The organism is Pseudomonas sp. 22085 (genome assembly GCF_052045815.1).
Lineage (GTDB): Bacteria > Pseudomonadota > Gammaproteobacteria > Pseudomonadales > Pseudomonadaceae > Aquipseudomonas > Aquipseudomonas glycinae.
In genome coordinates, this window is the sequence record NZ_JBQEQA010000004.1 from 1 (window position 1) to 114280 (window position 114280).

Sequence of the window (114280 nt, forward strand, 5' to 3'; positions counted from 1 at the left end):
TTTTGGACTGGACCACCGCTATCGCTGGCAAGCCAGCTCCCACAAATTTTGTGGTACTCCCCTGTTCAAGGTTCGGCCTTTACCCCGCCGAGGAGTTCAACCAATGCCAGCGCGCCCTTCTGCAAAGGCTGGCTCTTGAGCCACACCGCGTGCACCGGCAGCACCAGGCCGTTTTCGATGTTGCGAAAATTCAGCCGTTTCAGCCGTCCGCTATCGAGCCACGGCTGCACCACCGACAGCGGAAAATTGCCCCAGCCCAACCCTGCCTCGACCATCTCCAGCGCCGTTTCCAGGTTGTCGGTGCGCCAGTGGGATTCGGCCACCAGCGGCCGGGTTTCGCTGATCGGCAAATCGCGACTGCCAACCACGATCTGCCGGACATGCACCAGATCCTCGAGAAACAGATCCTGCCCCTGCAACAACGGACTGTCCGCCGCCAGCGTGGCGATCATCCGTTCGCTGCCGACAAACTGAAAGCGCTCCAGCACGTTCACGCTCAACCCGGCGAACGCCAGGCACACGCTGACCCGGCCGCTGTGAAGCATCGCCAGTACATCGTCCTGCGGCGCGGTCAGCACTTCGATGTCGAGCAGCGGATGGCGCTCACTGATGTCCTTGATCGCCGCCAGCAACCGTCGCCGGTCGATATCCGCCGCCACGCCGATCGACAACTTGCTCTCCAGGCCCAGCGATAACTGCACTGCGTGCACCTGCAATTGCTTGAGCTGATCGGCGATCAGCCGCGCGTGTGGCACCAGCGACAGCGCCATCGCCGTGGGTTGCGGTTCGCGGTGGCTGCGATCGAACAACGCATAACCGAGTTCGGCCTCAAGATTGCCGATCGCCATGCTCACCGCCGACGGGACTTTGCCCAACGCCCTGGCAGCGGCGGAAAACGAGCCGCGCTCGATCACGGCGAGAAACAGCTCGATGCTTTCGCTGTTGAAATTCACTTCATTTACCTATCAATAAAACTGAAAGCTTCTGACTTTTTCTGTCACCGCCATTGAAGCTATCTTTCGTCGCCTTCGCCAGCCCCATTGGCCACAAGTCGCAAGAAAGAGGCAATTCCCATGCAAGGCGTCAAACGCAAACTGGTCTATGTGTCGCTCTACGAAGTGATCGGCATGACCTTCTCGGCCCTTGGCCTCGCCCTTTTGTCCGGCACCTCGCCCGGCAGCACCGGCCCGCTGGCGGTGATCATCACCACCATCGCCGTGACCTGGAACTTCATCTACACCTCGCTGTTCGAGCGTTGGGAAAGCCGCCAGGTGTCACGCACCCGTACGGTGAAACGGCGCATCGCCCACGCCGTCGGCTTTCAACTGACGCTGATCGTATTCCTGATTCCGCTGATCGCCTGGTGGATGAACATCAGTCTGGTGCAGGCCTTTTTGCTGGATCTGGCGTTGATTGTGTTCATCCCTTGCTACACCTTCGCATTCAACTGGCTGTTCGACCGGGTATTCGGCTTGCCGGCGTCGGCGCTGCCCGATCCGACGCCTGCGACATAAATCGTTAATTGGTAAGCGGATATTGCAAGAAATCGGCGGTTTTACCGCGCCAACCGCCGATATAAACAATCCTTGATTTCCGATAGCAGGCTAAGCTTTTCCATCAATAAAAAATGGATCAGCCCATGACTGCACACGCCCCCGCCGCGCAACGCGACGGCATCGACCCGATACGCGCCGCCGAGATTTCCGCCCGCATCGACCGCCTCCCGGCAGTCGCCACGATCTGGCGGCTGGTGGCGCTGCTGTCGATCGGTGGTTTCTTCGAACTCTACGACCTGTTCCAGACCGCCTACATCAGCCCCGGCCTGATCCGCGATGGCATCTTCGCCACCGGCAATCAGGGCGTGTTCGGTTTCTCCGATCAGGCCGCGTTCGCCTCGGCGACGTTCCTCGGCCTGTTTCTCGGTGCCAGCCTGCTGAGCCCGATGGCGGACCGTTTCGGGCGGCGGGCGATCTTCACTTTCGCGCTGGTCTGGTACACCGTCGCCACAGTTTTAATGGGCGTACAGAGTTCAGCGCTGGGGATCATCTGCATGCGTTTTCTGGTGGGTATCGGCCTCGGCATCGAACTGGTGACCATCGACGCCTACCTCTCGGAACTGGTGCCCAAGCGCATGCGCAGTTCGGCGTTTGCCTTCGCGTTTTTCGTGCAGTTCCTGTCGGTGCCGGCGGTGGCGCTGATGTCCTGGTGGCTGGTGCCGCAGGCGCCGTTCGGAGTGTCCGGCTGGCGTTGGGTGGTGTTGGCGAGCGCGGTGTTTGCGTTGTTTATCTGGTGGTTGCGCAAACGTCTGCCGGAGTCGCCGCGCTGGCTGGCGCAGCATGGCCGCTTCGATGAGGCGAACCGGATTCTTGACGGTATCGAGGCGCGTTGTGAGAAGGATCACCGCCAGCCACTGGACGCGCCGGAAGCAGTAGCCGTCGATGTCGAGGGCAAGGGCCGTTTCGCCGATATCTGGCAGCCACCGTATCGCCGCCGCGCGTTGATGTTGATCGTCTTTCACATCTTCCAGGCCATCGGTTTCTTCGGCTTCGGCAACTGGCTGCCAGCGCTGCTCTCCGGGCAGGGCGTCAGCGTCACTCACAGCCTGATGTACGCGTTCATCATCACCCTCGCCTACCCGCTCGGGCCGTTGCTGTTCGTCAAATTCGCCAACCGCTTCGAGAGCAAGTGGCAGATCGTCGGCTCGGCCCTCGGCGCCATGACTTTCGGCACCCTGTTCGCGTTGCAGACCAGCGCCTTCGGCCTGATCTTCTGCGGGGTGATGATCACCTTCTGCAACGCCTGGCTGAGCTTCAGTTATCACTCCTATCAGAGCGAACTGTTCCCCACCAACATCCGCGCCCGGGCGGTGGGCTTCTGTTACTCCTTCAGTCGTTTGTCGACGGTGTTCAGCAGCCTGTTGATCGGTCTGTTCCTCGATCACTTCGGCACGCCGGGCGTATTGGCGTTCATCGTCGCCAGCATGCTGATCGTGATGCTGACCATCGGCTATTTCGGCCCCCGTACCCGTAACCTGGCGCTGGAAAACATCGCCCATCGCTGACGGACAACGGTCATCCTCTGCCGCCCACCGGCAAGGGATGACCGCTTTTCCTGTTTACGAAAAACCATAAATCATTGAAATAAAATGACTTATTCAACAGGCACGGTAATTGCTGCCTAGGGCTGACAGCCATTACCTACAGGTTCATTCATCATGTTGGTCAGTGCAAAACAACAGCAAATCATCCACCTGCCCAAGCAGTTGAATGACGATGCAACCGCCACCGCAGCGGCCGGTCTGCAAGGCGGCCTGCACGGCGCGATGCTGCAGACCCTGCAAAACCAGGCCCAGGCGCAAACCGCCGAAGCCACCGCCAAAGTGCAGGAATCGGCCACCCAACTGGCGACCCAGCAAGTCAGCGAAGCCACGCGCATCAGCGACAACGTCGACGAAGCGTTCGCCAAGACCCGCGTCGCCCTGCAAACCTCCGATACTTCGCCGAGCAAATCCACAGGCTCATCGGCCCTGGATGAATTCAAGGACTACATGAGCAAAACGCCGGAACAGCGTCTGCGCGACAGTATCCTCAAGGAAATGGGCCTGACCGAAGACGACATCAAAGCGATGCCGCCGGAGAAACAACTGGCAATCGGCAAAGAGATCGCCGAGCGTCTACAGGACAAGATCAAGCTGGCCGAAGCCGAAAAACAGAACAAGCAAGACGCCAACTCGACGAAGATCAGCGACGAGTCGGCGGACAAGTTCCTCGCCTCGCTTTAATACCCGTAGACAGTGCTCAATTGAGTACTGTCTATTCTGTTTCCCGGTATTTATCTCGCAAACCACCGTGACCACTCATCCGAAAGAACGACTTACCTGTCAGATATGACAGTAGCCATCGTCAGATCAGATCCGTTTAATCAAGCAGGTAGCTGCCATGCATCTACACAAAGATTAATGACGCTGAGCAGGAGTTCATCATGAGAAGAGATGGTTTCGTTGGTCATTTAAAAGCAAAGACTTTCTTCAACAACGTGGAGTTGGGAAAGGGCTACGATTCGGAGAGTATCGCATTCACCATTGAGCAGCTTCTTGCCTACGCACCAGAAGGCAATGTGGTTATCGTTTATGGCGACCCGATCTCGGAGGGCCTCAACACCATCCGGGTAGGTACAGGCCAGAAAGGCCTCATGACATACCTGGGATACCATTGCGACGGGGAAGTAAAGTTGACAGTTGATCCTACTTTCTCTCGTCAAGCTGGGACATTCACTGTGTACTTTCACGATGCCATCAACCGGCTCATAAAGTTAGAGGGAGAGTTTGACGTAAAGTATGACCTACTGTAACGAGCATCAAGGGCTCTGAATGTTGCCAGAGCCCTTGATTCTAATCGAGGCTTACTGAACGAGCGGCATTACCATCAATCGCAGACTGAATTAATTTAGCTGCAATGTCTCATTGAACTGACTGATCGCATCCACCACATGCCGCGATCCCTGCTGAATCTCCCGAATCGCATCCCCCGCCTCGTTCGCCAGTTCCACCCCGAGCCCGGTGCGGCTCAGGCTCGACTGCATGCTCGACACTGCGCTCAGTGACAGCTCATGGTTCTTGCGCACCACGTCGACGATCTCCACGGTCGCCTGGCTGGTTCGCGCCGCGAGGCTGCGCACCTCGTCCGCCACCACCGCAAAACCACGCCCGTGCTCACCCGCCCTTGCCGCTTCGATCGCCGCGTTGAGCGCCAGCAGGTTGGTCTGGTCGGCAATCCCGCGAATGGTCTGGACGATGGTGCCGATGATGTCCGACTGCTTGCTGACCGCATCGATGCTCAGCGCCGCCTCGTTGAGGTCGCGGGAAATGTCCTGAATGATCTGCACCGTTTGCTGCACGACCTGTGAGCCTTTTTGCGCGCAGGCGTCGTTTTGTACCGAGGTGCTGTGGGCCGATTCCGCAGCGGTCTGCAAGGTGGTCATCTGGTGGGTGATGTCGCTGGCGAACTTCACCACTTTGTACAACCGGCCCTTGGCGTCGAACAACGGGTTGTACGAGGCTTCGAGGTACACGGTCTGCCCGGACTTGTTCTTGCGCTCGAAACGATGCGAGTGATATTCGCCGCGATTGAGCGAGGCCCAGAACGCCTTGTACTGCGCGGACTCGGCTTCGACCCGATGACAGAACAGGCTGTGATGATGGCCGACGATTTCGTTGAGCGAGTACTGCATGGTCTTGAGGAAGTTGTCGTTGGCCGTGATCACACTGCCTTCCGGGGTGAACTCAATCACCGCCATCGAACGGCCGATGGCGGCCAGCATGCTCTCTTCTTCCTTTTCCTTGTTCACGCGCGCGGTGATGTCCGCCGCCACTTTGATCACGCTGCGGACTTGTTTGTCCGGGCCATACACCGGCATGTAACTGGCTTCGAGCCAGATTTCCCGACCGCTCTTGTTCAAACGCAGGAAAGTGCCGCTGATGGGTTCGCCACGGGCCAGGTCACGCCACAATTTGGCGTATTCCTCGCTGCGGTAAAACTCCTCTTCACAAAAGATCCGGTGATGTTTGCCACGCACTTCTTCGGCGCTGTAGCCCATGGTTTTACAGAAGTTGTCATTGGCATCCAGAACGATGCCCTCGGGGGTGAATTCGATCATTGCCATCGAACGGCTGATCGCCGCCAGCTTGGCGTTGGCTTCGGTCAGGGCACAGCTGAAACGTTCGATTTCCTGCAGGTCAGCCTTGTGATGTAGGTTGAACATGTCTCGATCACCTTCCGCGCGTTCTTTTGATTTGATGAAAGTTCAGGTCTTTCAGAATCCACCACTACGTTCCACAGAACAGGCACACGCCTTCCTCCACGGGAGGAAGTTGTCAGGTGATAAACGATGATTAATCGGAGAGTCCATGCGACGACGCTCTAATCAAGGCATCCTTTTCTTGATAGCCCGCAGGCGGGCCATTCCTAACGTGTAGAAGAACTTCCATTTAGAAACATGCTCCTTGTCGGTTCAGTGTCCGGTGCCTTCGGTTGCGCACTCTGGCAGCTTTGTTCACGGCTAACCGATTGCCGTCTGAGCGCTTTGAATGACGGCCGACATAGTTAGTTATGAATGAGCATAGACAGCGCGAATGCTTGCGCAAGGCCACTAGTCGGCCAGCAATGAGGGAATTCGGACAGGAAACGGACGAGAAACGGTTCAGCGCAAAAAAGGCTTGGTCTGGTCGAACGCCATCGCGGGCAAGCCACGCTCCCACAGGTACCACGCAGGCTTGAACANCAGAACCTTGTGGGAGCGGGCTTGCCCGCGATGGCGTCGGTGCAGCACTACAGAAATATCAGAAAAAAACTACAGACTGCTGCTCACCTTGTTCGCCACATCAGCCGTTACCCAGGGCTTCCACACTTGCGGTTGATCGCGCAGGAACGCCTCGGCCACCTGACGTGGCTGCTGGCGCTTCTCGCTCATCCCGGCCAGGGTCTGGTTCAGCAGATCGATCGGCAAGTCGACTTTCTCAAAGAACGTCACCAGCTCCGGATACTGGGCCTTGAACGGCGCCGACACGCCAATCGCCAGGCTCGCCGGCATCGAGCGGGTGCCTTTCGGATTCGGGTTGTTGGCATCGGCCAGGGTTTTCCAGGCTTCGGCGTCGAACGGTGGCTCTTCCAGCTTCACCAGTTTGAAGCGACCGAGCAGCGGCGTTGGCGACCAGTAGTAGAACAGCACCGGTTTGCCGCGCTTGATAGACGACGCCACCTCGGCATCCAGCGCCGCGCCGGAGCCGGTGCGGAAGTTGACGAAGCTGTCGTTCAGCGCGTAGGCCTTGAGCTTCTGGCTGTTGACGATTTCTGAGGTCCAGCCGGTCGGGCTGTTGAGGAAACGCCCACGGTTCGGGTCTTCCGGATCCTTGAACACATCCTTGTAGCGCGGCAGATCGGCCACCGATTTCAGCTCCGGCGCCAGCGGCTTGATCCCACGCTCGGGGTCGCCCTTGATCACGTATTCCGGCACCCACCAGCCTTCGGTGGCGCCTTTGACCGTGTCGCCGAGGCCGAACACCTTGCCTTCGGCGGCAGCCTTGACCCACGCCGGACTGCGCCCGGCCCACTCTTCGCCGATCACCTGAATATCGTTTTTCGCCAGCGCCGCTTCCAGGCTGACGGTGCTGCCCGGCAGCGTGTCGGTCGGGTAGCCGTAGCCTTTCTCGACGATCAGGCGCAGCACTTCGGTGATGAAGCTGCCGCTTTCCCAAGTGATGTCGCCGAAGTGGATCGGCGCGGTTTTTTCCGCTGCCACCACGTGGCCGGCCGTCAGGGTCAGGGCCAGCAGCGAACTGCCGAGCAGGGTTTTGAGCGATCTCATGCGGACCTCTTGTTCTGGGAGGAAATCAGGGTTTGGTTGGCGCTGTGGCGATTGCACAGGGCCTGGGAACGGGTCATGTACAGGCTCACCGATCGCTGGGATATGCCCAGTTCGGCAGCGATTTGCGGGTAGGTCAGGCCGTCGATGCGCGCCAGCAGAAAGGTCGAGCGCACCTTGCCCGGCAGGCGCTGGAGTGTCCGGTCCAGATGCTTGAGGCTCTGCGACAGGTCGGCGAGTTGTTCGGGAGATGGCGCGTGATCGAGATCCACTTGTTGCAGTTGATTCAGATGCCGACGCTCCAGGTCGCCCCGCCGCCAGCGCTCATACAGCAGGCGTTGGGCGATGGTGGTGAGCAAGGCGCGGGGTTCGCGGATGGCGGTCAGGCCGGGGGCTTCGAGCAGCTGCGCGAAGGTTTCGGCGGCGATGTCTTCGGCCGTGGCGGCATCATTCGATTGCCGACGCAGACGTGCGCACAACCACTGGTAATGGTCGCGAAACAACGTGTTCACATGATTGCGATGGGATGAGTCGGCGCCGGACATGGGGGCTCCTTGGTCAAGGGTCGCTGAATGTCCGGTCGTCCGGTGGCGCGATCCTAGCAAGGTGCCTTATGCGTTAAAAATACTTAAAAAGAATTTTTATATTCCATTAACGAATTACAAGAAGTCACTAGCGCAGGCGGCCATAACCCAGCTCTTCGGCCTCGCGCTGGTAATCCCGCAGGACGAGGTAATCGCTTTCGCTGGCGGGCAGGACTTCGGGCAAACCGAGGATGCGAGCCACATCGGGCAGGTCTTGAAGGCTGCTATTCATCGCCCGGCGCAAGTGTTCAATCTGCTCGTCCGTCGTGCTGGCGGCGGTGATAAAGGGCAAGGTCGGGCTGAACGCACTGCACGCCACTACCCGCAATCCGCTGACCTCTGCGGCGGCATACTGCGCCAGGTACGCAAAGGTCACGCTGTCGATGGCCGCCAGATCGGCGCGATCTTCGCGCAACCAGCGCAGGCTTTCGCGGTGGCCACCACTGATGCCGACCGTGGCGAAAAACTGCCCGTCCCGGTGCAACGGCGCCAGACGCTGACGCAACAGGTTCATGCCGCTGTTGGAGTCGTCGCTGTTGATCACCCCGCGACTGTCGAAAAATGCCGCCAGACTGCGGCGCGAATCATCGGCGCGGGCGAGGATCAGGCTGCAATGGTTGCCGGCGCTGGCGTCCGGCAATTCGTAGCGCGGACGACCGACAATCCTCACCTGCCCGCGCAGCGCGGTCATCAGCGGATAGCCGCAGGTCTGGGTCAGCAGCAACTCGGGTGAGCGCCAGAGTTCCAGCAGCGACAGGCCTTCGGCATCGAGCCGCGAACGGCCCAGGTGTTCGAGAATCCGCGCCAGCCATTGCTCGTTCGCCGCGCGGATCGGCTCGGGTGCGATGTACATCAACAACTCTGCGTAACCTGACGTCATGCTGGCCTCAAATAAACGGATGCTGCGGGCTGTCGATCGGCTTGATGCCGTGCCGGCGCCACAGTTGCCCATAACCTTGCACCAGAAATCCGCCGCTGCGCGCCACCCATTGCTCCCGGCGCATGCGGTAGGCCTCGGGCAAGTCGTACCACGAAAGCTTCGGCAAGTCGTGATGCACCAGATGAAAATTCAGGTTCAGGAACAGCCAGCGCCACGGCCATCCGGCCTCGTTGAGCACCGTGCGCTGCTCCGGTTGCGTATGCGGCCGATGTTCATAGTAGGAGCGAACCATCGCGATCGACAGCGCCGGCACGCTGATCAGAAACAGGTAATACCAGACCTGCAACACGCTGTAGCGGGCGATGAAATACAGCATCAGCACGGTCAGGGCGCCGTGGGTCAGCCACATCAGCCAGGCCTGGCGCTCGCCGCTTTTCAGACGTTGCAATTCTTCACCGGCCAGCGCCAGCAATGCCAGCGGTGCGCCAAGAATGAAGCGACCCAATACGGTCTTGTTCAGCCAGTGCAGGCTGCGTTCGAACAGCGAACTGCCCTGCCAGCGTTCGGCACTCAGGTAACGGCTTTCGGGATCGACACCGGGGATTGTCAGATCTTCATCGCGATGGTGCTGCAAATGGCTGTCGCGGTAGAGCGTGTAGGGATACCACACCGCGAATGGCGCATAACCGAGGAGTTTGTTGACGAAGGTCCAGCGCGTCGGATGTCCGTGAAGCAATTCGTGCTGCACCGACAGCCACAGCACCAGCAACGGAATCAGCAGCAGCGTGCTCCACCAGACGCCGAGCCGTTCGCTGCCCAGCACAATCGCAAACCAGCCGCCGTACACGCCGATCAGCAGCAGCCAGGTCGGCCACTCGGTGCGCGCGGTGAAGCGCTGACGCAGGGTTTCGATCTGTTGGCGATGGGCATCGTCAAAATAGTGGGGCATGGCGTGGCTCGGAACGAGGGTCTGATCGTTCTGTGCAACACCGACGGGAAATCTTGCAGATTATTTTTGCGGGCTGTTTTCAAGGACAAGACAGGAGCCCGGATCCGGGCTCCCGAAAGGCGTGATCAATGGCCAAAAATGTCGACTTTTTTCGCCCTCTTTTCGTGGCGTTTTTCGATGGCGGTCTTGGCCGGTTTCTTCTTCGCGGCTTTTTTCGAATCCATACCTTTGGACATGATGCATACTCCACTCAGAGGGGATGTGAGATCAGGTATACACCTATCCCGGCGGGCACGTTGTTTTATAATTCGCAGCTTTTGCACCGGCAGTCCGATTCATGACCGACATCCGTTACAGCCAGCTCGACGACCTGTCCTGGCCCTTGATGAACAAGTTCTACCGCCAGCATCAATCGTCGATGAAAGCGGTGCGCGAGGCGCAATTGTGGGTGGCGCGGCGGGAGGAAATCGTGGCGGCGCTGTGCCTGCGGCCGGTGTTCGGCGGGCATTGGCTGACCGGGTTGTTCGTTGTTCCGGCCTGCCGCGAACAGGGCATCGCTGCGCAATTGATCGCGGCGGCGGTGAAAGATGTGGAGGCGCCGGTGTGGCTGTTCTGCCATCCGGACTTGCGTGGATTCTACGAGCGGCGCGGCTTCACCTTCGACCCCGCCCTGCCCCAGGCCATGGCCGAACGTTTGAGCCGCTATGCGCGGAGCAAACCGATGATTGCCATGGAGCTCGCAACGCGCCTGTTTTAGTCAGTCGTCCGCGTTGGGATCGAGGTCCGGAAACATCACTTCGGTGAAACCGAATTTGCTGAAATCGGTAATGCGCGACGGGTACAGGCGCCCGATCAGGTGATCGCATTCATGCTGCACTACCCGCGCATGGAAACCAGAGGCCACGCGCATGATCGGCTCACCCTTGGGATCGACACCTTCGTAGCGGATCTGCTGGTAACGGTCCACCGCGCCCCTCAGGCCGGGCACCGACAGGCAACCTTCGAAGCCCTCTTCCATCAGCGGGCTGAGCGGCGTGATCAGCGGGTTGATCAGGATCGTCTGCGGCACGGCTTCGGCGTCCGGGTAGCGTTCGCTGTGCTCGACGCCGAAGATCACCAGTTGCAGATCGACACCGATCTGCGGCGCGGCCAGGCCGACACCGCCGACGCTTTCCATGGTCTGGAACATGTCGTCGATCAATTGCCACAGCTCGGGACTGTCGAGCATTTCAGCGGGCACTGGCGGGGCGATGCGCAGCAGGCGTTCGTCGCCCATCTTCAGGATTTCACGGATCATGGTCAGGCTTCGTCAGTGTTCGGCTTGAGCGAATGATCGCGCCCGAGGCCGGAAACGTGTTGTTTGGGATGTTCATCGAGTTCGCCGGGGACTTTCTCGCCCGAATCCTTGCCCTCGCTGGACATATGTTCGATGACCGCATTCATCTCCGCGCCGAGCAACAACACGGCGGAGGAAATATAGAAATACAGCAACAGCACGATGATCGCACCGATGCTGCCATACATCGCGTTGTAGTTGGCGAACGTCTTGACGTAGAACGCGAAGCCCAGGGACGCGATGATCCAAACCACAACCGCCAACACCGAGCCGGGGGTGATGAAGCGGAATTCCTGTTTGACGTCGGGCATCACGTAGTAGATCAGCGCCACGGCCACCATCATCAGGATCACGATCACCGGCCAGCGGGCGATCGTCCACAAAGTGACAATGACTTCTTCCAGCCCGACCTGCGCGGCGATCCAGCCCATCACCTGCGGGCCGAGCACCATCAGCGCCGCGGCCACCAGCAGCATGCCGGCGATGCCGACGGTGTAGATGATCGACAGCGGGAAGCGCTTCCAAAGGGGCCGGCCCTCGACCACGTCGTAGGCGGCGTTCATCGCGCTCATCATCAGGCGCACGCCGGCAGACGCGGTGTACAGGGCGATGACGATACCCACCGAAAGCAGGCCGCCCTTGGATTGCTGCAGTTGATCGATCACCGGGTTGACCTGCTCCAACGCCTGGGGCGGCAACACCAGCTCCGATTGCAGGCGCAGCCAGGAGAAGAAGTCCGGCAGGTGCAGGAAACCGATCAGGGCAATCAGGAACAGAATGAACGGGAACAGCGAGAACAGCATCTGGTAGGCCAGTGCCGAGGCATAGGTCGACATCTCGTCGTCGACGAATTCGGTGACCGTGCGCACCATCACCCGGTGCAGGGGCAGACCTTTCATGTCGGGAAAAATCATTCGCGTCTCCTTTCGCCGCAAAACAGGTTGAAGTCGTGGCGACTCAGGGGCCGTTTTTTCTCTCATCAAAGTAGCTTAATTGGCGACTTTGAAACACTGTGATCCGTGACCGCATGTGAGCGGGATACGAAAACGGCCATCCTTGGATGGCCGCTTCGCTGTTTCGTTCAAGGCCTGATCAGGCCTTGTCGACGCCTTTCTTGATCGCGTCCTTGGCTTTGCCCACCGCTTGCTGGGCCTCGCCTTTCTTCTCTTGCAGTTTGCCTTCGGCTTGCAGTTTGGTGTTGTCGGTGGCTTTGCCGACACCCTGCTTGACGTTGCCGACCGCTTCGTTGGCCATGCCTTTCACTTTATCGCTCGTGCTACCCATGGTGATTCTCCTTGGAACATTAACGGGGAAAGTCAGTACGTAATGATTGACTGGCCCGGTTTGCGCCAAGTTTCATTTATTTTCAGGGTTTCATTTCGTCGCGACGTGCAGGTTGGGCTTTATGTTTGCGAGCGTTGCCCCGAGAATGCCCACCACAAGGGCGCCAGGCGCCACAGAACCGATCCCGCAGGAATGTTATGAAACTCGATAAAAAGCAGGCCATCGCCCGTCGCAACCAGGAACTGGGCGGTGCCGTGCTCGGCACCAACAACTGCCACTTCGCCGAACTGAACCGCAACCGCAACATCTGGTGGTTCGACTTGCCGGTGTCGCGTCTGGCGATCGGTCAGTACGAGTGGATTCACCTGTTGATGCACACCCCGGCCACCGACGAACTGCTGCACCTGAAAGTGCCGACCGTGTTCCTGCGCGAGAAACTCGAAGGCCTGGTGATCCGCAACGAAGGCAAGCGCAAGGCGGCCCTGAGCCTGGAACTGAGCGCCGACAAGGACTCGTACCTGCAGGACATGCGTCCGGCGGGCACCAATGTGAACTTCGCGCCGTTCCGCCAATAAAACACTCACGCTGATCGTTCCCACGCTCTGCGTGGGAATGCCGCCCCGGACGCTCCGCGTCCAGCACGGCAGGGACGCAGAGCGTCCCGGGATGCGTTACCACGCAGAGCGTGGGAACGATCAAGCGGTAAACCAACAAAAAGCCCCGCATCTGCGGGGCTTTTTGTTTTATGCGGCGCTCTTCGCCTTGATCTTCTTCAGCTCTTCGTCGCGCAGTTCGCGGCGCAGGATCTTGCCGACGTTGGTGGTCGGCAGTGCATCGCGGAATTCCACCGAACGCGGCACCTTGTAGCCGGTGACGTTGGCGCGCATGTGCTCCATCACCTGCTCCTTGGTCAGCGTGACGCCCGGTTTGGCGACGATGAAGATTTTGATCGCCTCGCCGGATTTTTCGTCCGGAACGCCGATGGCCGCGCACTGCAACACGCCCGGCAAGGTCGCCAGTACGTCTTCCAGCTCGTTCGGGTACACGTTGAAACCGGAGACCAGAATCATGTCTTTCTTGCGATCGACAATGCGCATGTAGCCGTCCGGCTGGATCAACGCGATGTCACCGGTTTTCAACCAGCCTTCGCTGTCGAGCATTTCATCGGTGGCTTCCTGACGCTGCCAGTAGCCTTTCATCACCTGCGGACCCTTGACGCACAGCTCGCCGATTTCGCCCAGCGGCTGCTCGACACCGGCATCGTCGATGACTTTGCACAGGGTCGAAGGCACCGGAATGCCAATGGTGCCGATCTGAATGTTCTGGATCGGGTTGACGGTGGCAACCGGGCTGGTTTCGGTCATGCCGTAACCTTCGCAGATCGGGCAACCGGTGACCGCTTTCCAGCGCTCGGCCGCGGCCAGTTGCAGGGCCATGCCGCCGGACAGAGTGACTTTCAGCGCCGAGAAATCCAGCTTGCGGAAACCTTCGTTGTTGCACAGGGCCACGAACAGGGTGTTAAGGCCGACGAAACCGCTGAACTTCCACTTCGACAGCTCCTTGACCATCGCCGGCAGATCGCGCGGGTTGCTGATCAGGATGTTGTGGTTGCCGATCAGCATCATCGCCATGCAATGAAAGGTGAACGCATAGATATGGTAGAGCGGCAGCGGGGTAATCAGGACCTCGCACCCTTCGTTGAGGTTGGAGCCCATCAGCGCCTTGCACTGCAACATGTTGGCGACGAGGTTGCGATGGGTGAGCATCGCGCCCTTGGCCACGCCGGTGGTGCCGCCGGTGTATTGCAGTACCGCAACATCACCGCTGTCCGGGTTGGCTTCAGCCACCGGCTGGCCCTGGCCCTTGCTCAGCACATCGTTGAACTTGATGGCTTTTGGCAAGTGATAAGCCGGAACCATTTTCTTCACGTACTTGATGACGCTGTTGATCAGCAGGCGCTTGATCGGCGGCAGCAGGTCGGCGACTTCGGTGACGATGACGTGTTTGACGCCGGTTTTCGGCACCACGGCTTCGGCCAGGTGCGCCATGTTCGCCAGGCACACCAGCGCCTTGGCACCGGAGTCGTTGAATTGGTGTTCCATTTCCCGCGCGGTGTACAGCGGGTTGGTGTTGACCACGATCAGCCCGGCGCGAATGGCACCGAAGACGGCGACCGGGTACTGCAACACGTTGGGCAGTTGCACGGCGATTCGATCACCGGGCTGCAAGTCGGTATGCTGTTGCAGATAAGCGGCAAACGCACCGGACAATTCGTACAGTTCACCGTAGGTGAGGGTCTTGCCCAGGTTGCTGAACGCCGGTTTGTCGGCGAAGCGTTGGCAGGATTGCTTCAACACTGCCTGAATATTCGGGTACTCGTCTGGATTGATGTCGGCAGCAATTCCAGCGGGGTACTTATCCTTCCAAAAGTCTTCGATCATGGAAGCCCACTCCTCAGCAACGCGAATTCAGCACCGCATTTGATGCGATTATTATTGGTGTTTGTTTATTGGTGAGTCTGGCTTTTTACAAGGCCGAGAAGTCACAAAGCGCGCCGAGAGTAGCAGCTTTGCCAAGGGTCGACCAGAGCCAAAAGCAGCCCACATGGTCACTTTAATGACTCAAGAACTATTGGCAGTCATTTTAGAGCAAAAATCCTATAAGACCTTGAAAGGCCCGGTTTTCAGGGTCTGTAAACAAAAAATCGCGAGCTGGCTCGCTCCCNCCTGTGGGAGCGAGCCAGCTCGCGATTGTGCGAAGCGCAGTTCCTTTTAGGCGATATCGCGCAACTCTCTGCGCAGGATTTTCCCGACAGGCGTCATCGGCAACGACTCACGCAGCACGATGTGTTTCGGCACCTTGTAAGCGGTGAAATTCTCTTTGCAGTAAGCCTTCAGTTCTTCCAGGCTCACCCCGGTTTCCCGCGCCACAACAAACAGCTTCACCGCCTCGCCGGAACGCTCGTCCGGCACCCCGATCACCGCGCAGTTGGCGACTTTCGGGTGGGCCATCACCACGTCTTCGATCTCATTCGGGTACACATTGAAACCGGAGACAATGATCATGTCTTTCTTGCGGTCGACGATGCGCACGAACCCGTCCGGGTCGATCACCGCGATGTCGCCGGACTTGAACCAGCCTTCGCCATCCAGCACTTCGGCGGTGGCCTCGGGCTTGTTCCAGTAGCCCTTCATGATCTGCGGGCCCTTGATGCACAACTCGCCGCGCTCGCCCAGCGGCTGCTCGACGCCGTCGTCGTTGATGACTTTCAACAAGGTGCCCGGCACCGGCAGGCCGACCGTGCCGATCCGCGACAGCTCGCCGTACGGATTGGTGCAGGCCACCGGCGAGGTTTCGGTCAGGCCGTAACCTTCGGTGATCCGGCAACCGGTGAGCTGTTCCCAGCGTTCGGCCGTGGCCTTGACCAGCGCGGTGCCGCCGGAGTTGGTGAGCTTGAGGGTGGAGAAATCCAGGGTCTTGAAGTCCGGATGATCCATCAGCGCGACGAACAGGGTGTTGAGCCCGAGCAGCGCCGAGAATTTCCAGTTCTTCAGCTCCTTGATGAAGCCGCCGATGTCACGCGGGTTGGTGATCAGTACGTTGTGGTTGCCTGACACCATCATGCACATGCAATTCGCGGTGAAGGCATAGATGTGGTACAGCGGCAACGGCGCGATCATCACCTCCTGCCCTTCGCGCAACAGCGGCTGGCCGTCGCTGCCGAACTGACCGAGGCAGGCGCGCACCTGCTGCATGTTCGCTACCAGATTGCCATGAGTGAGCATCGCGCCCTTGGCCAGGCCGGTAGTGCCGCCGGTGTATTGCAGGACGGCGATGTCATCGAGGCCGACCTTCAGCGGCTTGATGCCCAGACCCCGGCCCATGCGCAACGCGCTCTTGAAGGAAATCGCCTGGGGCAGCGAATACGCCGGGACCATCTTCTTCACTTTGCTGACCACAGTGTTGACCAGCCAACCTTTGGCGGTGGGCATCAGATCGCCCATCTTCGCTTCGATCAGATACTGAATGTCGGTGTCCGCCAGCACTTCCTGAACCTTCTGGCCGAACATGTTCAGGTACACCAGCGCCCGGGCACCGGAGTCCTTGAACTGGTGACGCATTTCCCGCGCGGTGTACAGCGGGTTGGTGTTGACCACGATCAGCCCGGCGCGCAACGCGCCGAACACGGCGATCGGATAATGCAGGACGTTGGGCATCTGCACAGCGATGCGATCCCCTGGTGCCAGATCGGTGTGGGCTTGCAGATAACCGGCGAACGCGGCGCTCTGGCGCTCCAGCTCGGCGTAGGTCAGGGTCACGCCCATGTTGCTGAACGCCGGGCGATCAGCGAATTTCTTGCAGGAACGCTCGAACACCTCGATCACCGACTTGAACTCACCCGCATCGATGTCCAGGGGTACGCCCGCCGGGCGTTTGTCATTCCAGAAATCAGGTTGCATTGTTCTTGTCCTCTTTACCTGAGCCGATCCGGGGCCGCTTCGCTGTCATTTCTTTCTGTCCCTGAAAAAGCCGAGAGCAAAAAGCGGGGCTTCACGGACACTAGCAGCTATGGTCAATCAGGCAAATATGAGCAAGGTCCTCATTGATCGTGTGAATCTTCCTGCCGTGGCGTGAGCTGATCGGACGCGCTATACAATGCAACCTCTGCACGACGCTTGAGCAAAAACAGGCCGCAAAAGGAATCGCCATGATCCACGACACCTTCTGGCTGGACGCGAGTGACCGCAGCCGCCTCTTCGTCAACCAGTGGCTGCCGAACGCGCCGCTGAAAGCGGTGATTCTGCTGGCCCATGGCATGGCCGAACACAGCGGTCGCTATGCACGGCTGGCAGAGGCGTTCTGCGCCGAAGGTTACGGTGTGTGCGCACCCGATCAGCGCGGCCACGGCAAAACCGCCGATCATGGGACGCGGGGGCATTTCGCCGATGACGATGGCTGGTGCAAGGTGGTCGGCGATCTGGCCAGCCTCAACCAGCACATCGGCCAGCGCCATCCGGGCGTGCCGATCGTGCTGCTCGGGCACAGCATGGGCAGTTACATTGCCCAGGCTTATCTGCTGCATCACAGCGCCAGCCTGCACGGCGCGATTCTCAGCGGCTCGAATTTCCAGCCAGTCGCGCTGTACCGCGCGGCCCGGCAGATCGCCCGTTTCGAAAAGCTGCGCCAGGGCGCCAAGGGCCGCAGCGCACTGATCGAGTGGCTGTCATTTGGCTCGTTCAACAATAAATTCAAACCGGCGCGCACCGCGTTTGACTGGCTCAGTCGCGACCCGGTCGAGGTCGACAAGTACGCCACCGACCCGTTGTGTGGCTTTCGTTGCACCAATCAGTTGTGGATCGACCTGCTCGGCGGGTTGCAGCAAATCAGCAAAGCGTCCAATCTCGCCCAGATTGATCCGGGCCTGCCGCTGCTGGTGATTGGCGGCGAATGTGATCCGGTGAGCGAAGGCAAGCGTCTGACTGATCTGGCCAACGCCCTGCGCGCAGCCGGCAGCCAGAACCTGCAACTCAAGATCTACCCGCAAGCGCGGCACGAATTGTTCAACGAGAGCAACCGCGACGAAGTGACCGCCGATGTGCTGGCCTGGATCGAACAGGCCCTGAGCCATCGCCGGCCACACCGCAGCGAATAATTTTTTTGTGGATTCATTTCATCCGTCACAGGAATTCAGACCCATGACCCAGGTTACCAACATCCCTTATGAAGCCCTCGAAGTGGGCCAGACCGCGAGCTACAGCAAGACTGTCGAAGAACGCGACATTCAGCTGTTCGCCGCGATGTCCGGTGACCATAACCCGGTGCACCTGGACGCCGAGTTCGCCGCCGCCAGCATGTTCAAGGAGCGCATCGCCCACGGCATGTTCAGCGGCGCGCTGATCAGTGCGGCGGTAGCTTGCGAGCTGCCTGGGCCGGGCACCATTTACATCGGCCAGCAGATGAGTTTCCAGAAGCCGGTGAAGATCGGCGACACCCTGACCGTACGCCTGGAAATCCTCGAGAAACTGCCGAAATTCCGCGTGCGCATCGCCACGCGCGTATTCAACCAGCGCGATGAGCTGGTGGTGGACGGCGAGGCCGAGATCCTGGCGCCGCGCAAGCAACAGACCGTTACCCTGCCGACGTTGCCGCCGATCAGCATTGGCTGATGCATTGCACAAAACAAAAGTGGGAGCGGGCTTGCTCGCGAATGCGGTATATCAGCAAGATTATCGTTGCCTGATACACCGCATTCGCGGGCAAGCCCGCTCCCACATTGTGTTTCAGTGAAGCTTACGAGCGTGCGCGAGCCTGGTTACGCAGCGCTTTCACCTGGTCGTGATTGCGTTGCACACCGTGGTACTGACGTTCGACCAGATCACGAATGCCGACCAGGTTGTGTTTGTTGATCTTCTCGATCGCTTCACGATAAGCCTTCAGGGCATGGTCTTCACCGCGCTCGGCTTCGTTGAGCACTGCTTCTTCGTCTTTGCCGGTGAACATCGCTTTGACGTCGACCCAGCGACGGTGCAGATCACCGCTCACACTGGTCGAAGTTTCCGGATCGCCACCCATCGAACGCACCGCTGCCTGCAGCTCGGCCGCTGCCGTGGCGCAATCGGCAGAACGCTGGGTGAACAAGGTTTTCAGCTCAGGGTGCTTGATGTCTTCAGCGCAGGTCTTGAAGCCTTCCTGACCATCCTTGCTGGTTTCGATCAGGTCGTTGAGGACGGAGATGGCTTCTTTATTCATGTCAGTCATTTTTCAATTCCTTGCGTGGGTGAAAGATGCAAGGAGTGTTGCAGTGGTCGTGCCAGCTTTTCGAAAAGAAATTAATCGTTAATTTTCAATAACTTATAAATAAAACGAAAATCTGTATGCCTGTTATTTGCATGATCTGTCATTTGGCCTGCATGCAGAATGCCTGTATTTTCCGAAGTGTTTTCAAAACCAGACGATTCCAACGATGAACCCTGAAAAGCTCGAACTGCTGATCACCCGCGAAATGCCCTTCGGCAAGTACAAGGGCCGGATCATTGCCGACCTGCCAGGTCCCTACCTGAACTGGTTTGCCCGGGAGGGCTTCCCTAACGGAGAACTCGGCGGCCTGCTGGCGCTGATGCAGGAAATCGATCACAACGGCCTGTCGGAACTGCTCGAACCGCTGCGCGCCAAACACGGCAAACCTGCCCCGCGCCATTGAGGCGTCACCCTGATCCGAGTCGAGTCGACCATGCCCGATAACACCCGCCGCGCCCGAGACGAAGTCTTCTGGCAAACATTCGCCGACCGTTACGACCGCCACCCCGGCCCGGTGAATCTGGAAAATGGCTACTTCGGGCGCATGTCGCGCACGGTGGTCGAGGAGTACCAGCGCAACATCGAGTTGATCAACAACAGCAACTCGATCTACGTGCGCCAGCGTTTCGAACAGCACGACAGCCTCGACATCCGCGCGCAACTGGCCGAGCTGATCGGCGTCCGCGCACAAAGCGTGGCCTTCACCCACAACGCCACTGCCGGCCTGCAATCACTGATCCGCAACTACAACCGTCTGCAACCTGGCGACCAGGTGCTGATCTGCGATCTGGAGTACGACACGGTCAAGGGCGCCATGCGCTGGCTGGCAAAGCATCGCGGGGTCGAGGTGATCGAGATCGAGCACGCCCACCCGGCCAGCTTCGACAGCCTGCTGGCGACTTACCGCGAAGCCTTCATCCAGTATCCGAAGCTCAAGCTGATGGCGCTGACTCACGTCACCCACCGCACCGGGCTGGTGATGCCGGTGCAGGCCATTGCCTCGCTGGCCAAGGAGCACGGCGTCGACATCATCCTCGATGGCGCCCATGCCCTTGGTCAGATCGAGTTCGACCTGGAAGCGCTGGGCATCGCCTTCGCCGGGTACAACCTGCACAAGTGGATCGGCTCGCCGCTGACCCTCGGATTTATCTACATCGCTCCACAGCGCCTGGCCGACATCGACCCGGACATGGGCGAGATGCATTTTTCGGCTGGCGATATCCGTTCGCGCACGCCTTACAGCACGCCGAACATTCCGGCGTTGATGACCTTGCCATTGGTGTTCGAGGAACACCGAGCACTGGGTGGCGCAGCCGCCAAAGGCGCGCGGATGAATTACCTGCGCAATCTGTGGGTGAGCGCCGTGCGCAATCTGCCGGGCATTGAAGTCATGACCCCGGACGATCCGCGTCTGTATTGCGGCATCACCTCGCTACGCTTTACCCGCCATGCCGACCAGCAGGCGATGGTCGAACGCCTGCTCAACGACTACAACCTGTTCACTGTCGTGCGCAACGGCGCGGCCTGCGGGCCGTGCATCCGTGTCACGCCGTCGCTGACCACGACGGCGGCGGAGATTCAGTCGCTGATTCTGGCGCTGAATGAACTGCGTTAAACCGTGTACTTGTCGAAGTCCTCGGGCTTGATCTGCGACGACACCGCAAAGGTGTCGATGCCGATCGTGAGTTGGCCGAAGTAACCGTCTTCGTGCGAGTCGCGGCCGATCGGCCACACGGTCAGGGTCGAGGCTTCACCGCCCATGCTGGTGTAGTAGGCATCGTCGGCGTTGCACACCGGCACCGAGCTGCGCCCGCGGTAAGCCTTGGCATTGAGCACGCTGCGGGAAACCACTTCCGGAAAATACAGCTGCCCGACCCAGGCCACGTTGCGCTCCTCCAGGTATTCGTTACCGGCGACGATGCGCACCGCCACGTGAATATGCAGGGCTCGGCCGGCATAAAAACCCGGATAGATCGTGGTAAAGCGCACCGCCCCCTTATGGTCGCTGAACTGACCACCGCGCAGGTAGGTGTCATCGTCGGTTCGCGGGATCGAGCCGATGTCCTCGACGTCGACTTCCAGATCCGGGTTCACCCGGCTCCAGCCGGAATAGGCGCCACGGGCATTGCAGTGCCAGATATCCACCAGTGCACCGCTGACCGGCTCGGCGGTCATGGCATCGACGATGGTCAGGCGCAGCAGCAACGGCAGGCCTTCGGCACCCTCGCTGATGTTGCGGCGCAGCAGTCTGGGATTGCGGAAATAAGGCCCGGCGACTTGCTCGGGGGCCAGTTGATAAATCGATGGGGCTGAAGGCTGGTTATCCATGACACGTTCTCTCTTCCATAAGATGAACGCAGGTTAGCGCCACAGGCAAAGCCAGGTGCGGTAACTATGTATCTCGAAATAACGTATCTCGAAATAACGAAGGTTGTCCCAGGCAAAAAAAAACGGTGCGCCGACCAAGCGCACCGTTAAAGCCGTAGAACACACAACGAAGTGTAGGGTTGCAACTAATTGAAGAGCATCAGTCCAGCAGCGCCAACGCCTCGGCGGTGCATTCCTGAATGCGGGCCCAGTCACCGTTCTTGATCCACTCGGGATCGAGCATCCAGCTACCGCCCACGCACATGACGTTTTTCAGCGCCATGTAGCTTTTGATGTTGGCTGGACCTACGCCGCCGGTCGGGCAGAATTTCACTTCGCCGAACGGGCCGCCGAGGGCCTTGATGGCCGCCACGCCGCCGCTCACTTCCGCCGGGAACAGCTTGAAGCGACGATAACCCAGGCCATAGCCTTCCATGATGCCGGAGGCATTGCTGATGCCCGGCAGCAGCGGGATCGGGCTCTCGACGCTGGCTTCCAGCAGGTCACGGGTGATGCCCGGGGTGACGATGAACTGCGAACCGGCAGCTTCAGCCGCGGCCAGCATATTGCGGTCGAGCACGGTGCCGGCACCGGTCACCAGCTCCGGGCGCTGTTCGCGCAGGATCTGGATCGCCTTGAGGCCGAACTGCGAACGCAGGGTCACTTCCAGCGCGGTCAGACCGCCGGCGGCCAGGGCGTCGGCCAGTGGCAGCACGTCCTGTTCGCGGGCGATGGTGATCACCGGCAGGATCCGCGCCTTGGCGCAGAGGCTGTCGATCAGGGCAACTTTGTCCGCCATGGAAACGGTCGGGGATGGGGTTTTCATAGCGGCTGTTCCTTGGCTCATGGGCACCAGTAAATCTCTAACGTAGGTTGCAGAAACGCGCGAACCGGCATGGCGGCGACGTCGTTGGATGCCAGTGCGGCATTCAGGGTGGTCAGTTTCGACTGACCGGAAATCGACAGAATCTTGTGCCTCGCCGACGCCAGCAGTGCACGGCTCATGGTCAGGCGCTGACGCGGCACACTCGGCGCGAGCATCGGCCAGCAGCGACGGGTGCCGTCGGCTTGCAGGGCTTCGGCCAGGTTCGGGCTGTCCGGGAACAGCGAGGCGGTGTGACCGTCATCGCCCATGCCCAGCACCAGCACGTCGATGGGCGGCAACTCGGCGAGCAAACGATCGGCCTGCTCCGCAGCCTGCTCGACGTTGGCCGCCGCGCTGTAAAGGCTGAGGAACTGCGCCTTGGCCGCCGGGCCCTTGAGCAGATACTGCTTGAGCAGACCGGCGTTGCTGTCGGCGTGTTCGACCGGCACCCAGCGTTCGTCGGCGAGGGTCACGACGACCTTCGACCAGTCCAGTTCCTGCTTGGCCAGGTGCTGGAAAAACGCCACCGGACTACGGCCGCCGGACACCACCAGCACGGCGTTGCCGCGTGCCGCCAACGCTTCGCTCAATTGCTTGGCGACATTCAGCGCCAGGCCTTCGGCGAGCAGCACCGGGCTCTTGAATTCATGGGCATTCACGCCCTCGGGCAGTTTCACATCAGATATCGCCATACCACGACCTCCCGTCCCGCGTGATCAATGCAATGGAGCTCATCGGCCCCCACGACCCGGCCGCATAAGGCTTGGGCGCGTCACCGGATTTTTTCCACCCGGCGATCAGCTGGTCACACCATTTCCACGCGGCTTCGATTTCATCTTTACGGACAAACAGGTTCTGATTGCCGTTCATCACTTCCAGCAACAACCGCTCGTAGGCATCGGGGATTCGAGCGCTGCGCCAGGTGTCGGAAAAATTCAGTTGCAGTGGGCCGCTGCGCAGTTGCATGCCCTTGTCCAGGCCTTGCTCCTTGGTCATCACGCGCAAGGAAATACCTTCGTCCGGTTGCAGGCGGATGATCAGTTTGTTGCTGATCTGCAGGCGCTGCTCGGGGGCGAAGATGTAGTGCGACGGTTCCTTGAAGTGGATGACGATCTGCGACAGTTTCTGCGGCATGCGCTTGCCGGTGCGCAGGTAGAACGGCACGCCGGCCCAGCGCCAGTTGCGGATGTCGGCACGCAGGGCGACAAAGGTTTCGGTGTCGCTCTGGGCGTTGGAATTCGGCTCTTCGAGGTAGCCCGGCACGGACTTGCCTTCGCTGTGCCCGGCGATGTACTGGCCGCGCACCACTTGCGTGGTCAGGCCTTCCGGACTGATCGGCGCCAAGGCCTTGAGCACCTTGACCTTCTCGTCGCGGATGCTGTCGGCGGACAGGTCGGCCGGCGGGTCCATGGCGATCAGGCAGAGCAGTTGCAGCAGGTGGTTCTGGATCATGTCCCGCAGCTGGCCGGCCTTGTCGAAGTACCCCCAGCGGCCTTCGATACCGACCTTCTCGGCCACGGTAATTTCCACGTGGGAGATGTAGTTCTGGTTCCACTGGGTTTCGAACAGACTGTTGGCGAAACGCAGGGCGATCAGGTTCTGAACGGTTTCTTTGCCCAGGTAGTGGTCGATGCGGTAGGTGCGGTTCTCCGGGAAGAACTGCGCCACGGCGTCGTTGACCTTGCGCGAGGATTCGAGGTCGGAGCCGATCGGTTTTTCCAGCACCACGCGGGTGTTTTCCGCCAGACCGACGTTCGCCAGATTCTCGCAGATCGCGCCGTACACCGCCGCCGGGGTGGCGAAGTAGGCAATCATGCGTTGCGTGCTGCCGGCCAGTTCGGCCAGCGCCACATAATCTTCAGCCTTGAGGAAGTCGACGTGCAGGTAGGTCAGGCGCGCCAGAAAGCGCTCGGCCACGGCCTCGTCCAGTTCCTTGCCCACGTAACGGCGCAGCTCGGCGGCGATGAACGCCAGGTGCTGCTGCTCGGTGCCCGCCTCACGGGCCAGTGCGATAATGCGCGTGTCCTCGTGCAGCAGGCCGGCGCCATCGAGGTGATAAAGGGCAGGAAACAGCTTGCGCAGGGCCAGATCGCCCAAGGCGCCGAACAAGGCGAAGGTGCACGGTTCAACCGTAATCGAAGGCATGATGTTTGTTCTTTTATCAAGTTAAGCTACAAATACCTTTTTTCAAGGCATCACTCAAGGGAAAATGTAGTAATAACCACAACATTTTCGCAAAATACAGATTCCGAGTGGTGGTCGGTCGGAGCCATCAGTAGGATAGGCCACCGTCACGGGCCACATCAAAGGCCCAATTTGCATAGCCGCGCGCTTATCGGCGCCGGTGAATCTAGGAATTCTTATGGACCGCGTGCGAAATTTACTGGAACAGATCCAGAGTCGCCTTGAAGAGCTGAACAAGGCCGAACGCAAAGTCGCCGAAGTGATCCTGCTCAACCCACAGCAGGCCACCCGCTTCAGCATCGCCGCCCTCGCCCAGGCGGCGTCGGTCAGTGAGCCGACGGTCAACCGTTTCTGCCGTTCGTTCGGTGTCAGCGGCTACCCCGAACTCAAGCTGCAACTGGCCCAGAGCCTGGCCAGCGGCGCGGCGTATGTCAGCCGTGCGGTAGAAGCCGACGACAATCCCGAGGCTTACACGCAGAAGATTTTCGGCAGTGCGATCGCATCCCTGGACAGCGCCTGCCAGGCGCTGGACCCGAACCTGATCAGCCGCGCCGTCGACCTGTTGATCCAGGCCCGGCAGATCCACTTCTTCGGCCTCGGCGCTTCGGCTCCGGTAGCTTTGGATGCGCAGCACAAGTTCTTCCGTTTCAACCTGGCGGTGACGGCCCACGCCGATGTGCTGATGCAACGCATGATTGCCTCGGTGGCGCACACCGGCGAGCTGTTCGTGATCATTTCCTACACCGGGCGCACCCGCGAACTGGTGGAAGTGGCGCGCATCGCCCGGGAGAACGGCGCTTCGGTGCTCGGCCTGACCGCCGAGAACTCACCGCTGGCCAAGGCCAGTACCCTGAGCCTGAATATTCCGCTGCCGGAAGACACCGACATCTATATGCCGATGACCTCACGGATCATTCAGTTGACCGTGCTGGATGTGTTGGCGACGGGTATGACGCTGCGTCGCGGGGTGGATTTCCAGCCGCATCTGCGCAAGATCAAAGAGAGCTTGAATGCGAGCCGGTATCCGGTGGGTGACGAGTTCAACTGAGGCCCGAAGAATCTTTATTGAATGATCCGGCCTCATCGCTGGCAAGCCAGCTCCCACAGTGTCCGCGCCGAACATTAAACTCGCGAACACCCATAAAACCTGTGGGAGCTGGCTTGCCAGCGATAGGGCCAGCAGCCACAACGCACAACTAGGCCCCAGCCCACGCCTGCAAACTCAAATGCGCCTTCTCCCCCGGCGCCAGATGCAGGCTGTCGGTGCCGCCCGCCGCCGCTTCAACACAGACAAACTCCGAGATCTCGTCCCAGCTCACGCCCAACAGCGGCCGCGCACCCGGATGCCACACCACCGTGTCCGCGCTGTCACCGGTATCGATGCACAACTCGCGCTGCCAGGCGTGATCCTTGAGCTGCAACTCGCCGTCGTGCTGGAACACTCGCTGACAGCCGCCATCAACCCGCAACTCGCCTTCCTGCTGGCAAACCTCGCGGTTCAACTGGTCGTAACCCTGCGCCCCTTCGAGCCCAGACAGCGCTATCTCACTCACGTCACCAATACGCCAGTAAGCGTGCAAAGCCTGGCTCAACTGGCACGGCATGTCGTCCTGATGCTCGGTGCTCAGGCGCAATTCCATGCGTTCACCGAGGTGCGCATGCAGGTCCACCTGCCAGTCGCACAGCTGCAATTGCCAATGCAGGCGCACGCCGTCCTCGGCGCTGCTGCTGTCAAGCAGTTTCCAGTCCAGCAGGCGTGCCCAGCCATGGGACGGCCACGCGTTTTCGCTCGGGTGACGGCCATACCACGGCCAGCACACCGGCACGCCGCCACGGATCGCGCCGACATGCGGCCACTTCGCGGCGCACCACAGCCACGGTTTTTGCCCGCGCGGCTGAAAGTGCAGCAACTGCGCGCCCTGACGACTGAACACCGCCTGACACAGCGGATGATCGATCACCAGCACATCGCGCATCTGATAGCGCTCCCAGGCGAACACCGGTCGTTCGCGCAGGGATTTGAAGAAGCGTTGCAGCGGATGCTCATGCATGGGCCACGGTTCCAGATTCAACTTTCATGGGCTGCGACACCCCTGTCCAAAAAAAAGCGGACAGCCTTGGCTGTCCGCAAATATGCGCACATAGAGAGGAGCTTATCGCAGACGCGTCAGAACGTAGACTGAATTTTCAGGCCAGCGACCAAAGCGTTATCCACTTCATCCACACCGCCCGGATGAGTGATGTATTGCAGGTTCGGGCGCACGGTCAGCCAGTTGGTCACGTGGAAGCCGTAGTTGATCTCGTAGTTGTATTCGGTTTCACGAATCGGCGAGAACACCGGATTGTCGTAGTCCGAAACACCGTTGGCGACGTTGAGCAGTTCGGCGTTTTTCTTCACGTCATTGTTGACGTGAATGCGTGCCGCACCGATACCGACGTCATCTTTCGGACGCGCGTCGAACGGGCCTTTGTACACAAACATCACGGACTGATAGTTGTCGATGAAGTTGGTGTCCTTGTCGTGGAACGTGGCGTTGGCGGCAATGTTCAGACCACGGCTCTTGTCACCGTTGTGGCTGGTCAGTTGCTGCTGTGCAACGAACCAGTAACCGTGCTTGCTGCTGTGGGTACGGTAAGCATCACCGGTGGTCGCCGCGTCGAAACCGTTGACGTCTTCGCGAACGTCGTTGGCATCGGCCGTGCTCTTGTAGTAACCGACACGGTATTCGCCCGGCAGGCCGTTCGGGTTTGGCAACCAGACCAGCTCTACTGGCAACACGGTGCCTTTGGTGCCGCTGCCGCTCAACTTGAAGCCGTTGCCGTGTTCCAGCTGCGACGGGTTCTGGTTGTACGCACCGATCTGCGCGTAGAGCTCGTCGTTGATGTTGTACTTGACGCGAATCGCCGCCTGGCTGACCGGCCAGTTGTACCAGATGTTGGTCGCCCAGTTGCCCACTTGCGAACCGCAGAACGCCAGGTTCTGGAACTCGCACGGGAAGGTGTTGAAGTCTTCGCCTTCGCCGAAGTAACCGGCCTTGACGTCGAGTTTGTTGTCGAAGAACTGGTGTTTGATCCACAACTGGGTCAGACGCACCATGTGGCCACGACCGTAGACTTCCTGCGAGGAGCTGAGTGTGCCGGCACGCGGATCGCCAACACGATCGTTGGAAATGTTTTCGCCATTACGGTTGGTCAGCTGGATCTTGGCCTGGGTGTTGTCCCAGCCCCACAGTTTCTGCAGGTCCAGCGCCACGCCCAGACCGAACTGGTCGGAGTAACGCGCCGTCTTGTCGTTGTTGTAGCCGCCGTGAAGGTTGCCGCCCACCTCACCGACGTAGTCCATCTTGATGTCGATACCCTGCTCGATCAGCTTGGTACGTTCGCCACCCCAGTCCCCGGTCATCCACTCCGAATCGGAGCTGAACGCGTCAGCCGCGTGGACGCTGCCGGCCAGCATCATTGCCGCAACCGCTGACAACTGGCCGATTCGCTGAGCGTTGTTGTTCTTCTTCATCCCTACATCCTCGTTTTATTGTTATTAACTGTTCTTCTTATTTAACGCGGTTTACATCTGATGCGGCGCGCGACAGGCCACGCACCGCGTGCTCCCTGCGGAAACGGGCGAGCCCGCTCCCGCATTTGTTGATCAGCGACCCTTGAACTGGGCCACGTTGGCGCTGTGCGACTCGGTTTTCGGCAGGCCCGCAACCCCCAGGCGCTCGCCGGACTTGGCATCGAACAGCAGCACTTTCGACGGATCGAATTGCAGGGTCAGGGTCTCACCCACCTGCGGCGCCACATCCGGCGCCAAACGGCAGCAGACCTTGGTGTCGTTGAGGTTGACGAACACCAGGGTGTCCGGACCGGTCGGCTCGGTGACCTGCACTTCAGCCTTGATGCTCGGCAAGCCATTGCCCTCGCCATTGGCCAGGACAATCTGCTCCGGGCGCAGGCCGAGGATCACTTCGCGGTCTTCGAGTCCGGCGTCCTGCATCGCCATCGGCAATTCGCAACGGGCCTGGCCGCTGTCGAGCAGCGCCACCAGACGGCCGTCCTTGCGTTGCAGGCGCAGTGGAATGAAGTTCATCGGCGGTGAACCGATGAAGCTCGCCACGAACAGGTTGGCCGGGTCGTTGTAGATCTCTTTCGGCGTACCGAACTGCTGGATGATCCCGTCCTTCATCACCGCCACTTTGTCGCCCAGGGTCATCGCTTCGATCTGGTCGTGGGTCACGTAGACCGTGGTGGTTTTCAGGCGCTGGTGCATCAGTTTCATTTCGGTGCGCATCTCGACGCGCAGCTTGGCGTCGAGGTTGGACAGCGGTTCGTCGAACAGATAAATCTTCGGCCGACGTGCCAGGGCACGGCCCATCGCCACGCGCTGTTGCTGGCCGCCGGAGAGCTGGCCCGGCTTGCGATTGAGCAGGTGCTCGATCTGCAGAAGCTTGGCCACGCGGGCGACTTCTTCGTCGATCGCCGACTGGCTCATCTTGCGGATCTTCAGACCGAACTCGATGTTCTCGCGCACGCTCATGGTCGGGTACAGCGCGTAGGACTGGAACACCATGGCGATGTCGCGATCCTTGGGGCTCATGCCGCTGACGTCCTGGTCGCCGATCATGATCGCGCCGCCGGTGATGGTTTCCAGGCCGGCGATGCAGTTCATCAGGGTCGACTTGCCGCAGCCCGAAGGCCCGACGAGGATCAGGAACTCACCGTCCTTGATCGACAGTTCGATGTTCTTCAGGGTGTCCGGCAGGCCGGCACCGTAGGTCTTGTTTACATTGCGAAGTTCGAGCGTAGCCATGATTACCCCTTGACTGCGCCGGCCGTCAGCCCGCGCACGAAATACTTGCCTGCGACCACATAGACCAGCAGGGTCGGCAGCCCGGCGATCATCGCCGCCGCCATGTCCACGTTGTATTCCTTGGCCCCAGTGCTGGTGTTGACCAGGTTGTTCAGCGCCACCGTGATCGGTTGCGAATCACCGCTGGAGAACACCACGCCGAACAGGAAGTCGTTCCAGATCTGGGTGAACTGCCAGATCAGACAGACCATGATGATCGGCGTCGACATCGGCAGGATGATCTGGCGGAAGATCGTGAAGAAGCCCGCGCCATCGAGACGTGCCGCCTTGATCAGCGCATCCGGAATGCTCACGTAGTAGTTACGGAAGAACAGCGTGGTGAACGCCAGACCGTAGACCACATGGATGAACACCAGGCCCGTGGTGGTACTCGCCAGGCCCATCTTGCCGAGGGTGAACGAGGCCGGCAGCAGCACGGTCTGGAACGGCAGGAAGCAGCCGAACAGCAACAGGCCGAAAAACAGCTGCGAACCACGGAAGCGCCAGAACGACAGTACATAACCGTTCAACGCACCGATGGCGGTGGAGATGATCACGGCCGGAACGGTGATCTTGATCGAGTTCCAGAAGTAGCCGTCAACGGTCGCCCAGGCTTTCACCCAGCCGATGCCACTGACCACGGTCGGCCAGCTCAGCAGGTTGCCGGTGGAGATGTCTTCCGGGGTCTTGAAGCTGGTCAGCAGCATGACCACCAGCGGTACTAGATACAGCAGGACCGCGAGGATCAGCACCGCGTAGATCGCAACGCGACTCAGGCTGATGGCGGGTTTCGAAGCGAGACTAGTCATGACGCTTGGTCCTCAGCTCGGAGTACAGGTAAGGCACGATGATCGCGAGGATCGCACCGAGCATCAGGATTGCACTGGCCGAACCCATGCCCATTTGTCCACGGCTGAAGGTGAACGAGTACATGAACATCGCCGGCAAATCGGAGGAATAACCCGGGCCGCCGGCCGTCATGGCCGCTACCAGGTCGAAGCTCTTGATCGCGATGTGCGCCAGGATCATCACTGCACTGAAGAACACCGGACGCAGACTTGGCAGCACCACTTTCCAGTAGATGCGCGGCATGCTCGCGCCATCGATCTGAGCGGCACGGATGATCGACTGATCAACGCCACGCAGACCGGCGAGGAACATCGCCATGATGAAGCCCGAGGCCTGCCAGACCGCCGCGATCACCAGGCAATACACCACGCGATCCGGGTCGATCAGCCAGTCGAGACGGAAGCCTTCCCAGCCCCAGTCCCGCAGCAATTTGTCCAGGCCCATGCCCGGGTTGAGCAGCCATTTCCACGCGGTACCGGTGACGATCATCGAGAGCGCCATCGGGTACAGGTAGATGGTGCGGATAAAGCCCTCGCGACGGATGCGCTGGTCGAGGAACACTGCCAGCAGCACGCCGATGACCAGAGTGATGCCGATGAACATGCCGCCGAACACGGCCAGGTTCTTGCTCGCCACCCACCAGCGGTCGTTGTCGAACAGGCGCTCGTATTGCGCCAGGCCTGCCCACTTGTAGTTCGGCAGGAAGGTCGACGTGGTGAACGACAGGACAAACGTCCAGAGGATATAGCCATAGAAGCCCACCAGAACGATGAACATGCTCGGCGCCAGCACCAGTTTCGGTAGCCAGCGCTGCAATGCGTCGAACGGCGAGGCCTTGCTGAACACAGCAACAGAACTCATGGGAAGATCCAGTAAAGAAGATGAAGGACCGCTGCAAACTGCAGGCTTCAGGCCGATGCGCGACCTGAAGCTTACAGCTGCTCTACGCTGACGTTACTTGGCAGCCTTGATGGCAGTGCCGAGTTTCTTGGCAGCGTCGGCCGGGTCGGCTTTCGGGTCGTTGATGTAGTTGGTCACGACATCAAAGAACGCACCCTGCACGGCCAGCGTGGTCGCCATGTTGTGCGCCATGCTCGGTTGCAGGCCGCCGTTCTTGGCGTCTGCCAGGAAGTCTTTGGCAGCGGTCTGGGCGCAGGAGTCGAAACCGTACTTGCCCATGTCGGCGAGCATGTCGTTACGCACCGGGATCGAGCCCTTGTTGATGCTGAAGACTTTCTGGAAGTTTTCACCCAGCACGACTTTGGCGATGTCCTGCTGACCGGCTGCGGTGCCCGCGTCCTTCTGCTTGAACACGGCCAGCGAGTCGATGTTGTAGGTGAACGCCTTGTCGGTGCCCGGGAAGGCTACGCACTCGTAGTCCTTGCCGGCGACTTTCTTGGCGGCGGTCCATTCGGACTTGGCCCAGTCACCCATGATCTGCATGCCGGCCTTGCCGTTGATGACCTTGGCCGCTTCCAGGTTCCAGTCCTGGCCTTTGCCGTCCTGGTCCATATAGGTCGCGACTTTCTTCAGCTCGGTCAGGGCCTTGACCATTTCCGGGCCGGTCAGGGCAGCGTTGTCCAGGTCGACCAGGGCTTTCTTGTAACCATCAACGCCCATCACCGACAGCACGACCGCTTCGAACACGGTGCTGTCCTGCCAAGGCTGACCGCCGTGGGCCAGCGGGATGAAGCCCGCCGCTTTCAGCTTGTCGCCGGCGGCGTAGAATTCTTCGAGGGTGGTCGGGGCTTTTTCGATACCGGCTTTCTTGAAGACTTCCGGGTTGATCCACAGCCAGTTCACGCGGTGAATGTTCACCGGCACGGCCACGTAATCACCTTCGAACTTCACGGTGTCGGAGACTTTCTTGTCGAGCAGGCTGTCCCACTTCTCGGACTTGGAAACGTCTTTCAGGACGTCAGTATCGAGCAGACCGGTCGACGCCCATTCCTGGATGTCCGGGCCTTTGATCTGGGCGACGCCCGGCGGGTTGCCGGCTACCGCGCGGCTCTTCAGCACGGTCATGGCAGTCGCACCGCCACCGCCGGCGACAGCGCCGTCTTTCCAGGTGAAACCGTCTTTCTCGACTTGTGCCTTGAGCACATCGACGGCAGCTTTTTCGCCACCGGACGTCCACCAATGCACGACTTCCACCGAACCTTTGGATTCGGCAGCGGAAACACTCAGGGGCAGCACAGCGAGCGGGAACAGGGAGGCGACAGAAATGACAGTAGCGAGGCGAGAAATCGCATTCATCTGAGATGTACCTTTCTTGTTGTTATGCATGCAAGTCTGGTGCTTGCGCTGCACACGAGTTTAAACAGAGCGTTTCCCCCCGCAGGTAACGAAGGGACGCGCGAATGTCACCATATGGTTACACAGGAACGCTTCGAGACAGGTGTGCCAGAGCACTGGCCATGCTCGGTGCCAGCGGCAGACGTGGAATCAGAACAGCCTGCCAGGCGTGGTACAGATCCGGTTTGCCCGCCCAGATATCGGCACTTGGGCGGTTTTGCGGGTCGAGTTCGTGATGCCAACTGCCGTCGCAGCGGTCGATGAAATGCGTTTCGCAAAATTCCCAGAACAGGCGATACCAGGTTTCGTACTGCGCATCGCCGGTGCGTTTGAGCAAGGCACTGGCGGCAGCGCTGGCCTCGGCGTGGGTCCAGTGCAGGCGATGGCGCACCACCGCTTTGTTGTTCCAGTCGAGGGTATAGACGATGCCCGGCGCACCATCGACGTCCCAGCCATGGCGGCAGTTTTGCTCGAACAGCTTTTGCGCGTCGGTGGCCAGCCAGCCGGGCGTCAGCATGCCGGCCTGGACCCGCGCTGCTTCGAGGTGCAGCAACAGCCGCGCCCACTCGAAACCATGGCCCGGCGTGGTTCCGTAGGGACGGAAACCGTCGGCCGGATTGTCGTGGTTGTATTCGCGCAGCGGTTGCCAGTCTCGGTCGAAGTGCTCGATCACCAGGTAATCGTTGGCAGCGGCATGACCGTGGATCACCCGCTCGACGATGCGCTGCGCACGCACCAGCCAGCGCGGGTCTTCGGTGACATCGGCCAGCGCAAGGAAGGCTTCGGTGGCGTGCATGTTGCTGTTGGCGCCGCGATAGGCTTCCTCTTCGCGCCAGTCGCGATTGAAGAATTCGCGCATGGCGCCCTCTTCTTCGCTCCAGAAATACGTGTCGATGATGTCGATGGCGTCATCCAGCAACGCCTGCGCGCCGGGACGCTGGGCGACCACAGCGGAACTGGCCGCGAGGGCGACGAAAGCATGCAGATAGGCGTTCTTGCCGGTGTTGCCGTCACGGTGTTCTGCGACAGCGAACCAGCCGCCGTGCAGCGCATCACGCAACGGGCCGCGCAGGGCCGCGATGCCGTGATCGACCAGTTCGGCGAATCCCGGCAGGCCCTGAATGTGGGCCATGGCGAAGCTGTGGGTCATGCGCGCGGTGTTCATGGTTTCGGCTTGCGCGCCGGCCTGGAGCTGGCCGCGCTCATCGAGATTGCCGAAGCCTTCGGGCAATCGGGAAGCCTTGGCAAATGCCAGCAGACGCAGGCCTTCGTCGGCGAGCCATTGCTGGTGGGCAGGGGCGTTCAGCCAACTGCTGAAGCCCGGATTGAAATGATCCATGGGTGGCCTTTTTTGTTGTTATGACTGCGGGCAGTCTAAACAACGGGCCGGGAGGGGCTTGTAACGAAGGGGGCGGGTTTTGTCACCGAGCGGTGACAATCAGATCAATCCACCGAACGCGGCAATTGCAGGGTCACGCGCAATCCGCCTTCGCGCAGGTTCTGCAGCGTCACTTCACCGCCATGGCTATGGGCAATGTTGCGGGCGATCCCCAAACCGAGACCGTAACCCTGCTGCTGCCCCGCCAACCGGAAGTGCGGTTCGAACACCTGCTCCAGCCGTTGCTCCGGCACGCCCGGCCCTTCGTCGTCGACATGCAGCACGAATGCGCTTTCGTCGTCATCGATGTGCAAGTGCGCGTTCTGCCCGTACTTCAACGCATTGTCGATCAGGTTGCCGATGCAGCGCTTGAGCGCCAGTGGCTTGCCCGGATACGCCGCCAGCGCCCGCCCCTGCTGGGTCACGCGGCCGTTGCCGTTGGGCGCCAGATACGGTTCCACCAGGCAGTCGAGTACATGATTGAGATCCACCGGCTCGATGTTTTCGTGGATGTCGGTGTCTTTCACGCATTGCAGCGCGCCTTTGACCAACAGCTCCAATTCATCCAGGTCACGGCCGAACTTGGTTTGCAGTTGTTCGTCTTCCAGCAGTTCAACCCGCAGTCGCAAACGGGTGATCGGCGTGCGCAGGTCATGGGAAATCGCGCTGAACAACTGACTACGCTCGGTCAGGTAACGGCTGATGCGTTCGCGCATGGTGTTGAAGGCGCGGCCCACTTCGACCACTTCACTGCCGCCGCCCTCGGCCACCGGCTCGACGTCGGCGCCCAGCGACAAATCCCGCGCGGCTCGCGCCAGACGCTTGAGCGGCCGGCTCTGCCAGTGCACCAGCAGACCGATGAACAACAACAGAAAACCGCTGGTGAAGACGATGAACCACACCTGCTGAGTCGGCAGGCCCTGCTCTTCCAGACTGGTGTAGGGCTCGGGCAGCAGCGAGGCGATGTACAGCCATTCACCCGGCGCCAACTGAATCTGGGTCACCAGCACCGGCGGATTCACCGGTTCCAGGGTCAACGCGTAATGCGCCCACGAACGCGGTAACTCATCGAGTTTCAACCCGGCGTTGAAGATCCGTAAGTCATCAGGGCTGACGAAGGTCACCAGGATGTCGGTGTCCTGGCCCAGCGACTGACGCAGCACTTCATCCACCGCTTTCAACACCGCGGCCTTGCGCGGCGTCACCGGCAGCACTTCCATGCCCAGCGGTTTGTCGTTCAGCGTCACCACAAAACGCGTGCCGCCCATGCTGCGCAATTGGTCGAGCACCAACGGTCGATAGGCCACCGGCAACGAGCGGAAGTAACTGACGCTGGCGGTCATCGAATGGGCGAGGCTGCGGGCGCTGGTGACCAGCCCTTCGAGCTGGGTCGCGCGCAATTGGGAAACCCAGATCACGCTGGACAGGGTCTGGGCGAACAACACCGCGAGCAACGTCAGCAGCAGCATCCGCCCGAGCAGCGAACGCGGCATCGGCACTTTGCGCGCGGTGGTGCGCAGGAACTCAGTGACCATTGCCGGCAACCACATTGGCTGCCAGCTGGTAGCCGCTGCCACGCACGGTGCGAATCAGCCGTGGCGGTTTTTCGGTGTCGCGCAGACGCTGGCGCAAACGGCTGACGGCCATGTCGACGATGCGGTCGAGGGGCATCAGGTCGCGGCCTCGGGTGGCGTTGCCGATGGTGTCGCGGTCGAGGATTTCCTGAGGGTGATCGAGGAACAGTTTCAGCAGGGCGAAGTCGGCGCCGGACAGAATCACTTCCTCGCCGTCGGTGTGAAACAGCCGATGGCTGACCATGTCCAGCCGCCACTCATCGAACGCCAGCACGTCACTGCCGCCGCGTTCCTGGCCGAACTGGGCGCGGCGCAGCAGGGCCTTGATACGGGCCTGCAGTTCGCGGGGGCTGAAAGGTTTGCCGAGGTAATCGTCGGCGCCGAGCTCCAGGCCGATGACCCGGTCGGCTTCGTCGGAACTGGCGGTGAGCATGATGATCGGCACCTGGGCCTGACGCGGATGCTGGCGCACCCAGCGGCACAGGCTGAAGCCGTCTTCATCGGGCAGCATCACATCGAGGATCACCAGATCGCTCGGCGCTTCATTGAGCGCCTGACGAAAACCGGCGCCATCCGCCGTGGCCCGTACCTGAAAACCCGCGCGGGTCAGGTAGGTTTCCAGCAACTCGCGTATCTCCTGGTCGTCATCGACCAACAAAATCGACTTGTTGACTGAGCTCACTTCGAAGGCATCCTTGTTGTTGGAATTGGGCGGATTATGCCTGATGTGTAGACCGATCGTTCCCACGCTCTGCGTGGGAATGTATCAAGGAACGCTCCGCGTCCAGTGACGCGGAGCGTCACGGGCTGCATTCCCACGCGGAGCGTGGGAACGATCTTCAGCCCTCCTGTTCGAGCGCCACTCCTGCACCGACGAGCCCGGAATACGGCGCCGTCACCAGCCACACCGGAATCCCCTTGAAGTAATCGCTCATGCAGCCCTTGTCGGCAAAGCTGCGGGCGAAACCACTTTCGAGGAAGAAATCGGCAAAACGTGGAATCACGCCGCCCACGATGTACACCCCGCCACGGCCGCCCGTGGTCAGCACGTTGTTGCCGGCCACGCGACCGAGCCAGCAGCAGAACTGCTCCAGCACTTCCAGGGCAATCGGGTCGCCTGCAAGTCCCGCCGCAGTGATGGCTTCCGGTGTATCGAGTTTCGGTTCATGACCATCCACCGCGCAGATCGCACGGTAGACCCGCGGCAAGCCGCCGCCGCTCAACGCGGTTTCCGCGCTGACGTGGCCGATTTCGTTGTGGATGTGCTGCCAGAGCTGGGTTTCACGCGGACTGCTCAGCGGCAGATCGACGTGACCGCCCTCGCCCGGCAACGCGGCAAACCGCCCTTCGCCGAGATCAAGCAAGGTGCCGACGCCCAGGCCAGTGCCCGGGCCGATCACTACCGCCGGGCGCAATGGCTCCGGCGTGCCTTCGCAGACCACGCGGAATTCGCCGGGCTGCAAACGGGTCATGCCCAGCGCCATCGCCGAGAAGTCGTTGATCAGCAACAACTGCTCGACCTGCAAGGTCTGGCAGAACGCCTTGCGGCTCAGGCGCCAGTGGTTGTTGGTGAACTTGAATTCATCGCCGCTCACCGGCCCCGCCACCGACAGGCACACCGAACCGATGGCGCCCGGCGCCAGACCGAGCCCGCTCAGATAGAGGCTGATCGCCTCTTCCGGGCTGGCATGGTCGGCCGTGGCCAGCACCTGAACCGATTCGAGCTGCTGATCTTTCCACAACGCGAACCGCGCGTTGGTGCCTCCGATGTCACCGACCAAAGCCAGTTTCAATTAAGCGTCTCCAGGGCAGAAGTGAAGGCGCTGGCGCCCTGCTCCGCCGAGCTGAAGGCCAAACGCATGAAGCCAAACAGTTCGCGACCGCTGCCGATGTTGTTGCCCAACAGGCCTTTGGCGGGTTCGCGCGCTGCGAATTCGGCAGCGTCCACCTTGAGTTCCAAAGTGCCTTTGACGCCATCGACGCGGATGATATCGCCCTCTTGCACGCGCGCCAAAGCGCCGCCTACATAAGCCTCGGGACTGACGTGGATGGCCGCCGGGATTTTCCCCGACGCGCCGGACATGCGCCCGTCCGTCACCAGCGCCACCTTGAAGCCGCGATCCTGCAGCACGCCGAGGAACGGCGTCATCTTGTGCAGTTCCGGCATGCCGTTGGAGCGCGGGCCCTGGAAGCGCATCACCGCGACAAAATCCTTCTCCAGCAAACCGGCCTTGAAGGCGTCGGCCAGATCCTGCTGATCCTGAAACACCATGGCCGGCGCTTCGACGATCTGGTTTTCCAGCGCCACGGCGGACACCTTCATCACACCGCGACCGAGGTTGCCCTCCATCACGCGCAAGCCGCCCTCCGCCGAGAACGCACGGGCCACCGGACGCAGGATGTTTTCGTCGAGACTTTCAGTCGGGCCTTCGCGCCACACCAGTTTGCCGTTATCGAGGAACGGCTCCTTGGTGTACTGGCTCAAGCCGTGGCCGAGCACCGTGTTGACGTCTTCGTGCAGCAGACCGGCTTCGAGCAGTTCGCGGATCAGGAACGACATGCCGCCCGCTGCCTGGAAGTGGTTGATGTCAGCCTTGCCGTTTGGATAAACGTGGCTCAGGGTCGGCACGACTTCGGAGAGGTCGGCCATGTCCTGCCAGGTCAGTTGAATGCCCGCCGCCATGGCGATGGCCGGCATGTGCAGGGTGTGGTTGGTCGAACCGCCGGTGGCGTGCAGCGCGACGATCGAGTTGACCAGCGCCTTCTCGTCGACGATTTCGCCGATCGGCATGAAGTTGCCATTTTGCTTGGTCAGGCGCGTGACCTGATGCGCCGCTTCGCGAGTCAGGGCCTCACGCAGCGGGGTGTTCGGGTTGACGAACGATGCGCCCGGCAGGTGCAGGCCCATCACTTCCATCAGCAACTGGTTGGTGTTGGCAGTGCCGTAGAAAGTGCAGGTGCCGGGGCTGTGGTAGGACTTCATTTCCGATTCCAGCAGCTCTTCACGGGTCGCCTTGCCTTCGGCGTACTTCTGCCGCACGTCGGCTTTTTCCTTGTTGGAAATTCCCGAGACCATCGGCCCGCCCGGGACGAAAATCGTCGGCAGGTGACCGAAACGCAGGGAGCCCATCATCAGGCCCGGCACGATCTTGTCGCAGATGCCGAGCATCAGCGCGCCGTCGAACATGTTGTGCGACAGCGCCACCGCCGTCGACATCGCGATCACTTCGCGGCTCGGCAGGCTCAGCTCCATGCCCGGCTCGCCCTGGGTCACGCCGTCGCACATGGCAGGCGTGCCGCCGGCGAACTGGCCGACCGAACCGATTTCGCGCAGGGCGTTCTTGATCTGTTCCGGGAAGACTTCGTACGGCTGGTGCGCCGAGAGCATGTCGTTATATGACGAAACAATTGCGATGTTCGCCGAGTTCATCATCCGCAGGCTGTGCTTGTCTTCGCTGCCACACCCGGCCACGCCGTGGGCGAAGTTGGCGCATTGCAGTTTGCCGCGCATCGGCCCGTCAGTTGCAGCGCCGCGAATCAGCGCAAGGTAAGCCTGACGCGTGGCGCGGCTGCGGGCGATAAGCCGTTCGGTGACCTCAAGAACGCGGGGATGCATGTGTAGAACTCCAGGCTAACGGATGTGGCGACCTGATTGTCTATGCTGATCAAAGAGCCCGCACGCATGGGATGACGGGCGGTTTTCTTGATCATTCGGACCAGTTGATTCAGGTCACTCGTTGTAGATAAAACAAAATATTGCCACTAAAAAGGCTTGTTTTCTATTTTTATGCGAATAATCTTGTAATTCCAACAACAAAACGACGGCGGCGCTGTTCAATGACTCTTCGAATCGCAATCAATGGTTTTGGCCGCATCGGCCGTAATGTCCTGCGCGCACTGTATACCCAAGGCTATCGTCAGGATTTGCAGATCGTCGCCATCAACGATCTGGGCGACAGCGCAATCAATGCGCATCTGCTCAAGTACGACACCGTTCATGGCACATTCGACGCCGAAGTGGCTCATGACAACGAGAGCCTGACCGTCAACGGCGACCGCATTTCGGTCAGCGCCATCCGCAACCCGGCCGACCTGCCATGGGCCGCGGAAAAAATTGATGTGGTGTTCGAATGCACCGGTCTGTTCACCGACCGGGCCAAAGCCGCCGCGCATATTACCGCCGGCGCACGCAAAGTGATTATCTCGGCCCCGGCCAAGGGCGCCGATGCCACCGTCGTTTATGGTGTGAACCACGACATCCTGCGCCAGTCGCACCAGATCATTTCCAACGCGTCGTGCACCACCAACTGCCTGGCCCCGGTGGCCCAGGTGCTGCACCGCGAGCTGGGCATCGAAAGCGGTCTGATGACCACGATTCACGCCTACACCAACGACCAGAACCTGACCGACGTCTATCACACCGACCCGTACCGCGCCCGCTCCGCCACCCAGAACATGATCCCGAGCAAGACCGGTGCCGCCGAAGCCGTGGGCCTGGTGCTGCCGGAACTGGCGGGCAAACTGACCGGCATGGCCGTGCGTGTACCGGTGATCAATGTGTCGCTGGTTGACCTGACCGTGCAGTTGAAGCGCGAAGCCTCGGCCGATGAAGTGAACGCCCTGATGAAAGCCGCGAGCCAGCATTCGAAGATCCTCGGCTTCAACACCCTGCCGCTGGTATCGAGCGACTTCAATCACAACCCACTGTCGTCGATCTTCGACGCCAACCACACCAAATCCAGCGGCAAACTGCTGAAAGTGCTGGCCTGGTACGACAACGAGTGGGGCTTCTCCAACCGCATGCTCGATAACTGCCTGGCGCTGTGCAACGCGGAATAATCCCCCGCCCCTGATTCCTGTGGGAGCTGGCTTGCCAGCGATGAAGTCGGCACATCCAATATGGATATCCGCTGACCCACCTCCATCGCTGGCAAGCCAGCTCCCACATGGTCAATTATTCCAATTTGAAATCAAGGCTTGACCACTCGAGCGGATGATAAGCATTATCATTCACCCGAAATGGATCAGGTCTTCCCGTGAGTCAATCACACTTCAATCACGTCTTCCTCGCCCAGCGCACTACGCTGCTGCGGACTCTGGAACGGATGGTCAACAACCACAGCACCGCCGAAGACCTGTTGCAGGAAACCTACCTGCGCGTCACCCGGGCGCTGAGCGAACGGGCCATCGATCACCTTGAACCTTTTGTCTTCCAGACCGCGCGCAACCTGGCGCTGGACCATTTGCGTGCGCGCAAGATCCATTCGCGCACCATGGTCGACGACGTGCCGCAGGACGTGGTGCACAGCGTCGCCGCCCCCGCCAGCAGTGCCGAAGACGCCGCCCACGCCGAACAATTGCTGGAGCGCCTGAACGTGAGCCTCGCTGAACTCAGTCCCCGCCAACAGCAGATTTTTATCCTCAGCCGCCTGCACGGGCGCAGCTATCAGGAAATCGCCGAAGAACTGAGCGTCTCTCTCAGCACGGTGCAGAAAGAACTCAAACTGATCATGACCATCTGCATCGGTGTCGCCGAGCGTTTGAATGGCGACTGATGCCGTAGGGCTTTTCTGTAAACCTCAGGATCGACTGCACTGATCATCGGGCTTTGTTACCCTTGCCCGACTTTTACGCTTCACTAAAAAAACAGCCGTGCACAGACACTGCCGAGGAAACACCGTGACGGACATCCACCGCTCCCCTTCGCCTTCATCGGCGCAGGACGCCGCCAGCGCAATGGACCAGGCTCTGGACTGGCTCATCGTGCTCGGCAGTCCGGACGAGGAGCAGACCCGGCAATTCCATGCCTGGCTGTCGGCCGATCCGTTGAACGCCGAGGCGTTCGCCAAGGCCCAGGCAATCTGGGACGGCCCGCAGATCGCCCAGTGCGCACAGAACCTCGCGGCCAAACCGAAGAAAGTCACCGTCCTCACTCGCTTGCGCCCGCACTGGAAACCGCTGGCCACCGCCGCCGTGCTGCTGCTCGGGCTGTTCAGCTTCAGCAACCTGCCGGTGCGTTTGCAGGCCGATCACCTGACCGTGGTCGGCGAACGTCAGCGCTTGCAGCTCGAGGACGGTTCGAAGGTACTGCTCAACACCAACTCCGCGTTCTCCAGCACCATCAACGATCAGCAGCGAGTCGCGCGGCTGTATCAGGGCGAAGCGTTTTTCGAGATCCCGGCCAGCCGCAGCCAGCCGCTGGAAATCGACGCCGGCCCGGTGAAAGCCAGCGTGCGCGACACCGCGTTTGCCGTGCGTTATCTGGACGGCGTGGCGCAGGTGCGGGTGCAGCGTGGCGATGTCGATCTGCGTGCGACCCGCGATGATGCCCGCGTGCGACTGTCCGCCGGGGAAAGCATCCGCATCGGCCCCAACGGTTTCGACCACCCGGCCAAGGTCGACGCCGCCACTGATCTGGCCTGGGTGCAGGGTCGGCTGATCTTCGAGAACTGCCCGCTGAAACAGGTACTGGCCGAACTGCGCCGCTACTATCCGGGCTTCATCATCAACACCAACGAACAGTTGGCCGACGTCGCCGTCACCGGCAATTACCGTCTCGACCAGCCGCTGGACGTGGTGCGTTCGCTCGCGCACATCACCTCGGCCAAGCTTCGAGAATTCCCGGCGCTGGTGATTCTGAACTAAATGAGAATTATTTTTACTCGATAGCCAAAGCTCGTTCGTCTCGTTATAGCCAATGCAATTGATTCGCATCTCGCCGGATCAATCAGCACCTATAAAGATTCGTGCGACACGGAGCGCTATCGATGTCCTCACGCCTTACCCGCCAGACTTCTTCCCCTTCCCGCGTGCTGTCGCTGCTGACCGCCGCCATCCTGATGGCCGGCACCGCGCCGCTGATGGCCGCGAACGAACAGCCGGCGCGCAACATGGGCGACTACTCGTTCGCCATTGCCCAACAGCCGCTGGTGTCGGCGCTCAATGCGTTCACCGCGGTCACGGGCTGGCAGGTCGGTTTGCCGGCGCAACTGGGTCAGGACGTGTCGTCGCCGGGCGTGCGCGGTTCGCTGCCACCGGAGAAAGCTCTTGAGCGCCTGTTGGTGGGGACCAACCTGAGCTTTCGCAAACTGAGCAACAACAACGTCGTGCTGGAAAAACGCGCCAGCAGCGGCGCACTCAATCTTGATCAGGTGACCATCAGCGCCACCCGTCAGGAACAGTCGATCAACAGCGTGCCGGCCACCGTCACCGTACAGACCCGCGAGGATCTGGATCGCAACAACGTCAATACCATCAAGGATCTGGTGCGCTACGAGCCGGGTGTGTCCGTCGGCGGCGCCGGCCAGCGCGGCGGGATCAGCGGCTACAACATTCGCGGCATCGACGGCGACCGCATCCTGACTCAGGTCGACGGCGTCGAAGTGCCGGACGGTTTCTTCAATGGTCCGTACGCCAAGACCCAGCGCAATTACGTCGACCCGGAAATCGTCAAACGCGTCGAAATCCTCCGCGGCCCGGCCTCGGTGCTGTACGGCAGCAACGCCATCGGCGGCGCCGTGAGCTACTACACCCTCGACCCGGACGACATCATCAAGCCCGGCAAAGACGTCGGCGCTCGCCTGAAAACCGGCTACAGCTCCGCCGACGAGAGCTGGCTGAAATCCGCCACCGTCGCCGGTCGCGCCGACCAGTTCGACGGCTTGCTGCACTACAGCCAGCGCGACGGTCACGAAACCGATTCCTACGGCAGCAACAACGGCACGGGCCTGGAGCGCACCGCCGCCAACCCGGAAGACGTGAAAGCCACCAACGTGCTGGCCAAGATCGGCTGGAACTACAACGAAGGTTCGCGCCTGGGCCTGACCTACGAAAAGTACAAGGATGATCGCGACACCGATCAGAAAAGCGCCTACGGCGGCCCGTACTTCAACGGTGCCCCGACGATCCCGAACAGCGTGCTGCCCGGCGGCATGTACCAGTGGCGTACCGGCAACGACACCATCACCCGCGAGCGTTTCGGCCTGGAGCACAGCTTCGAGCTCGACAGCCTGCTGGCGGACAACGTGAAGTGGAGCCTCAACCACCAGACCGCCAAGACCGACCAGAGCACCGACGAGTTCTATTACCCGATCACCCGTAAAGTCCTGCGCACCCGCGACACGATCTACGAGGAAAAACAGTGGGTGTTCGATGCGCAACTGGACAAGGCATTCGCCATCGGTGACACCGATCACGTGCTGACCTACGGCACCACGATCAAGCAGCAGAAAGTCACCGGTTCGCGCAGCGGCGACGGCAAGTGCCTGGCGGTCGGTCGCGGTTGCACCGCCATCGGCGCGACCAGCGCGGCTGACGTACTGAAGAAGTCCAGCGACTTCCCGGACCCGACCATCAACACCTACAGCCTGTTCGCCCAGGATCAGATCAGCTGGAACAACTGGACCTTCCTGCCGGGCCTGCGCTACGACTACACCCAGCTCAAGCCGCATATCACCCAGGAATTCCTCAACACCGTGGCCGCCGACGGCAATGGCACGGTCAGCGACGAGAACAAGACCTGGCATAAGGTCTCGCCGAAATTCGGCCTGACCTACGCCCTGACCGAAAACTACACCTGGTACGGTCAGTACGCCGAAGGCTTCCGCACCCCGACCGCGAAAGCCCTGTATGGCCGCTTCGAAAACAGCACCACGGGCTACAACGTGGCACCGAACCCGGACCTGGAACCGGAGAAGAGCAAAAGCTATGAAACCGGCCTGCGCGGCAACTTCGAGCAAGGCTCGTTCGACGTGGCGGTGTTCTATAACAAGTACCGCGACTTCATCAACGAAGACGCCGTCACCCCTGGCTACGACGAGCTGACCTTCCAGTCCAGCAACATCAAGCACGCCACCATCAAGGGTGCCGAAGTCAAAGGTCGCCTGAACCTCGATTCCTTCGGTGCGCCGCAAGGCCTGTACACCCAGGGTTCGATCTCCTACGCCTACGGACGCAACAACGACAACGGCGAGCCGTTGAACAGCGTCAACCCGCTGACCGGCGTGTTCGGCCTCGGTTACGACCAGGACAACTACGGCGGCCTGTTGAGCTGGACCGTGGTCAAGAAGAAGGATCGCGTCGACGACAGCAACTTCAAATCACCTGACGGCGTCAGCAGTCAGTTCAAGACTCCGGGCTTCGGCATTCTCGATCTGGCCGGTTATTACAAGGTCACCGACGACGTCACCGTCAGCGGCGGCATCTACAACCTGACCGACAAGAAATACTGGCTGTGGGATGACGTGCGCGGTTACGACAGCGTCGGCGAAGCCTCGGTGACACAACCGGCCAACCTCGATCGCCTGACCCAGCCGGGTCGCAACTTCGCGATCAACCTGGTCTGGGATATCTGATCCGGATGACCTCACGGTGCGCATGCATGGCCGCGCCGTGAGGTTTTTTTACTGTCCGGCGCTTGCCCGTACGTCTCGTTATCAAGCGCCTCTTCTTTTCAAGGACATCTCATGAGCACCCCGGAAAAAGCCCTGCGTTCGCAACGCCTGAACCAGATCACCCACGAGCCGCACAGCAAGCTCGATGCGCTGGTCAAGGCCCACGCGCCGTTCGAGACCCGCGCCAATTTCGCCCGTTTCGTGGTCGCGCAGTACCTGTTCCAGTCGGAGCTGGTGGCGCTGTACAACGATGCCGAACTGACCGCCATCGTCCCTGACCTGCCGGCCCGCTGCCGCGCCGAAGCGGCCAGGGCCGACCTCGCCGACCTCGACACCGAAGTGCCTGCGCCAGTCGCCGGCGCCGTAAAAAACCCTAGCAAGGCCCGCGCCCTGGGCTGGATCTTCGTCTCTGAAGGTTCCAAGCTCGGCGCTGCGTTCCTGATCAAACGCGCGGTCGCGCTGGACCTGAGCGAAACCTTTGGCGCCCGTCATCTGGGCGAGCCTGAAGGCGGTCGCGCCGAAGGCTGGAAGCGCTTTGTACGCACCCTCGATTCGCTGCAATTCAGCGCTGAAGAGGAAGCCGAAGTGGAGCAAGGCGCGATCGATGCGTTCAACCGCTTCACCGTGCTGCTGGAACAGGCTTACGCCACAGAAGCCGAACCCGCCTGATCCCAGCCACACCGTAAACCCTGTGGGAGCTGGCTTGCCAGCGATGACGGCGTGTCAGACAACATCCCTGTCGACTGACCGGACGCTATCGCTGGCAAGCCAGCTCCCACAAGGAATTGCGTAAGTCTGTAAGATTCCCACCCTGTCACATAAGCCTCTCGCTGAGCCCATGCCCCAACCCGCCGCCTCCCGACTCGCCCGCCTGCTGTTCGGCCTGCTCGCCTATGTCAGCCTCGGCATCGGCCTGATCGCCATCGTCGTGCCCGGCCTGCCGACCACCGAGTTCATCCTGCTCGCCGCCTGGGCTGCGACCCGCAGTTCGCCGCGCCTGAGTGCCTGGCTGGAAAACCATCGGCTGTTCGGCCCGATCCTGAGCAACTGGCGTAACGGCAAGATCATCGCCCGCAAGGCCAAGGTCAGCGCCACCGTCAGCATGTTGCTGTGCGCCACGCTGATGCTGGTGATGCTCGATCACGGCTGGCCGATCTATCTGGCGATTGTGGGGATGACGATGGGCAACCTTTGGATCTGGTCACGACCGGAAGCGCTGCCGAAGATTTCCTGATTTTTCCCTTGTTTTCAGGGCTTTTACCCGCGCAAACGTTTAGCCATGACCGTTCGTCGGCATGCAGCTCATGCGCCCTCGCCCCGCGCCGATGAGCATTGAATGGCGCTGGATGGATTTGGCGAACCGGGCACCTTCCTGCCTCTTAGCCAACAGCTCATCCATTCGCGAGAACGTCCCATGTTCGACTCTCTGTCCATTCGCCTGAAAATCGTCCTGCTGTCCGGCCTGTGCCTGCTCGGTGTGGTCGCGCTGATCGTTGGCATCAATATTTACCAGACCAACCAGAACGACGAACTGGTCAGCACTTCCAGCAGCAAGATGCTCACCGCCAGTGTGCAGGACCTGCTGCAGGCCAAGGCTGCCGAACAGGCGGTGCAAGTGCAGAAAACCTTCGGCGAGAGCCTGCTGGTGATCACCGCCCTGGCCGACCAGGTCAAGGACATGCGCGTCATGGCTGCCAAGCGTTCGCTGGACGCCGGCGCCCTGCGTGAAGAGTTGAACCAGAGCCTGAAAACCGCCTTCGAACGCAACAGCAAGGTGCTTGGCATCTGGCTGGCGTTCGAACCCAACGGACTGGACGGCAAGGACAGCGAATTCGCCAACGATGTCGCGCGTCAGTCCAACGAGGCGGGGCGTTTCGCCAGTTACTGGAGCCGTGCTGCGGGTCCGTCGCTGAACACGATCATGGTCGAAGACGACATGAACAAGACCACCCTCAGCGTCAGCGGCACGCCTTACAACAGCTGGTACACCTGCCCTCGCGACAACAAGCGCACCTGCCTGCTCGATCCTTACGCCGACACCGTGGGCGGCAAGGAAATGCTCATGACCACCATTTCCGTACCGTTGCTGGTGGACGGCAAGGCCATCGGCGTGGTCGGCATCGACATTGCCCTGGATGCGCTGCAAGCGGCGGCCGTCAATTCCCAGCGTGAGCTGTTCAACAGTGCCGGACACATGCTGATCGTCTCCGGCAGCGGCGTGCTGGGCGCCTACAGCACCGACGCAACCAAAGTCGGCAAAGGCATCACCGAAACTCTCGGTGCCGAAGGCAAGGACATCCTGCAACTGCTGAGCGCCGGCACGCCGAAGATTCTCGAACAGGGCGACCTGATCCGCGCCGTGTACCCGGTCGATCCGATTGGCAACTCCCGGGCCTGGGGCGTGGTCATCGACCTGCCGAAACAAGTGCTGCTGGCCGACTCGGTCAAGCTCCAGGCAGTGCTCGACGACGCGCAGGAAACCGGCATGATTACCGCGTTGGCGGTGGCCGTGATCGCCGGCCTGATCGGTCTGGTGCTGATCTGGCTGACCGCCTCCGGCGTGACCCGCCCGATCAACAGCGTCGCCGAAATGCTGAAGAACATCGCCAGCGGCGAAGGCGACCTGACCCAGCGCCTGAACTACACCAGGAAAGACGAACTGGGCGAACTGGTGAACTGGTTCAACCGCTTCCTCGACAAGCTGCAACCGACCATCGCCCAGATCAAACAGAGCATCACCGAAGCCCGTGGCACCGCCGATCAGTCGTCGGAAATCGCCCGCCAGACCAGCGAAGGCATGCAGGTGCAGTTCCGCGAGATCGATCAGGTAGCGACCGCCTCCAACGAAATGAGCGCCACCGCCCACGACGTGGCCAACAGCGCCTCGAACGCTGCCAACGCGGCGAAAGGCGCCGACCAGTCGGCCAAGGACGGGATGTCGATCATCGAGCGCAGCACCCGCGACATCAATCAACTGGCCGATGAAGTCAGCAAAGCGGTCACCGAGGTCGAAGAGCTGGCAGTCAACAGCGAGCAGATCGGTTCGGTGCTGGAGGTGATCCGCAGCATTGCCGAGCAGACCAACCTGCTGGCGCTGAACGCCGCAATCGAAGCAGCCCGTGCCGGTGAAAGCGGCCGTGGTTTTGCGGTGGTGGCCGACGAAGTGCGTAACCTCGCCAAGCGCACCCAGGATTCGGTGGAAGAAATCCGCGTGGTGATCGAACGCATCCAGACCGGCACCCGTGGCGTGGTCGCGACCATGCATTCGAGCCAGACCCAGGCCCACAACAACGCCGGGCAGATCCGCCAGGCCGTGGACGCCCTCGGCAAGATCAGCGACGCGGTCACCGTGATCAGCGACATGAACCTGCAAATCGCCAGCGCCGCCGAACAGCAGAGCGCGGTGGCCGAAGAGGTCAACCGCAACGTCTCGGCGATCCGCACCGTCACCGAAACCCTGACCGAACAGGCCACCGAATCGGCGGCGATCAGCAGCCAGCTCAATGCACTGGCCAGTCAGCAGATGAAATTGATGGATCAGTTCCGCGTGTGATCGCAGTCGCCCTGAATCCCTGTGGGAGCTGGCTTGCCAGCGATGGCGGTAGATCAGTCGATACATTGTCGACTGGCACTGCGTAATCGCTGGCAAGCCAGCTCCCACAGGGACCGGTGATGTCCGGTCAATCGGGGATTTCATCTAAGCCAACAGCGTTTTGCACTATTCTGCCCTCTCGTTCCGGAGGGCCTTCGATGACTGATCTGCTCACGTCCATTCAAGCCGCGCTCGGCTTGTCCCGCACACCGATTCCGTTCACCGGCGAGGGCGCCCTGCCCTCGGCGTTTGCCGTCACCGACCTTGCCTGCGCGAGCATTGCCGCTGCCGGGCAAGCGGTCGGCGAACTCCTTCAGCAGCAAACCGGCAACTTGCCCAGCGTAGAAGTCGACTGTCGCCTCGCCTCGTTCTGGTTCGCCACCTCGCTGCGGCCGATCGGCTGGGAAGTGCCGCCGCTGTGGGATCCGGTGGCCGGCGACTACGCAACCAAAGACGGCTGGATCCGCCTGCACACCAACGCCCCGCATCACCGCGCCGCCGCTGAAAGCGTGCTCGGCGCCTGTGCCGACCGCGCGGCGATGGCAGCAAAAGTCGCGCAATGGGCCAGTGCCGATCTGGAGCGGGCGGTGGTCGAAGCCAAGGGGTGCGCGGCTGAAATGCGCAGTTGGGAACAGTGGCAGAAACATCCGCAAGGGTTGGCGGTGAATGCCGAACCCTTGGTGCATTTCAGTGATGGGAAAGAAGAAAGTCATCAACCCTGGCAAGGCTCGGTGGCGCGGCCATTGGCCGGGCTCAAGGTGCTCGATCTGACCCGCGTACTGGCCGGCCCGACCGCCAGCCGCTTCCTCGCGGGGCTCGGCGCCAACGTGCTGCGCATCGACCCGCCGACCTGGAACGAACCCGGCGTGGTGCCGGAAGTGACCCTCGGCAAACGTTGTGCGCGACTGGATCTGCATGAGCCAGCAGATCGTGCAGTGTTCGAAAGTTTGCTCAAGGATGCCGACATTCTGTTGCACGGCTATCGCGCCGACGCCCTTGAACAACTTGGCTTTGGCGTCGAACGCCGCCGACAACTGGCGCCGGGGTTGATCGATGTCTGCCTCAACGCCTACGGCTGGAGCGGCCCGTGGCAGAACCGTCGGGGTTTCGACAGTCTGGTGCAGATGAGCAGCGGAATCGCCGAGGCCGGGCAGCGCTGGAAGCAGGCGGAAAAACCGACACCGCTGCCGGTGCAGGCACTGGATCATGCGACGGGGTATCTGATGGCAGCGAGTGTGATTCGGTTGCTGGCTGAACGGTTACGCAGTGGTCGAGGTGGATCGGCGCGGTTGTCGCTGGCGCGGACGGCGAAGTTGTTGATCGAGCATGGACCGGGGACTGACCAGGCGTTGCTTCCGGAAAATCCACAGGATCAAAGCTTGAGCTTGGAGCAGACACCATGGGGGCCGGCACATCGGCTTCAGGCGCCGCTGCGTATTGCTGGAACGCCGTTGCAGTGGACTTTGCCGGCAACTGAATTGGGTTCACATCGGGCGCAGTGGTGACCTCTCCACCGTTTTCGCGAGGAAACCGGGCATCGCCGGCCAGTCGTAAGCCCCCTGATAGTCGAGCCGCAATCTCACAGAGATAACACGCCGCTGTACAACCCGTAGGCCGCGAGCCCGGCCCCCGCAATGACGCAGGTGAAAATCCCCTTCTCGAGCGTGGTGAACAACGGCTCGCCCTGCTCATGCTTGGCCTTGGCGAACAGGATCACCCCCGGCGCATACAGCAGCGCCGACAGCAGCAAATATTTCACCCCGCCGGCGTACAGCAACCACACTGCGTAGCACAGGGCGATACCGCCGATCAGCAGATCCTTGGTGCGTTCGGCGGAGGCATGTTCATAGGTTTCCCCCCGCCCGCTGAGCAATACGGCATAGGCTGCCGACCACAGATACGGCACCAGAATCATCGACGACGCGAGGTAAATCAGACTGGTGTAAGTGCCGGCGGAAAACAGCGTGATCAGCAGGAAAATCTGGATCATCACATTGGTCAGCCACAACGCATTGACCGGCACATGGTTGGCGTTTTCCTTTTTCAGGAACGCCGGCATCGTGTTGTCCCTGGCGGTGGCGAACAGGATCTCGGCGCACAACAGCGCCCACGACAACAACGCACCGAGCAATGAAATGGCCAGGCCCACGCTGATCAGCAGCGCACCCCATGGCCCGACAATGTGTTCCAGTACGGCGGCCAGCGACGGGTTCTGCAAGGTCGCCAGTTCCGGCTGGCTCATGATCCCCAGCGACAACACATTGACCAGCACCAGCAGCGCCAGCACACCGATGAAACCGATCACCGTGGCACGGCCCACATCGGTGCGCTTCTCCGCCCGCGCCGAGTAAACGCTGGCGCCTTCGATACCGATGAACACGAACACGGTGACCAGCATCATGTTGCGCACCTGATCCATCACGCCGCCGAAATTCGGATTGCTGCGGCCCCAGATGTCGCGGGTAAACACGTCAGCCTTGAAGGCCACGGCGGCGATGACCACGAACATGATCAGCGGAATGATCTTGGCCACGGTGGTCAACTGATTGATCAGCGCGGCTTCCTTGATCCCGCGCATCACCAGAAAGTGCACCGCCCACAGCAACACCGAAGCGCAGCCAATCGCAATCGGCGTATTGCCCTGGCCGAATACCGGAAAGAAGTAGCCGAGGGTGCTGAACAGCAACACGAAATACCCGACGTTGCCCAGCCAGGCACTGATCCAGTAACCCCACGCGGACGAAAAGCCCATGTAATCGCCGAACCCGGCCTTGGCGTAGGCATACACGCCGGAGTCCAGTTCCGGCTTGCGATTGGCCAAAGTCTGGAACACGAACGCCAGGGTGAGCATGCCGATTGCGGTGATGCCCCAGCCGATCAGGATGGCGCCGGCATCGGCTCGGGCTGCCATGTTCTGCGGCAGGGAAAAAATCCCCCCGCCAATCATCGAACCCACCACCAGGGCGATCAGTGCGCCAAGGCGCAGTTTTTGCGTCGGTTGCGACATTCCAGCGTCTCCAGGTTCCCAGGGCGGCATGGGCCGCGAAACCGTTATACAACCGGCTATTAACTAAATGGATAAAGCGTATGACGTTTATTGAATAACGCCAACTTACAACCGTTATATATAGCCATCGGCACTAACGCATAGCACGTTCAGACAATTTTGTGCGCGAATCCTGATAAATCAATTCTGTACTGAAAACAGCGCTGAAAAATTTGCCAAAACCTGAAAAGGAACTAGCGTGATAATTCGAAAGTAATAGGATCCATTCTTAATTATTTCCCCAAAAAGCCTCTAGGACGGGCCTTACAGACAATAGCCTTATGCCTTCATCCGGTTCATAAGTCATTCATTAACAATGGAATGTGACCATGCACTGATCTAAGTCAGCTGTTTGAAAAGCCAACAGAACTACGCTGTGAACTCTTCTCTCCTGCAATGGAGTCATGCAATGTCTGAAGCTCCCGGAAAACTACGACTAGGTGCACTGGTCGCGTTGGTAGTCGGCTCAATGATCGGTGGCGGGATATTCTCTTTGCCACAAAACATGGCCGCCAGTGCCGACGTCGGCGCGGTACTGATTGGCTGGGCCATCACCGCTGTCGGCATGCTCACCCTCGCTTTCGTCTTTCAAACCCTCGCCAATCGCAAGCCTGACCTGGACGGCGGTGTCTACGCCTACGCCAAGGCCGGTTTCGGCGATTACATGGGTTTCTCCTCGGCCTGGGGTTACTGGATCAGTGCCTGGCTGGGCAACGTCGGTTACTTCGTTCTGCTGTTCAGCACCCTCGGCTACTTCTTTCCGGTTTTCGGGGAAGGCAACACCGTTGCAGCCGTGATCGGCGCCTCTGTCCTGCTATGGGCCGTGCACTTCCTGGTACTGCGCGGGATCAAGGAAGCGGCGTTCATCAACTTGGTGACCACAGTCGCCAAGGTCGTGCCGCTGCTGCTGTTCGTATTGATCGCGATCTTCGCCTTCAAACTGGACATCTTCACCGCCGATATCTGGGGCGTGAAAAACCCGGATCTGGGCAGCGTGATGAACCAGGTGCGCAACATGATGCTGGTCACCGTGTGGGTGTTCATCGGCATCGAAGGCGCGAGCATCTTCTCGGCCCGGGCGGAAAAACGTTCGGACGTCGGCAAGGCGACCGTGATCGGTTTCATCACCGTGCTGCTGTTCCTGGTGCTGGTGAACGTGCTGTCGCTGGGCATCATGACCCAGCCAGAACTGGCCAAACTGCAGAACCCGTCGATGGCCGCCGTGCTGGAGCACGTGGTCGGTCACTGGGGCGCGGTGCTGATCAGCGTCGGTCTGATCATCTCGCTGCTCGGGGCGTTGCTATCGTGGGTGCTGCTGTGTGCGGAGATCATGTTCGCCGCCGCCAAGGACCACACCATGCCGGAGTTCCTGCGCAAGGAAAACGCCAACCACGTGCCGGTCAACGCCCTGTGGCTGACCAACGCGATGGTGCAGCTGTTCCTGATCATCACTCTGTTTTCGGCCAGCACTTACCTGTCGCTGATCTACCTCGCCACCTCGATGATTCTGGTGCCGTACCTGTGGTCGGCGGCCTACGCCCTGCTGCTGGCGGTGCGCGGCGAAAGCTACGAAGGCTTCGCGGCCGAACGGCGCAAGGACCTGATCATCGGCGCCATCGCCCTGATCTACGCGGTCTGGCTGCTTTACGCCGGTGGCGTGAAGTACCTGCTGCTCTCGGCCCTGCTCTATGCCCCCGGCGCGATCCTGTTCGCCAAGGCCAAGCTCGAACTCAAACAACCGGTTTTCACCAACGTCGAGAAGCTGATTTTCGCCGCAGTGGTCGTGGGCGCCCTGGTGGCAGCCTACGGACTGTATGACGGCTTCCTGACTCTGTAATTGCCCAACGTTTTCACTCTGGAGGATCACTGAAATGACCACGGAAAAAGTTAAGTACGGCGTCCATTCCGAAGCCGGCAAACTGCGCAAAGTCATGGTTTGCTCCCCAGGTCTGGCCCATCAGCGGCTGACCCCGAACAACTGCGATGAACTGCTGTTCGACGACGTGCTGTGGGTCGCTCAGGCCAAGCGCGACCATTTCGACTTCGTGACCAAGATGCGTGAGCGCGGGATCGACGTCCTGGAAATGCACAACCTGCTGACCGACATCGTCGCCATCCCGGAAGCGCTGGACTGGATCCTCGAGCGCAAGGTCACCGCCGATTCGGTGGGCCTGGGCCTGATCAACGAAGTCAAATCCTGGCTGAAAAGCCTGGAGCCGCGACACATCGCCGAATTCCTGATTGGCGGCGTGTCCGCCGATGACCTGCCGGACAGCTTCGGTGGCAAGACCATCCAGATGTTCCGCGACTTCCTCGGCCACTCCAGCTTCATTCTGCCGCCGCTGCCGAACACCCAGTTCACCCGCGACACCACCTGCTGGATCTACGGTGGCGTGACGCTGAACCCGATGTACTGGCCGGCCCGTCGTCAGGAAACCCTGCTGACCACCGCCATCTACAAATTCCATCCGCAGTTCACCAACGCCGATTTCGAGATCTGGTACGGCGACCCGGACAAGGATCACGGCAGCTCGACCCTCGAAGGCGGCGACGTCATGCCAATCGGCAACGGCGTGGTGCTGATCGGTATGGGCGAGCGCTCGTCGCGCCAGGCCATCGGCCAACTGGCGCTGAACCTGTTCAAGAACAAGGCCGTGGAAAAAGTCATCGTCGCCGGCCTGCCGAAGTCTCGCGCGGCGATGCACCTCGATACCGTGTTCAGCTTCTGCGACCGCGACCTCGTCACGATCTTCCCGGAAGTGGTGAACCAGATCGTCGCCTTCACCCTGCGCCCTGACGAAAGCAAACAGGGCGGCATCGACATCCGTCGCGAAGAAGGCACGTTCCTCGACGTCGTGGCCAAAGCCCTCAACCTGCCGAAACTGCGCGTCGTCGAAACCGGCGGCAACAGCTTCGCCGCCGAACGCGAGCAATGGGACGACGGCAACAACGTGGTGGCCGTGGAACCGGGCGTGGTCATCGGCTACGACCGCAACACCTACACCAACACCCTGCTGCGCAAGGCCGGGGTCGAGGTCATCACCATCAGCGCCGGCGAACTCGGTCGCGGCCGTGGCGGCGGCCACTGCATGACTTGCCCGATCATCCGCGACCCTATCGATTACTAAACGACCATCTCCCCGGCCGCACCTATCCCGTAGCGGCCGGGCCGATTACCGAATCCAAGGAGAATCATCATGGCGTTCAACATTCACAACCGTAACCTGCTCAGCCTGGAACACCACACCCCACGCGAGCTGCGCTACCTGCTCGACCTGTCCCGCGACCTCAAGCGCGCCAAGTACACCGGCACCGAGCAGCAACACCTGAAGGGCAACAACATCGCCCTGATCTTCGAAAAAACCTCGACCCGCACCCGCTGCGCGTTCGAAGTCGCCGCTTATGACCAGGGCGCCAACGTCACCTACATCGACCCGAATTCCTCGCAGATCGGCCACAAGGAAAGCATGAAGGACACCGCCCGCGTTCTGGGGCGCATGTATGACGCCATCGAGTACCGTGGCTTCAAGCAGGAAATCGTCGAAGAACTGGCCAAGTTCGCCGGCGTGCCGGTGTTCAACGGTCTGACCGATGAATATCACCCGACCCAGATGATTGCCGACGTGCTGACCATGCGTGAGCACGCCGACAAGCCGATCCACGAGATCAGCTACGCCTATCTGGGCGATGCGCGCAACAACATGGGCAACTCGCTGCTGCTGATCGGCGCCAAACTCGGCATGGATGTGCGCATCTGCGCGCCGAAAGCCCTGTGGCCGCACGACGATCTGGTCGATCGCTGCAAAAAATACGCAGAGGAAAGCGGCGCCCGCATCACCCTGACCGAAGACCCGAAAGCGGCGGTCAAAGGCGTGGACTTCATCCACACCGACGTTTGGGTATCGATGGGCGAGCCGGTGGAAGCCTGGGCCGAGCGTATCCAGCAACTGCTGCCGTATCAGGTCAACGCCGAGCTGATGAAAGCCACCGGCAACCCGCGCACCAAGTTCATGCACTGCCTGCCGGCATTTCACAACAGCGATACCAAGGTCGGCAAACAGATCGCCGAACAGTATCCACACCTGAAAAACGGCATCGAAGTGACCGACGACGTGTTCGAGTCGCCGGCCTGCATCGCCTTCGAGCAAGCGGAAAACCGCATGCACACCATCAAGGCGATTCTGGTGTCGACTTTGGCAGACCTGTAACCCGACTTTGGCACTGATCGTTCCCATGCTCCGCGTGGTAACGCCGCCCCCGGACGCTCCGCGTCCGCTGTGACGCAGAGCGTCACGGGATGCATTCCCACGCGGGAGCGTGGGAACGATCAGCGATCAACACGAAAAGGACATGCACCATGCGTATCGTCGTAGCTCTGGGCGGTAACGCCCTGCTCCGCCGTGGTGAGCCGATGACCGCTGACAACCAGCGCGCCAACATCCGCATCGCCACCGAGCAAATCGCCAAGATCCATCCCGGCAATCAACTGGTCATCGCCCACGGCAATGGTCCGCAAGTCGGCCTGCTGTCGTTGCAGGCGGCGGCCTACACTTCCGTCACCCCTTACCCGCTGGACGTGCTCGGCGCCGAAACCGAAGGCATGATCGGCTACATCATCGAACAGGAACTGGGCAACCTGCTGGACTTCGAAGTCCCGTTCGCCACCCTGCTCACCCAGGTCGAAGTCGACGCCAACGACCCGGCTTTCAAGAACCCGACCAAACCGATCGGCCCCGTCTACGAGAAGGCCGAAGCAGAAAAACTCGCTGCTGAAAAAGGCTGGGCCATCGCCCCGGACGGTGACAAGTTCCGCCGTGTGGTGGCCAGCCCCCGGCCGAAACGCATCTTCGAAATCCGCCCGATCAAGTGGCTGCTGGACAAGGGCAGCATCGTGATCTGCGCCGGCGGTGGCGGCATCCCGACCATGTATGGCGCACACGGCAAGCTGCAAGGCATCGAAGCGGTGATCGACAAAGACCTGTGCTCGGCGCTGCTGGCCGAACAGCTGGAGGCGGATTTGCTGGTGATCGCCACCGACGTCAACGCGGCGTACATCGACTTCAAGAAACCCACCGAGAAAGCCATCGCCCAGGCCCACCCGGACGAACTCGAACGCCTGGGCTTCGCCGCCGGCTCCATGGGGCCGAAGGTGCAGGCAGCCTGTGAATTTGCGCGCCATACTGGCAAGGTCGCGGTGATCGGTTCGCTCTCGGATATCGAAGCCATCGTCCAGGGCACCGCCGGTACTCGGGTCAGCACAGCAGCGCCAGGCATCACCTACCGATAAAAAGAAACTCCGGGGGCAGACCTCAGGTCTGCCCTTCTCCCATGCCTTGAAAGGAGAAACCCATGGCCCAGTTCGAACCCGGTCATTTGCATATCGAGCGGCATGCGTTGACTGACGACGACGTCAATTACAACGTGCACCTCGACTATGAAGTGTTCACCGATCCCCAGAAAGGCAAAGGGATACAGTTCACCCTGCATGGCAGCATGCAGGGCAAAGAGGTCAACGAACCGTTCTTTCTGCCCAAGGAGGAAGCCTACAACTTCGCTCGCAACGTGACGCAGATTGCCGAAAAGTACGGCATTCCCAAGAGCCACAGCCAGATCGGCTCGGTGCACAAGCATTACGACCTGATGTTTGAAGACATCCGCATGAAGTTGAATATGAAATCCGGGGATCCGGTCAATCCCGAGCATTTCGAGTAACACTTTTCTACTGATCGTTCCCTCGCTCTGCGTGGGAACGCCGCCATGGACGCTCCGCGTCCACTGTGACGCAGAGCGTCACGGGATGCGTTCCCACGCAGGAGCGTGGGAACGATCAGCGCAGGACGCAGATTTCACCAATTCCCCGCCCCAAGGCATACTTGCCCCCCTCAGCACTCCAGAACCCAGAACCGCCCCATGCGTATCCACGTCAGCTTCATCGACCGCGTCGGCATCACCCAGGAAGTCCTGGCTATCCTCGGCGGGCGCAATCTCAATCTGGATGCGGTGGAAATGATCCCGCCCAACGTCTACATCGACGCCCCGACCTTGAGCCCGCAAGTGCTCGAAGAGCTGAAAGATGCGCTGTTTCGCGTGCGTGGTGTAGAAGCAGTGACCGTGGTCGACATTCTCCCCGGCCAGCGCAGGCACTTGCAGCTCGACGCGTTGCTCGCAGCGATGACCGACCCGGTGCTGGCGCTGGACAGTGCCGGCAAGGTGCTGCTGGCCAACCCGGCGCTGATCGCCCTGTACGGTCGTGAACCGGCGGGCGAAAGTGTCTCGGAACTGTTCAACGATCCGGGCCTGCTCGAAACCTTGCTCGAACAGGGCTTCCGCCTGCCGCTGCGGGAAATCACCGTCAACGGCCAGACCCTGTTGCTGGACGCCACGCCGATCACCGACGCCGGCGCCTTGCTCACCCTGTATCAACCCAACCGCATCGGCGAACAACTCTCGGCGTTGCACCACGACCATGCCGAAGGCTTTGATGCGCTGCTCGGTGAATCGCCGCCAATCCGCACACTCAAGGCTCGCGCCCAACGCGTCGCGGCCCTCGATGCGCCGCTGCTGATCCAGGGCGAAACCGGCACCGGCAAGGAACTCGTCGCCCGCGCCTGCCACGCCATCAGCGCCCGGCACAGCGCACCATTCCTCGCACTGAACTGTGCGGCCCTGCCGGAGAACCTCGCCGAAAGCGAACTGTTCGGCTACGCCCCCGGCGCCTTCACCGGCGCACAACGCGGCGGCAAACCGGGACTGATGGAGCTGGCCAACCAGGGCACGGTGTTCCTTGATGAGATCGGCGAGATGTCGCCGTACTTGCAGGCCAAACTGCTGCGCTTTCTCAACGATGGCAGCTTCCGTCGGGTCGGTGGTGATCGTGAGGTGAAGGTCAACGTGCGGATTCTCAGCGCGACCCACCGCGACCTGGAGAAAATGGTCAGCGAAGGCCTGTTCCGCGAAGACCTGTTCTACCGTCTCAACGTGCTCAACGTCGAAGTGCCGCCACTGCGCGAGCGCGGGCAGGACATTTTGCTGCTGGCGCGCTATTTCATGCAGCAGGCCTGCGCGCAGATCCAGCGCCCGGTCTGCCGCCTGGCCCCGGGCACCTATCCGGCGCTGCTCGGTAACCGCTGGCCAGGCAACGTGCGGCAATTGCAGAACGTGATCTTCCGCGCCGCCGCCATTTGCGAAAGCAGCCTGGTGGACATCGGCGACCTCGACATCGCCGGCACCTCCGTGGCACGCCAGACCGACACCGATGTCGACAGCCTCGAAGAAGCGGTCGAAGCCTTCGAAAAATCGCTGCTGGAAAAGCTCTACGTCAGCTACCCCTCGACCCGCCAACTGGCCAGCCGCCTGCAGACCTCGCACACCGCAATCGCCCATCGGCTGCGCAAGTACGGCATCCCCAACAAGCCCTGAACACACTGCATCCCCTGTGGGAGCTGGCTTGCCAGCGATAGCGGTGGGTCAGTCACTTTCATTGTTGGCAGTGCCACCGTCATCGCTGGCAAGCCAGCTCCCACAGGGTTAATCGGAACGCAAGATATCCGCCCAAAAGCGACCTCCATCTGTACTGAAAGCGCTACAGCGGAACGATATCGCTACACCTTCCTCCGATCACCGCTGTGCAAGGCTTTGATCCGGTTCAGCTTTTTTCTTCGCCCTACACTGTAGCGATTTCGCTACAGCCAACGTGATCGCGCTCACCCAAAAATCAATCAAGCCATTGATTTATAACGATATTTTTACATTGGCCGCGTTCTTGCTAAGTAACCGTTCATAAAATCAGGGCATTGCCGCCCGAGTATTCCACCGCGTCCACCAGACGAGTCTGGCCCCTAGGAGATTCCATGAGCGAGTTGCGTTTTACTGAAGATCACGAATGGCTGCGCGCCGAAGCCGATGGTTCTGTCACCGTTGGCATCACCGCTTTCGCGCAGAACGCCCTGGGCGACGTGGTGTTCGTGCAACTGCCTGAATTGCAGGCGTACGAGAAAGGCGCCGAAGCCGCCACCGTGGAATCGGTAAAAGCCGCCAGCGGCGTTTACATGCCGCTGGACGGTGAAGTCCTGGCCACCAACCCGGCCCTGGAAGACAGCCCTGAGCTGGTCAACGAAGATCCGCTGGGCGAAGGCTGGTTCTTCCGCTTCAAGCCAGCCGACGCTTCGGCCGTCGCCAAGCTGCTGGATCAGGACGCCTACGACCGCCTGATCAAAGCCCAAGCCGAAGCCTGAGGAACCTGACATGACCCAAGTTAATCTCGGCACCGCCAACGAATTCATCGCCCGTCACATCGGCCCGCGCGCCGGTGACGAGCAAGCCATGCTCAACAGCCTCGGCTTCGACTCGCTCGAAGCCCTGAGCGCCAGCGTCATCCCGGAAAGCATCAAGGGCACCAGCGTGCTAGGCCTCGACGACGGCCTGAGCGAAGCCGATGCCCTGGCAATGATCAAAGGCATCGCCGGCAAGAACCAGCTGTTCAAGACCTACATCGGCCAGGGCTACTACAACTGCCACACGCCGTCGCCGATCCTGCGCAACCTGCTGGAAAACCCGGCCTGGTACACCGCTTACACTCCGTACCAGCCAGAAATTTCCCAGGGCCGTCTCGAAGCGCTGCTGAACTTCCAGACCCTGATCAGCGACCTCACCGGCCTGCCGATCGCCAACGCCTCCCTGCTCGACGAAGCCACCGCTGCTGCCGAAGCCATGACCTTCTGCAAACGCCTGAGCAAGAACAAGGGCAGCCACCAGTTCTTCGCCTCGATCCACAGCCACCCGCAAACCCTCGACGTGCTGCGCACCCGTGCCGAGCCGCTGGGCATCGACGTGGTCGTGGGCGATGAGCGCGAGCTGACCGACGTCACACCGTTCTTCGGCGCACTGCTGCAATACCCGGCCAGCAACGGTGATGTGTTCGACTACCGCGAACTGACCGAACGCTTCCACGCTGCCAACGCACTGGTGGCCGTGGCCGCTGACCTGCTGGCTCTGACCCTGCTGACCCCGCCGGGCGAATTCGGCGCCGACGTGGCCATCGGCAGCGCCCAGCGCTTCGGCGTGCCGCTGGGCTTCGGTGGCCCGCACGCGGCTTACTTCTCCACCAAAGATGCGTTCAAGCGCGACATGCCGGGCCGTCTGGTCGGTGTCTCGGTTGACCGCTTCGGCAAACCCGCCCTGCGTCTGGCGATGCAGACCCGCGAGCAACACATCCGCCGCGAGAAAGCCACGTCGAACATCTGCACCGCACAAGTGCTGCTGGCCAACATCGCCAGCATGTACGCCGTGTACCACGGCCCTAAAGGCCTGACCCGGATCGCCAACCGCGTGCATCACCTGACCGCGATCCTGGCCAAGGGCCTGAGCGCACTGGGCGTGACCGTCGAGCAAGCCAGCTTCTTCGACACCCTGACCCTGGCCACCGGCGCGCAAACCGCCGCGCTGCATGACAAGGCTCGCGCTCAACAGATCAACCTGCGTGTGATCGACGCTCAGCGTCTGGGCCTGTCGGTCGACGAAACCACCACCCAGGCCGACATCGAAACCCTGTGGAGCCTGTTCGCCGACGGCAAGACTCTGCCGGAGTTCGCTGCGCTGACCGCTGCCGCGCAAAGCACGATTCCGGCTTCGCTGGTTCGTCAATCGCCGATCCTCAGCCACCCGGTGTTCAACCGCTATCACTCGGAAACCGAGCTGATGCGCTACCTGCGCAAACTGGCGGACAAGGACCTGGCACTGGATCGCACCATGATCCCGTTGGGCTCGTGCACCATGAAACTCAACGCCGCCAGCGAAATGATCCCGGTGACCTGGGCCGAATTCGGCGCCCTGCACCCGTTCGCCCCGGCCGAGCAAAGCGCCGGTTACCAGCAACTGACCGACGAACTGGAAGCGATGCTCTGCGCCGCCACCGGTTACGACTCGATCTCGCTGCAGCCGAACGCTGGTTCCCAGGGTGAGTACGCAGGTCTGCTGGCGATTCGCGCCTATCACCAGAGCCGTGGCGAAGACCGTCGCGACATCTGCCTGATCCCGTCGTCCGCCCACGGCACCAACCCGGCGACCGCCAACATGGCCGGCATGCGCGTGGTCGTGACCGCGTGCGACGCCCGTGGCAACGTGGACATCGAAGACCTGCGCGCCAAGGCCATCGAGCACCGCGAACACCTCGCGGCGCTGATGATCACCTACCCGTCGACCCACGGCGTGTTCGAAGAAGGCATCCGCGAAATCTGCGGCATCATTCATGACAACGGCGGCCAGGTGTACATCGACGGCGCCAACATGAACGCGATGGTCGGCCTCTGCGCACCGGGCAAGTTCGGCGGCGACGTCTCGCACCTGAACCTGCACAAGACTTTCTGCATCCCCCACGGCGGTGGCGGCCCGGGCGTCGGCCCGATCGGCGTGAAATCGCACCTGACTCCGTTCCTGCCGGGCCACGGCCAGATGGAGCGCAAGGAAGGCGCGGTCTGCGCAGCACCGTTCGGCAGCGCGAGCATTCTGCCGATCACCTGGATGTACATTCGCATGATGGGTGGTGCAGGTCTCAAGCGCGCTTCGCAACTGGCAATCCTCAACGCCAACTACATTTCCCGTCGCCTGGAAGAGCACTACCCAGTGCTGTACACCGGCAGCAACGGTCTGGTGGCGCACGAGTGCATCCTCGATCTGCGCCCGCTGAAAGACAGCAGCGGCATCAGCGTCGATGACGTCGCCAAGCGTCTGATCGACTTCGGCTTCCACGCCCCGACCATGTCGTTCCCGGTGGCCGGCACGCTGATGATCGAGCCGACCGAAAGTGAATCCAAGGAAGAACTGGACCGTTTCTGCGACGCCATGATCCGCATCCGCGAAGAAATCCGCGCGGTGGAAAACGGCACGCTGGACAAGGACGACAACCCGCTGAAGAACGCTCCGCACACTGCGGCAGAGCTGGTCGGCGAGTGGACTCACCCGTACAGCCGCGAACAAGCGGTGTACCCGGTGGCGTCGTTGATCGAAGGCAAGTACTGGCCGCCGGTCGGTCGCGTCGACAACGTGTTCGGCGACCGCAACCTGGTCTGCGCCTGCCCGTCGATCGAAAGCTACGCTTAAACGAATGGGGGCAATCATCTGCCCCCACTTCCAACAACACCGCAAAACCTGTGGGAGCTGGCTTGCCAGCGATGAGGGTGGATCAGTCTCCACTTCCATTGCCTGACACACCGCCATCGCTGGCAAGCCAGCTCCCACAAGGAAATGCATCAAGCCTGATATCCCGCCAATTCCTATAACAAGAAACCGGAGAACAACCATGTCGTTAAGCGTGTTCGACCTGTTCAAGATTGGCATCGGCCCCTCCAGCTCCCACACCGTCGGCCCGATGCGCGCAGCTGCGCGCTTCGTCGAAGGCCTGCGCCGGGAAAACCTGTTGTCGGCCACCACCAGCGTCAGGGTCGAGTTGTATGGATCCCTCGGCGCCACCGGCAAGGGTCACGGCAGCGACAAGGCCGTGCTGCTGGGTCTGGAAGGTGAACATCCGGACACCGTGGATACTGAAACCGTCGCCGCCCGTCTCTCGGAGATTCGTGGCAACGGGCGTTTGAACCTGCTCGGTGAACACAGCATTGCGTTCAACGAGAAAGAACACCTGGCAATGATCCGCAAACCGTTGGCCTATCACCCCAACGGCATGATCTTCCGCGCCTTCGATGCGGCGGGATTGCAGATCCGCAGCCGCGAGTACTACTCGGTCGGCGGTGGTTTTGTGGTCGACGAAGATGCGGCCGGCGCCGACCGCATCGTCGAAGACGCCACGCCGCTGACCTTCCCGTTCAAGAGTGCCAAGGACTTGCTCGGTCATTGCGCCACCTATGGTCTGTCGATCAGTCAGGTGATGCTGACCAACGAAAGCGCCTGGCGCCCGGAGGCGGAAACCCGCGCCGGCCTGCTGAAAATCTGGCAAGTGATGCAGGACTGTGTGGCCGCCGGCTGTCGCAACGAAGGCATTCTGCCGGGCGGCCTGAAGGTCAAGCGGCGGGCGGCGGCGTTGCACCGGCAACTGTGCAAGAACCCGGAATCGTCGCTGCGCGATCCGCTGTCGGTGCTGGACTGGGTGAACCTCTACGCTCTGGCCGTCAACGAAGAAAACGCCAACGGCGGGCGCGTGGTCACGGCACCGACCAACGGCGCGGCGGGGATCATTCCTGCGGTGCTGCATTACTACATGCGCTTCATTCCCGGCGCGAACGATGACGGCGTGGTGCGTTTCCTGCTCACCGCCGCGGCCATCGGCATTCTGTACAAGGAAAACGCCTCGATTTCCGGCGCCGAAGTCGGCTGTCAGGGCGAGGTCGGCGTGGCCTGTTCGATGGCGGCCGGGGCGTTGTGCGAAGTCCTCGGTGGCAGCGTGCAACAAGTGGAAAACGCCGCCGAAATCGGCATGGAACACAACCTCGGCCTGACCTGCGACCCGATTGGCGGACTGGTGCAAGTGCCGTGCATCGAGCGCAACGCCATGGGCTCGGTCAAGGCGATCAACGCCGTGCGCATGGCCATGCGCGGAGACGGGCAGCATTTCGTCTCCCTCGACAAGGTCATCCGCACCATGCGCCAGACCGGCGCCGACATGAAAAGCAAATACAAGGAGACCGCCCGTGGCGGTCTGGCGGTCAACATTATCGAGTGTTAATTAGCCCCCTCTCCCTGCGGGAGAGGGTTGGTGTGAATCAAGGAGTTCCGCATGTCCACCGAACAATTGTCGAAAACCCCGCTGCACGCTCTGCACATCGAACTCGGCGCCCGCATGGTGCCGTTCGCCGGCTACGACATGCCGGTGCAATACCCGCTGGGCGTGATGAAAGAACACCAGCACACCCGTGAGCAGGCCGGGCTGTTCGATGTCTCGCACATGGGCCAGATCCGCCTGACCGGCGCCAATGCCGCCAGAGCCCTGGAAACCCTGGTGCCGGTGGACATCATCGATCTGCCGGTGGGCATGCAGCGCTACGCGATGTTCACCAACGAAACCGGCGGCATCCTCGATGACCTGATGGTCGCCAATCTCGGCAACGACGAACTGTTCCTGGTGGTCAACGCCGCGTGCAAGGACCAGGACCTGGCCCATCTGCAAAAACACATCGGCGACCAGTGCAAGATCGAGCAACTGTTCGAAGAACGCGCCCTGCTCGCCCTGCAAGGCCCCGCCGCCGTGACCGTGCTGGCACGCCTGGCACCGGAAGTGGCGAAAATGACTTTCATGCAATTCACTCGCGTGAAGCTGCTGGGCGTTGACTGCTTTGTCAGCCGTTCGGGCTACACCGGTGAAGACGGTTTCGAAATCTCGGTACCGGCAGGCGATGCAGAAAAACTCGCACGCGCCCTGCTGGCCGAACCCGAAGTGGCGGCCATCGGCCTCGGCGCCCGGGATTCACTGCGCCTGGAGGCCGGCCTGTGCCTGTACGGCCACGACATGAACTCCGAGACCACGCCGATCGAAGCCAGCCTGCTGTGGGCAATCTCCAAGCCACGGCGTGCCGATGGTGCGCGCGCCGGTGGTTTCCCGGGTGCGGAGCAAGTCTTCGCTCAACAGCAAAACGGCGTGTCGCGCAAACGCGTCGGCCTGCTGCCGCAAGAGCGTACGCCGGTCCGAGAAGGTGCAGAGATCGTCAACGAAGCGGGCGAGATCGTCGGCAGCGTGTGCAGCGGCGGTTTCGGCCCGACCCTGGGCGGTCCGTTGGCCATGGGTTACCTGGACAGCGCCTACGTCGCACTCGACACGCCAGTTTGGGCGATTGTTCGTGGGAAAAAGGTGCCATTGCTTGTAAGCAAAATGCCATTTGTTCCACAACGCTACTATCGCGGTTGATTGACTGTTTCTATAAGTAACGCGATTGCGTTATGCGTGCACTAATGTGTAACGCAATCGCCATAAAACAGTGCACTCTGTTTACATTCGATTCGAATATGAACTTGGCTTATAACGTTCGAAAACAATTGAACAAGCTAATCGTATAAGCCGGACTAGTGAATCGACTAAGTGCCAGCAAGGGCAGGAAAACCGGGGCCTTCGCGGGGCTTGTTTTTCCTCCCGTAGTTGGCGTAGAGTTTGTCCACTGTGTTTGCATGGGTCAGCTTGGAATCGTGACCTGGGCAGTAGCCTACAAGTTAGCTACATCCCGTTCGACGTCTTCTTACTCTCCTGCAACCAGCCCCAGTACTCTTTCATGAGAAGGAGACTGTCATCAATTTATGCGTCAAAGGAAATAAGAAATGTCCACACGTCAGAGCGGTACCGTCAAGTGGTTTAACGACGAGAAAGGTTTTGGTTTTATCACTCCAGAAAGCGGTCCGGATCTGTTCGTGCATTTCCGCGCCATTCAGGGCAACGGCTTCAAGAGCCTGAAAGAAGGCCAGAAAGTGACCTTCGTTGCTGTGCAGGGCCAGAAAGGCATGCAAGCTGACGAAGTCATCGCAGAAGCCTGATTTCTGTAACGAAAAAGCCCCTGATATTGATATCAGGGGCTTTTTTGTGGGCGCAAATCCGTAAAATGGCGCTTCACTTTCCGTCCAGAGGCTGCCATGTCGAAACACCTGCTCACCCCCCAGGGCGATTTCCCCGCCGTCGGCCTGGGCCGTCGTCTGGCAGCGATGTTTTATGACTTTCTGCTGTGCACCGCCCTGCTGATCGTGACCGGTGGCGTCTACAAGATGATCCAGGCCGCGATCATCGGTGAGGAGCGTCTGCGGGTTCTGACCGACGCCGGGCAGCTGGATGGCGATCCTCTCTACTCCACGGTGCTGCTGCTGGTGCTGTTTGGTTTCTTCGCCAAGTTCTGGACTCACGCCGGGCAGACCCTGGGCATGCAGGTCTGGGGCATTCGCGTGCAGAACGCTGATGGCACTGCAATCAGCCTGTGGCAGGCGTTGCTGCGGTTCATGGTGTCGATTGCATCGTGGCTCTGCCTGGGCCTGGGGTTCTTCTGGTCACTGTTCGACAAACAGAAACGCGCCTGGCATGACATCTACTCCGACACGCAGCTCGTGCGAATTCCGAAGAAAGCAAAATAAATCCGCAGATGCAAAAACGCCCCGATCCAATCGGGGCGTTTTTGTTTGCGTCGCAAGGTCAGGCGTTGCCGGCCAGTTTCATCCGCGCGGCCTGAGTGAAATCGAGCATGCGCTTGAGCGGACGAATCGCCTGCGGGATCAGGGCCGGGTCGACGAAGATCTCGTTCGAGCCGTCCTTCAGGCACTTGAGCGTGCGCTCAAGGGTGTTCATGGCCATCCACGGGCAATGTGCGCAACTGCGGCATGCCGCGCCGTTACCGGCGGTTGGCGCTTCGATGAAGACCTTGTCCGGGCACAACTGCTGCATCTTGTAGAAGATGCCGCGATCGGTGGCGACGATCAGCGTCTTGTTCGGCAGCGATTGCGCGGCGGCAATCAGCTGACTGGTGGAACCGACGGCGTCCGCAAGCTCGATCACCGACGTCGGCGACTCCGGGTGCACCAGAATGGCGGCGTCCGGATACAGCGCTTTCATGTCTTCCAGCTGCTTGGACTTGAACTCTTCGTGGACGATGCATGCACCATCCCAGAGCAGCATGTCGGCGCCGGTCTGACGCTGGATGTAGGTGCCCAGGTGCTTGTCCGGGCCCCAGATAATGGTTTCGCCGTTGTCCATCAGGCTCTCGACGATTTCCAGTGCGCAGCTGGAGGTCACCACCCAGTCGGCCCGGGCTTTGACGGCGGCCGAGGTATTGGCATACACCACCACGGTGCGTTCCGGATGCTGATCGCAGAACGCCGAGAACTCGTCCACCGGGCAACCCAGATCCAGCGAGCAGGTCGCTTCCAGGGTCGGCATCAGCACACGTTTTTCAGGGTTGAGAATCTTCGCGGTCTCGCCCATGAATTTCACGCCGGCGACCACCACGGTCTTGGCCGGATGGGCGTTGCCGAAGCGGGCCATTTCCAGGGAATCGGAAACGCAACCGCCGGTTTCTTCGGCGAGGGCCTGGATGACCGGATCGCAATAAAAGTGGGCAACCAGCACCGCGTCCTGAGCCTTGAGCTCGGCGGCGATGGCGGAACGGTAGTAAGCCTCTTCCTCGGCCGTCAGCGGCTTGGGCTGCTTGGCGTCGAGGTGGGCTTGTACCAGAAGGCGTTCGGAAATCTGCGTCATGTTCGCAAGACCTGCAGGCGCGTTCGCGCGAAAGTCGAGTATACACCCGGCTCCGGACCGCTTGAGGGTACCGCCGGGAGAGTGAGTATTATCAGGCACGGACAGCATTGAAGCTGCGCAAGGCTACAGAATATCCCGTTGATACAAAAGATGATTCTGACCTGCGTCACGGCAGGAAGAAACGAAGGGAGGGATGCCCGGATCGCAGGCAAAAAAAAACCCGGAAATCCTCACTTTCGTGGGCCTTCCGGATTTTCTAAACCGCCAAATATGGTGGGTCGTGTGGGATTCGAACCTACGACCAATTGGTTAAAAGCCAACTGCTCTACCAACTGAGCTAACGACCCGCTGTGTGGTGGCGCGTATAATACTGATTTTTAAGGACTATTCAACACCTAATTTGAAAAAAATCAAAAATAAGGTGTCGGATCGCTGATTCCGGCCGCCACGAAGCCTTCCGCACGCAGTCGGCAGCTGTCGCATTTACCGCAAGCACGGCCGTCATCGTCCGCCTGATAGCAGGAAACGGTCAGCCCGTAATCAACACCCAGCTTCACGCCCGCCTGGACGATCTGCGCCTTGCTCAGATTCTGCAGCGGTGCCTGGATGCGAAAACCATTGCCTTCGACGCCAGCCTTGGTCGCCAGATTGGCCATGCGCTCAAACGACTCGATGAACTCGGGACGGCAATCCGGGTAACCGGAGTAATCCACTGCGTTGACGCCGATAAAGATGTCACGGGCGCCGAGCACTTCAGCCCAGCCCAGAGCCAGCGACAGGAAAACCGTGTTGCGTGCCGGCACGTAAGTCACCGGGATGCCTTCGCCCAATTCTTCCGGGATGTCGATGCTGGTGTCGGTCAGGGCCGAACCGCCCATGCCGTTCAGGTTCAGGCCGATCACCTTGTGCTCGACCACGCCCAGATCGCGGGCAACGCGAGCAGCGGCATGCAGTTCGGCGTGGGAACGCTGACCGTAATCGAAACTCATCGTGTAGCAGGCGTAGCCTTCAGCGCGGGCCATGGCCACGACCGTAGCCGAGTCCAGACCACCGGACAGCAGGATTACCGCACGTTTTTGGCTAGTGTTCAGTTGTTCAGTCATCTCAGCGCCCCGGCTCATCATTCCATAGATATTTATGCAGCTGCAGTTGCAGGCGCACTGGCAGGTTATCCGCCACCACCCAGTCCGCCAGATCCCGAGCATTCAGGTCGTGGTGACTCGGGGAAAACAGCACTTCACCTGCACGTCGCTCAAGACCGTACTGGATCAGCTTCGATACCGCCCAGTCATAGTCCTCCCGCGAGCAGATGACAAACTTCACCTGATCGTTGGGCGTCAGCAGTTCGATGTTCTCGTAACGGTTGCGATGGGCTTCTTTGGAGTCAGGCGTCTTCAGGTCGACCACCCGACTGACCCGCGGATCGACCGCCGAGATATCGAGAGCGCCGCTGGTTTCCAGCGAGACTTCGTAGCCGGCATCGCACAACTGTTTGAGCAAAGGGATGGCATTGGGTTGTGCCAGCGGCTCACCGCCCGTGACACAGACGTAGCGCGGGCGAAAGCCGGCCACTTGCTCGAGGATGTCGTCGAGGGTACGGATCGTGCCACCGCTGAACGCGTAGGCGCTGTCGCAGTATTGGCAACGCAATGGGCAACCGGTCAGGCGCACAAAAACAGTGGGCAGCCCGGCAGTCCGCGTTTCCCCCTGCAACGAGTAGAAAACTTCGGTAATTCTCAATGTGTCTTGCATAGTCGCCACGGGCGTAACAGCTAAACAGGCTGTCCGCCTCCGTCAGGCACTTCAGGCAACCCCGCCAACGCGTAGATCACCAGAAGCGTGTTTCATAAAAGGGCGTGAATTCTAACGAAAAAACCCGCGACAGGCGCGGGTTTCTTCCAAACGGGTCAAACGGTGTTACATGCGTTGCAGATCGCGCTGGGCCAACTGCGCGGCGGACGTGCCCGGATATTGGGCCACCACCTGCTGCAGAATGCCTTTGACCTTGTCGGTATGACCGAGGCGGCGCTCTACATCAGCCAGCTTGTACAGAGAATCCGGCACTTTGGCGTGCTTGGGATACAGCTGCGAAACCTTGGCGAAAGCCTGACCTGCACCTTGCAGATCACCTTTGGCCAGGTTCACTTCACCCAGCCAGTACTGGGCGTTGCCCGCGTATTGGCTGTTCGGGTATTTACGCAGGAAAGCGGCAAACGCCTGGCTGGCCTTGTCGAAATCCTTGGCCTTGATCAGGTCGAAAGCTGCATCGTAATACAGCTTTTCCTTGGCCGGATCAGCCGGTTCGCCACCCGCGGCAGGTGCCTGGGCGGCCGCAGCGGCCCCGGCTCCAGCGGCGGCACCGGCAGCAGCACTTGCATCGCCACCGGCAGAAGAATTCTCGGGAGTCGCGGCAGGTGCAACGCCGGATCCTATGCGCCGATCAAGATCCTGGTATCGCTCCAGGGATTCCTGCTTCATGCGCGAAACCTGATTCTGCAGTTCTTCGATCACGCCTTGCTGGCGCGATATCTGATCCTGCATTTGTTGCAGTTGGTTGAACAGCATGCCTTGTGCCGAGGCAGGGGCCGAAGCCGCTCCCCCGGCATAGGCGCCGTTCGTACCGTAACCTGCAGGCGGATAACTGCTCCCGCTATTGTTATAACCGGAGTTGTCATCGACCACAGGAACCGCAGCCCACGCCGCAAGCGGCGCGAGGCTGAGAGCCAGAACAGTTACAGCACGACGGCACGTTCGCATATCGAATTACTTACGCAGTTCGACGCGACGGTTTTGAGCCCAGGACTGCTCGTCGTTGCCGGTAGCAACTGGACGCTCTTCGCCGTAGGAAACCAGTTCCAGCTGAGCTGGGGAAACACCTTGCAGTACCAGGTAGCGCTGAACGGCTTTCGCACGACGCTCGCCCAGTGCCATGTTGTACTCACGAGTACCACGTTCGTCGGTGTTGCCTTCCAGAACAACGCGAGCGCCGTTTGCTTTCAGGTCTTTGGCGTGAACGTCCAGAGCGCGCATGGCTTCTGGCTTCAGGTCCGAGCTGTCGTATTCGAAGTAGAAGGTGGTGATTGCGCGCAGAGCAGCTTCTTCGCTCAGGGAACCGTCAACTGCACCAGTGTTTGCGCCGTAACCAGCGTTTGGATCAACAGCGCCTTCACCGGCGTTGTCGCCGCCTTTGGACGAGCAACCTACAGCTACAGCCATGGCCAGAGCCAGCGCAGCAAATTTACCAAACTTCAGCATTTCCATCGTGAAACTCCTAATGAACCCCAGTGTGTTAAGTAAAACGTAAAGCGCCGCGTCAGTTCAGGTAAGGGGACCAGGACGGTTCTCTGACTTCGCCTTGAGCGGTAGGAAGCGGGAGCCTCACGCGTCCATTAATGGACACGAGCATCAAGACTCCCCGGCCCTGCTGGCGGGTGGCGTAGATTACCATGGTGCCGTTGGGCGCAACAGTAGGCGACTCGTCCAGAGTGCTATCAGTGAGGATTTTTACACTTCCGCGCTGCAAATCCTGAGCCGCCACTTTGAAATTGGTGAAACCGTCCTGACGATGGATCATCACCAGGGTCTTTTCATCCGCCGAAAGCTTAGGGTTGGCGTTGTAGTTGCCCACGAACGTCACACGCTCGGCACCGCCGCCACCAGCGCTGGTCTTGTAGATCTGCGGTTTGCCGCCACGGTCGGAGGTGAAGTAGATGGTCGAACCATCCTTGCCCCAGTACGGTTCGGTGTTGATGCCAGGACCTGCAGTCACGCGGGTGATCTGACGCGAACCGAGGTTCATCACGTAGATGTCCGGGTTACCGTCTTTCGACAGCACGAACGCCAGGCGATTGCCGTCCGGCGACCAGGCTGGCGCGCCGTTCAGGCCTTCGAAGTTGGTGATCTGCTCGCGGCGACCGGTGTCGATGTTCTGCATGAAGATGCGCGGACGCTTCTGTTCGAACGACACGTAGGCGATGCGCTTGCCGTCCGGTGCAAAACGCGGCGACAGGATCGGCTCGCGCGATTGCAGCAGGGTCACGGCGCGGGCGCCGTCATAGTCCGAACGCTGCAGGGTGTAACGGGTGTTCTTCTCGGAGAAACGCTCGGCGGTGACGTACAGCAGGCGAGTCGAGAATGCACCTTTAATACCGGTCAGTTTTTCGAACGACTGGTCGGAGATGTAGTGCGCCATGTCACGCAGCTGTTCGGTGGTACCGGACACACTGCCGTCAGCCACTTTCTGTTCGGTGGCAACGTTGAATAGAGCCCACTGCACCTGCAGACGGCCGCCGGCCGGCACGATGCTGCCGACCATCATGTATTGCGCGCCCACCGCCTTCCAGTCACGGAAGATGATTTCGCTCGGCTGGCTTGGCTGGCTGATCATGTTTTGCTTTGGAATCGGCGAGTAATAGCCCGAGTTGCGCAAATCGTTACCAATGATTTCAGCCATGTCATCCGGCAGGACGGCACCGCCCTGGAAACCGAACGGTACGACGGCGATCGGCGTTGCCCGATCGCTGCCGCTGGTGACCAGAATGTTCTTTTCATCCGCCATCGCGATCCCTGCCATGCAGCAGATCACGACCAGCATTCCTCGAAGAAGGTTTCTCACAAGGCTAGATCCTCAGGTGTGAATGTCATCTTGAATGAACGATACGGAGCGAAATCGCTCGGCTTCATTCCCTGCATTTCCGTCAAACGTCCAATATTCTTGACCGCTGCCACTGCCGACGCATCGAACGGACCGTCGCCACTGGACTTGGCCACGCTGACCGAAGTCACCGTACCGTCTGGCAACATGCCGATCTGCAGCACAACCGTCATGCCTTTGCGTGCCGAAGGTGGACGTGCCCAGCCTTCCGCTGCCCGCGCACGAATCAGGTCATCGAAACTGCCCGCGACTTCATCGCCCTGCTCATCGGCCAAGGCCTGCTGGCGCTGCGGCGTGTCGGAAAGCAAATCTGCCAGGGCCTGAGCCTTTTTGTCTTCGGCGGATTTACGTGCCGCTTCCTGCGCTTTCTTCTTCGCAGCATCGGCAGCAGCTTTCTTCTTCGCGTCTTCGGCGACTTTCTTCTTCGCCTCTTCAGCTTCAGCTTTCTTCTTGGCGTCTTCGGCGGCTTTCTTCTTCGCGTCTTCGACGATCTTCTTCTTGGCTTCTTCAGCGGCCGCTTTCTTGGCCTCTTCTTCAGCAGCCTTCTTGGCTTCTTCTTCGGCTTTCTTCTTGGCTATATCAGCCAATTGTTTCTCTTCTGCCTTCTTGGCTTCGGCGGCTTTCTTGGCGTCGTCGGCTTTTTTGGCTTCATCAGCCTTCTTCGCCTCGTCCGCTTTCTTCGCCTCATCGGCCTTCTTGGCTTCCTCGGCCTTTTGAGCCGCTTCTTCTTTCTTTTGTTCCGCAGCCTTCACCGCTTCCTGCTCGACCTTTTTCTGCTCCATCTGCTCGACTTCGGTCTGGCGCGCGGCGGATTTCTTCGCCTCACCCGCAATCTTCTGATTGGTCTGGGTGGTTGCCTGACTTTTCGATTTCAGCTGGTACAGGGTCGCCTGGACAATCGGCTTGGCCGGCGGCAACTCCGGAGTCAGGGCGAAACTGACGAACAGCATGCCGAACACCAGCACGTGCAAGCCAATCGCCCAGACACTGGGCCAGAAGTAGCTTTCCGAGGCGGACGGCTCTCGCTGTTGCTGCATCAGGGCGCCTCGGTGATCAAGCCAACGTTACCGACCCCGGCTTTCTGCAACCCGCCCATGGCGCCCATGACGGAGCCATAATCGACGGACTTGTCGCCACGGATGAACACCTGGGTACGCTTGCCCCCTTCAGTACCGGCGCGAATGATCTTGGTCACCGCGTCGGTCATCTGTGGCAGGGTCATGGCCCGGTCCTGCTGCTTCTCGGTGTCGACTTCGCTGCCAAGGTTCCAGTAGTAGGTCTTGTCCGACTTGATCGAAATGGTCAGCACCTGGGTGTTGTTGTCCTGCGGCAAGGCTTCACTGGAAACCTTGGGCAGATCCACTTTCACGCCCTGATTGAGCATCGGCGCAGTCACCATGAAGATGACCAGCAGCACCAGCATCACGTCGATGTAAGGCACTACGTTCATCTCGGCGACCGGCTTGCGCTTGTGTCGGGCTCGAGTGATTAAAGCCATCGGGAAATACCTGCTTATTCTTCGCTGGTGTGCACTTTGCGGTGCAGGATCGCCTGGAACTCATCGGCGAAGGTGTAGTAGCGGCTCAGCAAGGTTTCGCTGCGGGCAGAGAAACGGTTGTAAGCGATAACGGCCGGGATCGCGGCGAACAGACCGATCGCGGTGGCGATCAGGGCTTCGGCGATGCCGGGTGCGACGGTGGCCAGAGTGGCCTGCTGGGCGCTGGCCAGACCACGGAAGGAGTTCATGATCCCCCAGACGGTACCGAACAGACCGATGTACGGGCTGACGGAACCTACGGTGGCGAGGAACGGCAGGCTCTGCTCGAGTTTCTCTTCCTCACGGGAGATGGCGACACGCATGGCACGAGCCACACCTTCCATCACCGCTTCAGGGTCGACACCTGGCTGCTGACGCAGACGGGAGAATTCCTTGAAGCCGGCACGGAAAATCTGCTCGACGCCGGAATCCGGATCCGGGTTGCTGCCGGCCTGACGGTAGAGTTTGGACAGGTCGATACCCGACCAGAATCGCTCCTCGAAGCTCTCGAGGGCACGTCGACCGGCGCGTATCAGATTGCTGCGCTGAAAGATCATGATCCATGAGGTCACCGATGCGGCCACCAGAGTCAACATTACCAACTGCACCACGATGCTGGCATTGCTGACCAGGCTCCACATGGAGGAATGGTCGACGACGTTAGCTTCCACGCTTTATCTCCTGCTTTGAGTGTGTACCCGTGCCGACCGCGTCGGCAAAGGCCGCACGCAGGTCTTCGGGAAGGGCCCGGGGTTTCAAACTGTTAGTGCGCACACAGGCCACCAGAAACTGCCCTTCGCAGAGCAGCACATTATCCGTTGCCCGCCTGACCTGCTGTCGAAAGCGCAGGCTGGCACGGTTCAATTCGATTACATCAGCGCTTACCAGAAGCTCGTCATCCAGTCGCGCCGGCGCGTGATAACGCGCTTCGCTGGAATGCACGACGAACAACAGGTCCTCCCCTGCCAGCGCCGACTGGGCAAAGCCCAGCTCCCGGAGCCGCTCGGTTCGAGCCCGTTCCATAAACTTGAGGTAATTAACGTAATACACGATGCCGCCCGCATCGGTGTCCTCGTAATAAACGCGACAACGATGTGCGAACGGCTCAAGCCCGTTTTGCGCGCGCATACTCTAGTGCTTACTCCTCGGGTTGCCAATCCGGCCAGGCAACTGTTTTTCATTGTTGGAAGGCTTTACCGCAAAAGTACCGTCCTGTGACAGTACAAACGCTGAATAAATCGACAATAAATGTGTATCAATCGTCCACGGCATCGAGAAACTCGTCTACCACGGGCATCTCGCCCATTCGTGTCGGAATGTTTAAACCAAAATGCAGGTACGCGTGACGGGTAACCACCCTGCCCCGCGGCGTACGCATGATGTAGCCCTGCTGAATCAGGTACGGCTCGAGCACGTCTTCAATGGTGTGGCGCTCTTCGCTGATCGCCGCTGCCAGACTGTCGATGCCCACCGGGCCGCCATCGAATTTCTCGATCATGGTCAACAGCAGACGCCGGTCCTGATGATCGAAACCGTGCTCGTCGACATCCAGCAGATTCAGCGCCAGATCCGCGACAGCCTTGGTGATGTGGCCCTTGGCCCGGACTTCAGCGAAATCCCGCACCCGACGCAACAGTCGGTTGGCGATCCGCGGCGTACCACGGGCGCGGCGGGCAATCTCGAAAGACCCTTCCGGATCCAGCGGCAAGCCGAGGATATTCGCCGAACGGCTGACAATCGTCGCCAGGTCAGCGGTGCTGTAGAACTCGAGACGCTGGACGATGCCGAAACGGTCGCGCAACGGGTTGGTCAGCATGCCCGCCCGCGTCGTCGCGCCAACCAGGGTGAACGGTGGCAGATCAAGTTTGATCGAACGCGCCGCCGGACCTTCACCGATCATGATGTCGAGCTGGAAATCTTCCATGGCCGGGTACAGCACTTCTTCGACGATCGGCGACAGACGATGGATTTCATCGATGAACAGCACGTCGTGCGGCTCAAGATTGGTCAACAGTGCCGCCAGATCCCCGGGCCGTTCCAGCACCGGGCCGGAAGTGCTCTTGATCGACACACCCATTTCCTGAGCGATGATGTTGGCCAGCGTGGTTTTACCCAGCCCCGGCGGGCCGAAAATCAGGGTGTGGTCGAGGGATTCGCTACGGCCACGGGCGGCCTGGATAAACAGTTCCATCTGCTCGCGAACGGTCGGCTGGCCGATGTATTCGGCCAGGCTGACGGGACGTATCGCCCGATCCTGGACTTCTTCGCGCTCACGCGGACTGTGCGTGGCGGCGATCAGACGATCAGCTTCAATCACTTAAATCATTCCCTTCAGGGCGCGTCGAATCATGTCTTCGCTGCTCAGGCCTTTCTCTTTGATCGCGGAAATCGCCTTGCTCGCTTCCTGAGGCTTGTAGCCCAGGGAAATCAGCGCGCTGACCGCGTCGTTCTCGGCGGTGTTGACCGGCGCCGGGCCGTCCGGCTGGTTCGGCACGAGGGCGAACATGGCCGGCGAGGTTTCCCAGGCCTTGAAGCGATCCTTGAGCTCGACCAGCAGACGTTCGGCGGTTTTCTTGCCCACGCCCGGCACCTTGGTCAGCGCCGAGGTGTCCTGGGATTGCACGCAGCGGATCAGTTCGTCGACTTCAAGACTCGACATCAAGGCCAGGGCCAGTTTCGGCCCTACACCGTTGAGACGGATCAACTCGCGAAAAAAGTCTCGCTCACGCTTGCCGGCAAAGCCATAGAGTAACTGTGCGTCTTCGCGTACGACCAAATGGGTGTGCAAGGTCAGCGGTTCACCGACCGACGGCAGGCGATAAAGGGTGGTCATGGGCACTTCCAGCTCATACCCGAGGCCGTTTACATCCAGAATCAGGTGCGGCGGCTGTTTCTCAGCCAGAGTGCCGCGCAAGCGTCCAATCACGTTTCAGATCCTTGAGCGTTGGCCAGCCGTGGGCTGGCGACCGACAGAGCATGGATTTGCTGCCGACGACCCAGGCGCGAAATCCACATTCCGTGAAATTGACTGCTGATGCTATCAGAGACGCAGACGCCCGCCACGACTGCGTGCAGTTCCCAAGCCATGCGGCAACAGACTGGAGCGGGTGTGGGCGTGACAAATGGCGATGGCCAGGGCATCCGATGCGTCGATTTGCGGTTTGCTGGTCAGCTTGAGCATGTGCATGACCATCATCTGCACCTGCTCTTTATTGGCAGCACCGGTTCCCACCACAGCCTGCTTGACCTGAGTGGCCGTGTACTCGGCGATCTCCAGGCTTTCTTCTGCGCCGGCAACGATAGCGGCCCCACGGGCCTGCCCGAGCTTGAGCGCCGAATCAGCGTTTTTCGCCATGAACACCTTTTCGATGCCCATGGTGACCGGGCCGTAGGTCTGGATGATTTCCCGCACGCCGCGGTAGACAATCTGCAACCGCTCATGCAGCTCGCCGGCACCGGTGCGGATACAACCCGAGGCGACGTAGATGCAACCGCCGCGTCCGGTATCGCGAACAATGCCGTAACCGGTAATGCGAGAACCGGGGTCGATACCAAGAATTAAAGTCATAAGCCTGCTGGTTCGAAAAACACAAAAAACAAATGTGGGAGCTGGTTTGCCAGCGATGACGGTGTGTCAGGCACCATCATTAGCTGATGTGCCGACGCCATCGCTGGCAAGCCAGCTCCCACATTGAGCCTAGTCGCTCTTAACCGAGCTGAGCGGCCACGTCTTCCGGAATGTCCGCGTTGGAGTAGACGTTCTGCACGTCATCCAGATCTTCCAGCATGTCGATCAGCTTGAGCACCTTCTCGGCGCCCTCCAGATCCAGTTCGGCGCTGGTGGTCGGCTGCATGACGATTTCCGCGTCATCACCCTTGAAACCGGCGGCTTCCAGGGCATTGCGTACCGCGTAGAAGCTGGTGAACGAGGTGAATACGTCGATCGAGCCATCTTCGTGACTGACCACGTCGTCGGCATCGGCTTCCAGCGCGGCCTCTGTCAGCGCGTCTTCGTCAACGCCCGGGGCAAAGCTGATCTGGCCCTTGCGTTCGAACAGATAGGCTACCGAACCGTCGGTACCGAGGTTGCCGCCACACTTGCTGAACGCGTGGCGCACGGCCGCTGCGGTACGGTTGCGGTTGTCGGTCATGCACTCGACCATCACCGCCACGCCGCCCGGGCCGTAACCTTCGTAGGTCAGTTCTTCAACGTTGTCGGCTTCGGTCGCACCGGCGCCACGGGCCACGGCACGGTCGATGATGTCGCGACTCATGTTGGCGCCCAGCGCCTTGTCCAGCGCCAGACGCAGACGCGGGTTGGAGCCCGGATCACCGCCGCCCTGACGGGCCGCCACGGTCAGTTCGCGGATCCACTTGGTGAAGATCTTGCCTCTCTTGGCATCCTGGCGTTCTTTGCGGTGCTTGATGTTCGCCCACTTGGAATGACCTGCCATAACTCGCTCCGAATTCTCTTGAACAATGCCCGCCATGCAGGTGCATCGGCCAGCAAAAAAATCTTGTTTTCAATCACTGCAGAAAGAAAAAAGGCGCATCCGAAGATGCGCCTTCAGGCCCGTCTTACTCAGCCTTCGGCGTTTCGCGCAAACGAATGTGCAGTTCGCGCAATGCCTTCGCGTCCACGACACCCGGCGCCTGCGTCATCACGTCGGCAGCACTCTGGGTTTTCGGGAAGGCGATCACTTCACGGATCGACTGGGCACCGGTCATCAGCATGACCAGACGGTCCAGACCGAAGGCCAGGCCACCGTGTGGCGGCGCGCCGTATTTCAGGGCGTCGAGCAGGAAGCCGAACTTCTCTTCCTGTTCCGCTTCGTTGATGCCCAGCAGACGGAACACCGCCTGTTGCATCTCTTTGCGGTGGATACGGATCGAGCCGCCACCCAGCTCGGTGCCGTTCAGCACCATGTCGTAAGCACGGGACAGAGCGCCAGCCGGGTTGGCTTCGAGCTCTTCCGGAGTGCACTTCGGCGCGGTGAACGGATGGTGCAAGGCGGAGAAGCTGCCGTCGTCGTTCTCTTCGAACATCGGGAAGTCGACGACCCACATCGGCGCCCACTCGCAGGTCAGCAGCTTCAGGTCGTGACCGAGCTTGATACGCAGCGCGCCCAGGGCTTCGCTGACGATCTTGGCCTTGTCGGCGCCGAAGAACACGATGTCGCCGTCGACTGCGCCAACGCGATCGAGGATCACGTTCAGGTTGGCTTCCGGGATGTTCTTCACGATCGGCGATTGCAGACCGTCAACACCGGCCGCACGCTCGTTGACCTTGATGTACGCCAGGCCCTTGGCACCGTAGATGCCGACGAACTTGGTGTAGTCGTCGATCTGCTTGCGCGGCATGCTCGCCCCGCCTGGAACGCGCAGCGCGGCGATACGGCATTTCGGGTCGTTGGCCGGGCCGCTGAAGACCTTGAAATCCACTTCTTTCAGTTGGTCGGCCACGTCTACCAGTTCCAGCGGGTTACGCAGGTCTGGTTTGTCGGAACCGTAACGGCGCATGGCTTCTTCGAAGGTCATGTGCGGGAACTCGCCGAATTCCAGATCCAGCACTTCCTTGAACAGGTTGCGGATCATGCCTTCGGTCAGGCCCATGATGTCTTTTTCGTCGAGGAAGCTGGTCTCGATGTCGATCTGAGTGAACTCAGGCTGACGGTCGGCACGCAGGTCTTCGTCGCGGAAGCACTTGGCGATCTGGTAGTAGCGGTCGAAACCGGCAACCATCAGCAGTTGCTTGAACAGCTGTGGCGATTGCGGCAGCGCGAAGAACGAACCGGCGTGGGTACGGCTCGGCACGAGGTAGTCGCGCGCGCCTTCCGGAGTGGCGCGGGTCAGGATCGGCGTTTCGACATCGAGGAAGCCGTTCTCGTCCAGGTAGCGACGGATGCTGGTGGTCATGCGCGAACGCAGACGCAGCTTCTCGGCCATTTCCGGACGACGCAGGTCCAGGAAGCGATAACGCAGACGGGTTTCTTCGCCGACGTCGGAGAACTCGTTCAGCGGGAACGGCGGGGTTTCCGACTCGTTCAACACTTCCAGTTCGTAGCCCAGCACTTCGATCATGCCCGACGCCATGTTGGCGTTGGTGGCACCGGCCGGACGCAGACGCACCTTGCCGGTGATCTTCACGACGTATTCGCTGCGCACGCGATCGGCGGCGGCGAAGCTCTCGGCGCGATCCGGATCGAACACTACCTGGGCCAGACCGTCACGATCACGGATATCGAGGAAAATCACCCCGCCGTGGTCGCGACGACGGTGAACCCATCCGCAAAGGGTAATTTCCTGGCCTTCCAGGCTTTCGTTCAGTTGGCCGCAATAATGGCTGCGCATCATGGTAGTGGTTCGCTTCTCGTAATTCGAAATTCGGTGGAGATCCCGCTGCACTCAAGCACTGTGCAACCTGTGGAAACTCGCGCGTGTCGTTCGACCTGGGTTTGAACCCTAGTCAGATTTGTCGCCACCGGCCAGATTCTTCTTCGCGCCGGTCTTGAAATCGGTTTCGTACCAGCCACTGCCACTGAGGCGAAAGCCCGGCATCGACAGTTGCTTCTTGAGTTCAGGCGCCTGGCAGGCAGGGCAATCGACCAGTGGTGCGTCGCTGATCTTTTGAATGGCTTCCAACTGATGACCACAGGAAGCACATTGGTAATCGTACATCGGCATGAGGTTGTCTCGGCAATCAGGTTGCCAGCACACGCGGGGCTGTGCGGCGAAAGAGCGGGATTATATCCATTAAATGCGGCCTGTGCAGCCGTAAGACTGTACAGGCCGTATCGTCAGTGACAACCCGCGTCGTGCATCCCCGGAGAATCCCGCAGGCCATGCACCACGCACACCACCCGTACCAGACCACTGAAGTTTTTCACCCCACCATGGCGCAGGTGTACTTCACGGTCGAGACGGGACAACAGCGTGCCGACCGAACAGCAATTGTCCTCGGCCATCCGGCCCAGGATATTCCAGTAAACCTGTTCGAGCCGCATGCAGGTCGCAAACCCGTTCAAGCGTACCGACCGGGACAACGGGCGGATCAACGCCATGTCGAATCCGCCGAGAAACGGTTCCACAAACCTGTCCTGTTGCGAGCCGACAGCAATGCCGCCTCGCCTGTCTGCACATTCCATATCGTTGACACTCCTTTGTCATTCCTGCACTTGTTATCAAGGCAACATCCTGTGACCTCATTAAAAGCGCAGGCGCAAAGGCAGATCCAGATGACTTTTGGACCCTTCACGTAGGATAAGCCAACGCGACACGGAGGATCATGGAGCGGTGGGTCGCGTTCCTCGTTTCCTACTGTCGTGAATGATTTTTCCAGGGGAGAAAGACAACAGCGCACGAACCCAGGGTGTCCGTGCGCTTCCCGCCATCAGGCCTCAAGCAGTGCGCGCAACATCCACGCGGTTTTCTCGTGAACCTGCATGCGTTGAGTCAGCAGGTCGGCGGTCGGCTCATCACTGACTTTATCCAGCAGAGGGAATATCCCCCGAGCCGTGCGAGTGACTGCCTCCTGACCCTCGACCAATTGTTTGATCATGTCCTCGGCACTCGGCACCCCTTCCTCCTCTTTTATAGAAGACAGACGGGCGTAGGTTGCGTATGCGCCTGGCGCCGGAAACCCCAGCGCCCGGATGCGTTCGGCGATCAAGTCCACCGCCAGGGCCAGTTCGTTGTATTGCTCCTCGAACATCAGATGCAGGGTCCGGAACATCGGCCCGGTGACGTTCCAGTGGAAGTTGTGGGTCTTCAGATACAGCACGTAGGTGTCCGACAGCAGGCGCGAGAGCCCTTCGACGATGGATTTGCGGTCTGCTTCACTGATACCGATATCGATTGCCATGCTTACCCCCTAACGGCGATTGAGTTCATCCAGCAGGTGTCGTTCCACTGTAGCAAGGCCACCCCCGCCCCGCAGCCCCGTATGACACCGATAGACGCGACAAATCGTCCGACGCCTGCCGCCGGCCGGCGTAATTTGAGTACCCGCAGGCTTTGCTGTTAAATAGGCAGTGTGTCGCTACGCCCCGTTTTCCGGGCCTGCGCATAGGCTGATGCCGGGTACGTGTCCAACGCCTCTTTATTGTTCCGAAGCGAACCGTGCGCCTTCAGCTCTTCCTTGTGAGCCGTCATAACGTGAGTCAATAAAAATGTTGAAAATCGTCCACCTGCTAATGGGCGCAGCAGCCTTGCTGCTGTCCTTCATACCTAGCCTGAAGTCCGAAGCGGTACCTTACCTGCAACAACCCGATGCACTTTACCTGGCCTTCTTCGGCCTGCTGAACCTGATCCTTGCGCCAGTCATCCCTAACTGGAACAGAGGTCCGCGCCAGCATCTGCAAAACCTGGTCAGCGCCCTGCTGGTGCTGACCGTTGTCCTGCAAACCCTGACCCTGATCGCGCCGATGCCTGTCATCGCCGGCCAGCCAGCCGTGCTGTTCAGCCTGGTGATCGCTCTGGTCGCCGTGGTTCTGCACCTGGCCGTCAGCTTCTACAAGTCCTCACCGGCCGCCGCGACGCAAAGCTACGACATGAGCAACCGCGATACCGGCACCGTCAAGTGGTTCAACACCTCCAAGGGCTTCGGTTTTATCTCCCGGGATTCCGGCGATGATATTTTCGTGCACTTTCGCGCCATCCGTGGCGAAGGCCACCGCGTCCTGGTCGAAGGCCAGCGCGTGGAGTTCTCGGTGATGAACCGTGACAAGGGCCTGCAGGCCGAAGACGTGATCGCCGCCCTGCCGCGTCGCTGATTCACGCTTCCCGGCAATAAAAAAACCGCGAACAGCCTGGCTGTTCGCGGTTTTTTTATTCACGGGAGCATGCCCACAGACCTCTCAATAGTGCGGCGGTGGCGCGTCTTCTTCAAAAGACCCGATCTGGCCGACCATCTCTTCCTGACGCTTGAGCACGGCAGCCATCTGCAACTGCAAACGCTCAACCACCCGCTGCTGCTCCACCAGCACATCATTCAATGCCTGAATGGTGTCGTCTTGAAACGCCAGGCGGCTTTCCAGCTCGGTAACACGTTGTTCGAGGCTCATGACTCAGCCCTCCAGAAAGGTGAAATCTTCGTCCAGCACCAGACGCAGGCGCTCGCGGATCGCGGCCACTTGCTCGGCACTATAAGGTTTGGCGGGGTGCTTGCCCCAGACCGGCGCCGGCCAGGCGGCATCGTCCCGCTTACGCACGATCACATGCATATGCAGTTGGCTGACCACATTACCCAGGGTCGCGACATTCATCTTGTCGGCGTCGAAGGAATCCTTGAGCACCTCGGCCAGTGCCGTGGTTTCCTGCCACAGGCGCTGCTGGTCGGCGACATCCAACTGAAACAACTCGCTGATATCGTCGCGGCGTGGCACCAGGATGAACCACGGGTAGTTGGCATCGTTGGACAACAGCAGTCGGCACAGCGGGAAGTCGCCGATGGTCAGGGTGTCCTGTTGAAGTCGTGAATCTAAAGCAAACACTGCGCGCACTCCCGGCGAAATGACCTGTTTTCAGCTTAGCGCCCCACCCTGAAAGCAGCGCGCCAAACGACTGGAGGGCAGCATACCTGCGATTGACATGTCCTTCACGGCGAATGCGCCACGGCAAGGAATCTTGCGCGCCCTGCAAAGTGACATTTGTGGCACGAGCGCACCAGAACAGAACCAGCACTGTATTCGAACGCGGGAAATGACCGGTTCAGAAAGCAACGTTTACGCACCATCGACGGCTCAACTGTATGAATTCAGTACAGCCATTGAAATTTTTTGCACCAAAACCGCACAGCACGTCTACGCTCAGTGCGTCGGGCATCCGCCGAATACTCACTGACGGGGTGAACCGGTAACGTTTTTGGTTGTCGCGCTGCGACTTTCAGGGAGCAACACCATGCGAAGGATGGCGTCAAGCCTGTTCGAAAGCCCCTCGGAGCCCCCGGTTTTATGAGGTTTTTACAGCACCGGACGAGCACCTTGAAAAAAACCGGAACAATTCAGCGGTTTGTGCACGCTTGTTGCATTCATACCCATATGGACTATAAGCGCACCACAAGAAGTGGATGCCTTGAGCCCCATAAAAACAGTGGCAGGGTTGCCCGATGGAGATTCAAGCGTTTTGCCAAGGGACTCTTTTTTACCGATGCTCAAGCTCTGTAAAACAGCGCTGAAGTTGTCAGTCCCATTGCATTTGGACTGTAAATTTGCGACATCTACCAAGCCGTTTGCGACACGCTCGTAAAGAAGCTGAAAGGTTGGATTCGCAAGTATCGCCAACATGGTCGGCGTGATATAAGTTTGCGCCGACACAAAAAGAAAGAGCCGCCCAGATAATAAAACAGGTGGGACGGCAGTACTCTTCTAAAACCAAAGGAGCAAATCACGATGCGCGTGATGAAGTGGAGCATGATCGCACTGGCAGTTGCTGCAGCAGCCAGTACTCAAGTGGCTACGGCCGCCCCGTTTGTAAGTGACCAGGCTGAAGCCAAAGGTTTTGTTGAAGACGCACAACTCACCGAGACGTTGAAGAACTACTACTTCAACCGCGACCGCAAAGGCGGTTCCAACGATCAAATCGACTGGACACAGGGTTTCCTGGGCAACTTCAGCTCCGGCTACACCCAAGGTACTGTCGGGGTTGGTGTTGATGCATTCGGTTACCTGGGCATCAAACTGGATGGCGGTGACGGTACTGCCAGTTCGGGCAACACGAGCGTCGACTCCCAGGGCCACGTCAAGGACAGCATGGGCAAAGCAGGCGCAGCGATCAAAGCTCGCATCTCCAAAACCGAGCTGAAGTTCGGTGAGTTCCAGCCAAGTACCTCTCCAGTATTTGCTGTCGGCGGCTCCCGTCTGATTCCTCAGACCGCTACCGGTTTCCAACTGCAAAGCAGCGAAATCCAGAACCTGGATCTGGAAGCAGGTCACTTCTACTCGGCCTCCAGCCAGGACGAGATGAACAGCGACGGTGAGCTGCATTCGCAGTACTCCAGCACCACCGATAACCCTGTCACTGGCAAAACCATGGACTTCGCCGGTGGTAAATACGGCATCACCGACAACCTGAGCGTGTCGCTCTACGGTTCGAAGTTCAAGGACATCTGGAACCAGTACTACGCTAACGTGAACCTCACCACCCCGATCAGTGGTGACACTTCGCTGAACACCGACTTCAACATCTACCGCACCAACGACACCGGTAGCGCCAAAGCCGGTGACATCAGCAACACCACGTTCTCCCTGGCAACCGCACTGTCGTTCCTGAAAGCACACACCGTGACTCTGGCCTTCCAGAAAGTCGACGGCGACACCCCGTTCGACTACGTCGGCGTAGGTGACAACAACCGCGGTGGCGACTCGATCTTCCTCGCCAACTCCATCCAGTACTCCGACTTCAACGGTCCTAACGAGAAATCTGCACAGATTCGTTATGACCTGAAAATGGCCGAGTACGGCGTACCTGGCCTGAGCTTCATGGCCCGTTATGTAAAAGGCTGGGATATCGACGGTACTAAAATGGATGCTGACAGCCCTTACCGCTCGTACGGTTACGGTGAAGATGGCAAACATCACGAAACCAACCTTGAAGCCAAGTACGTAGTTCAGTCCGGCCCGGCCAAAGATCTGTCCTTCCGTATTCGTCAGGCATGGCACCGTGGTAACACCGACCAGGCTGAAGGTGATATCAACGAGTTCCGTCTGATCACCGAGTACCCACTGAACATCTTGTAATCGTCAGTGGTTAGTTTGGTAGCATAAAAAAAGGCCCATCTTCGGATGGGCCTTTTTGTTATCTGTCACTTGTAATAAACGCCTGACCAACAAGTCAGGCAATCAATTAGCAACCTATCATTACACTGCCGATTCCTGAACCACACGAATCACTCGCTGCGGAAACGGGATATCAATTCCGGCAGTTTTTAAACGATCACGGGACTGTTCGTTAAACATGAACATGACATCCCAGTAATCCGCAGTTTTAACCCACACGCGCAGAGAAACAGTGATCGAACTGTCACCCAGTGTCGAAATAACGGCCTGAGGCGCCGGATCCTGCAAAACGCGATCATCCTTGGCCAGATCCAGTAGCACCTGACGGGCCTTTTGCAGATCGGCTTCGTAATCCACACCTACGTCAAACACAACCTTGCGGGTCGGCTGACGGTTGGTATTGGTGATGATGCCATTCGACAGGTTGCCGTTCGGGACAATGATGGTCTTGTTGTCGCCGGTACGCAGTACGGTATGGAAGATCTGGATGCTGTCGACGGTACCCGCCACACCCTGGGCTTCGATCCAGTCACCGATGCGGAACGGACGGAACAGCAGAATCAGCACGCCGCCGGCGAAGTTCGCCAGGCTGCCCTGCAATGCCAGACCGATGGCCAGGCCCGCCGCACCGATCGCCGCCACGAACGAGGTGGTTTCAACACCGATCATCGACGCCACGCTGACAATCAGCAGCACCTTGAGAATGATGTTGGCCAGGCTGCTGATGAAACCTTGCAGCGCCAGGTCGGCATTGCGCAGGGCCAGCAGGCCGCCGAGCTTTTGCGTGACCTTGTTGATCAGCCACCAGCCGATGGCCAGGGTGATCACCGCCAGCAGCACACGACTGCCGTATTCCATGATCATCGGAATCCACGCCTGGGACGCCTTGACCAGGTTGTCCACCTCAGCATTCAAATCCATCTTTTATCTCCTGATTGCCGGCTTCCCGGGCTGTAAAAAACCAGCGGCAGAAAGACCGGGCCGTAAAGGGCTCAATCGTTTCTGCCGTTGCTTGGGCCTCGGACGCCTTAAACGCCGAGAGGTTCCCGACCGAAAAGCTTAGTCGCGGAAGTTGTTGAACTGCAGTGGCATGCCGAATTCCTTGGCGCGCAGGGCTGCGATGGCTTCCTGCAAGTCGTCACGCTTCTTGCCGGTCACACGCACCTGCTCGCCCTGAATGGCGGCCTGCACCTTGAGCTTGGCTTCCTTGATGTGGCCAACGATTTTCTTCGCCAGTTCTTTGTCGATGCCTTCCTTGAGGACAGCGTCCTGCTTCATCAGCTTGCCCGAGGCGAAGGAGTCTTTGACTTCCAGGCACTGCACGTCGATCTTGCGCTTGACCAGGGCCAGCTTGAGGATCTCGATCATCGCTTCCAGCTGGAAATCGGCTTCAGCGGTCAGGTGGACGGTCAGGTCCTTTTCCTTGTATTCGAAGCTGCCCTTGCCTTTCAGGTCATAACGACGATCGAGTTCCTTCACGGCGTTCTCGACCGCGTTGGTGAGTTCGTGTTTGTCCAGTTCGGATACCACGTCGAACGACGGCATGTAAGTTCTCCAATAAAAAGGCGCGCTCGTGCGGGACGCGGCGCGCTTGGCTTGCGGTTAAAATCGGGCTCATTATAACGGGTCTTTTCCCACCGACACGGCGAGCCTTGCATGCCTGTACCTTACCGAGTGAAAAACTGATGTCCACCCCCTGGCATGTCCTCGGCGCCGGAAGTCTCGGCACGCTCTGGGCCACGCGCCTGGCCCGGGCCGGCCTGCCGGTTCGGTTGATCCTGCGCGACATTGACCGCTTGCACGACTATGCAATGGCGGGCGGTCTGACCCTCGTCGAACAAGGCGTGGCCAGCAGTTACGCCATCCCCGGCGAAACCCCGGACAGCCCCGAACCGATCCGCCGCCTGCTCGTGGCCTGTAAGGCCTACGACGCCGAAGCGGCTGTGGCCGGACTTGCCCATCGCCTGGCACCGGACGCCGAACTGATTCTTTTACAGAACGGCCTCGGCAGCCAGGAAGCGGTCGCCGCGCGAGTGCCGCAGGCCCGCTGCATCAGCGCCTCCAGCACCGAAGGCGCGTTTCGCGACGGCGACTGGCGCGTGGTGTTCGCCGGCCATGGCTACACCTGGCTGGGGGACGCCGGTCATCCGGTAGCACCGATCTGGTTGGACGATCTCGAGGCGGCGAAAATCCCCCATGAATGGAGCGCCGATATCCTCACCCGTCTGTGGCGCAAACTGGCACTCAACTGTGCAATCAATCCGCTGACGGTGCTGCACGACTGCCGCAACGGCGGCTTGCAGCAACATCACTGCGAAGTCGCCACCCTGTGCGGCGAACTGACCGAACTGCTCGAACGCTGCGGTCAACCGGCCGCAGCGGACAACCTGCAACAGGAAGTCGAGCGGGTGATCCAGGCCACGGCGGCGAATTTCTCGTCGATGTATCAGGATGTGGCCAGTAAACGCCGTACCGAGATCAGCTATCTGCTCGGCCATGCCTGCAAGGTTGCCCAGCGTCACCAGTTGAACCTGCCGCATCTCAAGCAATTGCAGGAGCGCCTGACCGCTCATCTGCACAGTCTCGGATTGCCCGTCGACTGAGCAGCGGCTACGCTGGCCACTTGTTCCTTTGCTGCGATAAACCTGATGCCATTGCGCCAGCGTCTTGAAAACCTGCCGGTCGGCCAGAAACTGCTGGCCGCCCTGCTGGTGCTGTTGACCACCGTGTTGCTGGTCGCCAACCTGACCTTTATCAGCGCCGCCTATTACATCTCCCAGGAAAGCATGGCGCCCCAGGCCTTGCAGACCATCGGCCGGCTGGTGTCGAACCCGAGTCTGGTGGCCGAGGCCTTGCAGTCGCCGCAAAGCGCCGAACGCCTGCTCAAAGAGCTCGACAGCTATTCGCCGTTGCGCGCCGCCGCTCTATATGACGGCAAGGGCGAACGTCTGGCGCAATTGCAACGCGGTGACAAACTCAACCTGCCGGAACGCTATCGGCACATCGATGCCTGGCAACTGACCGAGTTTCGCAGCAACCAACTGATCACCCTACCCCGTCCAGGCACCGCACCGGGCCACCTGTTACTGGTCGCCAGCAGCGAGCTGCCGGTGGCGTTCTACACCGGCACGCTCACCGCCAGTCTGGGGATTCTGATTTTCAGTGTGCTGCTGTGGCTGGTCATTGCCCGGCAGATCAAACGCCTGATTACCCGGCCGATCCATCAGCTTGAAGAGCTGTCCCGCCAGGTGACCCGCGAGGAAAATTACGCCCTGCGCGCCTCCCGGGGTAATCGTGACGAAATCGGCAGTCTGGCCGAGGCGTTCAACACCATGCTTTCGCGCATCGAGGCGAGGGAGCAGCAACTCAAGCGTGCCCGCGACGACTCCCAGGCGGCCTACGACCAGGCCCAGGGGCTGGCCGAAGAAACCCGCCACACCAACCGCAAGCTGGAACTGGAAGTCCAGGTGCGCAGCAAGATCGAGAAGAAACTCACCGGGTTCCAGAACTACCTCAACAGCATCATCGACTCCATGCCCTCGGCGCTGATCGCCCTCGACGAACAGCTCTACGTCACGCAATGGAACCAGGAGGCCAGTGCCCTTTCCGGTACCCGGCTGGACGAAGCGCTGAACCAGCCGATCTTCCTCGCCTTCGAACCGCTCAAGCCATTCCTGCCGCAACTCAAGCAGACCGTCGAACAACACACGGTAGCGAAAATCGAGCGCGTGACCTGGTTCAAGGACGACGAGCCCAAACACTACGCCCTCACCTTCTACCCGCTGATGGGCGGCGCCGGGCGCGGCGTGGTGATCCGGATCGACGACATCACCCAGCGCCTGTCGCTGGAAGAAATGATGGTGCAGTCGGAGAAAATGCTGTCGGTCGGTGGCCTCGCCGCCGGCATGGCCCACGAGATCAATAACCCGCTGGGGGCGATCCTGCACAACGTGCAGAACATTCGCCGACGCCTGTCGCCAGACCTGCCGAAGAACCTTGAACAGGCCGAGCAACTGGGCATCGAACTCGATACCGTGAACCGTTACCTGCAGGGCCGGGAAGTCCCGCAATTACTCGACGGCATCCAGCAGGCCGGCGCGCGGGCGGCGAAAATCGTCACCCACATGCTCAGTTTCAGCCGTCGCAGCAACCGCCAGATGGCGCCGTGCGACCTGCCGGCGCTGATCGATCAAGCCGTGGAAATCGCCGGCAACGACTTCGACCTGGCCATCGGGTTCGACTTCAAGGGTCAGGCGATCATTCGCCAGTTCGACCCGGCGCTGGGCCCGGTGCCCGGCACTGCCAACGAACTGGAACAGGTGCTGCTGAACCTGCTGAAAAACGCCGCGCAGGCGATCCACCAGCGCGAAGATGACAGCGAGCCAGGGCGAATCACCTTGCGCACCCGGCTCAATCCGCCGTGGGCCGAGATTCAGGTCGAGGACAACGGCATCGGCATGAGCGAGAACGTGCGCAAGCGCACCTTCGAGCCGTTCTTCACCACCAAGGAAATCGGCCAGGGCACGGGCCTCGGGCTGTCGGTGTCGTACTTCATCATCACCAACAACCACAAAGGCCAGATGGAAGTGCAGTCGGCGCCGGGGCAAGGCACCTGCTTCACCCTGCGCCTGCCACTGGCGCAACCGGCGCCCATCGCCGCCGAAACCAATCAACTACCGAGGTAAACCATGGGCTTTCGCCTGTCGAAGATCTACACCCGCACCGGCGACAAGGGCGAAACCGGACTCGGCGACGGCCGCCGGGTGCCCAAGGATCACCCGCGCATCGAAGCCATTGGCGAGGTCGATACGCTGAACAGTCAGGTCGGTGTACTGCTGGCCGGATTGATCGCCGAGCGCGAAACCTGCCCCGGGCTGAATGAGCTGATCGATGTGTTGGCGCCCTGCCAGCACCGATTGTTCGATCTCGGTGGCGAGCTGGCGATGCCGGAATATCAGGCATTGAACGCAGCAGAAATCGAACGGCTGGAAGCCGCTATCGATGTCTGGAACGAGGAACTGGGGCCGCTGGAGAATTTCATTCTGCCGGGCGGTTCGATGCTGGTTGCCCAGGCCCACGTCTGCCGCAGCCTGGCGCGCAGTGCCGAGCGGCGTTGTCAGCATTTGAATGCGATCGAACCGTTGGCCGGGGTTGGCCTGGCGTATATCAATCGCTTGTCGGATCTGTTGTTTGTGGCGGCCAGGCTGATCGCCCGGCGTCAGGGTATTGCCGAGATTCTGTGGCAACCGGCGGCGAAACCTTCAGAGGTGTAGCGCCTGTAAGTCAGTCATCGCTGGCAAGCCAGCTCCCACAAGGTTCTTGATCGTTCACAAGTATTCTATGAAGCCTTAAACCTGTGGGAGCTGGCTTGCCAGCGATGAGGCCACTGGCCTCACCGCAAACTCAGGCCTGTGGCCAGAACGCCCGAATCCCCGCCACACCCTGAGCCCCGGCATCCCACGCTTTTTCGCGCTCCGCCGGGCCGACGCCACCCAACAGAAACACCGGCTTGCTGAAGCCTTCGATCAGCGTCGAAGCCTGCTCCCAACCCAACGGCTGTGCATCCGGGTGAGTCAGGGTCGGCTGCACCGGCGACAGGGTGACGAAATCCACACCCATCTGCTCGGCCAGTGCCAGTTCTTCAGCGTTGTGGCAGGACGCTGCCAACCAGCGCTCCGCCGGCAGCGGGCGCCCCGCCGCCGCGTACTTGCGCAGTTGTGCCGAGGTGATGTGCCAGCCAGCGGACGGGAAATCGCCCAACCACTCGAACGGGCCCTTGATCATCAACTGCGCCTTGCCGGCACACAGGCCGACCGCATCTACCGCCAGATCGCGGTACTTCGGGTCATAGCCATTCGGCGCACGCAACTGGATCAGTTTGATGCCACCGGCGATTGCCTTCTGGATACCGCGCAGCAAGGCCGGGGTTTCCAGATCTTCCGGGGTGATCAGGTATTCAGCAGGCAGACGCGCTGCCGCGACAATCGGCTGGTTGGCCGCCGGGAATTCGTAATCCGTCAGCTCCCTGGCCGAGACCCAGGCTAATGGCTGGCCTTCGGCGCCATGGGGTTCCCCGGTGAAGCTCGAAACTTCCCAGACATCCAGCAACACCTGCTTGTCCGGGTAATCATGGCGAACCTTGATCAGCGGCCGCGCGGCGCCGACGACAATGCCCAACTCTTCGTGCAGCTCCCGAGCCAGCGCGGTTTGCACCGACTCATCAGCTTCGACCTTGCCACCGGGAAATTCCCAGAGGCCGCCTTGATGCTGGGTATCGGCACGCCGGGCGATCAGAATTTTGCCGCTGTCGTCACGAATGACGGCAGCAGCGACGTGTACGCGTTTCACGACTGCAACTCCTCCAGTCCTGCCTTTTGCCAGGCCTTGAAGGCAGGCCATTGGTAGACGGTTTCAACATAGGCTTCATCATCGGCCGGCAACTTCACCTGATAGGTGCGCAGGCGCACGGCAATCGGTGCGAAGAACGCATCGGCCAGCGACACCCGACCAAACAGGTAAGGCCCAGGCTCGGTCGCGACAGCACGGCATTCGGCCCACAGCGCGAGCATGCGCTCGATATCGACCTTCACCTCCGGCGGCACAGGGTTAAGTGGCGCATCGTGGCTCAGGTTGAACGGCATGTGATTGCGCATGGCGAAGAAGCCGCTGTGCATCTGTGCGCAGGCGGATCGGGCCTGGGCACGGGCGGCGATATCGGTCGGCCAGAGTTGTTCGGAAGGAAACTGTTCGGCCAGGTATTCGGCAATCGCCATAGAATCGGCGACGGTGCCACGGGCGGTTTTCAGCAGCGGCACCTTGCCGGTGGGCGAATGCTTGAGCAGTCGCTCGCGGGTGTCAGGCTTGCCGAGCTTGACCAGTTCTTCGGTGTAGGGCGCACCGGTCAGTTCAAGCGCCAGTGCCGCGCGCAGGGACCAGGAGGAAAGCAGTTTGTCGCCGATGATCAGGTGAAGGCTCATGTTCGGGTCCTTTCATGGGACAGAAGAAAAGGAGGTCCGCAGACCTCCTTCTTCGGCAGGGATCAGGTGCGGTATTCGGCGTTGATCTTCACGTACTCGTGGGACAGGTCGGTGGTCCAGATGGTTTCGCTGCAATCGCCGCGACCCAGTTCGATACGGATGGTGATTTCTTCCTGCTGCATCACTGCCGAGCCCTGGGCTTCGGTGTAGGTCGCGGCGCGGGCGCCACGGCTGGCGATGCACACGTCGCCGAGGAACACGTCGATCTTGCTCACATCCAGGTCCGGCACGCCGGCACGGCCGACAGCGGCGAGGATGCGGCCCCAGTTCGGGTCGGAGGCGAACAGCGCGGTCTTGATCAGCGGCGAGTGGGCCACGGTGTAGCCGACGTCCAGGCATTCCTGGTGATTGCCGCCGCCGTTGACTTCAACGGTCACGAACTTGGTCGCGCCTTCGCCGTCACGCACGATGGCCTGGGCCACGTCCATGCAAACTTCGAACACGGCCTGTTTCAGCTTGGCGAACAGCTCACCTTCGGCGCGGGTGATTTCCGGCAGTGCGGCCTTGCCGGTGGCGATCAGCATGCAGCAGTCGTTGGTCGAGGTGTCGCCGTCGATGGTGATGCGGTTGAACGACTTGTTGGCGCCGTCCAGCATCAGGTTGTGCAGCACGTCACGAGAGACTTTGGCGTCGGTGGCGATGTAGCCGAGCATGGTCGCCATGTTCGGACGAATCATGCCTGCACCCTTGCTGATGCCGGTGACGGTGATGGTCACGCCGTCATGCTGGAACTGGCGGCTGGCGCCTTTTGGCAGCGTGTCGGTGGTCATGATGCCGGTGGCGGCGGCTTCCCAGTTATTTTCCGACAGATCGTCCAGCGCAGCCTGCAGAGCGCCTTCGATCTTCTCGACCGGCAGCGGCTCGCCGATCACGCCGGTGGAGTACGGCAGGATCTGGCTGGCATCAACGCCGGTCAGTTCAGCCAGTTTGGCGGTGGTGCGCTCGGCGGCAGCCAGGCCCGGTTCGCCGGTGCCAGCGTTGGCGTTGCCGGTGTTGGTCAACAGGTAGCGCACAGCGTTCTGCACGCGTTTCTTGGCCAGGATCACCGGCGCTGCACAGAAAGCGTTCAACGTGAACACGCCGGCCACGGTGGAACCTTCGGCACAGCGCATCACGACGACATCCTTGCGCCCCGGGCGCTTGATGCCGGCCGAAGCGATACCGAGTTCAAAACCGGCAACCGGGTGCAACGTTGGCAAAGGACCAAGACCAACAGCCATGAATGCGCTCCTTACTCAATGATGTCAGCACCGCCAAGCGTAGTGACGGTGGTGTAAATGGCAAAACGCCGCGACGGCTGGTGCCGGTCGCGGCGCGGGTATTTCAGCGATTGAAACGGGTTTTACTGGATCTGCCCGTGGCAATGCTTGAATTTCTTGCCCGAACCGCAGTAGCACAGTTCGTTGCGGCCCAGCTTCTGCTCGTTGCGCACCGGGGCGGTGGCGAGGGCCACGTCGACCTCTTCACCGACCAGTGCTTCCGGTTGATCCAGACCTGGCGCTTCAGCGTGTTCAAACTGCATGCGCGCGGCCAGCGCTTCGGCTTCCTGACGCAGGCGTTGCTCTTCTTCGGCCGGATCTTCGCGGCGAACCTGAACGTGCGACAGCACACGGATCGAGTCGCGCTTGATCGAATCCAGCAGTTCGGAGAACAGCGTGAAGGACTCGCGCTTGTATTCCTGCTTCGGGTTCTTCTGCGCATAACCACGCAAGTGGATGCCGTGACGCAGATGATCCATGGTCGACAGGTGGTCTTTCCACAGGTCGTCCAGAACGCGCAGCACGATCTGCTTCTCGAACGAGCGCAGGGCTTCGGCGCCAGCCTGGTCTTCTTTTTCGTTGTACGCGGCGATCAGCTCGTTCATCAGCTTCTCGCGCAGGGTTTCTTCGTACAAGTGATCGTCTTCGTCGAGCCATTGCTGGATCGGCAGTTTCACGCCGAAGTCGCTGGCGATCGACGCTTCCAGACCGGCCACGTCCCACTGCTCTGGCAGCGATTGCGGCGGAATGTGCGCGCTGACGGTGGCGTTCAGGACGTCCTGACGGAAATCAGCGATGGTTTCGCCGATGTTGTCCGCGGCGAGCAACGTGTTACGCATGTGATAGATCACTTTACGCTGTTCGTTGTTGACGTCGTCGAACTCGAGCAGTTGCTTGCGAATGTCGAAGTTGCGGCCTTCAACCTTGCGCTGTGCCTTCTCGATGGCGTTGGTCACCATGCGGTGCTCGATCGCTTCGCCAGGCTGCATGCCCAGGGCCTTCATGAAGTTCTTCACCCGGTCGGAGGCGAAGATGCGCATCAGGCTGTCTTCCAGCGACAGGTAGAAGCGGCTGGAACCGGCGTCACCCTGACGGCCGGCACGACCACGCAGCTGGTTGTCGATACGACGGGATTCGTGACGCTCGGACGCGATCACCTGCAAGCCGCCGGACTCCAGCACTTGCTGGTGACGCTTCTGCCAGTCGGCCTTGATCTGGGCGATCTGCTCAGGGGTCGGGTTTTCCAGCGATGCGACTTCAACTTCCCAGTTGCCGCCCAACAGGATGTCGGTACCACGACCGGCCATGTTGGTGGCGATGGTCAGGGCGCCCGGACGACCGGCCTGCGCAATGATTTCAGCTTCTTTTTCGTGGAACTTGGCGTTCAGAACCTTGTGTTCGATGCCTTCCTTCTCGAGCAATGCGGACATGTGCTCGGAGGTTTCGATGGTCGCAGTACCCACCAGCACCGGCCGGCCGGCGGCCATGCTTTCCTTGATGTCATTGACGATCGCCGCGTATTTCTCTTCGGCGGTCAGGAACACCAGGTCGTTGTAGTCCTTACGGGCCAACGGCTTGTTGGTCGGGATCACGACGACTTGCAGGCCATAGATCTGATGGAATTCGAACGCTTCGGTGTCCGCGGTACCGGTCATGCCGGACAACTTGTCGTACAGACGGAAGTAGTTCTGGAACGTGGTCGATGCCAGCGTCTGGCTCTCGGCCTGGATGTTCAGGTTTTCCTTGGCCTCGATGGCCTGGTGCAGGCCTTCGGACAGACGACGGCCGGGCATGGTACGACCGGTGTGTTCGTCGACCAGTACGACCTGACCGTCCTGCACGATGTATTCAACGTTGCGATGGAACAGCTTGTGCGCACGCAGACCGGCGTAGACGTGTGTCAGCAGGCTCAGGTTGTGCGCCGAGTACAGGCTCTCGCCTTCGGCCAGCAGGCCGATGCTGGTCAGTTGGTCTTCGATGAACTGGTGACCGGCTTCGTTGAGTTCGACCTGACGGGTCTTCTCGTCAACGGTGTAGTGGCCTTCCTGGGTGACTTCGCCTTCGACTTCTTCGACGTGCAGCTTGAGTTTCGGGATCAGCTTGTTGATCTCGATGTACAGCCTGGAACTGTCCTCGGCCTGACCGGAAATGATCAGCGGAGTACGCGCTTCGTCAATGAGGATGGAGTCGACTTCGTCGATCACGGCAAAATTGAGTTCGCGCTGGAATTTCTCTTCCATGCTGAACGCCATGTTGTCGCGCAGGTAGTCGAAACCGAATTCGTTGTTGGTGCCGTAGGTGATGTCGGCGGCGTAGGCGGCGCGTTTCTCTTCCGGCGGCTGGAAAGGCGTCACGATGCCGACGCTCAGGCCGAGGAATTCATACAGCGGACGCATCCAGTTGGCGTCGCGGCGGGCCAGGTAATCGTTCACGGTCACAACGTGCACGCCCTTGCCGGACAGCGCGTTGAGGTAAACGCCCAGGGTACCCACCAGGGTCTTGCCTTCACCGGTGCGCATTTCGGCAATCTTGCCTTCGTGCAAGGTCATGCCGCCAATCAGCTGGACGTCGAAGTGGCGCATGCCCATGACCCGCTTGCCGGCTTCGCGGGCAACCGCAAAGGCTTCCGGCAACAGCTGATCAAGGGTCTCCCCCTTGGCAATGCGGTCTTTGAACTCTGCGGTCTTGGCGCGCAGTTGATCGTCCGAGAGGGCGACCATCTTCTCTTCGAAGGCATTGACGAGCTGCACCGTCTTGAGCATGCGTTTGACTTCACGCTCGTTCTTGCTTCCAAAAAGTTTCTTTAACAAAGGCGCAAACATATCGGCAGGATCTTCCACACTAAAGGGATGGAGGGCGGCCCCGTGAGTCGCCCGTGCAGCCCTCATGGCCGCATGCGAACGAGCATTCTACCCGGAAACGGTGGTGAGGAAAGTGGGGATATTCCACGATGCTGGCACTGCGCTTTGACGGGGCTCACTTAAAATAGGGGCGTTTTGCTCAACTTCAAGCCGTACAGCGAAGAAGTTAGTTGTTGATTTAATGGGCAAAGCAGGGACAAAAGCAATGGGCGAGTGAAATGGGTGCTATCTGCTACCATGGCGCCTCTGCAACTTCAGGTTCTAGATCATGGCATTTCGCCCTCTCACAGCCAGAGCGCCCGCCGTTCTGCTACGCGAAGCCAGGCCGTTGAAAGCCATCCTCGGTCACGCCCAGCGCCTGGCTCATCTGCAACGTCTGCTCGAAAGCCAGCTGCAACCCGCCGCCCGTGAACACTGCCATGTGGCCAAGTGGCGCGAAGGCGAGCTTTTGCTGATCGTCACCGACGGTCATTGGGCCACGCGTCTGCGCTATCAGCAGAAACGCCTGCAACGGCAACTGCAGATGTTCGACGAGTTCGCCAATCTGACGCGGATCAAGTTCGCCGTGCGGCCACCGACCCTCCAGCGCGAGGCGAACGGGCCGACGATCGACCTGTCGACGGATGCGGCGGCGACCATCCAGGCCACCGCCGACGGGATCAGCGATCCGAATCTGCGGGCGGCACTGGAACGACTGGCCGCCCACGCCAAACCCAAGTCCTGAGCCTTGTTGATCAGCGGCGTTTGCTGCCGCCGAGCAATGACCCCATCAGGCCGCGCACCAATTGTTTACCCAGCGAGTTCGCTGCCTGGCGCATCGCCGACTTGAGCGCCTGCCCCGCCGCCGTGCCGAGAAATTCTCCGGCCTTGTCCGCCAGACTCGGCTCTTCAGCCGCCGGTTTGCCCGGCGCCGCTTCAGCCTCCGGCGCCAGCCCCTTGCGGCCCATCAGGATTTCATAGGCCGACTCGCGATCAATCGGTTTGTCATAACGGCCCTTGAACGGCGAACCGGCGATCAGCATTGTGCGCTCAGTCTCGGTCAACGGCCCGATCCGCGATTGCGGCGGCGCCACCAGCACCCGCTGCGCCATTTCCGGCGTGCCCTTTTCTTGCAAGGTGCCGACCAGGGCCTCGCCAATCCCGAGTTCGGTGAGCACCGACAATGTGTCGAACGCCGGATTCGGCCGGAAGCCATCCGCCACCGCCCGCAGGGATTTCTGCTCCTTGGCAGTAAATGCGCGCAGGCCGTGCTGGATCCGCAGCCCCAGTTGCGCCAGCACATCGTCCGGCAGATCGCCCGGCGACTGGGTGACGAAATACACGCCCACACCTTTCGAGCGAATCAGCCGCACCACTTGCTCAAGCCGCTCCTGCAATGCCTTGGGCGTGTCACCGAACAACAAATGCGCCTCATCGAAAAACAGCGCCAGCAACGGTTTGTCGGCATCGCCACGCTCAGGCAATTGCTCGAACAGCTCGGCCAGCAGCCACAGCAGGAAAGTCGCGTAGACCTTCGGCGCCTCATGCACCAGACGACTGGCATCCAGCAAATGGATGCGCCCGCGACCGTCAGCGGTCGGTTGCAGAATATCTTCCAGTTGCAACGCCGGCTCGCCGAACAACGCCTCGGCGCCCTGCTGCTCCAGCGTCGCCAGACGCCGCAACAGCGCCTGGCTGGAGCCGGTGGTGAACAGCGCCGCGTCTTCGCCCAGCAGCTGCGGATTGTCCTTGAGATGATTGAGCAGTGCCTTCAGATCTTTGAGATCCAGCAACAACAGGCCTTCGCGATCCGCCACCTTGAACGCTGCGTACAGCGCCGACTGCTGGCTGTCGGTCAGTTCCAGCAAGGCGCCGATCAGCAGCGGGCCCATTTCACTCAACGTAGTGCGCAGCGGATGACCGGACTGACCGTGGATGTCCCACAAGGTCACGGGATACGCCTGAGGCTTGTGATTGAGCCACGGCATGCCGGTGATGCGCTCGGCGATCTTGCCCTGAGGGTTGCCGGCAGCACCGAGACCGCACAGGTCGCCCTTGACGTCGGCGGCGAACACCGCGACCCCGGCGTCGCTGAATTCCTCGGCCAGGCGCTGCAAGGTGACCGTCTTGCCGGTACCGGTGGCCCCGGCCACCAGTCCGTGACGGTTGGCCAGGCGCATGGCCTGAGCGATCGGTTGCCCGGCGAGGTCGGCGCCGATTACGAGTTGCGAGGAGTCAGGCATTTGGTCACCCAATGGTTAATCTTTGTCGATCATGGCCGATAGCTAAAGGTGACAGATGCGACTGACATCCGCATCGGAGATTTCCCTAAGGAGAAGCGGAAATACCTGCTTGTACTCATCAAGCCCACCTAGCGAGCATCTATAGAAGCACGCCCTGAATAATAAGACCTTAGCGGAACCCCAAGCCATGAACAAAAATCTGCGTTTCAGCCACAAAATTTTGCTTGCCGCCGCCCTCATCGTCATTGCCGCCTTTGCCTCGTTCACGCTGTACAACGACTGGTTGCAGCGCAATGCGATTCGCGAGGACCTGGACAATTACCTCAACGAGATGGGCGAGGTCACAGCCGACAATATCCAGACCTGGCTCAGCGGGCGCATCCTGCTGATCGAGAACGCTGCCCAGAATATCGCCATCAATCCCGAGCCCGCCGCCGTCGCCAGCCTGCTGGAACAGAAAGCCCTGACCTCGACCTTCATGGCGTCCTACCTCGGCGATGCCACCGGGCACTTCACCATCCGCCCGGACGCGAAGATGCCAGATGGTTTCGATCCGCGTGTTCGCCCTTGGTATAAAGGTGCCGAAAGCAGCAGCACCTCGACCCTGACCGAACCGTACATCGACGCGGCCACCGGCCAGACCATCATTTCCATCGCCACCGCCGCGAAGAAGGCCGGCCAGAGCGTCGGCGTGGTGGGCGGCGACCTGAGCCTGCAAACCCTGATCAACACCCTCAGCGCCCGGGATTTCTCCGGCATGGGCTACGCGTTCCTGGTCAGCGCCGACGGCAAGATCCTGGTGCATCCGGACAAAGCGCTGGTGATGAAGTCCCTGAAGGAAGCCTATCCGCAGGACACCCCGCGCATCAGCAGCGATTTCAGTGAAATCACCGTCGACGGCAAGACCCGCATCGTCAACTTCACCCCGATCAAGGACCTGCCGTCGGTGAACTGGTATATCGGCTTGTCGGTGGACAAGGACAAAGCCTTCTCGATGCTCAGCGAATTCCGCACTTCGGCCGTGATCGCGACCGCGATTGCCGTGGCGATCATCATCGCCCTGCTTGGCATGCTGATCCGCATTCTGATCCAGCCGCTGCACGTGATGACCCGCGCCATGGAAGACATTGCGGATGGCGAAGGCGACCTGACCAAACGCCTGACCATCCAGAACCAGGACGAGTTCGGCGTGCTCGGCACGGCGTTCAACCGTTTCGTCGAACGTATCCACGGCTCGATCCGCGAAGTGTCGTCGGCCACCGGCCAGGTCAACGAAGTCGCCCTGCGCGTGGTCGCGGCGTCCAACTCGTCGATGTACAACTCCGACCAGCAAGCCTCGCGCACCAACAGCGTGGCCGCCGCCATCAACCAACTCGGCGCCGCCGCCCAGGAAATCGCCCGCAACGCCGCACAAGCCTCGACCCAGGCCAGCGACGCCCGTGGCCTGGCCGAAGACGGTCAGCAAGTGGTGGAGCGCAGCATCAAGGCGATGAACCAACTGTCGAGCATGCTCAGCGCATCCAGCAGCAATATCGAATCGCTGAACAGCAAGACCGTGAACATCGGCCAGATCCTGGAAGTGATCACCAGCATTTCCCAGCAAACCAACCTGCTGGCGCTCAACGCGGCCATTGAAGCAGCGCGGGCCGGTGAAGCCGGGCGCGGATTTGCGGTGGTGGCGGACGAGGTGCGCAACCTCGCCCACCGCACCCAGGAATCGGCGCAACAGGTGCAGACCATGATCGAGGAGCTGCAAGTCGGCGCCCGCGAGTCCGTCAGCACCATGAGCGACAGCCAGCGCCACAGCCAGGACAGCGTAGAGATCGCCAACCTCGCCGGCGAACGTCTGAACAGCGTGACCCAGCGCATCGGTGAAATCGACGGGATGAACCAGTCGGTGGCCACCGCGACCGAGGAACAGACTGCCGTGGTCGAGTCGATCAACGTGGATATCACCGAGATCAACACGCTGAACCAGGAAGGCGTCGAGAACTTGCAGGCGACGTTGCGGGCTTGCTCGGATCTGGAGCAGCAGGCTTCGCGCTTGAAGCAACTGGTGGGCAGCTTCCGCATTTAAAGCCGTTCTCCCGGTCGTCTTCGTCGTTCACAACTGTCCGACGAAGACGACCAACATCCCTCCGAAACCGGCCTTGCACCCCACCGCGAAACCCCGACCGAACATCTATTCTTGATAAAGGTCAACCAAGGGAGATCAACGCGGAGGGACGTTCACCGTGCATATCGCTGACATCACCATGTTCTACGCCCCGGCCAGCGGCGGCGTGCGCACCTATCTGGATGCCAAGCACCGTCGCCTGGGTGTGAAGCCCGGGATCCGCCACAGCCTGCTGATACCCGGCGCGCATTTCGGTGAAGATGATGGCGTCTACACGGTTCCCGCCCCTGCCCTGCCTTTCGGCAAAGGCTATCGGTTCCCCTTGCGACTGGCCCCTTGGCGAAACGTACTGCAGGATCTGCAACCCGATCTGATCGAAGTCGGCGACCCTTACCTCACCGCCTGGGCCGCGCTCGATGCACGGCGACAACTGGATGTGCCGGTGATCGGTTTCTATCACTCGGACCTGCCATTGTTGGTGGGCAACCGCATGGGCCACTGGGTCACGCCGAATGTCGATGCGTATGTGCGCAAGCTGTACGGCAATTTCGACCGGGTGCTGGCGCCCAGCCAGGTCATGGCCGACAAGCTCGGCGGGCTGGGCGTGCGCAATGTCTTCGTGCAACCGTTGGGCGTTGACCTTCAGACCTTCCACCCCGATGCCCACGACGCCGCGCTGCGCAGCGAACTGGGGATCGCCGAGGACTCGCGCCTGTTGATCTTCGCCGGCCGGGGCTCCAAGGAGAAAAACCTGCCGGTGCTGCTCGACTGCATGAAGCGCCTGGGCCCGCGTTATCACTTGCTGCTGGTCGGTTCGTCGATGCCGGCGTCCGTCCCGGACAACGTCAGCGTGATCGACCGGTTCTGCCCGGCCGCACAGGTCGCGCGGCTGATGGCCAGTGCCGACGCACTGATTCATGCCGGCGATCAGGAAACCTTCGGCCTGGTGATCCTGGAGGCCATGGCCTGCGGCATTCCGGTGGTGGCGGTGGCGGCCGGGGCGTTCGAGGAAATCGTCAGCGAATCCTGTGGCCTGCTCTGCGCGCCGAACAATGCGCAAGCCATGGCCAATGCCGTGCGTGAGCTGTTCAGTCGCGGGGCTGGCGTACTTGGTCAACAGGCACGCCAACATGTCGAGCGCAATTACGCCTGGGACACGGTGGTCGACAGCCTGCTGGGCCACTACCACGCCGTACTCGGCGATTCGGTTCCGCGGGTGGCCAATGGCTGAATCTCACGAGCGCCCGACGTTAATGCTGGTGCTGCATGACGTGGCACCCTCCACGTGGGCCGATTATCGAGAATTTGTCGAAGCCGTTGACCGGTTGGGCAACGTCCCGATGACGTGGCTGGTGGTCCCGAATTTCCATCGACACGATGCCCTCGAGGCCCACCCGGCGTTTTGTCGAATGCTCGACGAGCGCGTCGCACGCGGCGATGAACTGGCCCTGCACGGCCACTTTCATGAAGACACCGAGCCCGGCCCGCGCACGGCGCACGACTGGTTCATGCGCCGGATCTACACCCATGAAGGCGAGTTTTATCAACTGTCCCGTGAAGCCGCCCTCGCCCGCCTGCGCCTCGGCATCGATCTGTTCCGACGCCATGGCTGGCCACTGCATGGTTTCGTGGCACCGGCCTGGTTGATGAGCGCCGGCACCCGCCAGGCACTGCGCGAATTGCCGCTGCGCTACACCAGTGATCCGCAACATCTTTATCACCTGCCGGATTTCGCCGCAGTCGAGGCCCCGGGACTGGTCTGGAGTGCTCGCAGCGCCTGGCGTCGCGGGATATCGAGGATCGTCAGCGAACAGCGCGAGCAGCGCTGGCGTCAGGCGCCGGTGATTCGTCTAGGCTTGCACCCGGTGGACATGCGCCACCGTTTTTCCCGGGATTACTGGTGGCGCACCCTTGAACGACTGCTGGCGGACGGGCGCATCCCAATGACCAAAATCGACTGGCTGACACGCCAGCGCACGCAAGCCGAGCGTGCCGCTTGAGTCGCGGCATTCTGCTGCTGATCGGCCTGCTGGTGGCCGTGGCGGTTCCTGTCCTGCTTGGCGGCAGCGAGACCTGGGAGCGCCTGCAGGCTTTCCCGCTGAATTGGCTGTTGATCATGTTCGCCATGGTGCTGCTGTGCTGGGGCATCAACACCCTGCGCCTGCGGCTGTTGCTCGGCGATCAGCGTGACCGGGTCACACCGGTCAAAAGCCTTGGGGTGGTGATGGCGGCCGAATTCGCCTGGTGCGCCACGCCCGGCGGCAGTGGAGGGCCGTTGACGATCATGGCGCTGCTGGCCCGCAGCGGCGTGCGCCCGGCCCGGGGCAGTGCCGTGTTTGCGATGGATCAGTTGAGTGATCTGCTGTTCTTCCTCTGCGCCCTCAGCGGGATCCTGATCTACGCGCTGTTCCAGCATCTCAGCGACCGTATGGAATGGCTGCTGAGTGTCAGCGCCGTCTCACTGTCCGGGGGCTTGCTCAGCTGCATATTGGTCGCGCGCTATCACCGTCGTTTGATCCGCCTGGGCGGACGCCTGTTGGCCGGGATGAACGTCGAACCCCGCACCCGACGGCGCTGGGCGCGGCAGTTGCTGCACTTTCTGGCCGCGTTCACCGATGCGCTGAAGTTGCCGTGGCAGACATTGATCAAAGTGTTCGTCCTGACCTGCGTGCATTGGTCATTGCGATACAGCGTGCTGTATCTGGCGTTGCGCGGGCTGGGGGCGGATGTGCAGTGGGCCTGGACGTTTCTGATCCAGATGCTTTCGCTGGGGGCGGGGCAATTCAGCCTGCTGCCGGGCGGGGCCGGTGCAGCGGAATTGACCTCGGCGGCGCTGCTGGCGCCGATGGTCGGCAAATCGACCGCGGCGGCGGCGATCCTGATCTGGCGGGTGGTGACGTATTACTTCTATCTGCTGGTCGGTGGCCCGGTGTTTCTACTGATGCTGGGCCGGCCATTGCTGAAAAAGCTGTTGAGCGTCAGACAGGCTTCTTGAGGTCATCCTCTTCGTCCTTGAGTTGTTCCCACAGTTCGGCAGCACCGGGAAACTCCGTGCCGTCCTCCGGACTCAGGTCATCCGGGTCATAGCGGCTCAGGCAGCCTTCGCCGAGGGTGGCGGGGGCTTTGGACGTGGCTTTGTCCAGTGGATCGCTCATCGGTATGTCCTCAAGGTCCGTGGATCGTTCCCACGCTCTGCGTGGGAACGCAGCCCGGGACGCCCTGCGTCCCAAAGCAGACGCGGAGCGTCTGAAGAGGCGTTCCCACGCAGAGCGTGGGAACGATCCTGAATCAGAACACCACGGTCTTGTTGCCGTGCACCAGCACGCGGTCTTCCAGGTGATAACGCAGGCCACGGGCCAGCACCATCTTCTCGACGTCACGGCCGAAACGCACCATGTCTTCGATGCTGTCGCTGTGGCTGACACGTACCACGTCCTGCTCGATGATCGGGCCGGCATCCAGCTCTTCGGTCACGTAGTGGCAGGTCGCACCGATCAGCTTCACGCCACGCATCGAGGCCTGGTGGTACGGTTTGGCACCGACGAACGACGGCAGGAAGCTGTGGTGAATGTTGATGACCTTGTGCGCGTATTCGCGGCACATGTCCGGTGGCAGGATCTGCATGTAGCGCGCCAGCACCACGACTTCGGCGTCGTGCTGCTTGACCAGGCGCGATACCTCATCAAAGGCCGGTTGCTTGTCCTGCGGATTGACTGGCACGTGGTAATAAGGAATGCCGTGCCACTCGACCATGCTGCGCAGGTCGTCGTGGTTGGAAATCACGCAGGAGATCTCGCAATCGAGTTCATCGCTGTGCCAGCGATGCAGCAGGTCGGCCAGGCAGTGGGATTCGCGGCTGGCCATCAGCACCACGCGTTTTTTCTGCTCGGTGTCGGTGATGCGCCAGTCCATCGAGAACTCTTCGGCGATCGGTGCAAACTTCTCGCGCAACACCTCGATACCGAAAGGCAGGGAATCGGCACGGATTTCGTGACGCATGAAGAACCAGCCAACCTGATTATCCGAGTGGTGGCTCGCTTCGGTGATCCAGCCATTGTGGGCCGCCAGAAAGTTACTGACTTTGGCAACGATGCCAACGCGGTCCGGGCAAGAAATCACCAACCGAAAAGTGCGCATGAGGGGGAAACTCCAGAACTTCGCAAAGGCCGCCATTCTAGCGACTGCGCGGGAAAACTGCAGTAATGATGACCCTCGGAGGCTTACGGCACCCCGTCGCAGCTTTTTTGACGCTCGCGAACGCCAGAATGATGGCGCTGCAATAGCCATGCTTGAACAGCCCTGTGTGAATATCTGTGAAGACTCCATCACAATATTTAACTGAACATTCAATTCAGGGCTTTTCAACGTAACTAATTCAAATAAAAACCCCGGTTAAATGTTTACTTGATGAAACAGCCTGACTATTATTGCAGCACTGTCCCCTGCCATCGCGCACTCCCACATAAGGTAGTAATCATGTCCTTGATCAACGAATATCGTGCCACCGAAGAAGCTATCAAAGAGCTGCAAGCCCGTTTGAAGAACCTGTCGCAAGACGACAAACTGCAAGCCGAGCTGGAATTCGAAGGCAAACTGCGCACACTGATGGGCGAATATTCCAAATCCCTGCGCGACATCATCGCGCTGCTGGATCCAGAGTCCAAAACCAAGGCACCACGTGGCGGCGCAGCCAAAACTACCGGCACCAAGCGTGCTCGCAAAGTTAAACAATACAAAAACCCGCACAACGGCGAAGTCATCGAAACCAAAGGTGGCAACCACAAAACTCTGAAAGAGTGGAAAGCCAAGTGGGGCGGTGACGTGGTTGAAGGCTGGGCTACCCTGCTGGGCTAAGCCGCAACCCTTGTCGCAGAGCGCTTCTGTGACACAAAAAAACGCCAGCGAATGCTGGCGTTTTTTTATGCCCGGCATTCAAGCGCCGGACATGTTCGATTTCAAAGATCCAAACGTTTGCGCAATGCCTGGACATAGTTCTGCCATTCAACCAACACCTCGGCCTGCATCGGCGTAGCACTAAGCAGCCATTGCTCCATGGCCTGGGCAAAAGATTTCAAGGTATTAGGCGCGCCCCACTCCGGCTCGGACAAGCGCTGCCGGCAAAAGATTCTCCAGCGCTCTTGCTCTTCGAAATTCAACGTATCGGGAAAGTTACGTGCTCGATATCGAAACAACAATTCAGGCAAACGTTCGTCATCGAACGGCCATTGCTCTCGCGCCAATTGGCCAGGATCGGTCGCCCTCACTTGCTCACATAAACGACTATCACGATCACCGATAAATCCGTCGTACAACTGTTGTTCGGGATCTTCACTCGAGGTGAAATCTTCGCTGGCATAAATCGCCGAGACTTTATCTTTCCAAACTTGTTGTGCGTCACTTAGTCGCAAGGCGCGCGCCTGATACAACGCCATGTCCAGACCCAGGCGCTGCTGATCGTCAGCACGCAACACCGACAACGGCGCCACCACCGGGCACTTGTTGATGTGAATTAGCTTGAGCGGCACCGGCAACTCGCCTTCGGTCAGTTCGTCACGCCGGGTATACAGGCGCTGACGCAATGTTTCGGCATCCAGGTCGAGCAGCCCCTGCGGGTCCAGGTGCAGATCACACACGATCAGCGCGTTCTTGTTGCGCGGATGCCAGGCCAGCGGCAGCACCACGCCGACATAACTGCGCGCAGCCGAGAAGCGACCGGAAATGTGCACCATCGGCTGCAACAGACGAATCTGGTCCATCACCTTCTGTTTGCTGCGCAGCTGGAACAGCCAGTCATACAGCTTCGGCTGCTTCTCGCGGATCAACCGGGCCAGAGCAATGGTGGCGCGCACGTCCGACAAGGCTTCGTGCGCGTTGCCGTGATCAATGCCATTGGCAGCGGTCAGGCGTTCGAGCTTGAGCGTCACCCGGCCTTCATCATCCGTCGGCCAGACCAGACCATCGGGGCGCAATGCGTAGGCGGCGCGCACTACATCAATCAGATCCCAGCGACTGTTGCCGCCCTGCCACTCACGGGCATAGGGATCGAAAAAATTGCGGTACAGGCTGTAGCGGGTCATCTCGTCGTCGAAGCGCAAGGTGTTGTATCCCGCGCCGCAGGTGCCGGGGGCGGCGAGCTGAGAATGAACCCGGGTCATGAAGTCGGCTTCGCTCAAGCCTTGTTCGGCGAGACGACTCGGCGTGATGCCGGTGATTGCGCACGCCGCCGGGTGCGGCAGGATGTCTTCGCTGGGCTGGCAGTAGAGATTGACCGGCGCGTCGATTTCGTTGAGTTCGTGGTCGGTGCGGATCCCGGCCACCTGTAACGGGCGGTCGCATCGGGGATTGATGCCGGTGGTTTCGTAGTCGTACCAGAAAATGGAAGTCACGGGCGGTTCCTGAACTGAAGATCGGCAAAGTCTAGGCGTTCAAGCGCCGTCGCGGCCAGCGCCGCATCATTCAGTCACCTTTGGTTGAAGGATGTGTATGACATAGTTATGTCGTTTCCCCCCGAGAGACTGCTAGCATCGGACGCACTTGCATCCCGATCCGGCAACATCAGGTAGCCCATGCTCGAGACCACAGCACCGCCAAGGAAAGCACCGCTGGCCCCGCCACTGGACACGCGGCACCAGGTCGAAACGCCGGAAGGCATCGACCTGCCGCTGCGTCCCGCCGGCCTGATGGTGCGCGCCGTGGCGTTCACCATCGATCTGGGGTTGCGCGGGCTGCTTCTGGGCCTGCTGCTCATGGTGCTGGCGCTGTTCGGCAAGCTCGGCATCGGCCTGGGCTCACTGTTGCTGTTCGTGGTGAGCTGGTGGTACATGGTGCTGTTCGAAGTACTGCGTCAGGGTCGCTCGCCGGGGAAACAATTGATGGGCCTGCGGGTGGTGCACGACGATGGCACGCCGGTCGGCTGGCCGGCCTCCCTGTTGCGCAACCTGCTGCGCTTTGTCGACCTGATGCCGTTCGGCTATTTCCTCGGTGCGATCAGTTGCCTGCAACACCCGACCTTCAAACGCCTCGGCGACATCGCGGCCGGCACGCTGGTGATCTACAGCGAACGCCCGCTCAAGCGCCCGCAATTACCCGATGCCGAACCCCGTCGTTCGCCGATCCCGCTGACCCAGACTGAACAACGTGCCCTGCTCGCTTTCGCCGAGCGCCAGGGCGAGCTTTCGACGGCGCGGGTCAATGAACTCGCTGCACTGCTCACTCAACCACTGCACATCAGCGCGCCGAAAGCCGTCGGTGAGCTCAACGGCATCGCTCGCGGCCTGTTGGGGCCGACATGAAGCAAAGCCTTTTCGAATCCCGCCACAAGGCCGAATGGGAGCGTTTCACGCTGGCTCTCGAACGCCTGGAACGCGGCAAGGGCACCTCGCAGGTGGCGGAATTTCCCAAGGCTTATCGGCGCCTCTGCCAGCATCTGGCCCTGGCGCAGGAACGCGGCTACAGCAGTTTTCTGGTCGACTCCCTGCAACAGCAAGTGCTGCGCGGTCATCAACAGCTTTACCGGCATCGCAGCCGGATCGGCGCGAACGTGCCGGGTTTCATCCTGGCCGGTTTTCCACAACTGGTGCGCGCCGAATGGCGCTTCGTGCTGGCCGCCGCTCTGCTGTTCTTCGGCAGCCTGATCGGTTTCGGGGTGCTGGTGTATCTGAGTCCCGAATTGATCTACAGCCTGATCCCGGCCGAGCAGGTCCGCGAGATGCAAAGCATGTACGACCCGGTCGCCGGCCACCTCGGGCGTTCGGCCGAACGCGCGGCGAGCGAAGACTGGGTGATGTTCGGCTACTACATCATGCACAACATCGGCATTGCCTTTCAGACCTTCGCCAGTGGTTTGCTGCTGGGAGTGGGCAGCGCGTTTTTCCTGTTCTACAACGGCCTGATCATCGGCGCGGTGGCCGGGCACCTGAGTGAAATCGGCTTCGGCCAGACCTTCTGGTCATTCGTGATCGGGCACGGGGCATTTGAGCTCAGTGCGATTGTTCTGGCCGGTGCGGGGGGGCTGAAACTGGGCTGGGCGTTGATTGCGCCGGGACGCCTTACACGAATCGAGGCGCTGCAGATTGCGGCGCGCCGGAGCATCCTGCTGATCTGTGGCGTGATGCTGTTCCTGTTGATCGCCGCGTTTATCGAAGCCTACTGGTCGTCGCGCACCGGGGTTTCGCCGCAGACCAAATACCTGGTCGGCGCCGGGCTCTGGCTCTGCGTGGCGCTCTATCTGCTGTTCGCCGGAAGGACCCGCCATGCGCCTGAGTGACGCAACCGTGGCAATCCGTCCGCGCACCACCTGGGAAGCCATGGACCTGGGCGTGCTCATGAGCCAGCAGCACCGGCGCCTGCTGATGACCAGTTGGGCCCTCGTCACCCTGCCGCTGTTCGCAATACTCAGCCTGTTGTTGTGGGATTCACCGTCACTCGCCGTGTTCATCTTCTGGTGGCTGAAACCGGCCTACGAACGCTTGCCGCTGTACATCCTGTCCAAGGCGCTGTTCGGCGAAACACCCACCTTGAAACAGGCCTTGCGCCAATGGCCGCGCCTGCTCAAGCCGCAACTCCTGGCCAGCCTGACCTGGCGTCGCTTCAGCCTGAGCCGCAGCTTCCTGCTGCCGGTGCTGCAACTCGAAGGCCTCGACGGCACCGCTCGCCAGCAGCGTTTACAGGTGCTGCTGCAACGCAATGCCGGCGCCGCGCAATGGCTGACGATCATCGGCGTGCATCTGGAAACGGCGCTGTGGATCGGCCTGATGGTGTTGTTCTACCTGCTGCTGCCGCAACAGGTAGAAACCGATTGGGATTGGCAAAGCCTAATCTTCGCCGCCGACTACGAATGGCGCTGGCTGGAGCATCTGACCAATGCGTTCTATGCGCTGATCCTGGTGATCTGGGAACCGGTGTATGTCGCCTGTGGGTTCAGCCTGTATCTGAACCGCCGCACCGTCCTCGAAGCCTGGGACATCGAGCTGGTGTTCCGGCGCTTGCGCCAGCGTTTGAACAGCAGCGCAATCGGCTTGCTGCTGGTGATGTGTCTGCTGTTGCCGGGGTTGCCCTCAGCCTGGGCTGCCGAACCTGTCACTGCGCCTGATGCACCGCGTCTGTTGAATCAGCCGCTGACCAGCGAGGCATCACGCGACAGCATCAAGGCCTTGCTCGAACAACCGCCGTTCAAGAACAAGGAAACCGTCACCCGTTATCGCTTCGGCGAAGATCCCGCTGCCGCCGAAAAAGCCAGGGAAAGTGAAGCACCGCAATGGTTGAAAACCCTGCTCAAGTGGCTGGACGGTCGACACCTCGACGGCCTGGCCAAGGCGATCGAAGTCGTGCTGTGGGGCGCGGCGATCGCCGGGGCTGGCTGGCTGATCTGGCGTTATCGGGACTTTCTGCAAACCTTCGTCGGCCGCCGTCCGCGCTTGCCCGAACAGACCAAAAGGCCCTTGCCACAACAAGCCTTCGGTCTGGATCTGCAAAAGGAAAGCCTGCCGGATGACATCGCCAGCCACGCGGAACAGCTCTGGCAAACCGAGCCGCGTGCGGCATTGGGGCTTTTGTACCGGGCACTGCTCAGTCATCTATTGCACGATTTCAACCTGACCCTGAAACCCGCCGATACCGAAAACGAAGTGCTGGCCCGGATCGAACAGTTGCAACGTCCGGATCTGCTCACTTATAGCCGTCACCTCACCGGCCATTGGCAAAACATGGCCTACGGGCACCGCGTACCGGCGGCACATCTGCAACAGGAATTGTGTGATGGCTGGCGCTCCCTGTTCGGCCACGGAGCCGCCCGTTGAACCGGCGCGCGCTCTGGCTTCTGGGCGGTGCGCTGATCGTCGCCCTGCTCGCTGTGCTGGGCATTTATCTGTACCTCAAGGCCACGCCTTACCAGGCCGAGGTCGATCACGGCCCGTCTCCCGCTGCGCAAGTCAACCCTTATCTGGCGGCGGAGATGTTTCTGCGCGAGCGCGGGATCGACGTCAGCCATGCCGAAAGCCTTGCCGTGCTACCTGAAATCGATCCGCGCCAGCACACGTTGCTGATGTTCAACGACCGCTCGAAAATGACTCCGCGTCAGGTTGACCAGGTATTGAACTGGGCCCGGGCCGGCGGAAGGCTGGTGTTCGTCGCCGAATCGATCTGGGATGAAAAGACCGGCCAGAGCAACGACCTGCTGCTCGACCGCGTGCAACTGCGTCAATCCTTCAGCAAGGATCTCAAGGATCCGCCGCCGGATGCTGCCGAAGACCCGTTCCCGAATCTGACCAAACTCTATCTGGAAGACGAAGACGCACCCGCCTACGCCGGATTCGACACCACGTTCCACATCGACGACCCGAAAAACCTCGCCCAGGCCTGGGCCAACAGCGCGAAAGCCACGCACATGATGCAACTGGCTTTCGGCCTCGGCACGATCACCGTGGTCACCGATGCCGATCTGTGGAAAACCCCGGCGATTGCGCAGCACGACAATGCCTGGCTGCTCTGGTACCTCAGCGCCGACACCGCCGTGACCTTGTTGTACAACACCGAACACGACGGTCTGCCGACCTTGCTCTGGCGCTATTTCCCGCAGGCCATCGTCGCCTTGCTGGCGTTGATCGGCCTGTGGCTGTGGCATGTCGGCGTGCGTCACGGCCCGGTGCAGGCGACCGCCCCCAGCGGTCGTCGGCAGTTGATGGAACACCTGCGCGCCAGTGCCGATTTCGTCCTGCGTCACAACGGCCAGCAGACCTTGCTGCAAGCGTTGCAGCAGGACGTCCTGCGCCGTGCCCGTCACCGTCATCCCGGTTTCGACCAACTGAATGTCGCCGAACAATGGCTGGTGCTGTCGCGCCTGACCCGCCAACCAACCCGTGCCATCAGCCAGGCCCTGAGCCCGGCACCGAAGCGGCGCATGTCCAGCGCCGAATTCTGCCGTCAGGTCGCCCACCTGCAAGCCTTGAGGAACACGCTATGACCGAACACATCGAACCCGGCTCACCCAGCCACGTGGCTCAGCAACGCCAGCGCGCCAGCCAGTTGGCCCAGGCGGTGCGCGGCGAATTGCAGAAGGCGCTGATCGGCCAGAACCCGGTGATCGACGATGTGCTGACCGCGCTGATCGCCGGCGGCCATGTGCTGCTCGAAGGCGTTCCCGGCCTCGGCAAAACCTTGTTGGTACGCGCCCTGGCGAAGTGCTTCGGCGGCGAGTTCGCGCGCATTCAGTTCACCCCGGACCTGATGCCCAGCGACGTCACCGGCCACGCTGTCTACGACCTGCAGACCGAACAATTCAAACTGCGCAAAGGTCCGCTGTTCACCCACCTGTTGCTGGCCGATGAGATCAACCGCGCCCCGGCCAAGACGCAAGCCGCCCTGCTCGAAGCGATGCAGGAACGTCAGGTCACTCTCGAAGGCCGGGCCCTGCCGATTGCTCAACCGTTCATGGTGCTCGCCACGCAGAACCCGATCGAACAGGAAGGCACCTATCCCCTGCCGGAAGCCGAGCTTGATCGCTTCATGCTCAAGGTGCGCATGGATTACCCCGACGCCGACCAGGAGCTGGACATGGTGCGTCAGGTCAGCCGCTCGACCCGCGCCGACATGCTCGATGTGCAACCGCTGCGCACCGTGTTGCAGGCCAAGGACGTGCAAGCCCTGCAACGCATCGCCAGCGATCTGCCGCTGGACGATCAGGTGCTCGATTACGCCGTGCGTCTGGCGCGCAGCACCCGCACCTGGCCGGGACTGAGCCTCGGCGCCGGACCGCGCGCCTCTATTGCACTGGTGCGTTGCGCCCGCGCCAGGGCCCTGTTGCGCGGCGGTGAATTCGTGATTCCCGACGACATCAAGGGTTGCGCACTGGCGGTGTTGCGCCATCGTGTACGCCTTGCACCGGAGCTGGACATCGAAGGGCTGCAAGTCGATCAAGTCCTTCAGCAATTGCTCGACCAGATCCCGGCGCCACGCCTGTGAAACCCTCGCGCCTGCTGTTGATCTGGCTGGCGATCCTGCTGGCCATCGGCATTGTGCTGGGCGCGTTGCAGGCGCTGGATGTCGAGGTGCCATCGAGCCTGCTGTCGATCAACTGGGGATTGTTGCTGGCGCTGTTTGCGCTGAGCCTGCTGGACGCACTGCGCCTCAGGCGCCTGCCATCGCCTCGGGTACACCGACAAATGCCCGGCAGCCTGGCCCTCGGTCGTTGGAGCGAAGTGCGGCTGGAGGTCGAACACGACTTCCCGCAACCACTGGAGATTCAAATCTTCGATCACATCCCCGATGGCCTGGACTTTGAAAACCTGCCGCTCGCCACCGAGCTGCAACCCGGCCAGCGCAGCCTGATCGGCTACCGCCTGCGCCCGCTCAAGCGCGGCCACTTCAGCTTCGAAACCTGCGAGCTCAACCTGCCGAGCCCCTTCGGCCTGTGGTTCGGCAAACGCCTGCTGAACATCACCGACCAGACCCGCGTCTACCCCGACTTCGCCCGCCTCTACGACGGCCAGCTGCTGGCGGTCGACAACTGGCTGAGCCGGCTCGGCGTGCGCCAGCGCCAACGCCGTGGCCAGGGAATGGAATTTCACCAACTACGAGAATTTCGCGAAGGCGACAGCCTGCGCCAGATCGACTGGAAAGCCACCGCCCGCCATCGCACACCGATTGCCCGGGAGTACGAAGACGAGCGGGATCAACAGATTGTTTTCATGCTCGATTGCGGGCGGCAGATGCGCAGTCAGGATGGGGAACTGTCGCATTTTGATCAGGCGTTGAATGCGTGTCTGCTGTTGAGTTATGTGGCCTTGCGACAGGGGGATGCGGTGGGATTCATGACCTTTGCCAGTGATCAGCCGCGGTTTATTGCACCGGTCAAAGGTGCGGGGCAGCTCAAGGTGTTGCTCAACGGTGTTTACGATCTGGATAGCACGCGGCGTTCGGCGGATTATCCGGCGGCGGTGAATCAGTTGCTGGCGAGGCAGAAGCGGCGGGCGCTGGTGGTGTTGGTGACCAATGTGCAAGGTGAGGACGATAGTGAATTGCTCAATGCCATTAGACATCTTGGCCAGCACCATCAAGTACTGGTGGTCAGTCTGCAGG

The 114280-nt window shown here is 60.5% G+C and carries 106 protein-coding genes, 1 tRNA gene and 4 pseudogenes (1 of these 111 cut by a window edge); 50 read left to right on the plus strand and 61 right to left on the minus strand.

Translation table 11 applies throughout. The annotated features are described in order from the left end of the window. Nucleotides 1–65: 65 nt before the first annotated feature. A complete protein-coding gene (locus ACTJK7_RS05460; RefSeq protein WP_064383698.1) occupies nt 66–953 on the minus strand; it encodes a LysR family transcriptional regulator in 888 nt (295 codons plus the stop codon). A 120-nt stretch (nt 954–1073) separates the two neighbouring features. Between ACTJK7_RS05460 and ACTJK7_RS05465 the strand changes: the two genes are divergently transcribed. From ACTJK7_RS05465 to ACTJK7_RS05480, 4 genes are all read left to right on the plus strand, one after another. After that, entirely contained in the window at nt 1074–1514 is a 441-nt protein-coding gene (locus tag ACTJK7_RS05465; protein WP_011335585.1) for a PACE efflux transporter, read from the plus strand. 125 nt (nt 1515–1639) lie between these two features. Further along, entirely contained in the window at nt 1640–3061 is a 1422-nt protein-coding gene (locus ACTJK7_RS05470) for an MFS transporter (RefSeq protein WP_440779825.1), read from the plus strand. Nucleotides 3062–3214: 153 nt separating this feature from the next. Beyond that, on the plus strand, nt 3215–3781 hold the full coding sequence (locus ACTJK7_RS05475; protein ID WP_108563055.1) for a hypothetical protein: 567 nt from the start codon (nt 3215–3217) through the stop codon (nt 3779–3781). 200 nt (nt 3782–3981) lie between these two features. Further along, the gene (locus tag ACTJK7_RS05480) at nt 3982–4350 is read left to right on the plus strand and encodes a hypothetical protein (protein ID WP_440779826.1); all 369 of its coding nucleotides are present in this window, start codon (nt 3982–3984) and stop codon (nt 4348–4350) included. Between the two features lie 90 nt (nt 4351–4440). Here the strand turns inward: ACTJK7_RS05480 and ACTJK7_RS05485 are convergent, their stop codons facing one another. The 6 genes and pseudogenes from ACTJK7_RS05485 to ACTJK7_RS05510 form a co-directional block, all read right to left on the minus strand. After that, entirely contained in the window at nt 4441–4980 is a 540-nt protein-coding gene (locus tag ACTJK7_RS05485) for a methyl-accepting chemotaxis protein (RefSeq protein ID WP_373874146.1), read from the minus strand. 9 nt (nt 4981–4989) lie between these two features. Further along, nucleotides 4990–5760 (minus strand): annotated as a pseudogene (locus ACTJK7_RS05490) (PAS domain-containing protein); the annotation flags it as partial. A gap of 588 nt (nt 5761–6348) precedes the next feature. Then, on the minus strand, nt 6349–7362 hold the full coding sequence (locus tag ACTJK7_RS05495) for an ABC transporter substrate-binding protein (protein ID WP_440779827.1): 1014 nt from the start codon (nt 7360–7362) through the stop codon (nt 6349–6351). Beyond that, the gene (locus ACTJK7_RS05500) at nt 7359–7904 is read right to left on the minus strand and encodes a sigma-70 family RNA polymerase sigma factor (protein WP_108563059.1); all 546 of its coding nucleotides are present in this window, start codon (nt 7902–7904) and stop codon (nt 7359–7361) included. The genes ACTJK7_RS05495 and ACTJK7_RS05500 overlap by 4 nt, the downstream gene beginning before the upstream one ends. Nucleotides 7905–8031: 127 nt before the next feature. Further along, complete coding sequence (locus ACTJK7_RS05505) at nt 8032–8823, minus strand: phosphate/phosphite/phosphonate ABC transporter substrate-binding protein (protein ID WP_108563060.1); 792 nt, start codon at nt 8821–8823, stop codon at nt 8032–8034. Between the two features lie 7 nt (nt 8824–8830). Next, nucleotides 8831–9772, minus strand: coding sequence for a fatty acid desaturase (locus ACTJK7_RS05510; protein ID WP_108563061.1), 942 nt, complete (start codon nt 9770–9772; stop codon nt 8831–8833). A gap of 337 nt (nt 9773–10109) precedes the next feature. On the opposite strand from ACTJK7_RS05510, the gene ACTJK7_RS05515 reads away from it, so the two are divergent. Next, nucleotides 10110–10529 (plus strand): GNAT family N-acetyltransferase, encoded by a 420-nt coding sequence (locus ACTJK7_RS05515; RefSeq protein WP_323150908.1) that lies wholly within the window; start codon nt 10110–10112, stop codon nt 10527–10529. Here the strand turns inward: ACTJK7_RS05515 and def are convergent, their stop codons facing one another. The 3 genes from def to ACTJK7_RS05530 all read right to left on the minus strand — a co-directional run bounded on the left by def (nt 10530) and on the right by ACTJK7_RS05530 (nt 12392). After that, the gene (def, locus tag ACTJK7_RS05520) at nt 10530–11069 is read right to left on the minus strand and encodes a peptide deformylase (protein WP_440779829.1); all 540 of its coding nucleotides are present in this window, start codon (nt 11067–11069) and stop codon (nt 10530–10532) included. It abuts the gene before it with no gap. Nucleotides 11070–11071: 2 nt separating this feature from the next. Then, nucleotides 11072–12022: a YihY/virulence factor BrkB family protein gene (locus tag ACTJK7_RS05525; protein WP_064383717.1), complete on the minus strand. Its 951-nt coding sequence runs from the start codon at nt 12020–12022 to the stop codon at nt 11072–11074. 178 nt (nt 12023–12200) lie between these two features. After that, on the minus strand, nt 12201–12392 hold the full coding sequence (locus ACTJK7_RS05530) for a CsbD family protein (RefSeq protein WP_011335596.1): 192 nt from the start codon (nt 12390–12392) through the stop codon (nt 12201–12203). Between the two features lie 197 nt (nt 12393–12589). Between ACTJK7_RS05530 and ACTJK7_RS05535 the strand changes: the two genes are divergently transcribed. Then, on the plus strand, nt 12590–12967 hold the full coding sequence (locus ACTJK7_RS05535; protein WP_007951149.1) for a hypothetical protein: 378 nt from the start codon (nt 12590–12592) through the stop codon (nt 12965–12967). A 168-nt stretch (nt 12968–13135) separates the two neighbouring features. Here the strand turns inward: ACTJK7_RS05535 and fadD1 are convergent, their stop codons facing one another. Further along, on the minus strand, nt 13136–14833 hold the full coding sequence (fadD1, locus tag ACTJK7_RS05540) for a long-chain-fatty-acid--CoA ligase FadD1 (protein ID WP_064383718.1): 1698 nt from the start codon (nt 14831–14833) through the stop codon (nt 13136–13138). 330 nt (nt 14834–15163) lie between these two features. Next, nucleotides 15164–16852, minus strand: a complete 1689-nt coding sequence (fadD2, locus tag ACTJK7_RS05545; protein ID WP_064383719.1) for a long-chain-fatty-acid--CoA ligase FadD2 — start codon at nt 16850–16852, stop codon at nt 15164–15166. A 248-nt stretch (nt 16853–17100) separates the two neighbouring features. On the opposite strand from fadD2, the gene ACTJK7_RS05550 reads away from it, so the two are divergent. Next, nucleotides 17101–18045, plus strand: coding sequence for a lysophospholipase (locus ACTJK7_RS05550; RefSeq protein WP_440779831.1), 945 nt, complete (start codon nt 17101–17103; stop codon nt 18043–18045). Nucleotides 18046–18088: 43 nt separating this feature from the next. Further along, nucleotides 18089–18559 carry a MaoC family dehydratase gene (locus ACTJK7_RS05555; RefSeq protein ID WP_093099066.1) on the plus strand — a complete coding sequence of 157 codons (471 nt, stop codon included), beginning with the start codon at nt 18089–18091 and terminating at the stop codon, nt 18557–18559. Nucleotides 18560–18683: 124 nt separating this feature from the next. On the opposite strand, the gene ACTJK7_RS05560 is transcribed toward ACTJK7_RS05555, so the two are convergent. Continuing rightward, nucleotides 18684–19151, minus strand: a complete 468-nt coding sequence (locus ACTJK7_RS05560) for a PA2169 family four-helix-bundle protein (RefSeq protein ID WP_039766107.1) — start codon at nt 19149–19151, stop codon at nt 18684–18686. A 205-nt stretch (nt 19152–19356) separates the two neighbouring features. On the opposite strand from ACTJK7_RS05560, the gene ACTJK7_RS05565 reads away from it, so the two are divergent. Both ACTJK7_RS05565 and ACTJK7_RS05570 read left to right on the plus strand, forming a co-directional pair. Further along, nucleotides 19357–19593, plus strand: a complete 237-nt coding sequence (locus ACTJK7_RS05565) for a DUF3820 family protein (RefSeq protein WP_064383721.1) — start codon at nt 19357–19359, stop codon at nt 19591–19593. Between the two features lie 30 nt (nt 19594–19623). Then, a complete protein-coding gene (locus ACTJK7_RS05570) occupies nt 19624–20805 on the plus strand; it encodes an aminotransferase class V-fold PLP-dependent enzyme (RefSeq protein WP_108563064.1) in 1182 nt (393 codons plus the stop codon). Here ACTJK7_RS05570 and ACTJK7_RS05575 read toward each other — a convergent pair. From ACTJK7_RS05575 to zwf, 4 genes are all read right to left on the minus strand, one after another. Further along, complete coding sequence (locus ACTJK7_RS05575) at nt 20802–21518, minus strand: intradiol ring-cleavage dioxygenase (protein WP_108563065.1); 717 nt, start codon at nt 21516–21518, stop codon at nt 20802–20804. The two genes, ACTJK7_RS05570 and ACTJK7_RS05575, sit on opposite strands and share 4 nt — an antisense overlap. Nucleotides 21519–21717: 199 nt before the next feature. Continuing rightward, entirely contained in the window at nt 21718–22383 is a 666-nt protein-coding gene (locus ACTJK7_RS05580; RefSeq protein ID WP_064383724.1) for a bifunctional 4-hydroxy-2-oxoglutarate aldolase/2-dehydro-3-deoxy-phosphogluconate aldolase, read from the minus strand. A 17-nt stretch (nt 22384–22400) separates the two neighbouring features. Further along, nucleotides 22401–23114: a 6-phosphogluconolactonase gene (pgl, locus tag ACTJK7_RS05585; protein WP_064383725.1), complete on the minus strand. Its 714-nt coding sequence runs from the start codon at nt 23112–23114 to the stop codon at nt 22401–22403. After that, entirely contained in the window at nt 23101–24567 is a 1467-nt protein-coding gene (zwf, locus tag ACTJK7_RS05590; RefSeq protein WP_011335604.1) for a glucose-6-phosphate dehydrogenase, read from the minus strand. Before zwf ends, pgl begins: the two co-directional genes overlap by 14 nt. 226 nt (nt 24568–24793) lie before the next feature. On the opposite strand from zwf, the gene ACTJK7_RS05595 reads away from it, so the two are divergent. Then, nucleotides 24794–25654, plus strand: a complete 861-nt coding sequence (locus tag ACTJK7_RS05595; RefSeq protein WP_169842436.1) for a MurR/RpiR family transcriptional regulator — start codon at nt 24794–24796, stop codon at nt 25652–25654. A 148-nt stretch (nt 25655–25802) separates the two neighbouring features. Here ACTJK7_RS05595 and ACTJK7_RS05600 read toward each other — a convergent pair whose 3' ends face one another. From ACTJK7_RS05600 to edd, 11 genes are all read right to left on the minus strand, one after another. Next, nucleotides 25803–26657, minus strand: coding sequence for a D-hexose-6-phosphate mutarotase (locus tag ACTJK7_RS05600; protein ID WP_085654836.1), 855 nt, complete (start codon nt 26655–26657; stop codon nt 25803–25805). 116 nt (nt 26658–26773) lie between these two features. Then, nucleotides 26774–28120, minus strand: a complete 1347-nt coding sequence (locus tag ACTJK7_RS05605) for a carbohydrate porin (RefSeq protein WP_064383727.1) — start codon at nt 28118–28120, stop codon at nt 26774–26776. 132 nt (nt 28121–28252) lie between these two features. Next, complete coding sequence (locus tag ACTJK7_RS05610; RefSeq protein WP_064383728.1) at nt 28253–29413, minus strand: ABC transporter ATP-binding protein; 1161 nt, start codon at nt 29411–29413, stop codon at nt 28253–28255. A gap of 2 nt (nt 29414–29415) precedes the next feature. Then, the gene (locus ACTJK7_RS05615; protein ID WP_011335608.1) at nt 29416–30261 is read right to left on the minus strand and encodes a carbohydrate ABC transporter permease; all 846 of its coding nucleotides are present in this window, start codon (nt 30259–30261) and stop codon (nt 29416–29418) included. Further along, on the minus strand, nt 30254–31162 hold the full coding sequence (locus ACTJK7_RS05620) for a carbohydrate ABC transporter permease (RefSeq protein ID WP_011335609.1): 909 nt from the start codon (nt 31160–31162) through the stop codon (nt 30254–30256). The genes ACTJK7_RS05615 and ACTJK7_RS05620 overlap by 8 nt, the downstream gene beginning before the upstream one ends. Before the next feature lie 93 nt (nt 31163–31255). Next, nucleotides 31256–32557 carry an ABC transporter substrate-binding protein gene (locus ACTJK7_RS05625; RefSeq protein ID WP_007951167.1) on the minus strand — a complete coding sequence of 434 codons (1302 nt, stop codon included), beginning with the start codon at nt 32555–32557 and terminating at the stop codon, nt 31256–31258. Between the two features lie 118 nt (nt 32558–32675). After that, nucleotides 32676–33935, minus strand: coding sequence for a D-mannose isomerase (locus ACTJK7_RS05630; RefSeq protein ID WP_108563066.1), 1260 nt, complete (start codon nt 33933–33935; stop codon nt 32676–32678). Nucleotides 33936–34039: 104 nt separating this feature from the next. Then, a complete protein-coding gene (locus tag ACTJK7_RS05635) occupies nt 34040–35467 on the minus strand; it encodes an ATP-binding protein (RefSeq protein ID WP_199913035.1) in 1428 nt (475 codons plus the stop codon). A gap of 31 nt (nt 35468–35498) precedes the next feature. Beyond that, nucleotides 35499–36230, minus strand: coding sequence for a response regulator (locus ACTJK7_RS05640; protein WP_064383731.1), 732 nt, complete (start codon nt 36228–36230; stop codon nt 35499–35501). 157 nt (nt 36231–36387) lie between these two features. Then, on the minus strand, nt 36388–37341 hold the full coding sequence (locus ACTJK7_RS05645; RefSeq protein WP_440779832.1) for a glucokinase: 954 nt from the start codon (nt 37339–37341) through the stop codon (nt 36388–36390). Further along, nucleotides 37338–39164 carry a phosphogluconate dehydratase gene (edd, locus tag ACTJK7_RS05650; protein ID WP_064383733.1) on the minus strand — a complete coding sequence of 609 codons (1827 nt, stop codon included), beginning with the start codon at nt 39162–39164 and terminating at the stop codon, nt 37338–37340. The genes ACTJK7_RS05645 and edd overlap by 4 nt, the downstream gene beginning before the upstream one ends. Before the next feature lie 221 nt (nt 39165–39385). On the opposite strand from edd, the gene gap reads away from it, so the two are divergent. The 9 genes and pseudogenes from gap to ACTJK7_RS05695 all read left to right on the plus strand — a co-directional run bounded on the left by gap (nt 39386) and on the right by ACTJK7_RS05695 (nt 50037). Next, nucleotides 39386–40387, plus strand: coding sequence for a type I glyceraldehyde-3-phosphate dehydrogenase (gene gap / locus ACTJK7_RS05655; protein WP_064383734.1), 1002 nt, complete (start codon nt 39386–39388; stop codon nt 40385–40387). A 197-nt stretch (nt 40388–40584) separates the two neighbouring features. Further along, nucleotides 40585–41103 (plus strand): RNA polymerase sigma factor, encoded by a 519-nt coding sequence (locus tag ACTJK7_RS05660; protein ID WP_064383735.1) that lies wholly within the window; start codon nt 40585–40587, stop codon nt 41101–41103. A gap of 124 nt (nt 41104–41227) precedes the next feature. Then, nucleotides 41228–42193, plus strand: coding sequence for a FecR family protein (locus tag ACTJK7_RS05665; RefSeq protein WP_440779833.1), 966 nt, complete (start codon nt 41228–41230; stop codon nt 42191–42193). A gap of 122 nt (nt 42194–42315) precedes the next feature. Continuing rightward, a complete protein-coding gene (locus ACTJK7_RS05670) occupies nt 42316–44901 on the plus strand; it encodes a TonB-dependent receptor (RefSeq protein WP_440779834.1) in 2586 nt (861 codons plus the stop codon). A 111-nt stretch (nt 44902–45012) separates the two neighbouring features. After that, on the plus strand, nt 45013–45609 hold the full coding sequence (locus tag ACTJK7_RS05675; RefSeq protein ID WP_236196528.1) for a biliverdin-producing heme oxygenase: 597 nt from the start codon (nt 45013–45015) through the stop codon (nt 45607–45609). Nucleotides 45610–45778: 169 nt separating this feature from the next. Then, the gene (locus ACTJK7_RS05680) at nt 45779–46174 is read left to right on the plus strand and encodes a YbaN family protein (protein WP_011335620.1); all 396 of its coding nucleotides are present in this window, start codon (nt 45779–45781) and stop codon (nt 46172–46174) included. A 453-nt stretch (nt 46175–46627) separates the two neighbouring features. Beyond that, nucleotides 46628–47635, plus strand: a pseudogene (locus tag ACTJK7_RS05685) (PDC sensor domain-containing protein); the annotation flags it as partial. 330 nt (nt 47636–47965) lie between these two features. Continuing rightward, nucleotides 47966–48493, plus strand: a pseudogene (locus ACTJK7_RS05690) (methyl-accepting chemotaxis protein); the annotation flags it as partial. Nucleotides 48494–48690: 197 nt separating this feature from the next. Then, nucleotides 48691–50037 carry a CoA transferase gene (locus ACTJK7_RS05695; RefSeq protein WP_440779835.1) on the plus strand — a complete coding sequence of 449 codons (1347 nt, stop codon included), beginning with the start codon at nt 48691–48693 and terminating at the stop codon, nt 50035–50037. A gap of 74 nt (nt 50038–50111) precedes the next feature. On the opposite strand, the gene arcD (ACTJK7_RS05700) is transcribed toward ACTJK7_RS05695, so the two are convergent. Further along, nucleotides 50112–51539: an arginine-ornithine antiporter gene (gene arcD / locus ACTJK7_RS05700; RefSeq protein WP_282473724.1), complete on the minus strand. Its 1428-nt coding sequence runs from the start codon at nt 51537–51539 to the stop codon at nt 50112–50114. A gap of 448 nt (nt 51540–51987) precedes the next feature. Between arcD (ACTJK7_RS05700) and arcD (ACTJK7_RS05705) the strand changes: the two genes are divergently transcribed. The 12 genes from arcD (ACTJK7_RS05705) (at nt 51988) to ACTJK7_RS05760 (ending at nt 66629) form a co-directional block, all read left to right on the plus strand. Then, a complete protein-coding gene (arcD, locus tag ACTJK7_RS05705; RefSeq protein ID WP_108563075.1) occupies nt 51988–53415 on the plus strand; it encodes an arginine-ornithine antiporter in 1428 nt (475 codons plus the stop codon). 34 nt (nt 53416–53449) lie between these two features. Further along, nucleotides 53450–54706, plus strand: a complete 1257-nt coding sequence (gene arcA / locus ACTJK7_RS05710) for an arginine deiminase (RefSeq protein WP_064598972.1) — start codon at nt 53450–53452, stop codon at nt 54704–54706. A gap of 69 nt (nt 54707–54775) precedes the next feature. Continuing rightward, nucleotides 54776–55786, plus strand: a complete 1011-nt coding sequence (locus tag ACTJK7_RS05715; protein ID WP_011335626.1) for an ornithine carbamoyltransferase — start codon at nt 54776–54778, stop codon at nt 55784–55786. A gap of 149 nt (nt 55787–55935) precedes the next feature. Further along, nucleotides 55936–56865 (plus strand): carbamate kinase, encoded by a 930-nt coding sequence (gene arcC, locus ACTJK7_RS05720; protein WP_007951187.1) that lies wholly within the window; start codon nt 55936–55938, stop codon nt 56863–56865. Between the two features lie 62 nt (nt 56866–56927). Then, nucleotides 56928–57290: a DUF5064 family protein gene (locus tag ACTJK7_RS05725; RefSeq protein ID WP_011335628.1), complete on the plus strand. Its 363-nt coding sequence runs from the start codon at nt 56928–56930 to the stop codon at nt 57288–57290. Between the two features lie 198 nt (nt 57291–57488). Beyond that, entirely contained in the window at nt 57489–58997 is a 1509-nt protein-coding gene (locus ACTJK7_RS05730; protein ID WP_039766033.1) for a sigma-54-dependent transcriptional regulator, read from the plus strand. 431 nt (nt 58998–59428) lie between these two features. Further along, complete coding sequence (gene gcvH, locus ACTJK7_RS05735; protein WP_007951190.1) at nt 59429–59812, plus strand: glycine cleavage system protein GcvH; 384 nt, start codon at nt 59429–59431, stop codon at nt 59810–59812. 10 nt (nt 59813–59822) lie between these two features. Beyond that, a complete protein-coding gene (gcvP, locus tag ACTJK7_RS05740) occupies nt 59823–62675 on the plus strand; it encodes an aminomethyl-transferring glycine dehydrogenase (RefSeq protein WP_440779838.1) in 2853 nt (950 codons plus the stop codon). A gap of 199 nt (nt 62676–62874) precedes the next feature. Then, a complete protein-coding gene (locus tag ACTJK7_RS05745) occupies nt 62875–64251 on the plus strand; it encodes an L-serine ammonia-lyase (RefSeq protein WP_085606607.1) in 1377 nt (458 codons plus the stop codon). Between the two features lie 51 nt (nt 64252–64302). Further along, a complete protein-coding gene (gcvT, locus tag ACTJK7_RS05750; RefSeq protein WP_440779840.1) occupies nt 64303–65427 on the plus strand; it encodes a glycine cleavage system aminomethyltransferase GcvT in 1125 nt (374 codons plus the stop codon). A 404-nt stretch (nt 65428–65831) separates the two neighbouring features. After that, complete coding sequence (locus tag ACTJK7_RS05755) at nt 65832–66044, plus strand: cold-shock protein (protein WP_007951194.1); 213 nt, start codon at nt 65832–65834, stop codon at nt 66042–66044. 96 nt (nt 66045–66140) lie between these two features. Further along, entirely contained in the window at nt 66141–66629 is a 489-nt protein-coding gene (locus tag ACTJK7_RS05760) for an RDD family protein (RefSeq protein ID WP_007951195.1), read from the plus strand. Between the two features lie 58 nt (nt 66630–66687). Here ACTJK7_RS05760 and nadA read toward each other — a convergent pair whose 3' ends face one another. The 19 genes from nadA to ACTJK7_RS05855 all read right to left on the minus strand — a co-directional run bounded on the left by nadA (nt 66688) and on the right by ACTJK7_RS05855 (nt 81798). Continuing rightward, nucleotides 66688–67746 carry a quinolinate synthase NadA gene (gene nadA, locus ACTJK7_RS05765; RefSeq protein ID WP_108563079.1) on the minus strand — a complete coding sequence of 353 codons (1059 nt, stop codon included), beginning with the start codon at nt 67744–67746 and terminating at the stop codon, nt 66688–66690. 271 nt (nt 67747–68017) lie between these two features. Beyond that, nucleotides 68018–68093, minus strand: a tRNA-Lys gene (locus ACTJK7_RS05770). Nucleotides 68094–68156: 63 nt separating this feature from the next. Further along, entirely contained in the window at nt 68157–68849 is a 693-nt protein-coding gene (queC, locus tag ACTJK7_RS05775) for a 7-cyano-7-deazaguanine synthase QueC (RefSeq protein WP_064383747.1), read from the minus strand. 1 nt (nt 68850) lies between these two features. Further along, nucleotides 68851–69498 (minus strand): 7-carboxy-7-deazaguanine synthase QueE, encoded by a 648-nt coding sequence (gene queE / locus ACTJK7_RS05780; protein ID WP_007951198.1) that lies wholly within the window; start codon nt 69496–69498, stop codon nt 68851–68853. Nucleotides 69499–69663: 165 nt separating this feature from the next. Further along, complete coding sequence (ybgF, locus tag ACTJK7_RS05785) at nt 69664–70503, minus strand: tol-pal system protein YbgF (RefSeq protein ID WP_108563080.1); 840 nt, start codon at nt 70501–70503, stop codon at nt 69664–69666. A gap of 6 nt (nt 70504–70509) precedes the next feature. Beyond that, on the minus strand, nt 70510–71007 hold the full coding sequence (pal, locus tag ACTJK7_RS05790; protein WP_003178634.1) for a peptidoglycan-associated lipoprotein Pal: 498 nt from the start codon (nt 71005–71007) through the stop codon (nt 70510–70512). Nucleotides 71008–71059: 52 nt separating this feature from the next. After that, the gene (gene tolB, locus ACTJK7_RS05795; protein ID WP_166742344.1) at nt 71060–72340 is read right to left on the minus strand and encodes a Tol-Pal system beta propeller repeat protein TolB; all 1281 of its coding nucleotides are present in this window, start codon (nt 72338–72340) and stop codon (nt 71060–71062) included. A gap of 17 nt (nt 72341–72357) precedes the next feature. Beyond that, the gene (gene tolA / locus ACTJK7_RS05800) at nt 72358–73437 is read right to left on the minus strand and encodes a cell envelope integrity protein TolA (protein WP_064383749.1); all 1080 of its coding nucleotides are present in this window, start codon (nt 73435–73437) and stop codon (nt 72358–72360) included. Next, nucleotides 73437–73889, minus strand: coding sequence for a protein TolR (gene tolR / locus ACTJK7_RS05805; RefSeq protein WP_162130475.1), 453 nt, complete (start codon nt 73887–73889; stop codon nt 73437–73439). The genes tolA and tolR overlap by 1 nt, the downstream gene beginning before the upstream one ends. A gap of 23 nt (nt 73890–73912) precedes the next feature. Continuing rightward, nucleotides 73913–74608, minus strand: a complete 696-nt coding sequence (gene tolQ, locus ACTJK7_RS05810; RefSeq protein WP_039766018.1) for a protein TolQ — start codon at nt 74606–74608, stop codon at nt 73913–73915. After that, entirely contained in the window at nt 74598–75065 is a 468-nt protein-coding gene (ybgC, locus tag ACTJK7_RS05815) for a tol-pal system-associated acyl-CoA thioesterase (protein ID WP_007951203.1), read from the minus strand. Before ybgC ends, tolQ begins: the two co-directional genes overlap by 11 nt. Nucleotides 75066–75192: 127 nt before the next feature. Further along, the gene (gene ruvB / locus ACTJK7_RS05820) at nt 75193–76254 is read right to left on the minus strand and encodes a Holliday junction branch migration DNA helicase RuvB (protein ID WP_064383750.1); all 1062 of its coding nucleotides are present in this window, start codon (nt 76252–76254) and stop codon (nt 75193–75195) included. Then, nucleotides 76255–76863 (minus strand): Holliday junction branch migration protein RuvA, encoded by a 609-nt coding sequence (gene ruvA / locus ACTJK7_RS05825; protein WP_007951205.1) that lies wholly within the window; start codon nt 76861–76863, stop codon nt 76255–76257. A 114-nt stretch (nt 76864–76977) separates the two neighbouring features. Next, nucleotides 76978–77505: a crossover junction endodeoxyribonuclease RuvC gene (gene ruvC, locus ACTJK7_RS05830; RefSeq protein WP_007951206.1), complete on the minus strand. Its 528-nt coding sequence runs from the start codon at nt 77503–77505 to the stop codon at nt 76978–76980. A 139-nt stretch (nt 77506–77644) separates the two neighbouring features. Beyond that, nucleotides 77645–78391, minus strand: a complete 747-nt coding sequence (locus tag ACTJK7_RS05835) for a YebC/PmpR family DNA-binding transcriptional regulator (RefSeq protein ID WP_003227527.1) — start codon at nt 78389–78391, stop codon at nt 77645–77647. Nucleotides 78392–78515: 124 nt separating this feature from the next. Continuing rightward, nucleotides 78516–80291: an aspartate--tRNA ligase gene (gene aspS, locus ACTJK7_RS05840; RefSeq protein ID WP_064383752.1), complete on the minus strand. Its 1776-nt coding sequence runs from the start codon at nt 80289–80291 to the stop codon at nt 78516–78518. Nucleotides 80292–80399: 108 nt separating this feature from the next. Then, nucleotides 80400–80621 carry an FmdB family zinc ribbon protein gene (locus tag ACTJK7_RS05845; protein WP_007951210.1) on the minus strand — a complete coding sequence of 74 codons (222 nt, stop codon included), beginning with the start codon at nt 80619–80621 and terminating at the stop codon, nt 80400–80402. Between the two features lie 113 nt (nt 80622–80734). Beyond that, the gene (locus ACTJK7_RS05850; protein ID WP_064383753.1) at nt 80735–81082 is read right to left on the minus strand and encodes a ribbon-helix-helix domain-containing protein; all 348 of its coding nucleotides are present in this window, start codon (nt 81080–81082) and stop codon (nt 80735–80737) included. 245 nt (nt 81083–81327) lie between these two features. Then, the gene (locus ACTJK7_RS05855; protein WP_064383754.1) at nt 81328–81798 is read right to left on the minus strand and encodes a Dps family protein; all 471 of its coding nucleotides are present in this window, start codon (nt 81796–81798) and stop codon (nt 81328–81330) included. 307 nt (nt 81799–82105) lie between these two features. Here ACTJK7_RS05855 and ACTJK7_RS05860 point away from each other — a divergent pair, with 307 nt between their 5' ends. Continuing rightward, nucleotides 82106–82708, plus strand: coding sequence for a cold-shock protein (locus ACTJK7_RS05860; protein ID WP_108563081.1), 603 nt, complete (start codon nt 82106–82108; stop codon nt 82706–82708). 84 nt (nt 82709–82792) lie between these two features. On the opposite strand, the gene ACTJK7_RS05865 is transcribed toward ACTJK7_RS05860, so the two are convergent. The 3 genes from ACTJK7_RS05865 to ACTJK7_RS05875 all read right to left on the minus strand — a co-directional run bounded on the left by ACTJK7_RS05865 (nt 82793) and on the right by ACTJK7_RS05875 (nt 84250). Next, nucleotides 82793–82999: a SlyX family protein gene (locus ACTJK7_RS05865; protein ID WP_039766003.1), complete on the minus strand. Its 207-nt coding sequence runs from the start codon at nt 82997–82999 to the stop codon at nt 82793–82795. Between the two features lie 3 nt (nt 83000–83002). Beyond that, nucleotides 83003–83428, minus strand: a complete 426-nt coding sequence (locus ACTJK7_RS05870) for an HIT family protein (RefSeq protein ID WP_041475414.1) — start codon at nt 83426–83428, stop codon at nt 83003–83005. 468 nt (nt 83429–83896) lie between these two features. After that, on the minus strand, nt 83897–84250 hold the full coding sequence (locus ACTJK7_RS05875; RefSeq protein ID WP_134334327.1) for a hypothetical protein: 354 nt from the start codon (nt 84248–84250) through the stop codon (nt 83897–83899). Nucleotides 84251–84325: 75 nt separating this feature from the next. On the opposite strand from ACTJK7_RS05875, the gene ACTJK7_RS05880 reads away from it, so the two are divergent. Next, complete coding sequence (locus ACTJK7_RS05880) at nt 84326–85672, plus strand: OprD family porin (RefSeq protein WP_108563082.1); 1347 nt, start codon at nt 84326–84328, stop codon at nt 85670–85672. Nucleotides 85673–85792: 120 nt separating this feature from the next. Here the strand turns inward: ACTJK7_RS05880 and ACTJK7_RS05885 are convergent, their stop codons facing one another. Further along, a complete protein-coding gene (locus ACTJK7_RS05885) occupies nt 85793–86632 on the minus strand; it encodes a mechanosensitive ion channel family protein (RefSeq protein WP_007951217.1) in 840 nt (279 codons plus the stop codon). A gap of 138 nt (nt 86633–86770) precedes the next feature. Further along, nucleotides 86771–87256: a YajQ family cyclic di-GMP-binding protein gene (locus tag ACTJK7_RS05890; protein ID WP_011335651.1), complete on the minus strand. Its 486-nt coding sequence runs from the start codon at nt 87254–87256 to the stop codon at nt 86771–86773. A gap of 140 nt (nt 87257–87396) precedes the next feature. On the opposite strand from ACTJK7_RS05890, the gene ACTJK7_RS05895 reads away from it, so the two are divergent. The 3 genes from ACTJK7_RS05895 to ACTJK7_RS05905 are packed head-to-tail and all read left to right on the plus strand — an operon-like array spanning nt 87397 to nt 90984. After that, a complete protein-coding gene (locus ACTJK7_RS05895) occupies nt 87397–88314 on the plus strand; it encodes a putative 2-dehydropantoate 2-reductase (RefSeq protein WP_108563083.1) in 918 nt (305 codons plus the stop codon). Between the two features lie 45 nt (nt 88315–88359). Next, the gene (locus tag ACTJK7_RS05900; protein WP_323150897.1) at nt 88360–90396 is read left to right on the plus strand and encodes a sensor histidine kinase; all 2037 of its coding nucleotides are present in this window, start codon (nt 88360–88362) and stop codon (nt 90394–90396) included. Nucleotides 90397–90399: 3 nt separating this feature from the next. Further along, nucleotides 90400–90984 (plus strand): cob(I)yrinic acid a,c-diamide adenosyltransferase, encoded by a 585-nt coding sequence (locus ACTJK7_RS05905; RefSeq protein ID WP_323150896.1) that lies wholly within the window; start codon nt 90400–90402, stop codon nt 90982–90984. 130 nt (nt 90985–91114) lie between these two features. Here ACTJK7_RS05905 and ACTJK7_RS05910 read toward each other — a convergent pair whose 3' ends face one another. The 4 genes from ACTJK7_RS05910 to secA form a co-directional block, all read right to left on the minus strand. Further along, nucleotides 91115–92059: a Nudix family hydrolase gene (locus tag ACTJK7_RS05910; protein ID WP_323151285.1), complete on the minus strand. Its 945-nt coding sequence runs from the start codon at nt 92057–92059 to the stop codon at nt 91115–91117. After that, nucleotides 92056–92688 (minus strand): glutathione S-transferase family protein, encoded by a 633-nt coding sequence (locus tag ACTJK7_RS05915; RefSeq protein ID WP_108563085.1) that lies wholly within the window; start codon nt 92686–92688, stop codon nt 92056–92058. Before ACTJK7_RS05915 ends, ACTJK7_RS05910 begins: the two co-directional genes overlap by 4 nt. 62 nt (nt 92689–92750) lie before the next feature. After that, a complete protein-coding gene (gene argJ / locus ACTJK7_RS05920; RefSeq protein ID WP_108563086.1) occupies nt 92751–93968 on the minus strand; it encodes a bifunctional glutamate N-acetyltransferase/amino-acid acetyltransferase ArgJ in 1218 nt (405 codons plus the stop codon). Nucleotides 93969–94090: 122 nt separating this feature from the next. Beyond that, entirely contained in the window at nt 94091–96829 is a 2739-nt protein-coding gene (gene secA, locus ACTJK7_RS05925) for a preprotein translocase subunit SecA (protein ID WP_108563087.1), read from the minus strand. Between the two features lie 307 nt (nt 96830–97136). Between secA and ACTJK7_RS05930 the strand changes: the two genes are divergently transcribed. Continuing rightward, a complete protein-coding gene (locus ACTJK7_RS05930) occupies nt 97137–97592 on the plus strand; it encodes a DUF721 domain-containing protein (protein ID WP_064383764.1) in 456 nt (151 codons plus the stop codon). Between the two features lie 10 nt (nt 97593–97602). Here ACTJK7_RS05930 and ACTJK7_RS05935 read toward each other — a convergent pair whose 3' ends face one another. Beyond that, on the minus strand, nt 97603–99090 hold the full coding sequence (locus ACTJK7_RS05935) for a helicase HerA-like domain-containing protein (RefSeq protein ID WP_108563710.1): 1488 nt from the start codon (nt 99088–99090) through the stop codon (nt 97603–97605). 187 nt (nt 99091–99277) lie between these two features. On the opposite strand from ACTJK7_RS05935, the pseudogene ACTJK7_RS05940 reads away from it, so the two are divergent. The 5 genes and pseudogenes from ACTJK7_RS05940 to ACTJK7_RS05960 form a co-directional block, all read left to right on the plus strand. Next, nucleotides 99278–100309, plus strand: a pseudogene (locus tag ACTJK7_RS05940) (HAMP domain-containing protein); the annotation flags it as partial. A 93-nt stretch (nt 100310–100402) separates the two neighbouring features. Next, a complete protein-coding gene (locus ACTJK7_RS05945) occupies nt 100403–101167 on the plus strand; it encodes a methyl-accepting chemotaxis protein (RefSeq protein ID WP_371915539.1) in 765 nt (254 codons plus the stop codon). 157 nt (nt 101168–101324) lie between these two features. Beyond that, entirely contained in the window at nt 101325–102437 is a 1113-nt protein-coding gene (locus tag ACTJK7_RS05950; RefSeq protein WP_108563089.1) for a glycosyltransferase family 4 protein, read from the plus strand. Continuing rightward, entirely contained in the window at nt 102430–103206 is a 777-nt protein-coding gene (locus ACTJK7_RS05955; RefSeq protein ID WP_323151288.1) for a polysaccharide deacetylase family protein, read from the plus strand. The genes ACTJK7_RS05950 and ACTJK7_RS05955 overlap by 8 nt, the downstream gene beginning before the upstream one ends. Continuing rightward, nucleotides 103203–104201 carry a lysylphosphatidylglycerol synthase transmembrane domain-containing protein gene (locus tag ACTJK7_RS05960; RefSeq protein WP_440779845.1) on the plus strand — a complete coding sequence of 333 codons (999 nt, stop codon included), beginning with the start codon at nt 103203–103205 and terminating at the stop codon, nt 104199–104201. The genes ACTJK7_RS05955 and ACTJK7_RS05960 overlap by 4 nt, the downstream gene beginning before the upstream one ends. On the opposite strand, the gene ACTJK7_RS05965 is transcribed toward ACTJK7_RS05960, so the two are convergent. Continuing rightward, complete coding sequence (locus tag ACTJK7_RS05965) at nt 104185–104361, minus strand: hypothetical protein (protein WP_007951232.1); 177 nt, start codon at nt 104359–104361, stop codon at nt 104185–104187. The genes ACTJK7_RS05960 and ACTJK7_RS05965 overlap by 17 nt on opposite strands. A gap of 133 nt (nt 104362–104494) precedes the next feature. Further along, the gene (purU, locus tag ACTJK7_RS05970; protein ID WP_011335666.1) at nt 104495–105343 is read right to left on the minus strand and encodes a formyltetrahydrofolate deformylase; all 849 of its coding nucleotides are present in this window, start codon (nt 105341–105343) and stop codon (nt 104495–104497) included. Between the two features lie 339 nt (nt 105344–105682). Here purU and mvaT point away from each other — a divergent pair, with 339 nt between their 5' ends. After that, a complete protein-coding gene (mvaT, locus tag ACTJK7_RS05975; protein WP_007951234.1) occupies nt 105683–106060 on the plus strand; it encodes a histone-like nucleoid-structuring protein MvaT in 378 nt (125 codons plus the stop codon). Nucleotides 106061–106161: 101 nt separating this feature from the next. Here mvaT and sbcB read toward each other — a convergent pair whose 3' ends face one another. Next, nucleotides 106162–107592: an exodeoxyribonuclease I gene (sbcB, locus tag ACTJK7_RS05980; protein WP_108563093.1), complete on the minus strand. Its 1431-nt coding sequence runs from the start codon at nt 107590–107592 to the stop codon at nt 106162–106164. 180 nt (nt 107593–107772) lie between these two features. Here sbcB and ACTJK7_RS05985 point away from each other — a divergent pair, with 180 nt between their 5' ends. The 6 genes in view from ACTJK7_RS05985 to ACTJK7_RS06010 are tightly spaced (each overlapping or abutting the next) and all read left to right on the plus strand, a layout consistent with a single transcriptional unit that may run on beyond the window. Beyond that, complete coding sequence (locus ACTJK7_RS05985) at nt 107773–108498, plus strand: RDD family protein (protein ID WP_440779846.1); 726 nt, start codon at nt 107773–107775, stop codon at nt 108496–108498. After that, the gene (locus tag ACTJK7_RS05990; RefSeq protein ID WP_108563095.1) at nt 108495–109472 is read left to right on the plus strand and encodes a stage II sporulation protein M; all 978 of its coding nucleotides are present in this window, start codon (nt 108495–108497) and stop codon (nt 109470–109472) included. The genes ACTJK7_RS05985 and ACTJK7_RS05990 overlap by 4 nt, the downstream gene beginning before the upstream one ends. Continuing rightward, nucleotides 109459–111003 carry a DUF4129 domain-containing protein gene (locus ACTJK7_RS05995; protein WP_108563096.1) on the plus strand — a complete coding sequence of 515 codons (1545 nt, stop codon included), beginning with the start codon at nt 109459–109461 and terminating at the stop codon, nt 111001–111003. The genes ACTJK7_RS05990 and ACTJK7_RS05995 overlap by 14 nt, the downstream gene beginning before the upstream one ends. Then, nucleotides 111000–112166, plus strand: coding sequence for a DUF4350 domain-containing protein (locus tag ACTJK7_RS06000; RefSeq protein ID WP_108563097.1), 1167 nt, complete (start codon nt 111000–111002; stop codon nt 112164–112166). The genes ACTJK7_RS05995 and ACTJK7_RS06000 overlap by 4 nt, the downstream gene beginning before the upstream one ends. Then, a complete protein-coding gene (locus ACTJK7_RS06005; RefSeq protein WP_108563098.1) occupies nt 112163–113164 on the plus strand; it encodes an AAA family ATPase in 1002 nt (333 codons plus the stop codon). Before ACTJK7_RS06000 ends, ACTJK7_RS06005 begins: the two co-directional genes overlap by 4 nt. Next, on the plus strand, nt 113161–114280 hold the 5' portion of the coding sequence (locus tag ACTJK7_RS06010; RefSeq protein ID WP_108563099.1) for a DUF58 domain-containing protein. Its footprint extends 212 nt past the window's final position; the window shows 1120 of its 1332 coding nt (coding positions 1–1120); its start codon is at nt 113161–113163; its stop codon lies beyond the right edge, outside the window. The genes ACTJK7_RS06005 and ACTJK7_RS06010 overlap by 4 nt, the downstream gene beginning before the upstream one ends.

Excerpts from the sequence above, each read along its gene's own strand:
- ACTJK7_RS05465 (WP_011335585.1), top strand. The coding sequence starts at position 1,074 with ATGCAAGGCGTCAAACGCAAACTGGTCTATGTGTCGCTCTACGAAGTG.
- ACTJK7_RS05470 (WP_440779825.1), top strand. The coding sequence starts at position 1,640 with ATGACTGCACACGCCCCCGCCGCGCAACGCGACGGCATCGACCCGATA.
- ACTJK7_RS05475 (WP_108563055.1), top strand. The coding sequence starts at position 3,215 with ATGTTGGTCAGTGCAAAACAACAGCAAATCATCCACCTGCCCAAGCAG.
- ACTJK7_RS05480 (WP_440779826.1), top strand. The coding sequence starts at position 3,982 with ATGAGAAGAGATGGTTTCGTTGGTCATTTAAAAGCAAAGACTTTCTTC.
- ACTJK7_RS05485 (WP_373874146.1), bottom strand. The coding sequence starts at position 4,980 with ATGACCACCTTGCAGACCGCTGCGGAATCGGCCCACAGCACCTCGGTA.
- ACTJK7_RS05495 (WP_440779827.1), bottom strand. The coding sequence starts at position 7,362 with ATGAGATCGCTCAAAACCCTGCTCGGCAGTTCGCTGCTGGCCCTGACC.
- ACTJK7_RS05500 (WP_108563059.1), bottom strand. The coding sequence starts at position 7,904 with ATGTCCGGCGCCGACTCATCCCATCGCAATCATGTGAACACGTTGTTT.
- ACTJK7_RS05505 (WP_108563060.1), bottom strand. The coding sequence starts at position 8,823 with ATGACGTCAGGTTACGCAGAGTTGTTGATGTACATCGCACCCGAGCCG.
- ACTJK7_RS05510 (WP_108563061.1), bottom strand. The coding sequence starts at position 9,772 with ATGCCCCACTATTTTGACGATGCCCATCGCCAACAGATCGAAACCCTG.
- ACTJK7_RS05515 (WP_323150908.1), top strand. The coding sequence starts at position 10,110 with ATGACCGACATCCGTTACAGCCAGCTCGACGACCTGTCCTGGCCCTTG.
- def (WP_440779829.1), bottom strand. The coding sequence starts at position 11,069 with ATGATCCGTGAAATCCTGAAGATGGGCGACGAACGCCTGCTGCGCATC.
- ACTJK7_RS05525 (WP_064383717.1), bottom strand. The coding sequence starts at position 12,022 with ATGATTTTTCCCGACATGAAAGGTCTGCCCCTGCACCGGGTGATGGTG.
- ACTJK7_RS05530 (WP_011335596.1), bottom strand. The coding sequence starts at position 12,392 with ATGGGTAGCACGAGCGATAAAGTGAAAGGCATGGCCAACGAAGCGGTC.
- ACTJK7_RS05535 (WP_007951149.1), top strand. The coding sequence starts at position 12,590 with ATGAAACTCGATAAAAAGCAGGCCATCGCCCGTCGCAACCAGGAACTG.
- fadD1 (WP_064383718.1), bottom strand. The coding sequence starts at position 14,833 with ATGATCGAAGACTTTTGGAAGGATAAGTACCCCGCTGGAATTGCTGCC.
- fadD2 (WP_064383719.1), bottom strand. The coding sequence starts at position 16,852 with ATGCAACCTGATTTCTGGAATGACAAACGCCCGGCGGGCGTACCCCTG.
- ACTJK7_RS05550 (WP_440779831.1), top strand. The coding sequence starts at position 17,101 with ATGATCCACGACACCTTCTGGCTGGACGCGAGTGACCGCAGCCGCCTC.
- ACTJK7_RS05555 (WP_093099066.1), top strand. The coding sequence starts at position 18,089 with ATGACCCAGGTTACCAACATCCCTTATGAAGCCCTCGAAGTGGGCCAG.
- ACTJK7_RS05560 (WP_039766107.1), bottom strand. The coding sequence starts at position 19,151 with ATGACTGACATGAATAAAGAAGCCATCTCCGTCCTCAACGACCTGATC.
- ACTJK7_RS05565 (WP_064383721.1), top strand. The coding sequence starts at position 19,357 with ATGAACCCTGAAAAGCTCGAACTGCTGATCACCCGCGAAATGCCCTTC.
- ACTJK7_RS05570 (WP_108563064.1), top strand. The coding sequence starts at position 19,624 with ATGCCCGATAACACCCGCCGCGCCCGAGACGAAGTCTTCTGGCAAACA.
- ACTJK7_RS05575 (WP_108563065.1), bottom strand. The coding sequence starts at position 21,518 with ATGGATAACCAGCCTTCAGCCCCATCGATTTATCAACTGGCCCCCGAG.
- ACTJK7_RS05580 (WP_064383724.1), bottom strand. The coding sequence starts at position 22,383 with ATGAAAACCCCATCCCCGACCGTTTCCATGGCGGACAAAGTTGCCCTG.
- pgl (WP_064383725.1), bottom strand. The coding sequence starts at position 23,114 with ATGGCGATATCTGATGTGAAACTGCCCGAGGGCGTGAATGCCCATGAA.
- zwf (WP_011335604.1), bottom strand. The coding sequence starts at position 24,567 with ATGCCTTCGATTACGGTTGAACCGTGCACCTTCGCCTTGTTCGGCGCC.
- ACTJK7_RS05600 (WP_085654836.1), bottom strand. The coding sequence starts at position 26,657 with ATGCATGAGCATCCGCTGCAACGCTTCTTCAAATCCCTGCGCGAACGA.
- ACTJK7_RS05605 (WP_064383727.1), bottom strand. The coding sequence starts at position 28,120 with ATGAAGAAGAACAACAACGCTCAGCGAATCGGCCAGTTGTCAGCGGTT.
- ACTJK7_RS05610 (WP_064383728.1), bottom strand. The coding sequence starts at position 29,413 with ATGGCTACGCTCGAACTTCGCAATGTAAACAAGACCTACGGTGCCGGC.
- ACTJK7_RS05615 (WP_011335608.1), bottom strand. The coding sequence starts at position 30,261 with ATGACTAGTCTCGCTTCGAAACCCGCCATCAGCCTGAGTCGCGTTGCG.
- ACTJK7_RS05620 (WP_011335609.1), bottom strand. The coding sequence starts at position 31,162 with ATGAGTTCTGTTGCTGTGTTCAGCAAGGCCTCGCCGTTCGACGCATTG.
- ACTJK7_RS05625 (WP_007951167.1), bottom strand. The coding sequence starts at position 32,557 with ATGAATGCGATTTCTCGCCTCGCTACTGTCATTTCTGTCGCCTCCCTG.
- ACTJK7_RS05630 (WP_108563066.1), bottom strand. The coding sequence starts at position 33,935 with ATGGATCATTTCAATCCGGGCTTCAGCAGTTGGCTGAACGCCCCTGCC.
- ACTJK7_RS05635 (WP_199913035.1), bottom strand. The coding sequence starts at position 35,467 with ATGCCGCGTTCGCTGCTCGGGCGGATGCTGCTGCTGACGTTGCTCGCG.
- edd (WP_064383733.1), bottom strand. The coding sequence starts at position 39,164 with ATGCATCCCCGCGTTCTTGAGGTCACCGAACGGCTTATCGCCCGCAGC.
- gap (WP_064383734.1), top strand. The coding sequence starts at position 39,386 with ATGACTCTTCGAATCGCAATCAATGGTTTTGGCCGCATCGGCCGTAAT.
- ACTJK7_RS05670 (WP_440779834.1), top strand. The coding sequence starts at position 42,316 with ATGTCCTCACGCCTTACCCGCCAGACTTCTTCCCCTTCCCGCGTGCTG.
- ACTJK7_RS05675 (WP_236196528.1), top strand. The coding sequence starts at position 45,013 with ATGAGCACCCCGGAAAAAGCCCTGCGTTCGCAACGCCTGAACCAGATC.
- ACTJK7_RS05680 (WP_011335620.1), top strand. The coding sequence starts at position 45,779 with ATGCCCCAACCCGCCGCCTCCCGACTCGCCCGCCTGCTGTTCGGCCTG.
- ACTJK7_RS05695 (WP_440779835.1), top strand. The coding sequence starts at position 48,691 with ATGACTGATCTGCTCACGTCCATTCAAGCCGCGCTCGGCTTGTCCCGC.
- arcD (WP_282473724.1), bottom strand. The coding sequence starts at position 51,539 with ATGTCGCAACCGACGCAAAAACTGCGCCTTGGCGCACTGATCGCCCTG.
- arcD (WP_108563075.1), top strand. The coding sequence starts at position 51,988 with ATGTCTGAAGCTCCCGGAAAACTACGACTAGGTGCACTGGTCGCGTTG.
- arcA (WP_064598972.1), top strand. The coding sequence starts at position 53,450 with ATGACCACGGAAAAAGTTAAGTACGGCGTCCATTCCGAAGCCGGCAAA.
- ACTJK7_RS05715 (WP_011335626.1), top strand. The coding sequence starts at position 54,776 with ATGGCGTTCAACATTCACAACCGTAACCTGCTCAGCCTGGAACACCAC.
- arcC (WP_007951187.1), top strand. The coding sequence starts at position 55,936 with ATGCGTATCGTCGTAGCTCTGGGCGGTAACGCCCTGCTCCGCCGTGGT.
- ACTJK7_RS05725 (WP_011335628.1), top strand. The coding sequence starts at position 56,928 with ATGGCCCAGTTCGAACCCGGTCATTTGCATATCGAGCGGCATGCGTTG.
- ACTJK7_RS05730 (WP_039766033.1), top strand. The coding sequence starts at position 57,489 with ATGCGTATCCACGTCAGCTTCATCGACCGCGTCGGCATCACCCAGGAA.
- gcvH (WP_007951190.1), top strand. The coding sequence starts at position 59,429 with ATGAGCGAGTTGCGTTTTACTGAAGATCACGAATGGCTGCGCGCCGAA.
- gcvP (WP_440779838.1), top strand. The coding sequence starts at position 59,823 with ATGACCCAAGTTAATCTCGGCACCGCCAACGAATTCATCGCCCGTCAC.
- ACTJK7_RS05745 (WP_085606607.1), top strand. The coding sequence starts at position 62,875 with ATGTCGTTAAGCGTGTTCGACCTGTTCAAGATTGGCATCGGCCCCTCC.
- gcvT (WP_440779840.1), top strand. The coding sequence starts at position 64,303 with ATGTCCACCGAACAATTGTCGAAAACCCCGCTGCACGCTCTGCACATC.
- ACTJK7_RS05755 (WP_007951194.1), top strand. The coding sequence starts at position 65,832 with ATGTCCACACGTCAGAGCGGTACCGTCAAGTGGTTTAACGACGAGAAA.
- ACTJK7_RS05760 (WP_007951195.1), top strand. The coding sequence starts at position 66,141 with ATGTCGAAACACCTGCTCACCCCCCAGGGCGATTTCCCCGCCGTCGGC.
- nadA (WP_108563079.1), bottom strand. The coding sequence starts at position 67,746 with ATGACGCAGATTTCCGAACGCCTTCTGGTACAAGCCCACCTCGACGCC.
- queC (WP_064383747.1), bottom strand. The coding sequence starts at position 68,849 with ATGACTGAACAACTGAACACTAGCCAAAAACGTGCGGTAATCCTGCTG.
- queE (WP_007951198.1), bottom strand. The coding sequence starts at position 69,498 with ATGCAAGACACATTGAGAATTACCGAAGTTTTCTACTCGTTGCAGGGG.
- ybgF (WP_108563080.1), bottom strand. The coding sequence starts at position 70,503 with ATGCGAACGTGCCGTCGTGCTGTAACTGTTCTGGCTCTCAGCCTCGCG.
- pal (WP_003178634.1), bottom strand. The coding sequence starts at position 71,007 with ATGGAAATGCTGAAGTTTGGTAAATTTGCTGCGCTGGCTCTGGCCATG.
- tolB (WP_166742344.1), bottom strand. The coding sequence starts at position 72,340 with ATGCTGGTCGTGATCTGCTGCATGGCAGGGATCGCGATGGCGGATGAA.
- tolA (WP_064383749.1), bottom strand. The coding sequence starts at position 73,437 with ATGCAGCAACAGCGAGAGCCGTCCGCCTCGGAAAGCTACTTCTGGCCC.
- ybgC (WP_007951203.1), bottom strand. The coding sequence starts at position 75,065 with ATGCGCGCGCAAAACGGGCTTGAGCCGTTCGCACATCGTTGTCGCGTT.
- ruvC (WP_007951206.1), bottom strand. The coding sequence starts at position 77,505 with ATGACTTTAATTCTTGGTATCGACCCCGGTTCTCGCATTACCGGTTAC.
- ACTJK7_RS05835 (WP_003227527.1), bottom strand. The coding sequence starts at position 78,391 with ATGGCAGGTCATTCCAAGTGGGCGAACATCAAGCACCGCAAAGAACGC.
- aspS (WP_064383752.1), bottom strand. The coding sequence starts at position 80,291 with ATGATGCGCAGCCATTATTGCGGCCAACTGAACGAAAGCCTGGAAGGC.
- ACTJK7_RS05845 (WP_007951210.1), bottom strand. The coding sequence starts at position 80,621 with ATGCCGATGTACGATTACCAATGTGCTTCCTGTGGTCATCAGTTGGAA.
- ACTJK7_RS05850 (WP_064383753.1), bottom strand. The coding sequence starts at position 81,082 with ATGGAATGTGCAGACAGGCGAGGCGGCATTGCTGTCGGCTCGCAACAG.
- ACTJK7_RS05855 (WP_064383754.1), bottom strand. The coding sequence starts at position 81,798 with ATGGCAATCGATATCGGTATCAGTGAAGCAGACCGCAAATCCATCGTC.
- ACTJK7_RS05860 (WP_108563081.1), top strand. The coding sequence starts at position 82,106 with ATGTTGAAAATCGTCCACCTGCTAATGGGCGCAGCAGCCTTGCTGCTG.
- ACTJK7_RS05865 (WP_039766003.1), bottom strand. The coding sequence starts at position 82,999 with ATGAGCCTCGAACAACGTGTTACCGAGCTGGAAAGCCGCCTGGCGTTT.
- ACTJK7_RS05880 (WP_108563082.1), top strand. The coding sequence starts at position 84,326 with ATGCGCGTGATGAAGTGGAGCATGATCGCACTGGCAGTTGCTGCAGCA.
- ACTJK7_RS05885 (WP_007951217.1), bottom strand. The coding sequence starts at position 86,632 with ATGGATTTGAATGCTGAGGTGGACAACCTGGTCAAGGCGTCCCAGGCG.
- ACTJK7_RS05890 (WP_011335651.1), bottom strand. The coding sequence starts at position 87,256 with ATGCCGTCGTTCGACGTGGTATCCGAACTGGACAAACACGAACTCACC.
- ACTJK7_RS05895 (WP_108563083.1), top strand. The coding sequence starts at position 87,397 with ATGTCCACCCCCTGGCATGTCCTCGGCGCCGGAAGTCTCGGCACGCTC.
- ACTJK7_RS05900 (WP_323150897.1), top strand. The coding sequence starts at position 88,360 with ATGCCATTGCGCCAGCGTCTTGAAAACCTGCCGGTCGGCCAGAAACTG.
- ACTJK7_RS05905 (WP_323150896.1), top strand. The coding sequence starts at position 90,400 with ATGGGCTTTCGCCTGTCGAAGATCTACACCCGCACCGGCGACAAGGGC.
- ACTJK7_RS05915 (WP_108563085.1), bottom strand. The coding sequence starts at position 92,688 with ATGAGCCTTCACCTGATCATCGGCGACAAACTGCTTTCCTCCTGGTCC.
- argJ (WP_108563086.1), bottom strand. The coding sequence starts at position 93,968 with ATGGCTGTTGGTCTTGGTCCTTTGCCAACGTTGCACCCGGTTGCCGGT.
- secA (WP_108563087.1), bottom strand. The coding sequence starts at position 96,829 with ATGTTTGCGCCTTTGTTAAAGAAACTTTTTGGAAGCAAGAACGAGCGT.
- ACTJK7_RS05930 (WP_064383764.1), top strand. The coding sequence starts at position 97,137 with ATGGCATTTCGCCCTCTCACAGCCAGAGCGCCCGCCGTTCTGCTACGC.
- ACTJK7_RS05935 (WP_108563710.1), bottom strand. The coding sequence starts at position 99,090 with ATGCCTGACTCCTCGCAACTCGTAATCGGCGCCGACCTCGCCGGGCAA.
- ACTJK7_RS05945 (WP_371915539.1), top strand. The coding sequence starts at position 100,403 with ATGTACAACTCCGACCAGCAAGCCTCGCGCACCAACAGCGTGGCCGCC.
- ACTJK7_RS05955 (WP_323151288.1), top strand. The coding sequence starts at position 102,430 with ATGGCTGAATCTCACGAGCGCCCGACGTTAATGCTGGTGCTGCATGAC.
- ACTJK7_RS05965 (WP_007951232.1), bottom strand. The coding sequence starts at position 104,361 with ATGAGCGATCCACTGGACAAAGCCACGTCCAAAGCCCCCGCCACCCTC.
- purU (WP_011335666.1), bottom strand. The coding sequence starts at position 105,343 with ATGCGCACTTTTCGGTTGGTGATTTCTTGCCCGGACCGCGTTGGCATC.
- mvaT (WP_007951234.1), top strand. The coding sequence starts at position 105,683 with ATGTCCTTGATCAACGAATATCGTGCCACCGAAGAAGCTATCAAAGAG.
- ACTJK7_RS05985 (WP_440779846.1), top strand. The coding sequence starts at position 107,773 with ATGCTCGAGACCACAGCACCGCCAAGGAAAGCACCGCTGGCCCCGCCA.
- ACTJK7_RS05990 (WP_108563095.1), top strand. The coding sequence starts at position 108,495 with ATGAAGCAAAGCCTTTTCGAATCCCGCCACAAGGCCGAATGGGAGCGT.
- ACTJK7_RS05995 (WP_108563096.1), top strand. The coding sequence starts at position 109,459 with ATGCGCCTGAGTGACGCAACCGTGGCAATCCGTCCGCGCACCACCTGG.
- ACTJK7_RS06005 (WP_108563098.1), top strand. The coding sequence starts at position 112,163 with ATGACCGAACACATCGAACCCGGCTCACCCAGCCACGTGGCTCAGCAA.